This window comes from Streptomyces sp. NPDC054866 (genome assembly GCF_053610745.1).
Genome location: NZ_JBSGZA010000002.1, coordinates 275363 through 389933, shown reverse-complemented (window position 1 = coordinate 389933; position 114571 = coordinate 275363). Strand labels below are relative to the sequence as shown.

Below are 114571 nucleotides of genomic sequence, written 5' to 3'. Positions count from 1 at the left end.
TGAGGTGCGCGAAGCCGCCGCGGCCCCGGTCGGGGCGCCCCTGATCTCGGTCGACACCGACGCGATCGAGGACCGGCTGCGGAAGAGACTTCCGCGTATCGACTCGGTCGATGTCGTCCGTTCCTGGCCGCACGGAATCGGTCTGAAAGTGACCGAACGCAAGCCGGTTCTCCTTATCGAAAAGGGCGGAAAGTTCGTCGAAGTGGACGCCAAGGGCGTGCGATTCGCCACGGTCGGACATGCGCCGAAGGGTGTTCCGCTCCTGGAATTGAGGCCGGATCAGGAGAACGCGGCGGCGAGTCTGCGCCGTTTCGACTCCCACCGGCTGCGGCGCGAGGCGGTACAGGTCGCGAGTGCGCTGCCCGCGTCGGTGGCCCGCGATACACGAGTCGTCAAGGCCCGTTCGTACGACTCGATCTCGCTGGAGTTGAGCCGGGGACGCACCGTAGCGTGGGGCAGCAGCGAGAAGGGCCGGACGAAGGCAAGCACACTCAACGCCCTGATGAAAGCCGCCCCCAAGGCACGGCACTTCGATGTGAGTGTCCCCACCGCCCCTGCGTCATCGGCGAGTTGACGCATATCGTCGCAGGCCAGCACCCTGGTTCGGCAGCGCTACGGCTGATCACATAGGGTGAAAAGAAAAACGGGAGGTTCGGCGTGTTCGTTGAACGTGCGCCACTTGTCGACTTAGTGTCCTGTTCGGAAGAGTCCAAGGAACAGACACACTGGTAACCCTAAACTTCAGCGTTAGGGTTCGGGTCGGCGTTCGGACCGTCCCATTCGGCATCAGTCGTCGCGGCGCTTGACCGCGAGGCGGCGACACGTAACTCGAGGCGAGAGGCCTTCGACGTGGCAGCACCGCAGAACTACCTCGCAGTCATCAAAGTCATCGGTGTCGGCGGCGGTGGTGTCAATGCCATCAACCGGATGATCGAGGTCGGTCTCAAGGGCGTCGAGTTCATCGCCATCAACACCGACGCGCAAGCCCTGTTGATGAGCGACGCCGACGTCAAGCTCGACGTCGGCCGTGAACTCACCCGCGGCCTCGGCGCCGGAGCCAACCCGGCAGTCGGCCGCAAGGCGGCGGAGGACCACCGCGAGGAGATCGAGGAGGTCCTCAAGGGGGCCGACATGGTCTTCGTCACCGCCGGCGAAGGCGGTGGCACCGGCACCGGCGGCGCACCTGTCGTCGCCAACATCGCCCGCTCCCTGGGCGCCCTGACCATCGGCGTCGTGACCCGGCCGTTCACCTTCGAGGGCCGTCGTCGCGCCAATCAGGCCGAGGACGGGATCGCGGAGCTGCGCGAAGAGGTCGACACCCTCATCGTCATCCCCAACGACCGGCTCCTGTCCATCTCGGACCGCCAGGTCAGCGTTCTGGACGCCTTCAAGTCGGCGGACCAGGTCCTGCTCTCCGGTGTCCAGGGCATCACCGACCTCATCACGACCCCGGGTCTGATCAACCTCGACTTCGCCGACGTCAAGTCGGTCATGTCCGAGGCCGGTTCGGCGCTCATGGGCATCGGTTCGGCGCGCGGCGACGACCGCGCGGTGGCCGCCGCCGAGATGGCGATCTCCTCGCCGCTCCTCGAGGCGTCCATCGACGGAGCGCGGGGCGTCCTGCTCTCCATCTCCGGCGGCTCCGACCTCGGCCTCTTCGAGATCAACGAAGCGGCCCAACTGGTCAGCGAGGCGGCCCACCCCGAGGCCAACATCATCTTCGGCGCCGTCATCGACGACGCCCTGGGCGACGAGGTCCGGGTCACGGTCATCGCGGCGGGCTTCGACGGCGGGCAGCCGCCGTCCAAGCGCGACACGGTCCTCGGCTCGGCTTCGCCGACCAAGCAACGTGACGAGCAGCCGTCGGCCACGAGCCGCCCGGCCGAGTCCCGTTCGCCGTACGGCGGACTCGGCAGCGTCACGCCGCACGAGGAGAAGCCGGCTCCGGAGCCCGTCGAGGCCACTCCGGTGAACGAGACCCCGTCCGCGCCCGTGGCCCCGCCGCAGGTTCCGCCGGCCCGTCCGTACTCGGACAGCCAGGCCGAAGAGCTGGACGTGCCGGACTTCCTGAAGTGATAAGCCAGCACAGCACCGTGAGCGGCGCGCACTTCGCCTTCACCGACAGGTGGGGCGGGGTGAGCGCCGTTCCGTACGAAGAGCTCAATCTCGGCGGCGCGGTCGGCGACGACCCTGAGGCCGTGCGGACGAATCGTTCGCTCGCCGCCACGTCGCTCGGCATCGACCCGAAGCGGGTCGTCTGGATGAACCAGGTCCACGGCCCCGACGCCGTCGTGGTCGACGGACCCTGGGGTTCCGATGCCGACATCCCGGCGGTCGACGCCGTGGTGACCGCCCGCCGTGGCCTCGCCCTGGCGGTCCTCACCGCGGACTGCACGCCCGTCCTGCTCGCCGACCCGGTCGCCAAGGTCGCGGCGGCGGCTCACGCGGGGCGGCCCGGCATGCTGGCGGGGGTCGTCCCCGCCGCCGTCGAGGCGATGGTGAAGCTGGGCGCCGACCCGGCCCGTGTCGTCGCCCGCACCGGGCCCGCCGTCTGCGGCCGCTGCTACGAAGTGCCGGAGGCGATGCGCGCCGATGCCGCCGCGATCGAGCCGGCGGCGTACGCCGAGACGAGCTGGGACACTCCGGCGGTCGACGTGACCGCGGGGGTGCACGCGCAGCTGGAGCGCCTCGGGGTGTGCGACCGGGAGCAGTCGCCGGTGTGCACTCTGGAATCCGGTGACCACTTCTCGTACCGCCGCGACCGGACCACCGGTCGTCTCGCGGGCTATGTCTGGCTGGACTGATAGGGCATGACGGACCGTAAGTCTCAACTCGCCGCAAATCTGGCGAAGGTCGAAGAGCGCATCGCCGCGGCGTGCGCGGCGGCCGGGCGCAAGCGGGAGGAGGTGACCCTGATCGTGGTCACCAAGACCTACCCCGCGAGCGATGTGCGGATCCTCTCGGAGCTCGGCGTGCGTCATGTCGCCGAGAACCGTGACCAGGACGCGGCCCCCAAGGCCGCCGACTGCTCGGATCTTCCCCTTGCTTGGCACTTTGTCGGTCAATTGCAGACCAACAAGGTCCGTTCTGTGGTCAGTTATGCCGATGTGGTCCAGTCCGTGGATCGCCCCAAGCTCGTCACTGCCCTGTCGGCAGGCGCCGTGCGCGCGGAGCGGGAGCTCGGCTGTCTGATCCAGGTCGCCCTCGACGCCGAGGAGAACGGACGGGGCGAGCGCGGGGGCGTGGGCCCCGGCGGCATCGAAGAGTTGGCCGGACTCGTGGCGCAGGCTCCGGGGCTGCGGCTCGACGGTCTGATGACCGTGGCGCCGCTGACCGGTCCGTACGCGGGGCGGCAACAGGCGGCGTTCGAGCGGCTGATGGAATTCTCAACCCTCATGCGCGCGACTCATCCGGCTGCGAACATGGTGTCGGCAGGGATGAGTGCGGACCTCGAACAGGCCGTGGCGGCCGGAGCGACACATGTGCGCGTCGGTACGGCGGTACTCGGAGTCCGACCCGGGCTCGGGTAACGTCGCCAAGAAGTCGGACCACAGCAGAAAATATGGTCATTCTCGCTGTTGGGCGGGGAGACCTCGTGGATCGCGGGCAGTTGGTGACGACAGCCGATCCACCACAGAGCGGAGGACTCAGAGCATGGCCGGCGCGATGCGCAAGATGGCGGTCTACCTCGGCCTCGTGGAGGACGACGGGTACGACGGTCCGGGGTTCGACCCCGATGACGAATTCGAACCCGAGCCGGAGCCCGAGCGGGACCGCAGGCGGCACGATCCGCCACACCAGTCGCACCAGTCCCGTCAGGCACACGTGTCAGATCGGGACGAATCGGTACGAGCGGTACAGCCCCCCGCGCAGCGTGAGCCGGTCGCCCATTCCGCTTCGCTAGCCGCGGAATCCGGACGTCCGGCACGAATCGCCCCCGTGGCATCCATCACACCTGAACGCCAGAGCCTGGAGAAGAACGCACCGGTGATCATGCCCAAGGTCGTGTCCGAGCGGGAGCCCTACCGCATCACCACGCTGCACCCGCGGACGTACAACGAGGCCCGTACCATCGGGGAACACTTCCGCGAAGGCACCCCGGTGATCATGAATCTGACCGAGATGGATGACACGGATGCGAAGCGACTTGTCGACTTTGCCGCCGGTCTGGTGTTCGGTCTCCATGGCAGCATTGAGCGAGTGACGCAGAAGGTGTTCCTGTTGTCGCCTGCTAACGTCGATGTAACGGCGGAGGACAAGGCTCGCATCGCAGAGGGCGGGTTCTTCAACCAGAGCTGAGACGTAAGTGAAGCAGTAACGCAGAACCGGCAAACGCAGCACGGGTAACAGGGGAGAGGGAACCGCGAACATGAGCGTGGTCTGGCAGGTGCTTTACATCGCGCTGATGTGCTTCCTCATCGTGCTGATCTTCCGGTTGGTCATGGACTACGTCTTCCAGTTCGCCCGCTCATGGCAACCCGGCAAGGCGATGGTGGTCATTTTGGAGGCCACCTACACTGTCACTGATCCACCGCTCAAGCTTCTGCGGCGGTTCATCCCGCCGCTGCGTCTCGGGGGCGTGGCGCTCGACCTGTCCTTCTTCGTACTGATGATCATCGTCTACATCCTGATCACCGTCGTCAGGTCGGTGTCTGTGTGAACGATACGGTCTTGCCGAATGCCGACGACTACGTTGAGGTGAAGAGATGCCGTTGACCCCCGAGGACGTGCGGAACAAGCAGTTCACGACCGTCCGCCTCCGAGAAGGCTATGACGAGGACGAGGTCGATGCCTTCCTCGATGAGGTCGAAGCCGAACTGACTCGCTTGCTCCGCGAGAACGAGGACCTGCGCGCCAAACTGGCCGCAGCCACCCGCGCCGCTGCGCAGAACCAGCAGCAGGGCGGCATGCGCAAGCCACCGGAACCGCAGGACCAGCGCGGTCCGGGCGCCCCGGTGCCCGCCGCAATATCAGGTCCGCAGCCGGTGCCGCCGCAGCAGCAGCACCCGCAGCACCAGCAGATGGGCGGTCCGCCCCAGCTGCCCGGTGGTGCGCCGCAGCTGCCCGCGGGACCCAGTGGGCACGGCCCGCAGGGTGGTCCGCAGGGTCCTGGCCCGATGGGTCAGGGTGGCCCGATGGGCGGCCCCATGGGTGGTCCCATGGGCGGCCACGGTCCGCAGATGCCCCAGCCCGGTCAGGGCCCCGGTGGCGACAGCGCCGCGCGCGTGCTCTCCCTCGCCCAGCAGACCGCTGACCAGGCGATCGCGGAGGCCCGTTCCGAGGCCAACAAGATCGTCGGCGAGGCCCGTTCGCGCGCCGAGGGCCTCGAGCGTGACGCCCGTGCCAAGGCCGACGCCCTGGAGCGGGACGCGCAGGAGAAGCACCGCGTCGCGATGGGCTCCCTGGAGTCCGCACGCGCCACGCTGGAGCGCAAGGTCGAGGACCTGCGCGGCTTCGAGCGCGAGTACCGCACGCGTCTGAAGTCCTACCTGGAGTCGCAGCTCCGTCAGCTGGAGACCCAGGCCGACGACTCGCTGGCCCCGCCGCGGACCCCGGCGACTGCTTCCCTTCCGCCGTCCCCGGCGCCTTCCATGGCACCGGCCGGCGCGGGCGCCCCGTCGTACGGCGGTCAGCAGTCCATGGGCGGCAACCAGCAGAACGCCGGTCCGTCCTACGGCGGCCAGCAGCAGATGTCGCCGGCGATGACCCAGCCGATGGCGCCGGTGCGGCCGCAGGCCCCGCAGCCCATGCAGCAGGCTCCGTCGCCGATGCGTGGCTTCCTCATCGACGAGGACGACAACTGACGGCCGTTTCCACGCCTTAGGCGTCGGCAGCGTTCAGGGCGAGGCCCCCAGATCTTCTGGGGGCCTCGCCCTTTTGTGTGCCTCGCCGGCTGCCTGTCGGCGCGTGTTTGCAGAAACGTTCATCTGTGCGTGGGCACACAACGCCGAAGGCCCGGTCCCGCCAAGATCTTTGGCGGGACCGGGCCTTCGTGGCTATCCGGTTCGGCTACGCCTTGCGGAGGCGGAACGTCAGGGACAGGGACTCGTCCGTGAACGTCTCGCCGTACGCGTCGTCCGCCTCGCCCTGCTGGAAGTCCGTGGCGAGGACCTCGTCCGCGATGAGGTCGGCGTGGTCGGACAGGGCCGTGATCACGGCCGGGTCCGTGGAGGTCCAGCGCAGGGCGATCCGGTCCGCGACGTCCAGGCCGCTGTTCTTGCGGGCCTCCTGGATCAGGCGGATCGCGTCACGGGCCAGGCCTGCCCGGCGCAGCTCCTCCGTGATCTCCAGGTCGAGGGCGACCGTGGCACCGGAGTCGGACGCCACCGACCAGCCCTCGCGCGGGGTCTCCGTGATGATGACCTCGTCCGGGGCCAGCGTCACCGTCTCGCCGTCGACCTCGACCGATGCCGTGCCCTCGCGCAGGGCCAGGGACAGCGCGGCTGCGTCGGCGTCGGCGACGGCCTTGGCGACCGCCTGGACGCCCTTGCCGAACCGCTTGCCCAGCGCGCGGAAGTTGGCCTTCGCGGTCGTGTCGACCAGTGACCCCCCGACCTCGGAGAGCGACGCGAGCGAGGAGACATTGAGCTCCTCGGTGATCTGGGCGTGCAGCTCCGGGTTGAGCGACTCGAAGCCCGTGGCCGCGATCAGCGCGCGCGACAGGGGCTGACGTGTCTTGACGCCCGACTCCGCGCGCGTGGCGCGGCCCAGCTCCACCAGGCGGCGCACGAGGACCATCTGCTTCGACAGGTCCGGGTCGATCGCCGACAGGTCGGCCTCGGGCCAGGACGTCAGGTGGACCGACTCCGGGGCGTCCGGAGAGACCGGCACCACCAGGTCCTGCCAGACGCGCTCCGTGATGAACGGCGTCAGCGGGGCCATCAGGCGGGTGACCGTCTCCAGGACCTCGTGCAGGGTGCGCAGCGCCGCCTTGTCGCCCTGCCAGAAGCGGCGGCGGGAACGGCGTACGTACCAGTTCGAGAGGTTGTCGACGAACGTGGACAGGAGCTTGCCCGCGCGCTGGGTGTCGTAGCCCTCAAGGGCCTGGGTGACCTGGTCGGTGAGCGCGTGCAGCTCGCTGAGCAGCCAGCGGTCCAGGAGCGGGCGCTCCGCGGGCGCCGGGTCGGCGTCGCTGGGGGCCCACTTCGACGTACGGGCGTACAGGGCCTGGAAGGCGACCGTGTTCCAGTACGTGAGGAGCGTCTTGCGGACGACCTCCTGGATGGTGCCGTGGCCCACGCGGCGTGCCGCCCACGGGGAGCCGCCGGCCGCCATGAACCAGCGCACCGCGTCGGCGCCGTGCTGGTCCATGAGCGGGATCGGCTGGAGGATGTTGCCCAGGTGCTTGGACATCTTGCGGCCGTCCTCGGCGAGGATGTGGCCGAGGCAGACCACGTTCTCGTAGGACGACTTGTCGAAGACGAGCGTGCCCACCGCCATCAGCGTGTAGAACCAGCCGCGCGTCTGGTCGATGGCCTCCGAGATGAACTGCGCCGGGTACCGGCTCTCGAAGAGCTCCTTGTTCTTGTACGGGTATCCCCACTGCGCGAACGGCATCGAACCGGAGTCGTACCAGGCGTCGATGACCTCGGGGACGCGCGTCGCGGTCTCCTGGCAGGTCGGGCAGGGGAAGGTGACCGCGTCGATGTACGGGCGGTGCGGGTCGAGCTCCGACTGGTCGGTGCCCGTCAGGTCGGAGAGCTCGGCGCGCGAGCCCACGCACGTCAAGTGGCCTTCCTCGCAGCGCCAGATGGGCAGCGGGGTGCCCCAGTAGCGGTTGCGGGACAGCGCCCAGTCGACGTTGTTGTTCAGCCAGTCGCCGAAGCGGCCGTGCTTGACCGAGTCGGGGAACCAGTTGGTCTTCTCGTTCTCCTGGAGGAGACGGTCCTTGATGGCCGTGGTGCGGATGTACCAGGAGGGCTGCGCGTAGTAAAGGAGCGCCGTGTGGCAGCGCCAGCAGTGCGGGTAGCTGTGCTCGTACGGGATGTGCTTGAAGAGCAGACCGCGGTCCTGGAGGTCCTCGGTGAGCTTTTCGTCGGCCTTCTTGAAGAAGACACCGCCTACGAGCGGGACGTCCTCTTCGAAGGTGCCGTCGGGGCGCACCGGGTTCACGACAGGGAGGCCGTACGAGCGGCAGACCTTGAGGTCGTCCTCACCGAACGCGGGGGACTGGTGGACCAGACCGGTGCCGTCCTCGGTGGTCACGTAGTCGGCGTTGACCACGAAGTGCGCGGGGGCGGGGAACTCGACCAGCTCGAAGGGGCGTTGGTAGGTCCAGCGCTCCATCTCGGCGCCGGTGAAGGTCTGGCCGGTCGTCTCCCAGCCCTCGCCGAGCGCCTTCTCGACGAGCGGCTCGGCGACCACGAGCTTCTCGGAATTCTCTGAGCCGTTCGTCGCGACGACGTACGTGACGTCCGGGTGAGCGGCGACCGCGGTGTTGGAGACGAGGGTCCACGGAGTGGTCGTCCACACCAGGAGGGACGCCTCGCCCGCCAGCGGGCCGCCGGTGAGCGGGAAGCGGACGAAGACGGACGGGTCGACGACCGTCTCGTAGCCCTGCGCGAGCTCGTGGTCGGACAGGCCCGTGCCGCAGCGCGGGCACCAGGGGGCGACGCGGTGGTCCTGGACCAGGAGGTCCTTGTTGAAGATCTCCTTCAGGGACCACCAGACGGAGTCGACGTACTCCGGGTTCATGGTGCGGTACGCGTCGTCGAGATCGACCCAGTAGCCCATGCGGGTCGTGAGGTCGGCGAAGGCGTCGGTGTGCCGGGTCACGGACTCGCGGCACTTGGCGTTGAACTCGGCGATGCCGTACGCCTCGATGTCCTTCTTGCCGTTGAACCCGAGCTCCTTCTCGACCGCGAGCTCGACCGGCAGGCCGTGGCAGTCCCAGCCGGCCTTGCGGGCGACGTGATAGCCCCGCATGGTGCGGAAGCGCGGGAAGACGTCCTTGAAGACGCGGGCCTCGATGTGGTGGGCGCCCGGCATGCCGTTGGCGGTGGGCGGGCCCTCGTAGAAGACCCACTCGGGGCGGCCCTCGGACTGCTCCAGGCTCTTGGCGAAGATCTTCTGCTCGCGCCAGAAGTCGAGCACGGCGTGCTCAAGGGCGGGCAGGTCGACCTGGGCGGGCACCTGGCGGTACTGCGGCTGCGTGTTCAACGCGCTTCCTCCGGCGGACGATTCCGTTCCGTCGGAGGGACGAGAGCCGCTTGTCGCGCTCCCGCGGTACCACCCTCCTTGGCCCTCCTCACGCGTGTGGCGCTCGGGAAAGCCCCCTCATTGGGGTCGCGATGCCGGGTCTACTGGCCTCTGCCTGGGCTTCGGCTTTCTTCCGGCGGCTCCGGGGTGATCTTCGCGTCGTGCCTGCCCCCGGGCTCACACCGTCCCCGGGTCGCTCATGGCCGCGTACGCCGCTACTCGTCCCCATCCACGCTTCTCGCTCCGCCCAGTGTACGGGGCCGGGGCGGACCCGGCCGACCGGTTATCGCGGGCTTCCGGGCGGGCCGCGGGCGGGGCGGCGGGCCTGCGGCTTCAGGCGTGCTGGGGGATCTCGTCCCGGAGGGACTCGCGGACCATCTTCCGCAGCTCCGGGCTGTCGGTGTGCCCGTGGACGGACACGGCGTGCTCGCTGGCGGCGCGGACCACTTCTTCCTCTTCGCCGGAGATGGCGAGGGTGCAGTTGGTCTCGCTCGGGAATTCTCGGCAGTCGGCTGTCTTGCGCATGGCGCACCTTCTTCGGTCATGCACCAGTTTATGCCTGTTTCCCGCCTCGAAGCGGGCTCGGGAGCGATGCGGTCGAGGCCGCCGGGACTGACCCGAATGGCGACATGCGGAGCGTCCGCGTCCTGGCCCGTCGCACCGGGCGGATTACCCGGCTGGGAGCTGGGCACAACGCATGCATGCTCGCCGCGCGGCACCCGTGGGGCGGGCGCATCAGGCGGCGTGCCCCGTTGCCGCGGACCCTGAGTCGATTTATCGTCCCAGCACGATTGCGCGAGCAAGATCACAAAATGTGAAGGGGCCGCGGCCATGGTGGCGAAGAAGACCGCCGTACAGCATTCGGCGTCGGGCAGATCCACGGGCGCGGCCACGAAGAAGACCGCCGCCAAGAAGGCCGTGGTGAAGAAGGCAGCCACGAAGAAGGCCGCCGCCAAGAAGGCGGTCGCCAAGGTCGCCGACATCGGTAAGAAGACAGCGACCGGTGCAGGGGAGGGCGCGGCCAAGGAGTCCTCCCCGGCGAAGAAGAAGGCTCCCGCGGCGAAGAAAGCCCCTGCGGCGAAGAAGGCCCCCGCGGCCAAGAAGACAGCTGCCAAGAAGAGCACAGCCAGGAAGAGCACGGCCAAGAAGACGGCTGCGACAGTGGCCGAGGGTGCGGCTCAGGCCGCGGAGACGACGGGAGCCACGACAGTGGTCACGAAGAAGACTCCGGGCACGGCGACGGCAGCCAAGAAGCCGACGGCGGTGCCCAAGGCGCGCATCGCGGCGGCGGAACCCGGTGAGCTCGCGGTCCGCCCCGGCGAGGACCCCTGGACCCCGGAGGAGGTCGAGGAGGCCCGCGCGGACCTCCAGAGCGAGGCACTGCGGCTCGGCAGCGAGATCACCTCCTCCGAGGACGCCCTGGCGGGTCTGATGCGCGACTCCGGGGACGGCGCCGGCGACGACGACGCGGACACCGGCACGAAGAACATCACGCGGGAACATGAGATGTCCCTGGCCGCCAACGCGCGCGAAATGCTCCTCCAGACCGAGCGCGCCCTGGAGCGGCTGGACGCCGGGACGTACGGCATCTGCGAGAACTGCGGCAATCCCATCGGCAAGGCGCGGATGCAGGCCTTCCCCCGCGCGACGCTGTGCATGGACTGCAAGCAGAAGCAGGAACGGCGCTACTGAACACGGCCTGACCACCTGGTGCCGTACGTGTGTGCCGTACCCTCGTCCCCAGTCAGGTACCTAGGTTGAGGGACTCACGTGGCAGAGGCGGAGCGCATCATCGGTACGCCGGATATCCCTGAGGCTGCTGGGCGGGACGAGGCAGGGGACGAGACGGCCTCGCCGGACGAGAAGCCGGGCAAGGGCAAGCGCAAGATCCTCGTCCTGTTCGCGGTGGCCGTGCTGGCGTATGCCCTGGACCTCGTCAGCAAGATGATCGTTGTCGCGAAGCTCGAGCACCACGAGCCGATCGAGATCATCGGGGACTGGCTCCAGTTCAACGCCATCCGGAACGCGGGCGCCGCCTTCGGGATCGGTGAGGCCTTCACCGTGATCTTCACCTGCATCGCGGCGGCCGTGATCGTGGTGATCGCCCGCCTCGCCCGCAAGCTCTACAGCCTGCCGTGGGCGATCGCCCTCGGCATGCTGCTCGGCGGCGCCCTGGGGAACCTCACCGACCGGATCTTCCGTGCCCCCGGTGTGTTCGAGGGAGCGGTGGTCGACTTCATCGCGCCGAAGGGCTTCGCGGTGTTCAACCTCGCGGACTCGGCGATCGTGTGCGGTGGCTTCCTGATCGTGATCCTGTCCTTCCGCGGCCTGGACCCGGACGGGACCGTCCACAAGGACTGATCTCCTGGGGGTGCGTGAGGGGTCCGGCGGGGTCCTGAGGGGTCCGGCGGTGCGGGAGTGTCAGTGCGCTCCTGCATACTCAATGGGTGAGCACGATTCCCGAGATCCGTACCCTGCCCGTGCCGGACGGCCTGGAGGGCGAGCGCGTCGACGCCGCCATCTCTCGCATGTTCGGTTTTTCCCGCACGAAGGCCGCCGAGCTGGCGGCGGCAGGCAAGGTGATGGTCGACGGCAGCGTGGTCGGCAAGTCCGAGCGTGTGCACGGCGGCGCCTGGCTGGAGGTGGAGATGCCGCAGGCGCCCGCTCCGGTGCAGATCGTCGCCGAGCCCGTCGAGGGCATGGAGATCATCCATGACGACGACGACATCCTCGTGATCGTCAAGCCGGTGGGCGTGGCCGCGCATCCGAGCCCCGGCTGGACCGGCACCACGGTGATCGGCGGCCTCGCGGCCGCCGGGTATCGCATCTCGACCTCCGGCGCCGCCGAGCGCCAGGGCATCGTGCACCGCCTCGACGTGGGCACCTCCGGCCTGATGGTGGTCGCCAAGTCGGAGCGCGCGTACACCTCCTTGAAGCGCCAGTTCAAGGAGCGCACGGTCGACAAGCGCTACAACGCCCTTGTGCAGGGCCACCCCGACCCGATGAGCGGCACGATCGACGCCCCCATCGGCCGCCACCCGAACCACGACTACAAGTGGGCGGTCACGGCCGAGGGCAAGCCCTCCGTCACGCACTACGACCTCATCGAGGCGTTCCGGGCGGCCTCGCTGCTCGACATCAAGCTGGAGACCGGGCGCACGCACCAGATCCGCGTGCACATGGCGGCCCACCGCCACCCGTGCGTGGGCGACCTGACGTACGGCGCGGACCCCACGCTCGGCAAGCGGCTCGGCCTCACGCGCCAGTGGCTGCACGCGGTGCGGCTCGGCTTCGAGCACCCCGGCGACGGCCAGTGGGTGGAGTTCGAGAGCACGTATCCGGACGACCTCCAGCAGGCGCTCGACCGGGTCCGGGCAGAGAGCTCATGAGCACCGGGGTCATCTGCCGGGTCGCGGTCGAGCCCGACGACCTGGAGGCCTGCTTCGCGGTCCGCAAGGAAGTCTTCGTCGTGGAACAGCAGGTCCCCGAGGACCTCGAGTACGACGCGTACGACGCCGAAGCGGTGCACGTCATCGCTGTCCGCGAGGATGGGTTTGCGCTGGGCACGGGCCGTCTGCTCACCGGCGCGGCGGCCGCGGCCAAGAACGGCGGCGACGCCGAGGTGGGCGCGCTCGGCCGCCTCGCGGTGACGCGGGCCGCCCGCGGACTCGGTGTCGGAGCGGCTCTGGTGCGGGCGATCGAGGACGCGGCACGCGCGCGTGGCCTCACCGCGGTCGACCTGCACGCGCAGACGCACGCCCTGGGTTTCTACGAACGGCTGGGATACGAGGTCTACGGCCCCGAGTTCCCGGACGCGGGGATTCCGCACCGGGCGATGAGGAAGGCGCTGGCCTAGCGCCGCCACCGGCATTGGCCCGGTTCGGGGGGAACGCGTGGCAGGGTTGAGGTCTTGATCGTTCGAGGCTCGAATCGTCTCGGACCGCCTCGAACCGCCTCGAAACCGCCGGAGGGCGCACCGTGGACCAGCTGGCGCTGCTGCTCATTCTGTTGCTCGGTGCCGTGGTGACGGTGCCGCTGGGGGAGCGGCTCGGGCTGCCCGCGCCCGTCCTCATGACGCTGGCCGGGATCGTGCTCGCCTTCGTCAGCTGGGTACCGAACGTCGAGATCCCGCCCGACTACATCCTTCCGCTGGTCCTTCCGCCCTTGCTGTACGCGGCCGTCCAGCGCACCTCCTGGCGGCAGTTCACGGCCAACAGACGACCCATCTTCCTGCTCGCCGTAGCCCTCGTCTTCGTGACCACGGCAGCGGTCGCCGCGATCGCCAACTCGGTCGTCCCCGGGCTTCCGATCGCCGCGGCCGTGGCGCTCGGCGCGCTCGTGGCGCCGCCCGACCCGGTCGCGGCGACCGCCGTCGCGGGGTCGCTCGGGCTGCCGCGGCGGCTCGTGTCGATCCTGGAGGGGGAGGGGCTCTTCAACGACGTCACGGCGATCGTGCTCTACCACGTGGCGATCGCGGCGGCGATCAGCGGGACGTTCTCATGGCCGTCGGCGGTGGGGCAGCTGGTGCTCTCCGGGGTGGTCGCCGTCGCCGTGGGGTTCGCGCTCGGCTGGCTCACCAACAAGCTCATGGGGCTGCTCGGTGAGGCCACCCTGCAGACCGGCCTGACGCTGCTCGTGCCTTTCGTGAGCTACGTGCTCGCCGAGGAACTGCTTGGCTCCGGCGTGCTCGCCGTACTGACCACCGCGCTCTATCTGGCGGAGCACGGCGCCGACGCCGACGACGTGCTCGGCCGGATCACCGGGCAGACGTTCTGGCAGATCGTCGACACCCTGGTCACCGGTGTCGCCTTCGGGCTCATCGGTCTCGAACTGCACAACGTCTTCGGCACGGCGAACGGCCGCGAGCTGCAGATGATCGGTTGGGGCGCGGCGGTCGTCGCGGTCGTCGTCGGCGTACGACTGCTGTGGCTGCTGCCCGCGACCTGGCTCGCCAAGCGGCTGCACAAGCTGCGGGACTACGACGAGGACATCCCGACGACCTGGCGCGAGACCGTCGTCATGTGGTGGTCCGGGATGCGCGGTGTGGCATCGGTCGCCCTCGCCCTGGCCATTCCGCTCAAGACGGAGAACGGCGATCCCTTCCCGGCCCGCGACGAGATCATCTTCATCGCCTTCTGCGTGATCATGGCCACCCTCGTCGTCCAGGGGCTCACCCTGCCCTGGCTGGTGAAGAAGCTCGGGGTGAAGGCGGACACCGACGCCGAGCGGGCCGTCGAGCGTGACCTCGCCATCCGGGCGGCCAAGGCGGCCAAGCGCCGCCTCAAGGAGATCGAAGAGGTCGAGGAGCTGCCGGAGGATCTCTCGGAGCGGCTGCTGCGCGGGGCCTTCGACATCGGGGCCAGGATCAGCCCCGACATCGTCGACGACGAACGGCGCGAGCGGTACTCCAAGCGCGCCGACCGTCTCAAGGCGGTCCAGCGCATCCAGCGCGACATGATGTCGGCCGCCCGCCACGAGATCCTCGCCGCGCGCAGCGAACCCGGCGCCGATCCGGAGATCGTCGACCGGGTCCTGCACCAACTCGACGTACGCAGCCTGCGGTCCTGAGGCGGGCCGCCTCCCGGGGCAGGCTCAGCCCCGGCCCGTGCGCGGCACGATCGGCGGGGGCGGATGCGGATGGTCGCCGTCCGGCGGCGGTTCGGCCCAGGCCGTGCTGACCTTCGGCAGCGCGTACGCGTGATGCTCGGTCAGCCAGCGGACCAGGTGCTCGCGCACCGTGACCCGCACCGTCCAGATGTCGTCGGCGTCCTTGGCGGTGACCAGGGCACGCACCTGGATCGTGTTCGGCGTCGTGTCCGTGACCGCGAGGCCCCAGTCCCTGCCGTCCCAGGCGGCGCACTCGCGCAGGATGTCCTGGAGCTTCTCGCGCATCTCGGTGATGGGCGCCGAGTGGTCCAGCTGGAAGAAGACCGTGCCGGTCATCTGGGCGCCGCCGCGCGACCAGTTCTCGAAGGGCTTCGACACGAAGTACGACACCGGCATCGTGATCCGGCGCTCGTCCCAGGTCCGTACGGCAAGGAAGGTCAGAGTGATCTCGTCGATCGTGCCCCACTCGCCGTCCACGACGACCGTGTCGCCGATCCGCACCATGTCACCGAAGGCGATCTGCAGCCCGGCGAAGAGATTCGCCAGCGTGGACTGGGCGGCGACGCCCGCGACGATGCCGAGTACGCCCGCCGACGCGAGCAGGGACGTCCCGGCCGCCTGCATGGCGGGGAACGTCAGGAGCATCGCTCCGACGGCCACGACACCGACGATCGCGGTGACCACCCGCTGGATGAGGGTGACCTGCGTACGCACCCTTCGGACGCGGGCAGGATCGCGATGGGCGTTGGCGTATTGGGAGTAGGTGGCCTCGACGACGGCGGTCGCGATGCGGACGAGGAGCCAGGCCACCGACCCGATGAGCACCAGGGTCAGGATCTGCGCGATACCCGCCGCATGGTCCTTGCCGATCTCCGCTTGTTCGAAGGAGCCGCGCAACAGGGCGGCGCACAGGGAAAGTTGCAGGGGCAGCCGGCAGCGGCGCAGCAGACCCCACAGTGGGGTGTCGGGGTGACGGTCGTCGGCCCGGCGCAGCAGCACATCGGCCAGCCAAACCACGGCCAGCGTGAGCACGACCGAGCCGCCGACCACGATCAACGGACGCAGTACGTTCTCCATGCCCCCGAGGGTAGGTGGCACGATGGCCTCATGAACATCATGCTTTTCCACTCGACGTACGGGCTGCGGCCCGCGGTGCACGCGGCGGCCGACCGGCTGCGCGCGGAGGGACACGAGGTGTGGACGCCCGACCTCTTCGACGGGCGCACCTTCGACACCGTCGAGGAAGGCATGGCCTTCAAGGACGAGCTCGGCAAGGACGAGCTCCTGAAGCGGGCGATTCTGGCCTCCGCGCCGTACTCCGAGCGTGGTCTCGTCTACGCCGGGTTCTCGCTCGGCGCCGCCACCGCGCAGACCCTCGCCCTCGGCGACGACAAGGCGCGCGGGCTGCTGCTCCTGCACGGCACGTCCGACATCGCGGAGAACACGACGGTGGACGAGCTGCCGGTGCAGCTGCACGTCGCCGAGCCCGACCCGTTCGAGACGGACGACTGGCTGAGCGCGTGGTACCTCCAGATGGGGCGCGCGGGCGCCGACGTCGAGGTCTACCGCTACGCGGGGGCGGGCCACCTCTACACCGACCCCGACCTGGACGACTACGACGCCGAGGCGGCGGAGGCGACCTGGCGGACGGCGATCGGCTTCCTGGAGACGCTGTAGCGGCGAGCGCGGCCGTTCACGCGCGCGTGCAGCGGCCCACCGGGGCGTCGGCGGGCGGTTTGCACATCACGCCGAAGTCGGCGTCGCTGGAGCTGAGATACCGTCCGGCGCAGTCCTTGTCGGTGGTCCTGCCGCGCTCCTCGCAGAACCGCAGGGCGGCCCGGCCGTCCGCGAAGGGCCCGGGGGCGTAGATCACCCAGAAGCCCGGCCGCAGCGAGGCGTAGTCGTCGCTGCGCAGGTACTGCGCCTCCGGCACGTCCTCGCGCACGGCCGCGAGCCGGCGGTCGCGGGCGTCCGTGCCGGAGCCGACGGGCTCGGAGAAGAGCTGGGCGATCCAGCTGCCCGACGCGGGCGGGGCGCCGGGGGAGGACTCCGGGCGCCCGGGCGTCTCAGCGGGCTTCGGCGACGCCTTGGGCGAAGCCTGTGCGGAGGCGCCCGCCCCGTTCCTGCCCTGGGCCTTGTCCGCCTTCGACCCGTCCTGCAGCGCGAGCACCAGTGCGGCACCGGCCACCAGGGCGAGCGTCACCGCGACCGACGCGACGAGCACAGGCGTACGTCTTCGGGGCTCGGCGGGCGGCGGACCCACCGGGAGCGCAGACCGCTCCGAGACCAGCGTGGGCTGCCGGGTGACGCCGTTCGCCACCGCGGCGAGCATCGCGTCGAGGCGTTCCGCGTCCGGGCGCAGCGCCGGGTCCCGCACCAGCAGGGCGATCAGGGCCGGGGTGAGCGCCCCCGAGCGCACGGGCGGCGGCACCGGGTCGTCGAGCACGGCGGCGAGTGTGGCGAGGGTCGTGGCGCGCCGCAGCGGGCTGACGCCCTCCGCGGCTACGTAGAGGACGACGCCGAGTGACCAGAGGTCGGACGCCGGGCCCTGGTGCTTGCCGCGGATGCGCTCGGGCGCGATGTACTCGGGCGAGCCGATCAGATCGCCGGTCGCGGTGAGCTGCGTGGAGCCCTGGAGCGAGGCGATGCCGAAGTCGGTGAGGACCACGGAGACGCCGGTGCCGGGGGCCTCCTCCCGCAGCAGGATGTTCGCGGGCTTCACATCCCGGTGCAGGATGCCCGCCGCGTGGGCGACGCGCAGCGCCGAGAGCAGCTGGCGGCCGATGCGCGCGGCCTCCTCCGGCGGCAATGTCCCCTGCTCCAGGAGATCTTGGAGCGTGCGCCCCGGCAGCAGCTCCATCACCAGCCAGGGGTGCGGGCCCGTGTCCACGATGTGGTGGATCGTCACCACGTGGGGGTGGTTGAGGCGGGCCAGCGCCCTGGCCTCGCGCAGCACCCGCTCCCGCAGGACGCGCGACTGCTCGTCCGTGAGCTCGTGCCCCGCGGGGCGCACTTCTTTGACGGCCACCTCTCGGTGCAGCACGGTGTCGCGCGCCCGCCACACCGTGCCCATGCCTCCGCTGCCGAGCCGCTCGATGAGCTCGAAACGGCCGTCCACCACATCCCCCGGGTCACTCATGCCGTCAGAGTAGAGGGCGGCTTCGACAGCGCCGGATGTGCCCCGGTCAGCGCACCGGCGAGTACGCCCGCTCGACCCGCTGGGTGCCGCTGAGCGTGCGGTACGAACGGGCCCACTTGGACGTCGCCTTGGGGTCCTTGCGGTCGGACAGGACGTAGTAGTCCATCTGCGAGCCCTCGGCGGTGACGTCGAGGACGCCGTACCCGTGCGAGTCCATGTCCAGCCACTTCACATGGCGGTTGGCCGCCTTCACCGCGCCCACCGCGACCAGCGAGAGGGTGTGCGGGGCGACGTGCAGCATGTCGTCCACGTTGTCGGAGGTCACGGACGTGACCACGAACTCCGTGGCCGCGGAGGGCGATCCGGGGTACGTGGCGGCCCTGACCGGTACGTCGTTCGCCCACGCCATGTGGATGTCCCCGGTGAGGAAGACCGTGTTCCGGATGGCCTTGTCGACCAGGTGGGAGATGAGCTCCTTGCGGTCGTCGGTGTAGCCGTCCCACTGGTCGCCGTTGACGGCGAGGCCTTCCTTGGGCAGGCCGAGCAACTCCGCGATGGGTTCCAGGAGATGGGCCGGCACGGAACCGAAGGCGACCGGCGAGATCATCACCGAGGTGCCGACCAGCTTCCAGGAGGCGTCGGACGAGGCGAGGCCCGCCTTCAGCCAGTCGAGCTGGGCGCGGCCCGTGATCGTACGGTCCGGGTCGTCCACGTCACCGCTGCCGAATCCCGCCTGCTCGGAGCGGAAGGAGCGCAGGTCGAGCAGGTGCAGATCGGCCAGCTTGCCGAAGCGCAGGCGGCGGTAGACGGTCCCTTCAGTAGAAGGGCGTACGGGCATCCACTCGAAGTACGCCTGCTTGGCGGCTGCCATGCGCTGTGCCCAGTCGCCCTCGGTCTCGGGGGAGTGGTTCACGGCGCCGCCCGACCAGGTGTTGTCGGCGAACTCGTGGTCGTCCCAGATCGCGATGAGGGGGTGCGCCGCGTGCATCGCCTGGGCGTCCGGGTCGGTCTTGTGGGCGCCGTGCCGCGTGCGGTAGTCGGCGAGGCTGACGATCTCGTGCCGCGGCTCGTGCTGACGTACTCCGTACTCGGCGGCCGGATATTCGCCGCTCTGGTACTCGTAGATGTAGTCGCCGATGTGGAGTACCGCGTCGAGTTCGGTGCGGGCCGCGAGATGGCGGTACGCGGAGAAGTAGCCGGCCTCCCAGTTGGCGCAGGACACCACGCCGAACCGGACGCCGGGGGCCGCCGCTTCGTGTGCGGGGGTGGTGCGGGTGCGGCCCACGGGGGAGTGCGTGTCACCCGCGGAGAAGCGGAAGTAATAGGTGGTGGCAGGGCTCAAGCCCCTTACGTCGGCCTTGACCGTGTGGTCGGTCGTGGCCCGCGCGGTCAGGCTGCCTCGGCCGACGATCTGGGTGAAGCCCTTGTCCTTGGCCATCTCCCACTTCACCTCGGTGTCGGGCCCCTTGCCCGAGCCGGGCGAGGCCTCGGGTATCGGAGTCACGCGGGTCCACAGCAGGACGCCGTCGGGCAGGGGGTCGCCGGATGCGACTCCGTGGTGGAACGCGGGCCCTTCGGCGGCGTGGGCGAGGGGAGCCGCGGCGAGCGGCGCGAGGGCCGTGGTGGCGGCAGCGGCCTTGAGAGCCGTACGGCGGCTCGGGGCCGGGGAGTTGAGCGGTCTGTGTGCGCTGTTTCGACTGGTCACGAGCGATTACCTTACTGATCAGTAATCGCCAAGAGCGGGCGAATTATGAAACATTCGCCCGCTCTTTCGCCAAGTGCCGCTCAGCGCACGGCTCTAGTGCCGGTTCAGCCCTTCAGTGCCGCGTCGATGGCCTTCTTGTAGTCCTCGACCGTCGAGGGCGCGTTCTTCTTGTCGGGCCCGGTCAGCTTCTTGCCGTCCATGACGAAGGAGGGCGTGCCGTCGACGCCGTCCTTGTTGTCGTCGAACTTCTTCGACATCTCCAGGGCCCAGCGGTCGTACGTGCCGTCCTTGACGTCCTTCGCGAAGGTCTTGCTCTTCTTGAGCTCAGGGACCTCGTTCGCGATCTTGGTGAGGTACGCGTCGTCCTTGAACTTGTCCTCCGTCTCGGAGGGGTGGTTCTCCTTGGAGAACATGGCCTTCTTGTAGTCGAGGAAGGCCTGGTCGCTCACGTTCAGGGCCGCGCCCATCGCGCTCAGCGCGTTCTTGGAGCCCTCACCCGTGAGGTTGCGGTCAAGGAACGAGGCACCGATGAACTGGATCTTGTACTTGCCGTCCTTCAGGTCCTTCTCGACCGTCGGGCCCACGGTCTGCTCGAAGCTGGCGCAGACCGGGCAGCGCGGGTCCTCGTAGACCTTGAGGGTCTTCTTGGCGCTGTCCTTGCCGATGACGACGGTCGTGCCGTCCGTGCCCGCGGAGTTCGCCGGCTTGACCAGCTTCTCGTCCTTGGCGGCTTCCCAGTGGCCGGGCTTGTTGGCCTGCATGACGGCGTAGCCGACGCCGCCCGCGATCGCCAGGACCGCGACGACGGAGACGCCGACGACCATGGTCCGCTTCCGCTTCTGCCGCTTGCGCTCGGCTTCCTGCTGGGCGCGGATCCGCTCGCGGGCCGCCGACTTGGCCGCCTGGCTGTTGCGCTTGCTCATGATGATGTTCTCCGTAGGGGTGACATGCGTGGGGACGGTGGTGCTCGGGCGAAGACGGCCGAGCACGGCTCAGGCGAAGACGGCCGAGCTCGGCGGTCCACGCCGTCCCACGAAATGCACGAGAAGCCGCGTACGCGCGGTCCGCACCCGGTGCGCGGGGCGCGGGGCGCGCCGGGCGGGCCGGAGGCGGATGCTCACCGCGGCGACCGCGATGAGCAGCGGCCGGAAGGTGGAGGCGGCCACCGCGCGCAGGACCTGGGCCAGGGCGCGTTCGCCGCGCCGCAGCCAGGCCGCCGCGATCAGGCCGACCGCGATGTGTGCGCCGAGCAGCAGCCAGGCGGCGCCCGGATCGGCGTCGGCGAGCAGCACGGCGGCACGGTGTCCGTCACCGCCGGTCATCTGGGCCAGCGGGGTGCCGACGCTCGCGCCGCCGCACAGCACGTCGAAGCCGACGGAGCGCAGCGGGCCCGCGACGGGACCGCCCGCCTCGCCGTAACAGACGTGCTGCCCCGTGGTGAACACCGTGTCGGCGGCCAGCTCAAGGGGGATCAGCAGGGCGGCGATGCGGCCGAAGCCACGCTCGCGCCCCGCCAGGGCGTACGCGATGACGAAGACGGCGGCCGCGATCACGGCGACGGTGGTCAGCGGCAGCGGGGCGCGGGACAGCAGCACGTGCGACGCGGCGGAGAGTGTCACGACGAGCGTCGTGAAGAGCGCCGCGCGCACGGCTCTGAGCTGGGTCCCGGATATGTCCATCGCGCAGCCGAGTGTGCCATGTGCTCCCATAAGGCAGCCCTAAAGGGTGCCTATGAGTTACACGGCTGAGTTACACGGCGTCGTCCTCGTGTCTACAGACCCGGAATCCGGCCGTTACGGAACAGGTCGACGAAGATCTGGTGGTCCCTGCGGGCGCGCGCGCCGTACTCGTGCGCGAAGTCCACGAGCAGGTCCCCGAAGCCCTCTTCGTCCGCCGCGATGGCCGCGTCGATCGCCCGCTCCGTGGAGAACGGCACCAGGTCCGAGTGGCCGCTCTCATCGTCCGCCGCGGAGTGCATCGTGGCGGTGGCGCGGCCCAGGTCGGCGATGACCGCGGCGATCTCGTCCCAGTCGTCGATGTCCGACCAGTCCAGGTCCACCGCGTACGGAGAGACCTCGGCGACCAGCTGTCCGGCGCCGTCGAGCTCGGTCCAGCCGAGCCACGGGTCGGCGTGCGCCTGGAGCGCGCGCTGCGAGATGACCGTGCGGTGGCCCTCGTGCTGGAAGTAGCCACGGACCGCGCCGTCGGTGATGTGCCGCGAGACGGCCGGGGTCTGCGCCTGCTTGAGGTAGATCACGACGTCGTTCTCCAGGGCGTCGCTGTTGCCCTCCAGAAGGATGTTGTACGAGGGCAGGCCCGCGGAGCCGATGCCGATGCCGCGGCGTCCGACGACGTCCTTCACCCGATACGAGTCGGGGCGGGTGAGGGAGGACTCGGGCAGCGTCTCCAGATAGCCGTCGAAGGCGGCAAGGACCTTGTACCGGGTGGCGGCGTCGAGCTCGATGGAGCCGCCGCCCGGGGCGAAGCGGCGCTCGAAGTCGCGGATCTCCGTCATGGAGTCCAGGAGGCCGAAGCGGGTCAGCGAGCGCGCGTCGCGCAGCGCGTCCAGGAGCGGGCCCTGGGCGGTGTCCAGGGTGAAGGGCGGCACCTCGTCGCTCTTGGCGCCGGTCGCCAGGTCGTGGATCCGCTCGCGGTACGCGGCGGCGTAGATCCGCACCAGGTCGGTGATCTGCTCGTCGCTGAGCGCCTTCGTGTAACCGATCAGGGCCACGGAGGCGGCGAAGCGCTTCAGGTCCCAGGTGAAGGGGCCCACGTACGCCTCGTCGAAGTCGTTCACGTTGAAGATCAGGCGGCCCTGGGAGTCCATGTACGTGCCGAAGTTCTCCGCGTGCAGGTCGCCGTGGATCCACACCCGCCCCGTGCGCTCGTCCAGGTAGGGCCCGCCGTGCTGCTCGCGCTCCAGGTCCCCGTAGAAGAGGCAGGCCGTGCCGCGGTAGAACGCGAACGCGGAGCCTGCCATCTTCCGGAACTTGACCCGGAACGCGGCGGGGTCCGCGGCGAGCAGCTCGCCGAACGCGGTGTCGAAGACGGAGAGGATCTGCTCGCCGCGCTGCTCAGCGGTGGGCTGCGGTTCCGACATCGCGGGGTGCCTCCAGGTAACGGGTGGTGCCAGGTGGTGCATGACATTTTGGACAGGTGCTCCGACCAGTCCAACGCACGACGGTACCCCCGAGTGCCCGTCGCTTGTCAGTGCTCCGGATTAGACTTCCACGCTGTCCCCCCAGACTGCCCGCAGCCTGTCGCCAAGAGTTCCCCGGAGGCCTCCCGCCGTGACCAAGCCGCCCTTTACGCACCTCCACGTCCACACCCAGTACTCGCTGCTGGACGGTGCCGCGCGGCTCAAGGACATGTTCAACGCCTGTAATGAGATGGGCATGACGCACGTCGCCATGTCCGACCACGGCAACCTCCACGGGGCGTACGACTTCTTCCACTCGGCGCAGAAGGCGGGCGTCACGCCGATCATCGGCATCGAGGCCTATGTGGCCCCGGAGTCCCGCCGTAACAAGCGGAAGATCAAGTGGGGCCAGCCGCACCAGAAGCGCGACGACGTGTCCGGTTCGGGTGGTTACACCCACAAGACGATCTGGGCGGCGAACAGCACCGGCCTGCACAACCTCTTCCGGCTGTCCTCGGACGCGTACGCCGAGGGCTGGCTGCAGAAGTGGCCGCGCATGGACAAGGAGACGATCTCCCAGTGGTCGGAGGGCCTGATCGCCTCCACCGGCTGCCCCTCGGGAGAGCTCCAGACCCGGCTGCGCCTGGGCCAGTTCGACGAAGCGGTGAAGGCTGCCGCCGAGTACCAGGACATCTTCGGCAAGGACCGGTACTTCCTGGAGTTGATGGACCACGGCATCGACATCGAGCGCCGGGTCCGCGACGACCTGCTCCGGGTCGGCAAGAAGCTCGGCATCCCGCCGCTGGTGACGAACGACTCGCACTACACGTACGCGCACGAGTCCGTCGCCCACGACGCCCTGCTCTGCATCCAGACCGGCAAGAACCTCTCGGACCCGGACCGCTTCCGCTTCGACGGCACCGGCTACTACCTGAAGTCCACGGACGAGATGTACGCCATCGACTCCTCGGACGCCTGGCAGGAAGGCTGCCGCAACACGCTCCTGGTGGCCGAGCAGATCGACACCACCGGCATGTTCGAGAAGCGCGACCTCATGCCCAAGTTTGAGATCCCGGAGGGCTTCACCGAAGTCACCTGGTTCCAGGAAGAGGTCCGGGTCGGCATGGCCCGCCGCTACCCGGGCGGTGTCCCCGAGGACCGGCAGCAGCAGGCCGAGTACGAGATGGACATCATCATCCAGATGGGGTTCCCGGGGTACTTCCTCGTGGTCGCCGACTTCATCATGTGGGCCAAGAACAACGGCATCGCGGTGGGCCCGGGCCGTGGCTCCGCGGCCGGCTCGATCGTCGCGTACGCGATGGGCATCACCGACCTCGACCCCATCACGCACGGCCTGATCTTCGAGCGGTTCCTCAACCCCGAGCGCGTGTCCATGCCCGATGTCGACATCGACTTCGACGAGCGCAGGCGCGTCGAAGTGATCCGGTACGTGACCGAGAAGTACGGCGCCGACAAGGTCGCCATGATCGGCACGTACGGAAAGATCAAGGCGAAGAACGCCATCAAGGACTCCGCGCGCGTGCTCGGATATCCGTACGCGATGGGCGACCGCCTCACCAAGGCGATGCCCGCCGACGTCCTCGGCAAGGGCATCGACCTCTCCGGCATCACGGACCCCAAGCACCCTCGCTACAGCGAGGCGGGCGAGATCCGGGGGATGTACGAGAACGAACCGGACGTGAAGAAGGTCATCGACACCGCGAAGGGTGTGGAGGGCCTGGTCCGGCAGATGGGCGTGCACGCGGCCGGCGTCATCATGTCCAGCGAGCCGATCGTGGACCACGCGCCGATCTGGGTGCGGCACACGGACGGCGTGACGATCACGCAGTGGGACTACCCCCAGTGCGAGTCGCTCGGCCTGCTCAAGATGGACTTCCTGGGCCTTCGAAACCTCACCATCATGGACGACGCCGTCAAGATGGTGCGGAACGACAAGGGCATCGACCTGGAGATGCTCTCGCTCCCGCTGGACGACCCGAAGACCTTCGAACTGCTCTGCCGCGGTGACACGCTCGGTGTCTTCCAGTTCGACGGCGGCCCGATGCGTTCGCTGCTGCGCCAGATGCAGCCCGACAACTTCGAGGACATTTCCGCCGTCTCGGCCCTGTACCGGCCGGGCCCGATGGGCATGAACTCGCACATCAACTACGCGGAGCGCAAGAACGGCCGCCAGGAGATCACGCCGATCCACCCGGAGCTCGAAGAGCCCCTGAAGGAGACGCTCGGTCTGACCTACGGCCTCATCGTGTACCAGGAGCAGGTGCAGAAGGCCGCGCAGATCATCGCCGGGTACTCCCTCGGTGAAGCCGACATCCTGCGCCGCGTGATGGGCAAGAAGAAGCCCGAGGAGCTGGAGAAGAACTTCGTCCTCTTCCAGGCGGGCGCCCGGAAGAACGGCTACTCGGACGCCGCGATCCAGGCCCTGTGGGACGTCCTGGTCCCCTTCGCCGGATACGCCTTCAACAAGGCGCACTCCTCCGCGTACGGCCTCGTCACGTACTGGACCGCCTACCTCAAGGCGAACTACCCCGCCGAGTACATGGCCGCGCTGCTCACCTCGGTGAAGGACGACAAGGACAAGTCGGCGATCTACCTCAACGAGTGCCGGCGCATGGGCATCAAGGTCCTTCCGCCCAACGTGAACGAGTCCGTGCACAACTTCGCCGCGCAGGGCGACGACGTGATCCTCTTCGGCCTGGAGGCCGTGCGGAACGTCGGTACGAACGTGGTCGAGTCGATCGTCCGCTCGCGCAAGGCCAAGGGGAAGTTCGCCTCCTTCCCCGACTACCTCGACAAGGTCGAGGCCGCCGCGTGCAACAAGCGCACCACGGAGTCGCTGATCAAGGCGGGCGCCTTCGACACCATGGGGCACACCCGCAAGGGCCTGACCGCGCAGTACGAGCCCATGATCGACAACGTGGTGCAGGTCAAGCGCAAGGAAGCGGAAGGGCAGTTCGACCTCTTCGGGGGGATGGGCGACGAGTCCGGCGGGGACGAGCCGGGCTTCGGGCTCGACGTGGAGTTCTCCACCGACGAGTGGGAGAAGACGTATCTCCTCGCCCAGGAGCGGGAGATGCTCGGTCTGTACGTCTCCGACCACCCGCTGTTCGGCCTGGAGCACGTGCTGTCCGACAAGGCCGACGCGGGCATCGGACAGCTCACCGGCGGTGACTACTCGGACGGCTCGATCGTCACCATCGGCGGCATCATCTCCGGCCTCCAGCGCAAGATGACCAAGCAGGGCAACGCCTGGGCGATCGCGACCGTCGAGGACCTCGCGGGCTCCATCGAGTGCATGTTCTTCCCGGCGACGTATCAGCTCGTCTCGACCCAACTCGTCGAGGACGCCGTGGTGTTCGTCAAGGGCCGCCTCGACAAGCGCGAGGACGTGCCGCGCCTGGTCGCGATGGAGCTCCAGGTCCCCGACCTGTCGAACGCGGGGACAAACGCGCCCGTCCTGATCACCATCCCGACGGTGAAGGTGACCCCGCCGATGGTCAGCCGCCTCGGCGAGATCCTCAGCCACCACCGCGGCAACAGCGAGGTGCGGATCAAGCTCCAGGGCGCGCAGAAGACGACGGTGCTGCGGCTCGACCGCCACCGGGTGCAGCCGGATCCCGCCCTTTTCGGTGACCTGAAGGTGCTGCTCGGCCCGTCCTGCCTGGCCGGGTAGGCCCCGCCGGACACGTCGGCGCATGAGAAGGGGCGCACCCGGAAGTCCGGGTGCGCCCCTTCACGCATATACGCCTGCGTGGGCGTCAGTTGTGGCCGAAGCGACGCTGGTGCTTGCGGGCGACCTCGGCCGGGCTGCCCTGCGACTGCACGGCGTCCTTCATCCTCGACTCGGCCTGCTCCGCGGACGACTTGGCCTGCTCCTGCGCCTGCTCCGCGGCCGAAGCGCGGTTCTGTTCGCCGCCCTGCTTACGGTTCTTGTTCTTGGCCATGGTGATCTTCCTCCTGAGGGGGATCTGGGGGCCAGGACGCGACCAGATTCACATATGCCGACAAGGTGCGCATTTCAGAGAATTACCGTGCGTAATAAGCCCTGTCGGAGAGTGAAGTCGAGATACGCCACGCCGAAGATCGAGTTCCGGCCGTTAACCTCCGCCGGGTCGGGCAGACTCGAAGGAAACCCGAACCATTACTTCCAGGGAATCTCCAGGGAAAGAGGGTGGATCGCGTGGACCGCTGCATCGTCCTGGTGGACGCCGGGTATCTGCTGGGTGCCGCCGCGAGTCTCCTCGCGGGCGAGCCCTCCCGGTCCCGGATCACCGTCGATCACACCGCCCTGATCCAGGGCATCCGTGAGCGAGCCGAATCCGACACCGAGCGCCCCCTCCTGCGGATCTACTGGTTCGACGGAGCCCCCGACCGCGTACCGCAGCCCGAGCACCGCAGGCTGCGCGTCATGCCGCGCGTGACGGTCCGCCTCGGCGCGCTGACCCGCAGCGACGGCCGGTGGGCCCAGAAGGGCGTCGACGCCGCCATGCACGCCGAGCTGACGGAGCTGGCCCGCAACCGCGCCTGCTCGGACATCGTGCTCGTCACCGGCGACGGCGACCTGCTGCCCGGCATGATGGCCGCCAAGGAGCACGGCGTCGCCGTCCACCTGTGGGCCGTCCAGGCCGCCGACGGGGACTACAACCAGTCCGAGGACCTCGTGGCCGAGGCCGACGAGCGCCGCGTCCTGGACCGTGCCTGGATCACCAAGGCCGTACGCCCCAAGGAGCTCACCGGCGTCTGCGCGCCCCCTCCCGTCCCGCGCCCCGAGATCGCCGCGATCCTCTCCGCGCCGCTGCCGGAGTCCGCGCTCGCGGCAAGCGCCCAGCGGGCCGCCGACGAGGCCGCCGGGGTCCAGCACGCACAGCACGGCCAGCACGCCGAAGCGGGGACAGGGGCCGGAGCCGGCGCCAACGGTGACAGCGGCGGCGCCCACCACATCCCGCCGGGCAAGGGCGTGCCCACCCCCAAGGACCTGGCCGCCCTGCGCGGCCCCGGCACCACCCAGGCCGCGCAGCACCCCACCAACGCCACCCTGCGCTGGTCCTCCGACAAGGGTTGGGTCGAGCGCCCCGGCGGCGCCGCGGAGAGCCCGGAGGCCGCCGCCCTGCCGACGCTCGCCCAGCTGACCACCGCCGAGCAGCGCTGGGCCGACCGCGAGGAGGACATCACCACGGTCGGCGGTGACCCCTTCGAGGTCGGGCAGGTGTTCGCGCGCCGCTGGATGGCCCGCCTGCCGGAACAGCACAACCTCCAGAAGCTCTCGACGATGTACCCGCGCATCCCGCACCGCGTCGATGGCGAGCTCCTGCGGTACGCGGCCCGCTTCGGCCTGCTCGCCCACAAGGACGACCAGATCGACGAACACGACCGGTACGCGATCCGGGCGGGCTTCTGGCGCGAGATCGACGTCCACACCGCGGTGGAGCACGCACCGGTGGGTGACCGCTCCGGCGAGTGAACACATGACCGATACGGGGCGTACGGGGCGCCCCGGGCGTCGTACCGGGCACGGGACCCCGTACCCTCGTCCTTCGTGAGTACGCGCTCGGCACAGGCAGTCCGACAGGGGCTCCGACAGGGTCACGGCAGTGATGCCGTCTGCGCGGTGCGCGACCTCGTCAAGACGTATCCCGCCGCCCGTGGCAGGCGCGGCACGCCCGCGACGCCCGAGGTGCGCGCCACCGACGGCATCAGCCTGGAGGTCAGGCGCGGCGAGATCTTCGGCCTCCTCGGGCCCAACGGCGCGGGCAAGTCCACCCTCGTACGTCAGCTGACCGGCCTGATGCGGCCCGACAGCGGGAGCGTCGAGATCCTCGGGCACGACATCCTGCGCCACCCCGAGCGGGCCGCGCGGATCCTCGCGTACCTGGGGCAGGAGTCCACCGCGCTCGACGATCTGACCGTCTCGCTCGCCGTCGAGACGACCGCGCGGCTGCGCGGCCTCGACGTGCGCGCGGCGCGGGCCGAGCGGGACGGTGTACTCGAAGAACTCGCGCTCACCGGCCTGGCCTCGCGGCCCCTGAAGAAGCTTTCCGGCGGGCAGCGCAGGCTCGCCTGCTTCGCCACCGCCCTGGTGGGGGAGCGGCCGCTGCTCGTCCTGGACGAGCCGACGACCGGCATGGACCCCATCGCGCGGCGCGCCGTGTGGGGCGCGGTCGACCGGCGCAGGGCCGAGCGTGGCACGACGGTGCTGCTCGTCACCCACAACGTCATCGAGGCCGAGACGGTCCTCGACCGCGTCGCCGTGCTCGACCACGGCAAGGTCATCGCCTGCGACAGCCCCCTGGGTCTCAAGGAGCAGGTCGCGGGCGAGGTACGGGTGGAGCTCGTCTGGCGGGAGCGGGCGCCGCTGGATGTCCCCGAGGTCGCCGCGCTGCGCTCGTCCGCGGTGGAGTCCGGGCGGAAGTGGTCCCTGCGGCTCGCCCCGGACGAGGCGCGGGCCGCCGTCGCGGCGGTCACCGGCGGGGCCGCCTTTGCCGCCCTGGACGACTTCACCCTGGCCACACCGAGCTTGGAGGACGTGTATCTCGCCCTGGGCGGGAACGGGGAAGGGCTGGTGAAGGCGTGACCTTCGCCGGGCGGATGAACAGCAACAGGAGGGTTGTCCGGTGAGTGCCGTTCCCCTGGAAGCGGCCGTACGGGCCGACGACCGCGAGTGGCAGGACGATGCCGCCGAGCCCCTGGGGCCCCGCGCGCGGCTGTTTCCCGCGCTTGCCGCCGTCTACCGGGCGCAGCTGTCCCGGGCCCGGGTCGCCCGCATTCCGCTGCTCTTCGTGGCGACCTTCCAGTCCGTCGGGATCATGATCCTGATGCGGGGCGTCGTGGACGGGGGAGGCGAGGCGCGTGCCGTCGTCGCCGGGTCCTCCGTGCTCGTCGTCGCGTTCGTCGCGCTCAACCTGCTCGCGCAGTACTTCGGGCAGCTGCGGGCCGACGGCGGCCTCGACCACTACGCCACGCTGCCCGTGCCGCCCGCGTCGGTGGTCCTCGGCGCCGCGGCGGCCTACGCCTCGTTCACCGTGCCGGGCACGCTCGTCACCGCGGTCGTCGGATGCGGCCTCTTCGGGCTCCCGCTGGCCCACCTGTGGGTGCTCGCAGCGGTGATCCCGCTGGCCGGTGCCGCGCTCGCCGGGCTCGGTGCCGCCCTCGGGCTGCTCGCGCCCCGGCCCGAACTGGCCACGCTGCTCGGGCAGTTGGGCATGTCAGCGGCCCTGCTCCTCGGTGTGCTGCCGGCCGAGCGGATGCCCGGCTTCCTGCAGTACGCCCGTGACCTGCTGCCTTCCACGTACGGAGTCGAGGCGTTCGCCCGTACCTTCGGGCCGCATCCGGACTGGGCCGCCGTCGCCCTGGATCTCGCGGTCTGCGCGGGGGTCGGCGTCGCCTCGCTGGCGATCGCCACCTGGGCGTACCGCCGTGCGGCCGTGCGCTGAAGCGGACTTCGCCGTGGTCCCGCGCGGTCCTCGCTGTGCGGTGAAGCGGTACTCAGGCAGTACTGGCACCATGTGTGGGTGACTGCACCGCTGACGCCCTCCCAGCCGCCCCACGACCAGCCCCCGCACGACCCCTGGCAGCAAGCCGCTCAGCCGTCCGGAGCCGTTCCCCCGTCGGCGCACGAGGAGGACGGTCCCGACATGAAGACCGAAGTGCGGCAGGCCGCTGTGATCGCGCTCGCGGTGGCCGTCAGTGGACTCCTGCTCGGGCTGCTGTGGCTGTGGCTCGCGCCGCGCGTGCCGCTGATCGCGGACAACGAGGCGGTGTTCCTCAAGGACACCGAGGGCGAGCAGGCGATCGGCGTCGACGGCACGTTCACTCTCCTCGCGCTCGCGTTCGGCGCGGTGAGCGGCGCGGTGGTGTTCCTGCTGCGCAGGCGGGGCGGGATTCCACTGGTCATCGGGCTGACGGCAGGGGGCCTGCTGGGGGCCGTGATCGCCTGGCGTCTGGGGATCTTCCTCGGGCCCGAGACGGATGTCGTCGCCCACGCGAAGTCCGTGGGCAAGGGGATCGCGTTCGACGCCCCTCTGGAGCTCAAGGCCAAGGGTGCGCTGCTCGCCTGGCCCGTGGCCGCGCTGCTCGTGCATCTGGGCCTTACCGGCCTCTTCGGGCCGCGGGACCCTGAGCCGTACCCCATGGCGTACGGGGACGACCCAGGGCGGACCGACGGCAACCCCGCCTGAGAGATCTCAGGCCGGGCGCCTTCCGTGATTCGCCTTGCCCTTGCGGACCCGCCACTTCCTCTTGCGTGTCTTCTTCGACATGAGGGTGGTACTAGTCGAGCCCGCGGCCCCCGTCGAGGCCCTATTCACGCCCGATCGGGGCCAGCACCGCACCCGTGAGCCGCGCCAGGTCGCCGGGGGCCAGCTCCACTTCCAGGCCCCTGCGGCCCGCCGAGACGCAGATCGTGGCGTGCGCCGACGCCGAGTCGTCCAGGACCGTGCGGAGCTTCTTGCGCTGGCCCAGGGGCGAGATGCCGCCCCGTACGTACCCCGTGGTGCGTTCGGCGGCCGCGGGGTCCGCCATCACCGCGCGCTTGCCGGAGACGGCCGTGGCCAGGGCCTTGAGGTTCAGGGTGCCCGCCACGGGGACGACGGCCACCGTCAGCTCGCCGTCGACCTCCGCGACCAGGGTCTTGAAGACCCGGTCGGGGGAGACGCCCATGGCCTGCGCCGCCTCTTCGCCGTACGAGGGGTGCGCGGGGTCGTGTTCGTAGGCGTGGACGGTGTAGTCGGCGCCCGCCGCGGCGAGGGCGACGGTCGCCGGGGTGCCGCCGGCGCCCGACTGCTGTTTCTTCTGCTTCTTCGCCAAAGCGCTCGCGCCTTACGTCAGTTGAGGCTCGTGTCAGTTGAGGCTCGTGGTGCCGCGCGTCAGGTCCGTCGCGGGCAACGACGGCAGATTACGGATGATGGCGGTCTCGGCGCGAAGGACTTTCAGCTCTTCGCGCAGGCGCGACGCCGTGTCCGGCGCTTCGAGGAGCCGCTGCTTGGTGGGGGTGTCGAGGACGGCGGCGGCCGCGACGAGATACGACACCACGGACGGGTCGTCCGGCAGTTCGGCGCCCGTGGACAGGGACCGCTCGCGCGCCCCGGCGAGCCGCTTCTGGTAGGAGCGAAAGGCCCGCAGGACGCCCTCGGCGAGGGTGCCCGCCTCCTCGCCCGGTTCCTCGGGCAGCTCCTCGACCTCCGCGGTCAGGAAGGCGCCCGACGCGTCCACGGAGTGCAGGCGCACGCGTGAGGTGCCGGTGGCGAGCACCTCGAAGCCGCCGTCGGCGCGCTCCCTGATCGTCGCCGCGTCCGCGATGCAGCCCACCGCGTGGAAGGCCTTGAGCGGGTCGTCCCCGAAGCCGGCCGGCCCCTGCTCGGGCTGCGAGGTGGGGTCCGGGAGACCCGGGGCGCTCGGCGCCACCTCGAGGCCGTCGCGGATCGCGACGACCGCGAAGAGGCGCTGCTCCTCGTCGGGAGTCTTGAGCAGGTCGCGCATCATGGCGCGATAACGCTCCTCGAACACGTTCAGCGGGAGCACGAGTCCCGGGAACAGCACCGAGTTGAGCGGGAAGAGCGGAAGCCGGACGGTGGTCACGAGCTGCAAGCCTAATGGTCGCCGGACGTCGGACGTCCGCCACCGGTGCGCAACGGGGTCCCGGAGGCCACCTCGATGCGTATGCCGTCACGCAGTTCCAGGAACTGGCCGAGCGGATCGTCGGACATGCGGTCCCAGGGGAAGGACGTCGCATAGGGCCCGATGAGGCGCAGCTGTTCGAGGGCGTCGCGCCACCGCTCCAGGCGTACGAGGACGAACGTGAGGACGTTGCGGACCTCCGCGGGCCAGGGATCCCCGGCCTCGTACTCCTGCGACAGGGCGATCCCGAGGTCGGCCGCGGCGTCCAGGCGCTCGCGCGGCACGCTCCCCGAAGCGCTGGTGAGGTAGGCGAACGCGGCCCGCGCGGGCAGCGCCTGGATCAGCGATCCCGGCAGCGCGTCGCGTGCGGCGCGCTCGGCGAAGTCGAAGCACTGGCGGTGCGAGCCGTACCAGGCGGCGGACAGGTACTGGAGCGCCGACGCGTGGCAGCCGTAGTGGTGCGAGGAGCGGTGCACCGCCTCGGCCCGGAGCGCGTCGAAGACCGACTGCGGGGCATGGGTGCCGCGCGCGTGGTCCAGGGCGATCCGCCACGGCACGGGGTCGCGCGGGTCGGCCTCGGCGGCCGCGGTGATCAGGGGCGCCGTCTCGCGAAGCAGCTCGGCGCGGGCGGGCGACTCCCAGCCGCGGACGACCGCGAGCTCGGCCCTGACGAGCAGCGCGTCCGGGTCGTGCGGTGCGGCGGCCTGCCAGTCGTCGAACCACTCGGAGCGGGAGCGGGCGAAGGCGGCGAGACGCGTCGTGTAGCGGTCGCGGTTCTCCCATTCGTTGCCCTCGCGCGTCATGGCGAGGAGCTTGGCGGCGGGGCCGTGGTCGCCCCGGCCCGCGGCGACGAGCGCGGGGCCGAGGCGGTCGTCGGGCGCGTCGAGGAGCACCTCGTCGTCGGGGGTCAGACCGGCGGCGAGGAGCGGGGTGTTCCTGACCATTCGAGCGGTGCGGATCAGGGCGCGCAGGAGTGCCATCGTGTGGGTATTGAAAGCCGCAGGTCGGGGCAGTGCCAGGGGGTGGCCGGTGAAGCTTTCGCATCGGTCGTTCGGTTGCCTGACACATGGTCAAGGAAGGGCAAAATATCTGTCCCCGGTGGCCACGGAAGTCCCGCTCAGTTCCTCCGCAGCAGCCTCGTCGCCCCCGCGGCGACCGTCGTCGCGAGCACCCAGCCGAGCAGGATCAGGATCGCCGCGAACCACTGCCAGCCGCCGCGCAGCTGCCAGTAGCTGTCCTGGCCGAGGTTGATGACCGGGAGCAGCAGATCGAGGGCGAAGAGCGCGGGGTTCCAGTTCGGGTGCTCGCCCGGTTTGATCGCCGGGTGGTCGGCGCGCGAGAAGGCCACCGCGCTCACCGCCCAGAGCACCGCCATCCAGAGGGCGGCGCGTCCCGGCCGGTAGCCGTAGGCCACCGTCCAGTCCTGGGCGAAGCCCCAGAGCTTCGCCGCGAGCGGCAGGGTCTCGCGGCGTCTGCGCTGCTTGGCGAGCAGGACCTCACGGGCGTCGGCGTCCTCGCCGCCGTTGCGCAGGACGGTGGCCAGCTTCTCGTACGGCTCGGGGTTGTACTCGGCGGTCGCGGCCGCCACCCAGCTCAGCCGCCGGGAGAGCGGGAAGCTGCCCTGCGGGACGAGGTTCTCGTAACTGAAGCCGCCCATCTGGAGGCCGCCGGGGCCCGGCCAGCTGATCGACTTGTCGATGAGGGTGACGACCTTGGCGCCGGACAGAATGATCTTGCCGCGCTGCGGGGCCTCGCCCAGGAAGCGCAGCTCGGGGGTCTGGACGCGGCGCAGCGACACCTCCTGGTCGTTCTCCAGAACGAAGCGTGCCTGGGCCAGGTCGACGGCGTCCCCGAAGCGCCCGTCGTCGAGCCGGATGCCGCCCTGGCACTCGAAGCGCTGGACGCGGGTGCCGCGCGGGGGAGTCGTGCCGCTGGTCATGGGGGGATCGCCGAGCGCGGCGGGCGTCATGTACAGCGTGCGTTCCACGGTCATCTGCGGGGCGTTGAGCGCCCGCTGGCCGTACGGATTGGCGAGCTTGCTGCCGCGCAGGCTGAAGGAGACGCCGACCTTCGCGCCGCGCAGGCTCAGCTGGCCGTGCGACTCCATCATCTCGGCCTGGAGGTCCTGCCCGACCGAGAGCCCGTCGCCCATGATCGAGTTGCCGCGCCGGTCGCGGTAGATCACGGCCTGGTTGATCAGCAGGTCGGTGCCGATCTGGGCGTCCGTGAGCCGCATGCCGTTGTGGATCCGGCAGCGCGGCAGGTGCAGATCGCCCTCCGTGTGCACGCGGGCCGCCTCCACGCGCGGGATCGAGCAGTTGACGAGGCGCAACGTGGTGAACTTGGCCTCGGGGACGAGCACTTCCTTCTCGAAGCGGCAGTGCTTCAGCTCGGCGTACGGAAGGACCTCGCCGCCCGCCAGATCGAGTACGTCCGTGATCTGGAGGCCCGAGAGCTTCAGTGACGAGACCCGGCCGGCGAGGGCGGGCGGCCCGTCGAGGAGCAGCCAGCACACGATGCGCGCGCGCACGCTGCGCTCCGGACCCCAGGGGTGGCCGCCGTGCGGATCGTCCGCCATCGCGTCCCCGGAGCGGAGGTCATAGACGCTGCCGTTGCGGAAGGCCTGCCACATGCCGATCTCGGCGGCGGTCAGTCCGTCCGGCGGGTCCCCGGTGCCGGTGTCGTCGACCACTGCTGTTGTCCTCCCCGTACCGCGATACGCCTATGTCTCGTACACCTGTTTCATGCCCGCTCGGTGACGGGCTGAACGCTAGTGGTGAACGTGGTCTCCCGGGATCTATATCAGCCAGTGATACGGCGTTCGGCCGGGGAATCAGGGTCTGAGAGAATTGGCCATGTGATCTCCCGAATCGATCTGCGCGGCGACGCCCTCCCCGAGGGTCCCGCCCTGCGCGCCCTGCTGCCCCGTGCCGACTTCGACGTCGCGGCCGCCCTGGAGAAGGTGCGGCCCATCTGCGAGGACGTGCATCATCGTGGCGACGCGGCGCTGATCGAATACGCGGAGAAGTTCGACGGGGTACGCCTCGCGCAGGTCCGCGTCCCCGCGACCGCCATCGCCGATGCCCTGGCCGGTCTCGACCCGCTCGTGCGCGAGGCGCTCGAGGAGTCGATCCGCCGCGCCCGCATCGTCCACCGCGAGCAGCGCCGCGCCCCGCACACCACCCAGGTCGTCCCCGGCGGCACGGTCACCGAGAAGTGGGTGCCGGTCGAGCGCGTCGGGCTCTACGCCCCGGGCGGCCGCTCCGTCTACCCGTCCTCCGTGATCATGAACGCGGTCCCCGCGCAGGAGGCGGGCGTCGAGTCGATGGCGCTCGCGTCCCCGCCGCAGAAGGACTTCGGCGGACTCCCGCACCCGACGATCCTCGCCGCCTGCGCCCTCCTCGGCATCGACGAGGTGTACGCGGTCGGCGGCGCCCAGGCCGTCGCCATGTTCGCGTACGGCACCGAGACCTGCGCCCCGGCCAACATGGTCACCGGGCCCGGCAACATCTGGGTCGCGGCCGCCAAGCGCTACTTCACCGGACGCATCGGCATCGACACCGAAGCCGGCCCGACCGAGATCGCGGTCCTCGCCGACGACACCGCCGACCCGGCGCACGTCGCGTCCGACCTGATCAGCCAGGCCGAGCACGACCCGCTCGCCGCCGCCGTCCTCGTCACGGACTCCGTGGCCCTGGCCGACGCCGTCGCCAAGGAGCTGGAGCCGCAGGTCGCCGCGACCAAGCACGTCGAGGACCGGATCGTCCCCGCCCTGGCGGGCAGGCAGTCCGCGATCGTCCTGGTCGACGGCCTGAAGGAGGGCCTGCGCGTCGTCGACGCGTACGGCGCCGAGCACCTGGAGATCCAGACCGCGGACGCCGCCGCCGTCGCGGACCGCGTCAAGAACGCGGGTGCGATCTTCGTCGGCCCCTGGGCCCCCGTCTCCCTCGGTGACTACTGCGCAGGGTCCAACCACGTCCTTCCGACGGGCGGCTGCGCCTGCCACTCCTCGGGGCTCAGCGTCCAGTCGTTCCTGCGCGGCATCCACATCGTCGACTACACCCGCGACGCGCTTGCCGACGTGGCCCAGCACGTGGTGACGCTCGCCGAGGCCGAGGACCTGCCGGCGCACGGTGCCGCCATCAAGGCCCGCTTCGGGTGGAAGGTGCCGGGGGAAAAGTGACCAACATCGACGACCTTCCCGTACGCGACGAACTGCGCGGCAAGTCCCCGTATGGGGCGCCCCAGCTCGACGTACCCGTACGCCTGAACACGAACGAGAACCCGTACCCGCTCCCCGAGCCGCTCGTCGAGCGCATCGCCGAGCGCGTCCGCGAGGCGGCCCGCGACCTCAACCGCTACCCCGACCGCGACGCGGTCGAGCTGCGCACCGAGCTCGCCCGCTACCTCACGAACACCGGCGGCCACGAAGTCACCCTGGCCAACGTCTGGGCGGCCAACGGCTCGAACGAAGTCATCCAGCAGCTCCTGCAGACCTTCGGCGGGCCCGGACGCACCGCCATCGGTTTCGAGCCCTCGTACTCAATGCACGGCCTCATCGCGCGCGGCACCGGCACGGGCTGGATCTCGGGCCCCCGCGGCGACGACTTCACGATCGACGTCGAAGCGGCGACGAAGACCATCGCCGAGAACCAGCCCGACGTCGTCTTCATCACCACGCCCAACAACCCCACGGGCAACGCCGTCTCCGGCGACACGGTCCTCGCGCTCTACGAAGCCGCGCAGGCCGCCAAGCCCTCGATGGTGGTCGTGGACGAGGCGTACGTCGAGTTCAGCCACGGCGACTCGCTGCTGCCGCTGCTCGCGGGACGGCCGAACCTCGTCATCTCGCGCACCATGTCGAAGGCCTTCGGAGCGGCCGGGCTGCGCCTCGGCTACCTCGCCGCCGACCCGGCGGTCGTCGACGCCGTACAGCTCGTACGCCTGCCGTACCACCTGTCGGCCGTCACGCAGGCCACCGCGCTCGCCGCCCTGGAGCACACCGACACGCTCCTGAAGTACGTCGAGCAGCTGAAGCAGGAGCGCGACCGGCTTGTGAGCGAGCTGCGTGCGATCGGCTATGAAGTGACCGACTCCGACGCCAACTTCGTGCAGTTCGGGCGGTTCGACGACTCGCACACCGTGTGGCAGAAGATCCTCGACCGGGGCGTCCTGGTCCGGGACAACGGAGTGCCGGGATGGCTGCGGGTCTCCGCAGGAACCCCGGAAGAGAACGACGCGTTCCTCGATGCGGTACGCGAACTCAAGAAGGAGCAGCAGGCATGAGCCGCGTTGGACGGGTCGAACGGACCACGAAGGAGACGTCGGTCCTCGTCGAGATCGATCTCGACGGCACCGGCAAGGTCGAGGTCTCGACGGGTGTCGGTTTCTACGACCACATGCTCGACCAGCTCGGACGCCACGGCCTCTTCGACCTCACGGTCAAGACCGAGGGCGACCTGCACATCGACACCCACCACACCATCGAGGACACCGCTCTCGCCCTGGGCGCCGCCTTCAAGCAGGCCCTCGGCGACAAGGTCGGCATCTACCGCTTCGGCAACTGCACGGTCCCGCTGGACGAGTCGCTCGCCCAGGTGACCGTCGACCTGAGCGGCCGCCCGTACCTCGTGCACACCGAGCCCGAGACCATGGCGCCGATGATCGGCACGTACGACACGACGATGACCCGGCACATCCTGGAGTCCTTCGTCGCGCAGGCCCAGATCGCCCTGCACGTCCACGTGCCCTACGGCCGCAACGCCCACCACATCGTGGAGTGCCAGTTCAAGGCCCTCGCCCGCGCGCTGCGCTACGCGTCCGAGCGTGACCCGCGCGCCGCCGGGATCCTCCCCTCCACGAAGGGCGCGCTGTAAAGCCATGACCGGTCTGAACACCATCCTGATCGTCGTCGGCCTCTTCCTGATCGGCGGCATCATCTCCTTCGTCAAGCAGGGGATGCCGAAGAGCCTGATCACGCTGCTCTCCATCGGCGCGGCCATGTGCCTCGCCGCGGGGATCATGCGGCTCGACTACTGGAACTGAGGGGCGTACGCGAGATGAGCACTCCCCAGAAGAAGGTCGTCGTCTTCGACTACGGCTTCGGGAACGTCCGTTCCGCCGAGCGCGCCCTCGCGCGCGCGGGCGCGGAGGTCGAGATAACCCGTGACTACGACAAGGCCATGAACGCCGACGGCCTCCTCGTCCCCGGTGTCGGCGCCTTCGCCGCCTGCATGCAGGGGCTCAAGGAGGCGCGCGGCGACTGGATCGTAGGCCGCAGGCTCGCGGGCGGCCGGCCCGTGATGGGCATCTGCGTCGGCATGCAGATCCTCTTCGCGCGCGGCATCGAGCACGACGTGGAGGCCGATGGCCTCGACGAGTGGCCCGGCACCGTCGAGCCGCTGAAGGCCGACATCGTCCCGCACATGGGCTGGAACACCGTCCAGGCGCAGGACGACTCCCAGCTCTTCGCGGGCCTCGACGCCGAAGCCCGCTTCTACTTCGTGCACTCGTACGCGGTGCACCACTGGGACTTCGAGGTCGGCAACCCCGCCTTCCGGGCGCCCAAGGTCGCCTGGACCACGCACGGCGAGCCCTTCGTGGCCGCCGTCGAGAACGGCGCGCTGTGGGCCACGCAGTTCCACCCCGAGAAGTCCGGCGACGCCGGCGCCCAGCTCCTCACCAACTGGATCGGAACCCTCTAGGGATGTCAGGGATTTCTGTGAGTAAGCTCGAACTCCTCCCCGCCGTCGACGTCCGCGACGGCCAGGCCGTACGCCTCGTCCACGGCGAGTCCGGATCGGAGACCTCCTACGGCTCCCCCCTCGAGGCCGCCCTCTCCTGGCAGCGGTCGGGCGCCGAGTGGCTGCACCTGGTGGACCTGGACGCCGCGTTCGGCACCGGCGACAACCGCGCGCTCATCGCCGAGGTCGCGGGCGCCATGGACATCAAGGTCGAGCTGTCCGGCGGCATCCGCGACGACGCGTCCCTGGAGGCCGCGCTCGCCACCGGCTGCACGCGCGTGAACCTCGGCACCGCCGCCCTGGAGACCCCGGAGTGGGTCGCCAAGATCATCGCGTCGCACGGCGACAAGATCGCCGTCGGCCTCGACGTACGCGGCACGACCCTGCGCGGCCGCGGCTGGACCCGCGACGGCGGCGACCTCTACGAAACCCTGGAGCGCCTCGACTCCGAGGGCTGCGCCCGCTATGTCGTCACCGACATCGCCAAGGACGGCACGCTCCAGGGCCCGAACCTGGAGCTCCTGCGCAACGTCTGCGCGGCGACGGACCGTCCCGTGGTCGCCTCGGGCGGTGTCTCGTCCCTGGACGACCTGCGCGCGATCGCCGAGCTCGTCCCGCAGGGCGTCGAGGGCGCCATCGTCGGCAAGGCGCTGTACGCCAAGGCGTTCACGCTCGAAGAGGCACTCGCCGCGGTGGCGACGTCATGAGTGACATCGTCCGCAGAGTCAGCTCGGGCGGACCGTGGGAGGAGGCCATCGGCTACTCCCGCGCGGTCGAGCTCCCCAACGGCCTTGTCCTGGTGTCGGGTTGCACGTCGGTGGTGAACGGCGTCATAGACGCCGGAACCCCCTACGAGCAGGCGGCCAACGCCTTCCACGTCGCCGTCGAGGCCCTGAAGCAGCTGGGCCTCGGCCGGGAGCACGTCGTACGCACCCGCATGTACCTGACGCACGCGCGGGACGTGGAGGAGGTCGGCCGGGCCCACAAGGAGCTCTTCGACGACGTCCGCCCCGCCGCATCGATGATCATCGTCTCCGGCTTCGTCGACCCGAGTCTGGTCGTCGAGGTCGAGGTGGAGGCGTACCGGCCCGGGGCAGGTGCGGAATGACGCTCTCCGTACGAGTCATCCCCTGCCTGGACGTGGACAACGGCCGGGTCGTCAAGGGCGTCAACTTCCAGAACCTGCGCGACGCGGGCGACCCCGTCGAGATGGCCAAGGTGTACGACGCCGAAGGCGCCGACGAGCTCACCTTCCTGGACATCACGGCGTCCTCGGGCAACCGCGAGACGACGTACGACGTGGTCCGGCGCACCGCCGAGCAGGTCTTCATCCCGCTCACGGTGGGCGGCGGCGTCCGCACGGCGGAGGATGTCGACAAGCTCCTGCGGGCCGGTGCGGACAAGGTGGGCGTGAACACGGCCGCCATCGCACGCCCGGAGCTGATCCGCGAGATCGCGGAGCGGTTCGGCCGCCAGGTGCTCGTCCTGTCGGTGGACGCGAGGCGGACCGCCTCCGGGAGCTTCGAGGTGACGACCCACGGCGGTCGCAAGTCCGCCGGGATCGACGCGGTCGAGTGGGCGCACCAGGCCGCCGAGCTGGGCGCGGGGGAGATCCTCCTCAACTCGATGGACGCGGACGGCACCAAGGACGGCTACGACATCGAGATGATCGCGGCGGTACGACGTCACGTCACCGTCCCTGTCATCGCGTCCGGCGGCGCGGGCCGCCTGGACCACTTCCCGCCGGCGATCGCGGCGGGCGCGGACGCGGTGCTGGCCGCGTCGGTCTTCCACTTCGGGGATCTGCGGATCGGCGAGGTGAAGGAAACCCTTCGGGAGGCGGGTCACCCCGTCCGCTGAGGTGCGATTTGCGTAAGCCCTGGTCACCGGGTGGCCAGGGCTTTCTGCTTGCGAGATGCGAAAGGAAAGTTGCGCAATTTATATTGCGCAAGCTTTCTTTCGTATCTACGGTCGAGGCATGGACGACAAACAGGAGCCCCAGCCTCGGGAGATCCGCAGGATCACCGACATCGGCACGCTCAAGGCCTTCGGGCACCCACTGCGGCAGAAGATCTACGGCACGCTGCGGGTGGCGGGCCCGTCGACCGCCTCGCAGGTCGCCGCCCAGGTCGACGAGGCGGTCTCGCTGGTCAGCTACCACCTGCGCAAGCTCGCCGAGCACGGCCTCATCGTGGAGGCCGAGGTGCAGAGCGGGGACGCGCGGGAGCGGTGGTGGCGGGCCGCGCAGGACACCCTGAGCTTCCGCCACGAGGACTTCAAGGACACACCGGAGGGCGCCGCCGTGCACACGTCGGTCGTCCGGTCCCTGCTCGCCCATCGCCACGAGCAGTACGAGACCTACCTCGCCCAGCAGGAGGCATGGGGCACCGAATGGCGCCTGGCCGCCGACCAGTCGGACTTCCTCGCCCGCCTGAACCCCGCCGAACTCACCCGGCTCAACGCCGAGATCCACGCCCTGATCAAGACGTACGAGGAACAGGGCAAGGCCGCGGAGGCGGCGGGCGACACCGAGGGGCGCGAGAACGTCGCCGTGCATCTGGCCAGCTTCCCCTTCCGGATCTGAGAGGGCTGCCCCACGTGACGACCACCGGCATACGTACGTCTCCCGCCCCCGTCTCCGAGAGGCCCGCGCACAAGGACGGCAATGTGCTGCGCTGGCTCGGGGCCTACAGCGCCTCCGCGGTCGGCGACAACGTCTACTACCTCGCCCTGTCCTGGGCCGCCGTCCGGTCCGGGGGCCCCGCGCAGGCGGGCGTGGTGATGGCGGTGAGTGCCGTGCCGCGTGCGCTTCTGATGCTGGGCGGGGGAGTCGTCGCCGACCGGTTCGGGCCGCGCAGGGTCGTCATCGGCAGCGACGCGGTGCGGTGCGCGGCGGTGTTCGCGGTGGCGGGGCTGCTGGTCGTGGCGAGCCCCGGGGTGTGGCTGCTCGCCGTGCTCGGGCTGGTCTTCGGGACCGTCGACGCGCTGTTCATGCCCGCCGTCGGAGCGTTGCCCGCCCGCGTCACGGGACGGGACCAGCTGGCGCGGGTGCAGGGGATGCGGGGCCTGGTGGTCCGGCTCGCCCACGTCGTGGGCGCCCCGCTCGGGGGGCTCGGGGTCGCGCTCGGCGGCTCCGCGGCCGCCTTCGGCATCGCGGGGGCGCTGTTCGCGGTGTCGCTGCCGCTGCTGATCTCTTTGCGGGTGAGGGAGTTGCCGCCCGACGACAGGGCGGGCGGGCGGACCGCGTGGGGTGAACTCGGCGACGGGCTGCGCTACATCCGCGGGCACCGCGTGCTCGCCCCCCTGATGATGCTCATCGCGCTGGCCGACCTGGGGTTCGTCGGACCGCTGAACATCGGGCTCACCATGCTGGCCGATGAGCGGGGGTGGGGTGCCTCGGGAGTCGGTCTTGTCCTGGCCGGGTTCGGAGCGGGCGCAGGGGCGTCGGCGCTGTTCCTGACCGTACGGGGGAGGGTGCCGAGGGCCGGTCTCGTGCTGTCGATGACGTGCCTCGTCGGAGCGGTGGGGGTGGGAGCGGTCGCGTACGTGCCCGCCGTCTGGGCCGCCGTGGGGGTGGCGTTACTGGTGGGGCTGCTGATCGGGCTGACGGGGGCGGTGAGCGCCGCGCTGGCGCAGACGGAGTCGGACCCGGCCTACGTGGGCCGGGTGACCTCGGTGGGCAGCCTGGTCAGCCTGGGCGTGGCACCGCTGACGTATCCGCTGACGGGCGCGGCCGTGGAGGTATGGGGAACGGCGCCGGTGTTCACCGCGAGCGCGGCAGCGTGCGGCCTCGCCGGCCTCTTCGGGCTGTGCTCGCGAGGCCTGCGGCAAGCGGAACTGCCCCACTGATCAGCGTGGGCCCCCGCACGGCTGGCGGAGACCTGAGCCGCCGCTGCCCGCCCTGGTTGCGGGTAGTCGTTCGAGCAGGGGTGGGGCGCGGAGCTACCGGTACGGCCTGCGTTACCAGGTCCCGGTGTGCGCGGTGAGTGCGGCAGCGAGCGCGGCTGGCGGGCCCCTGCGCCCACGGACGGGCGCCCTCGCTCAGCTATCCCGCGGACGCGTCCTGCATCAGCTGCACCAGGTTCCCCACCGTGTCGTCCAGCACCGCGGTGATCACCGGGCCCTGCACCTCCGGACCCTGTGTGAAGCGGACCCCGAGGTCCGTCAGGCGTTCGTGTTCGGAGCGGACGTCGTCGACGCCGAAGACGATGGCCGGGATCCCCGCCTCGTGCAGCGCCTTGCGGTACGGCTCCGCGATCGGGCCCTCGCCCGGTTCGAGGAGCAGCTCCACGTCCGGCTGCGCGCCCGCCGCCCCCACGGTGACGTAGACCTGACCGGCCACCATGTCGACGTGATGCCGGGTCTCGAAGCCCAGTACGTCCGTGTAGAAGGCGTGGGCTCTGGCCACGTCGTCGACATAGACGCCGGTCATCGCGACCCGGATCATCAGAGGCCCAGCTGCTTCGTCTCGTGCAGTCGGGCGATCGCGTCCTTGTCGCCGTCCAGTTCGACGTTGGCCGCGTCCTGGCGTCCGTGCACGAACATCACGAGCTCGGACGGCTCCCCGGTCACCGTCACCACGGGAGTGCCGCGGTGCGCCACCGCCGTCTGGCCGTCCGGCCGCCGCAGGACCACGCCCACCGGCGCATTCCGGCCCATCAGACGGGCCATCTTCTCCAGGCGCGACCACAGCGCGTCCGAGAAGACCGGGTCGAGCTCGCGCGGCGTCCAGTCGGGCCTGGCGCGGCGCACGTCCTCGGTGTGGACGTAGAACTCGACGGCGTTCGACGCCTCGTCGATCTGCTTGAGGGAGAAGGGGGAGAAGCGTGGCGGGCCCGTCCTGATCAGCTGGATCAGTTCCTCGTACGGCTTCGCGGCGAACTCGGCCTGCACACGCTCCAGGCGCGCGGCAAGCTGCTTGATCAGCAGCCCGCCCGCGGCATCCGCCCGGCGCTCGCGGACCACCACGTGGGCCGCGAGATCTCGGGTGTTCCAGCCATCGCAGAGGGTGGGGGCGTCAGGGCCCTCCGCCTCCAACAGATCGGCGAGGAGAAGTCGTTCACGCTTGGCATGGGTCGACATGCCATCCAGCCTACGACTCGGTAAGAGGTCCGCCCAGTGGACGCGGCCCGGCGAGGCCCCGGAGCGCGGCACAATGGCCCCATGACCGCCACGCCCCCGCCCAGCAGCCTGGACCCCGAGATCGCCGCCCGCCTCAAGCGCGGCACGGACGGCCTCGTCCCCGCCATCGCCCAGCAGTACGACACCGGCGAGGTGCTGATGCTGGGCTGGATGGACGACGAGGCGCTGCACCGCACGCTCACCACGGGCCGCTGCACGTACTGGTCGCGCAGCCGTCAGGAGTACTGGGTCAAGGGCGACACGTCAGGCCACTTCCAGTACGTGAAGTCCGTGGCCCTGGACTGCGACGCGGACACCGTCCTGGTCCAGGTCGACCAGATCGGCGCCGCCTGTCACACCGGCACCCGCACGTGCTTCGACTCCGACACCCTCACGGTCACCTTCGGCACCGAAGCGTGATCGTCTCGCCGTCCCGCAGCACGATGCGGGACGGATCGCCCGCCCAGGAGCGCCCACCGACATCGGCGCGGCACTTCTCCCGTACGCCGCTCACGCCCCACTGGGTCATGAACTGACCCAGGGTGAAGTCCCGCCACTCCTCCGACTCCACGTGCAGGGTGCCGGTGGTGTCGTGCGTGTGCAGCGGGCTGTAGCGGGGCTTCGGGCCCGAGCGGTCGATGCCGATGTCCGCGGGGACCGTGACAGGGCTGGCCCCCGAGTACACCTTCAGGGTGGTGTGGATGTGCATGTCCATCGCTTCGGAGTCGAGCATCTCCAGGCCCGCGGCCCGGACCCTCTCGGGTACGTCCTTGGGGGCGGGCCACACCACGGGGTCGGGCGCGGAGGCAGCGAACGCGGTCGAGGCGAGGAGGAGGGCGAGGGCGGGCAGCGTACGGCGGTTGGTCATCGTCCCGTTCTAGCGGCCGGTGTTCCACCTGTCGGCCAGAAACACCGTCCGCCACCCGCACGGCCGTAAGCTCCTCCCATGGATCTCGAGACCTTCCGCAAGCTCGCGAGCGACCGCCGAGTGATCCCCGTCAGCCGCAGGCTCCTCGCGGACGGCGACACTCCCGTCGGCCTCTACCGCAAGCTCGCCGCAGAGCGGCCCGGCACGTTCCTCCTGGAGTCCGCGGAGAACGGCCGCTCCTGGTCTCGCTACTCCTTCGTAGGCGTCCGCAGCGCCGGCACCCTCACCACCCGCGACGGCGAGGCCCGCTGGCTGGGCACCCCGCCCGTCGGCGTCCCCACGTCGGGCGACCCGCTCGACGCCCTGCGTGCCACCGTCGAGGCGCTGCACACCCCCCGCGACCTGGCGTCCGGGATGCCGCCCTTCACCGGCGGGATGGTCGGGTACCTCGGCTACGACATCGTGCGGCGCCTGGAGAAGATCGGCCCCGGCGAGCGGGACGACCTGCAACTGCCCGAGCTGACGATGCTGCTCACCAGCGACCTCGCCGTCCTCGACCACTGGGACGGCTCCGTGCTCCTGATCGCCAACGCGATCAACCACAACGACCTGGAGACGGGCGTCGACGAGGCCTACGCCGACGCCGTGGCCCGCCTCGACGCCATGGAGGCCGACCTGTCGCGGGCCGTCTCCCAGCCCCCGGCTGCACTGCCGCCGTCCGAGCTCCCGCCGTACACCGCGCTGTGGGGCGGCGAGCAGTACCAAGAAGCCGTCGAGGACATCAAGGAGCGCATCCGCGCGGGCGAGGCCTTCCAGGTCGTCCCCTCGCAGCGCTTCGAAACCCCTTGTGAAGCAAGCGCGTTGGACGTCTACCGCGTGCTGCGGGCCACCAACCCGTCGCCGTACATGTACCTCTTCCGCTTCGACGGCTTCGACGTCGTCGGCTCGTCCCCCGAAGCCCTCGTCAAGGTCGAGGACGGCCGCGCCATGGTGCACCCCATCGCGGGCACCCGGCCGCGCGGCGCGACCCCGCGGGAGGACCAGGCCCTCGCCGACGAGCTGCTCGCCGACCCCAAGGAACGCGCCGAGCACCTGATGCTCGTCGACCTGGGCCGCAACGACCTGGGCCGCGTCTGCGAGCCAGGATCGGTCGAGGTCGTCGACTTCATGTCCATCGAGAAGTACTCCCACGTCATGCACATCGTGTCGACGGTCACCGGACAGGTCGCCGAAGGGCGCACCGCCTTCGACGTCCTCACCGCCTGCTTCCCCGCGGGCACCCTCTCCGGCGCCCCCAAGCCCCGCGCGATGCAGATCATCGACGAGCTCGAACCCTCCCGCCGAGGCCTGTACGGCGGCTGTGTCGGATATCTCGATTTCGCGGGCGACTCCGACACCGCCATCGCCATCCGCACCGCGCTCCTGCGCCAGGGAACGGCATACGTCCAGGCCGGAGCCGGGGTCGTCGCCGACTCCGACCCGGTCGCCGAGGACACCGAGTGCCGCAACAAGGCGGCGGCCGTCCTGCGGGCCATCCACACGGCGAACCGGCTGCGGCACCCCGATGGACGTGAGGGATAGTGGAGGGGTGACTTCTGCCGTACCACCGCCCCGCACCCAGGCCGCCGACGCCGCAGAGGCCGACGCCGGGCCCGAGACCCGGGCCCAGCGCAGCGGTCGGCGCAGCATCGCCCTCGCCCTGCTGTCCGGCGCGGTCGGCGCGGCCCTCGCGCTGCTCGCGTCCCGCCAGACCTGGGCGAAGGGCACCGCTTCGGTCGCGGGCGGCGACCTGCCGCTGAGCGCCACGGGCAGCGACGTCACGGGCGTGCCCGCGGCCCTGGCGATAGTGGGGCTCGCCGCGCTCGTCGCCGTCTTCGCCGTCCGCAAGGCCGGACGGATGCTCGTCTCGCTGCTGCTCGCGCTGAGCGGCGCGGGCACCGTGGCCGCCGCCCTCCTCGCCGCGAACGACAGCGGCGCGCTCGACGAGAAGGCAGCCGAGGCCTCCGGCGACACCGCAGCCACGATCGGTGACCTCAGCCACACGGCCTGGCCGTACGCCGCGGCCGCCGCCGGCGCGCTGATCCTGATCGCCGGTCTTCTCGCCCTGACGTACGGCAGGTCCTGGCCCGCGATGTCGGGACGCTACGAACGCGACGGCGCCCCGCGCCCGCGCAAGGCGCCGCCCAAGGTCGACCCGGACCGCCCCGAAGACCTGTGGAAGGCCCTCGACCGCGGCGAGGACCCGACGCGCGAGGCATGAGACCCCGCGCTCAAGGCACCCGCGCGCGTACGGGACAATGGAACGGTGAGCGTTCGGCTCACCCCACGCATCACCACCACGCATACAGCCACCACGCATACAGCAATGAGGAGCAAGTCATGGCGGGCACGAGCCACGGACACACCCCGGCCGCCTGGACCGGTGTCATCATCGCCTTCATCGGTTTCTGCGTTTCGGGTGCCTTCATGGTGATGGCCAACCCGATGGGCTTCTGGGCCGGCATGGTCATCGTCGCCGCCGGTGGCGTCGTGGGCATGGTCATGCGCGCCGCGGGCCTCGGCCAGGCCAAGCGCAGCGCGCAGCCGCAGACGGGACAGCTCGCGCACTCCGAGGGCTGAGCCTCACCGACGTACGCAGGAGGCGGTCCCGGCAGGTGCCGGGACCGCCTCCTTTCGCGTTGCCTTGCCGGGCGGAGGCGGCCGCCGAAGGGCACAATGCATCGGGTGAACGCTGAACCCGAGAGCGCGGCACCACCCGCCGGCACCGCACTGCGGCGCCTCGCCGTGCCCCTCGGAGTGCTCGGCCCGGTGATCGCCGCCTTCGCCTACGTCGGGACGGTCGACCCGAACGAGCCCGGCCACTACCCCGCCTGCCCGCTGCTCCAGCTCACCGGCGTGTTCTGCCCCGGCTGCGGCGGACTGCGCAGCGCCCACGCCGTCGTCCACGGCGACCTCACCACGGCACTCGGCGCCAACGCCCTCGCTGTCGTCGGATACGGCGTCTTCGCGGTCCTGTGGACCCTCTGGGCGGCCCGCGCGGCGCGCGGACGACGGCTGCGGATCGAGTTGGGGCCCGCACAGCTGTACGGGATCGGGGTGCTGATCGCGGTTTTCACCCTCGTACGCAATCTGCCGTTCGGGGCATGGCTGCATCCCTGAATGCCGAGAAAGCCCAGGCAGTGGGGCCATCGGGTGTCCAGGACGTGGGATTGGCGTCAACCGGATGCGGGGCCTTCGCCCTCCTGCGGATACCATCGCAGTGACCATCGGAATGCCGGATGAGGCAGCCGAACAGCTTGAGGTTCAAACAGCAGCTTCACCGTCAGGGAAGGGGGCCGCTCGCGTGAGTGTGCTCGACGAGATCATCGACGGAGTCCGTGCCGACCTCGCGGAACGGCAGGCGCGCGTCAGCCTCGACGAGCTCAAGGAGCGCGCGGCGAAGGCTCCTGCGGCCAAGGACGGGGTCGCCGCGCTGCGTGGCGACGGCGTCAAGGTCATCTGCGAGGTCAAGCGCTCGAGCCCGTCCAAGGGCGCGCTCGCCGCGATCGCCGACCCGGCCGGGCTCGCCGCCGACTACGAGGCGGGCGGCGCCGCCGTCATCTCCGTGCTCACCGAGCAGCGCCGCTTCGGCGGTTCGCTCGCCGACCTGGAGGCCGTCCGGGCCAGGGTCGACATCCCGGTGCTCCGCAAGGACTTCATCGTCACGTCGTACCAGCTCTGGGAGGCCAGGGCCTACGGCGCCGACCTCGCCCTGCTCATCGTGGCCGCCCTGGAGCAGCCCGCCCTGGAGTCGCTCATCGAGCGCGCCCATTCGATCGGCCTCACGCCGATCGTCGAGGTGCACGACGAGGACGAGGCCGAGCGTGCCGTGGACGCGGGCGCGCGGGTCATCGGCGTCAACAACCGCGACCTCAAGACCCTCAAGGTCGACCGCTCCACCTTCGAGCGCGTGGCTCCCGAGCTGCCGGACAGCGTCGTCAAGATCGCCGAGTCCGGTGTGCGCGGGCCGCACGACCTCATCGCCTTCGCCAACGCGGGCGCCGACGCGGTGCTCGTGGGCGAGTCCCTGGTGACCGGCCGCGACCCGAAGGGCGCGGTCTCCGACCTCGTCGCCGCGGGCGCGCACCCGGCTCTCCGCCACGGGCGGAGCTGACCCCTCCCCATGTCCATCGCCGTCCGCCTCGCACCCGGCTGCCGCCCTCGCGGCTGCCGGGCGCCTGCGCGGCGCGTGCGGGGCCGTCGGGTGCGGTACCACATCGGCGCGGAGCCGGGGCAGATCCCTGGGATGCGATGGCGGAGCGGCGCCTTGTGCGCCGCCTGAACTGAAGGGCCCCGCGCCGTTGTCGGCCAGGGTTTCGTCGCGCCTGCGGCCCGTCCTGGGCTTGTCGCGCAGTTCCCCGCGCCCCTGACGGGGCGCACCACCGCCCGTCGTCATCGCCAGTCCTGACAAGGATCCAGCCATGCCCAGCGAGTTCTTCATCCCGGACCCCGAAGGCCAAATCCCCACCGCCGAGGGCTACTTCGGCGCATTCGGCGGCAAATTCATCCCGGAGGCCCTCGTCGCCGCCGTGGACGAAGTCGCCGTCGAGTACGAGAAGGCCAAGAACGACCCGGCCTTCGCCGCCGAGCTCGACGACCTCCTGGTCAACTACACCGGCCGCCCCAGCAGCCTCACCGAAGTGCCCCGGTTCGCCGAGCACGCCGGCGGCGCGCGGATCTTCCTCAAGCGCGAGGACCTGAACCACACCGGATCGCACAAGATCAACAACGTGCTCGGTCAGGCCCTGCTCACCAAGCGCATGGGCAAGACCCGCGTCATCGCGGAGACCGGCGCCGGACAGCACGGCGTCGCCACCGCCACCGCCTGCGCGCTCTTCGGCCTCGAATGCACCATCTACATGGGCGAGATCGACACCGAGCGCCAGGCCCTGAACGTGGCCCGCATGCGCATGCTCGGCGCCGAGGTCATCGCCGTGAAGTCCGGCAGCCGCACCCTGAAGGACGCCATCAACGAGGCGTTCCGGGACTGGGTCGCCAACGTCGACCGCACGCACTACCTCTTCGGGACCGTGGCGGGCCCGCACCCCTTCCCCGCCATGGTGCGCGACTTCCACCGCGTCATCGGGGTGGAGGCGCGGCGCCAGATCCTGGAGCGCGCGGGACGGCTGCCCGACGCCGCCGTCGCGTGCGTGGGCGGCGGTTCGAACGCCATCGGCCTCTTCCACGCCTTCATCCCGGACGCCGGAGTCCGGCTCATCGGGTGCGAGCCCGCGGGCCACGGCGTCGAGACCGGTGAGCACGCGGCCACGCTGACCGCCGGAGAGCCGGGCATCCTGCACGGCTCGCGGTCGTACGTCCTCCAGGACGAGGAAGGGCAGATCACCGAGCCCTACTCGATCTCCGCCGGACTCGACTACCCGGGCATCGGCCCCGAGCACGCCTACCTCAAGGACAGCGGCCGCGGCGAGTACCGCGCCGTCACCGACGACGCGGCCATGCAGGCCCTGCGCCTCCTGTCGCGCACCGAGGGCATCATCCCGGCCATCGAGAGCGCCCACGCGCTCGCCGGGGCTCTTGAGGTCGGCAAGGAGCTCGGCAAGGACGGGCTGCTGATCATCAACCTGTCCGGGCGCGGCGACAAGGACATGGACACGGCCGCCCGCTACTTCGGCCTGTACGACACGGACGCCGCCGTCGAGGCGGACGCGGGCAACGGCGCCGCGGAGATCGAGGGGGACGCCAAGTGAGCGGCAACATCCAACTGCTGGACGACACCCTCGCGGCCGCCAAGGCCGAGGGACGCTCCGCCCTCATCGCCTACCTCCCGGCCGGGTTCCCGACCGTGGACGGCGGCATCGCGGCGATCAAGGCCGTCTTCGACGGCGGCGCCGACGTGGTCGAGGTCGGTCTCCCGCACAGTGACCCGGTCCTCGACGGCCCCGTCATCCAGACCGCCGACGACATCGCGCTCAAGGCGGGCCTGAAGATCGCCGACGTGATGCGCACGGTCCGCGAGGCCCACGCGGCGACCGGCAAGCCGGTGCTGGTCATGACGTACTGGAACCCGATCGACCGCTACGGCATCGAGCGCTTCACCGCCGAGCTCGCCGACGCGGGCGGCGCCGGGTGCATCCTGCCCGACCTGCCCGTCCAGGAGTCGGCGACCTGGAGGGAGCACGCCGAGAAGCACGGCCTCGCGACGGTCTTCGTCGTCGCGCCGAGCAGCAAGGACGAGCGCCTCGCCACCATCACGGCGGCCGGTTCCGGCTTCGTGTACGCGGCCTCGCTGATGGGCGTCACGGGCACCCGTGAGTCCGTCGGTGAGCAGGCGCAGGAACTGGTGCGGCGCACCAAGGCCACCACCGACCTGCCGGTCTGCGTCGGCCTCGGCGTCTCGAACGCCAAGCAGGCCGCCGAGGTCGCGGGCTTCGCCGACGGCGTGATCGTCGGCTCGGCCTTCGTGCAGCGGCTGCTGGACGCCGAGGACGAGGCTTCGGGCCTGGCCGCCGTCCGGGCGCTCGCGGGTGACCTCGCCCAGGGAGTTCGCGGCAACGCGTAACTCGTACGGGTGGACCTGGGACCGGGGAGGCATGCTCGTGCCTCCCCGGTTCGTTGGCGGGGTGTGAGCGAGAAGAACCGTGAGGGAAAGCGCGCGGCCCGCGACCGGCTGGCGGAAGAGCGAGAGCGGCAGAAGTCGCGGGACAAGCAGCGCAGGGTGTTGATCGTGAGTGCCGCCGTCGTGGGCGTGCTCGCGCTCGCCGCCGTGGCCGGTCTGGTCGCTGCCAACTCGGGTGACGACAAGGACACTTCGGGTCCCTTGTCCGTCCCCAAGGGGGCGACCGGCGAGGATCAGCTCGCCATCCCCGTCGGCAAGGCCGGCGCCAAGTCCACCCTCACCATCTGGGAGGACTTCCGCTGCCCCGCCTGCAAGCAGTTCGAGGACATGTATCGAAAGACGATCCACGAGCTCACCGGCAAGGGCCAGCTCAAGGTCGAGTACCACCTGGCGACGATCATCGACGGGAACATGGGCGGCAGCGGTTCCTTGCGCGCGGCCAACGCCGCGGCCTGCGCCCAGGACGCCGGGAAGTTCACCCCGTACCACGACGTGCTGTTCATGAACCAACCCCCGGAAGCGGACGACGCGTTCAGCAAGAACAGCAAGCTGATCGAGCTCGCGGGCAAGGTGGACGGGCTCGTGAACGACACCTTCAAGAAGTGCGTGGACGACGGCAAGCACGACAGCTGGGCCCAGAAGTCGAACAAGGCCTTCCAGGAAGCGGGCCTCCAGGGCACACCGAGCGTGCTGCTCGACGGAAAGAACATCTTCGCCGACCAGAAGAACCCGCTGACCCCGGCGAAGCTGAAGGCGAAGGTCGAGGAAGCCAACAGGGGCTAGCCGCCTCCCGGAACGGGGCTCCTTTTCGGGCCCCGCCCGGAGGCCCTGTTATGGAGACGTAGCCGGGCTGGTTGCCTCGGGCACCACCCGGCACGGTAGCGTCGGACCTGCCATGGACCTTGCCTTCATTCCCAGCCCGTCGCGCGGTGTGGTCGAACTCGGACCCATTCCGCTGCGCGGCTACGCGTTCTGCATCATCATCGGCGTCTTCGTCGCCGTCTGGCTCGGCAACAAGCGGTGGATCGCTCGCGGGGGCCGCCCAGGCACCGTGGCCGACATCTCCGTCTGGGCCGTGCCGTTCGGCCTCGTCGGCGGGCGTCTCTACCACGTGATCACGGACTATCAGCTGTACTTCAGCGATGGCCGTGACTGGGTGGACGCCTTCAAGATCTGGGAGGGCGGCCTCGGTATCTGGGGCGCGATCGCGTTCGGCGCGGTCGGTGCCTGGATCGGCTGTCGCCGGCGCGGCATTCCGCTGCCGGCCTGGGCCGACGCCCTCGCCCCCGGCATCGCCTTCGCCCAGGCGATCGGCCGCTGGGGCAACTGGTTCAACCAGGAGCTGTACGGCAAGGCCACGGATCTGCCGTGGGCGCTGAAGATCACGTCGGCGGAGGACGGCCGGGTGCCCGGCACGTACCACCCGACGTTCCTCTACGAGTCCCTCTGGTGCATCGGCGTCGGCTTCCTCGTCATCTGGGCCGACCGCCGCTTCAAGCTGGGACACGGCCGTGCGTTCGCGCTGTACGTCGCGTCGTACTGCGCCGGTCGCGGCTGGATCGAGTACATGCGGGTCGACGACGCGCACCACGTGCTCGGACTGCGCCTGAACGTGTGGACCGCCATCGCGGTGTTCGTGCTCGCCGTCGTCTACTTCGTGCTCTCCGCGAAGAAGCGCCCCGGGCGCGAGGAGATCGTCGAGCCTGTGCCTGACGGCGAGGAGTCCTCGGACGACGCGTCACCCAAGGATGAGGACAAGGCCGAGGACGACGGGGACAAGGGCAAGGACGGCGCCGGAGCCGAGTCCGCCAAGAAAGGCTGAGGGCTGACACGCTCCTCTGCTACGTACGTCGATGGGGCCGCCGGATCACCGATCCGGCGGCCCCATCGCTATGGGCACCGCCGTGCGAGTGCCAGGACCCGCCGCGCGCCGTCCACCACAGCCTTGTCCACGAACGTGCCGTCCGGGAGGGCCAAGGCGCCCGCCTCCGTCGTGGACGCCTTGACGATCTGCTCGGCGTGGTCGATCTCCTCCGGGGTGGGGAGGTAGGCGCGTTCGATGGCCGGGAGCTGGCGGGGGTGGATCGCGGCGCGGCCCAGGAAGCCCAGGGAACGGCCGTGCGCGCAGGATGCCGCCAGGCCCTGGAGGTCGCGGATGTCGGCGTACACCGACTGCGCGGGCGGTACGAGGCCCGCGGCCCGTGCGGCCACCACCACGCGCGCGCGGGACCAGTCGAGGCCCGCGTCGTCACGTACACCGAGGTCCGCGCGGAGGTCCGCCTCGCCGAGGGAGAGCCCGTGCAGGGCCGGGTGCGCGGTGGCGATGGCGAAGGCGTGCTCCAGGCCGACGGCTGATTCGATCAGGGCGTGCAGGGCGGGGGCGCCGCCGTCCGCCGGGGCCGACCGCTCCGCGACGCGCACGACGTCGGCGGGGCAGGTCACCTTGGGCAGGCGAAGACCGGAGACCCCGGGGAGGTGCGCGACCGCCCCGAGGTCGGCGGCGGCCAGAGGGCTGTCCAGGGCGTTCACTCGGACGTGGACCGGGACGGCGGGGGGTTCGGAGAGCAGCTCGGCCGTCGCCGCGCGCGCGTACTCCTTGCGGTCAGGGGCGACCGCGTCCTCCAAGTCGACGATGACGACATCGGCGCCCGCGAGCAGCGCCTTCGCCACCACGGACGGCCGGTCCCCGGGCGCGTACAGCCAGGTCAGAGGAGTGTCCTTCACAGTGCGCCCTCCTTGCGCAGCCCCGCGATCTCCCCTTCCGTCAGGCCGAGTTCGGTCAGGACCTCCGCCGTGTCCGCTCCATGCGGGCGGCCCGCCCAGCCGATCGAGCCCGGCGTCTCGGAGAGGCGGAAGAGGACGTTCTGCATGCGCAGCGGGCCGAGCTCCGGGTCATCGACCGTGGTGACGGTGTTCAGGGCCGCGTACTGGGGATCGGTCATGACGTCGCGTACGTCCTGGATGGGAGCGACCGCCGCCTCCGCCTTCTCGAAGGCCTCGATCACCTCGGCGCGGGTGTGCAGGGCGATCCAGCCGCCGACCGCGCCGTCGAGCTCGTCCGCGTGGGCCGCGCGGTCCGCGCCTGACGTGAACCAGGGCTCGGAGATCAGCTCCGGGCGGCCCACCAGGCGCATCACGCGCTCAGCGATCGACTGGGCAGAAGTAGAGACGGCGACCCAACTGCCGTCCGCCGTACGGTAGGTGTTGCGGGGCGCGTTGTTGGTGGAGCGGTTGCCGGTGCGGGGCTGCACATGGCCCAGCTGGTCGTACCAGGTCGGCTGCGGGCCGAGGACCGTGAGGATCGGCTCGATGATCGCCATGTCCACCACCTGGCCCTTGCCCGTCCGGTCACGGGCCGCGAGCGCCGTCATCACCGCGTACGCCGTCGCGAGCCCCGCGATCGAGTCGGCGAGGCCGAAGGGCGGCAGGGTCGGCGGCCCGTCCGGCTCGCCCGTGATCGCGGCGAAACCGCTCATCGCCTCCGCGAGGGTGCCGAAGCCGGGGCGGCGGGAGTACGGGCCGAACTGGCCGAAGCCCGTGACGCGGGTCAGGACGAGCCGGGGGTTCGCCGCGCTCAGCTCCTCCCAGCCCAGGTCCCACTTCTCCAACGTCCCCGGGCGGAAGTTCTCGACGACCACGTCTGCCGTGGCGGCCAGGCGCAGCAGGGTCTCGCGGCCGCCGGGCGTGGAGAGATCGAGCGTCATCGTGCGCTTGTTGCGGCCAAGGATCTTCCACCAGAGGCCGACGCCGTCCTTCGACGGGCCGTGCCCACGGGACGGATCTGGCTTTCGCGGATGCTCGACCTTGATGACCTCCGCGCCGAAGTCGCCGAGCATCGTGGCGGCGAGCGGGCCCGCGAAGAGCGTCGCCAGGTCGAGGACGCGGAGGCCGGTGAGGGGTGCCGGTGCCGGTGCCGTCATGACGTGGTGCCGTTCGTCCGGGAGCCGTTCGCCTGGGTGTCGATCTCGGAGCGGAACGGCATGGACGCCGACGCCCCCGGGCGCTGGACGGAGAGCGCGGCGGCCGACGACGCCCACGTGAGCGCGTCCTGCACGGAGCCGCCCTCGGCGAGGGCCACCGCGAGGGTGCCGACGAAGGTGTCGCCCGCGCCGGTGGTGTCCACGGCGGTGACGTGCGGGGCCTCCACCATGACCGGCTCGGCGCCTCTGGTCGCGTACAGGCTGCCGCGCGAGCCGAGCGTGATGACGACTTCGGGGACCTGGGAGAGGAGTGACCTGGCGGCGGCGTGCGGTTCGGTCAGGCCGGTGAGGGTGGCCGCCTCGTGCTCGTTCGGCACCAACAGGTCGATGGAGGCGAGGAGTTCGGAGGGCAGGGGCTGCGCGGGTGCGGGGGTGAGGACGGTGCGTACCCCGTGGCGGCGGGCGGCCTGTGCCGCGGCGAGCACCCCGTCGACCGGGATCTCCAGCTGGAGCAGGAGGGTGTCGGCCGAGGCGATCAGGCCCTCGTCGCCGGGGGCGAGCGCGGTGAGCGTGGCGTTGGCGCCGGGGATGACGACGATCGCGTTGCCGCCCTCGTCGTCGACCACGATGTGCGCGGTGCCGGTGGCCGCGGTGTCGACGGTGCGCAGCAGGTCGGTGTCGACACCGGAGTGTTCGAGCGCGGCGCGCAACTGGGTGCCGAAGGCGTCGGTGCCGACCGCGCCGATCATCGACACGGCGTCGGCGCCCGCGCGGGCCGCGGCGACGGCCTGGTTGGCGCCCTTGCCGCCGGGGAGCGTACGGAACTCGCGCCCGGTGACGGTCTCCCCGCGCTGCGGTGCCTTGGCGACGTACGCGACGAGGTCCATGTTCGTGCTGCCGAGCACGGCGATGTGGGTCATGGGTGGGGTCTCTCCTGGGCGAGTTCGGTGGTGAGGTCGGCGAGGGTGTCGAAGCCGGTACCGTCGAAGCCGGGGACGGAGCTGGCCAGGCGGTTCTTGAGCGGGGCGGTCCAGCGGTCAGGGAGCGAGTCGGGGTGCCCGGCGAGCAGGCCCGCGATCGAGCCCGCGGTCGCGCCGTTCGAGTCGGTGTCCCAGCCGCCGGATACCGCGCGCGTGATGGAGCCGGTGAAGTCGCCGTCGGCGTGGGTGAGGGCGGCGGACAGGAGGGCGGCGTTGGGGATGACGTGTACCCAGTGGTGGTGACCGTAGGCGGCGTGGAGGTCGTCCACGATGTGGTCGAAGTCCCTTGCTGTGCAGCCCAGTTGGATGCCGTAGTGGATCGCGCGGGACAGGCGTGAGTCCTGCGGTACGACGGTGAGGCCCGTGCGGAGGCAGTGGTGGACGTCTCCGGTGCCTGCCGCCGCCTCGGCGATGGTGGCCGCCGCGAACATCGCCCCGTACACGCCGTTGGCGGTGTGGCTGAGGGTCGCGTCGCGGCGGGCCTGGTCGGCGGCGGCCGTGGGTGCGCCCGGGTTCGTCCAGCCGTGGACGTCGGCGCGGATCAGGGCGCCGATCCATTCGCGGAAGGGGTTGTGGTGGGTGGCGGTGTGCGGGGGCTCGATGCCGTTGAGGAGGTTGCGGTAGGCGATGCGTTCCGCTGTGAAGGTGCGGGCCGCGGGGAGCTCGTCCAGCCAGAGCTTTGCCACGTCCGTGGTGGTGAAGGTTTTGCCGTGGCGTTGGAGGAGGCGGAGGTTGAGGAGGGGGTAGTTGAGGTCGTCGTCCTCCGGCATGCCGTCGATGTTCTCGGCGAGGGAGGTTTGCGCGGAGCGTTTGTTCCAGGGGTGGGCTTCCCTTAGCTCCGGGGGGAGGCCCCTTTCCGTGAACCAGGTGGTGAGGGGCCAGTTGCCGGTTGCTTTGGCCAGGCTTCTGATGGCGGCGAGGGGGAGCTTCTCTACTGGTTTGCCCAGTAGGCAGCCTGCTGCTCTGCCTAGCCAGGCGGCGTGTAGGCGGTGACATAGGGCTTCTTTTTCCCCAATCCCACCCCTTCCCGAAACCGCCTGCCGCGGGGGCTCGCTTTTCGGTGCGGGCGGGTGGGTGGCGTTGTGCCCACCCGTTCCGCCCTGCGGAACGCCTGCCCACAACGCGGGCGGCAGCTTGGACAGTTCGTCCATCAGCTGTTGCGCCAAGGCCCGTAGCTGGGGGGAGGGAGGTGTCGGGGAAGCGCCCGCTCTGGCTGGGGCCAAGTGGCCTCCCGCTGTCAGCCAGCGAGAACGTACGGAACGCACGTCCTTTCCCTCCTCCTCCGCCTGGCGGAGTTCGTGGCCCACCAAGTCCTCCGGCTGGACCCAGGTGAGGCGGATCATGGGGTGGCCGTCAGGGTCGCGTATGCCGTCTCGTGGGCGCGGCGGCGGCGTACGTCGCGGGTGAAGATCTCCTGGGTGACCTCCGTGAGCGTCGCCGCGGGGGCGTGCAGGTCCAGGCGGCTCGCCTCCTCGACCGTCTTCGACCACTCAGGCGGGGCGCCCGAGCCCAGCGCGCCCGCGATCGCGCCGCTCATCGTGGCGATGGAGTCGCAGTCGCGGCCGTAGTTGACCGAGCCGAGCACCGTGTGACGGTAGTCGCCGTCGCCCACCAGGAGCATGCCGAGCGCGATCGGCAGTTCCTCGATGGAGTGCAGGCGGGAGGGGCGGCGGGCCCCGAGTGACGGGGCGCGGTAGTCCTGGCCGACCGTGTCGAATGGGGTGACGGCGGTGCGCAGGGGGACGAGCGCGGACTCGAAGTCCCGGTGGTGGGAGGCGACTTCGGCCGCCGAGTCGATCGCGGCCCGTGTTCCGTCCTTCGCGAGGGAGAGTGCGGTGTCGATCACCGAGGTCGGTGTCGCGCCCGGCGCGCAGGCCGCCGCCACCGCCGCCGCGAAGACCGCGGCCGCCTCACGTCCGTACGAGGACTGGTGCGCGCCCGCGATGTCGAGGGCCTCGGCGTACGCGCCCTCCGGGTTCGCGGCGTTGACCAGGCCGACCGGTGCCATGTACATCGCGGCACCGCAGTTGACGATGTTCCCTGTGCCTGCCTCGCGCGGGTCGACGTGGCCGTAGTGGATGCGGGCGACGATCCACTTCTCGGCGAGGAAGAGCCGGTGCAGCGGGATGGCCTCCGTCTCCAGTTCCGGGATCCAGCGGGGGTTCGTCATGAGGTCGGGGACCAGATGGTCGGCGACCGCGTAGGCGTCCAAGTGGTCGCGGACGGCGGCGTACACGCGGATCAGCGCGTGCGTCATCAACGTGTCGTCGGTGACGTGTCCGTCACCCTTGTGGTACGGCGCGATGGGGCGGGCGGTGCGCCAGTGGTCGCCGTTCCAGGGGCCGACGATGCCGTGTACGCGACCGCCGTGCCGTTCGACGATCTGCTCGGGGGAGTAGCCCTCGACGGGGCCGCCCATGGCGTCGCCGACGGCTGCTCCGACCAGGCAGGCGGTGATGCGGTCAGGGAGATCCGGGCCCGTTGGTTCCATTGATGGCGTCATGCCGGAATTGTCCTCCCGGAGTGGTCAGTTCCGTGGCTGCCAGGTGCCCGGCGAGTTCCACCAGGTCGGTGCCCGCGAGACGGGGCAGCGCGCAGCCGGAGAGGGTGCGGCAGGCGTCGCGCCAGGCTTCGGGGATGACGGTGGCCGTGCCGAGCGCGCCGGTCAGCGCGCCGGTCAGGGCGGGGGCGGAGTCGGCGACGCGGGAGAGGCAGGCGGCGGATGGCACCGCGTCACGGATGCGGCCGCGGGCGGCGGTGGTCAGGGCGAGGGCGACCGGGACGGTCTCGGCGGCGGCGATGCCGTAGCTGTAGACGTGGTCGACGATCTGGTGCTCCAGGAGCGGGACGAGACCGAAGGCGCCGTCGTCCTCTGTCGTCTGGGTGCGGGCGAGCTTGACGGCGTGCCAGGCGTTGCGGCCGATCTCGGTGTGCTCGGGCAACTGGGCCAGGGCGGCGTCCACGGTCGCGTCGACGTCGGCGCCGCCGAGCGCCGCCGCGATCGCCGCGGCCATGGCGCGGGCACCGTGCACGCCGTCGCCGTCCTGGGTGTAGCGGGCGTCGAACTCGGCGAGGGCGGCGGCCTGTTCGGGGTCGCCCGGGTGGACGAGGGCGAGGACGCAGGCGCGTACGCAGGCGGCGTCGTCGAAGAAGTGGGGGTTGTCGTGGCCGGTGGCGGGCGGGCGCAGGCCGGTGGCGAGGTTGCCGAGGCCCGCGCGTACGGAGATGCGGGCGCGGAGGGGGAGTACGGCGGACTCGACTTCGGGGGCGCGGGCCGCTGCCGCGGCGATTTCTGCGGCGAGGGTGTTCCAGGCGAGGTCCAGGGCTGCGCGGACCCGGCGGTCCGGGGACAGCTTGGGGTCGAGCGTCCCGTCCGCTGCTCGGAGCAGTGATTCGGCGGTGAAGGCTGCCCATTCGGCGTCGTCGGAGGGGCCGAGGCGGAGGGGTTCCGGGGGTTGGTTGAGGGCGATGGGGACGGGGAGGGTGGTGGTGGCGTTCTGCTCGGCGAAGGTGTCCAGTTCGCGGGTGAGTCTTCGGGTCCACTCGGGCATGCGGGCTGCGCGATGTCTGGCCGCGGGCCAACCGGCGGCGTCGCCCGCCGCGAGCCCTAGGAGGAGGCCTTCGATGCGGGATCCGGTGCCCCAAGGCTGCGGGTGCCAGGGCCCTCCTGGCTGGCCGCCTTGCCGATCGGTACTCAGCATCGGGGCCTGCCCAGGCCCTACTTGCTGACCGCCTCGATCACCAGCACCCGGCATCGTGGGCTGTGCCCACCCTCCCCCACTCTCAACTCCGTTCGAGCGGGGGGACCCCCATCGCCCTGCGGAACGCCTGCCCACAGCCGGGACGGCTGTGTCCTCGCCGGGAGCCGCTGCGGGGTGAACGGGTGGGTGGGTGGGCGAGATCCGCCGCGAAGCGGCGGGCTTGTCGCCGGTCATGAGACCCCCCGGTCAGAAACAAGCAACTCCGCCACGTCCAGTACGTGGTGCCCCCGCATGGAAGGGAGACAGCTGCCCCGCACGGGGCCGATCGCCGCCGCCCACGGCAGGGGAATCGCCGAAACCCCGCAGGACGCGCCGGACAACGCTCCAGCCACAGCGGCAGTCGTATCCGCGTCCCGCCCCATGTTGACCGCGGTCAACACCGCGTCCGGGAAACGGCCGGAGGCCACCCCGTACGCCCCGAAGGCGAGCCCCACCGCCTCGGGGGCGAGGTCGGTCCACGGATAGCCGCCGATCACCACGGCGGAGCGCACCGCCCGCTCCCCCCGATGCGCCACCGCCACCGCCCGCCGCAGCGAACGGGACGTCCAGCAGTCCTCCGGGATGACGGACAGAGCGGCGTCCACCACGGCGTCCACCGGTTCACCGCCCATCGCGGCAGCGACCCCCGCGGCCACCGCCTGCCCACCGTAGATTCCCTCGCCGTCATGGCTGACGGAGCCGTCGATCGCGACGAGCCGGGCCGCTTCGGCGGGCCGCCCCGCGGCGAAGACCCCGAACGGGGCCGCCCGCATCGCGAGGCCGTCGCTCCACGCGTGCCGGTGCTGCGCCGAGATGGGCGCCGCGAGGCCGCGGCGCAGGTTCTCCAGCGTGCCGCGCTCGCTGAAGCCCGCGCCCCGGAAAGGGCCCTCGTCGAGGTCCGCGATCCACTCGTGCCAGGCCGCCTCGACGTGCGCGACGGTGAGCGCCGAGCCGTGCCGGGCCAGGAGGAGCCCGGAGAAGATCGCGTACTCGGTGTCGTCCGTGCCCGAGGGATGCTCGGCGACGTATCCGGTGATGCGTCCCCAACGGCGGCGGATCTCCGACGGCTTCATGTTCTCGGCGGGCGCGCCCAGCGCGTCGCCGACCGCGAGGCCGAGAAGCGCGCCGCGCGCCCGCTCTCCCAGCCCGATCACTCCGGTCGCCCGTGTCACACCGGTCGTCATGCTGTGCCTCCCTGGTGCCGAGACGTGTGGCTGTATCCCTGCCACGCGGTGGCCCCGACGCGAGCTCCGCGCCGCCGACATCACCCCTCCGACGCATGCGCTCACCGGTTCGAGGAACCCCCGTTCACATACGCACAAGCGCAGGTAAGTACGGCCTTCCTTGCTGGCGAGAGCGATTTTTCGCGCGTACTTTCGAGATCGTCCAAGCACTGAGGGGGCCCACCATGGCGATCATCGAGACCGAAGCGGCACTGCACGAGGCGCACCGCGACAACCACACCCACCGCGACGTCAACGGCGGCTGGCTGCGCCCCGCCGTCTTCGGCGCGATGGACGGCCTGGTGTCCAACCTGGCCCTGATGACCGGTGTCGCCGGTGGAGCCGTCTCGCAGCAGACCATCGTCGTCACGGGACTGGTCGGCCTCGCCGCGGGCGCCTTCTCCATGGCGGCCGGTGAGTACACCTCCGTCGCCTCGCAGCGTGAGCTCGTGCAGGCCGAACTCGACGTGGAGCGGCGGGAGTTGCGCAAGCACCCGGCGGACGAGGAGCGGGAGCTCGCCGCGCTGTACGTGTCGCGCGGCGTCGAGCCCGGCCTCGCCCGTGAGGTCGCCAGGCAGCTCTCCCAGGATCCCGAGCAGGCCCTGGAGATCCACGCGCGCGAGGAGCTCGGCATCGATCCCGGTGATCTGCCGTCCCCGGCCGTCGCCGCGGTCTCCTCCTTCGGCGCCTTCGCGCTCGGCGCCCTGCTTCCCGTACTGCCGTATCTGCTCGGCGCCGACACCTTCTGGCCCGCGCTGCTGCTCGCCCTGGTCGGGCTCTTCGCCTGCGGTGCCGTCGTGGCGAAGGTGACCGCGCGTTCCTGGTGGTTCAGCGGACTTCGGCAGCTCGCGCTCGGTGGCGCTGCGGCGGGTGTGACGTACGCCCTGGGCAGCCTGTTCGGTACCGCCGTAGGATGAACTCTTGCAGTCCTATGCGGGAGTCCGCATAAGTAGTCGTTACTCGGCGGTTTCGAGTCCTTAACCACCGGGCATGAGCCGTAAGCGCTGCGGGCAATGAGGCCTGTGCCGCTCTCGGGCCCTCGGTCAAGGATCTGTCCGCATCGGTCCCCTCCTTATCGCTCTCCACACTTATGAGCGGTGTCCACATGGTGGAATGAGCTATCCGCTTTTCGAGAAGCGTTCCATCATGTAACCTGCACGAAATTTCGCCTGGGCCAACGTCGTCCCTCGCTTTTTGCCTATGCCACGACGACGACGGGAGAGCCAATGCGTACGCACGCCTGGTCGCCCATGGACGGTCGCCCCGCCCCCCAGGGCATGTACGACCCCCGTAACGAACACGACGCCTGTGGTGTCGGGTTCGTGGCCACCCTCACCGGTGTAGCCAGCCATGAGCTGGTCGAACAGGCGCTGACCGTACTGCGCAATCTCGAACACCGTGGTGCCACCGGCTCCGAGCCGGACTCCGGCGACGGCGCCGGCATCCTGCTCCAGGTCCCGGACGCCTTCCTGCGCGAGGTCTCCGGCTTCGCGCTCCCCGAGGCCGGTGCGTACGCCGTCGGCATCGCCTTCCTGCCGGTCGACACGGCGGGCACGACCGACGCCGCCGTCTCACAGATCGAGACGATCGCTTCCGAGGAGGGCCTGACGGTCCTCGGCTGGCGCGACGTGCCCGTCGCCCCCGAGCTGCTCGGCTCCACCGCACGCTCGACGATGCCGGTCTTCCGGCAGATCTTCGTGGCCGACGGCGAGAGCTCCGGCGTCGCGCTCGACCGCAAGGCCTTCGTGCTGCGCAAGCGCGCCGAGCGTGAGGCAGGGACGTACTTCCCCTCGCTCTCCGCCCGGACCATCGTCTACAAGGGCATGCTGACCACCGGCCAGCTGGAGCCGTTCTTCCCCGACCTGTCCGACCGCCGTTTCGCCACGGCCGTCGCGCTCGTCCACTCGCGCTTCTCCACGAACACGTTCCCGAGCTGGCCGCTCGCGCACCCGTACCGCTTCGTCGCGCACAACGGCGAGATCAACACGGTCAAGGGCAACCGGAACTGGATGCGGGCGCGTGAGTCGCAGCTCGCCTCCGGCCTGTTCGCCTCCGCCAACGAGGCCAGCACCGACAAGCTCGACCGCGTCTTCCCCATCTGTACGCCGGACGCGTCCGACTCGGCGTCCTTCGACGAGGTGCTGGAACTCCTCCATCTCGGTGGACGTTCGCTTCCGCACTCGGTCCTGATGATGATCCCCGAGGCGTGGGAGAACCACGGCTCGATGGACCCGGCCCGCCGCGCCTTCTACCAGTACCACTCCACGATGATGGAGCCCTGGGACGGACCGGCCTGTGTCACCTTCACCGACGGCACCCAGGTCGGCGCCGTTCTCGACCGCAACGGTCTGCGTCCAGGCCGCTACTGGGTCACCGACGACGGTCTCGTCGTCCTCGGCTCCGAGGTCGGCGTCCTGGACATCGACCCCGCGAAGGTCGTCCGCAAGGGCCGCCTCCAGCCCGGCAAGATGTTCCTCGTCGACACCGCCGAGCACCGCATCGTCGAGGACGACGAGATCAAGGCCGCCCTCGCCGCCGAGAAGCCGTACGAGGAGTGGCTGGAAGCGGGCGAGATCGAGCTCTCCGATCTGCCCGAGCGCGAGCACATCGTGCACACGCACGCCTCCGTCACGCGCCGCCAGCAGACCTTCGGCTACACCGAGGAAGAGCTGCGCATCATCCTCGCGCCGATGGCCAAGACCGGCGGCGAGCCGCTCGGCTCCATGGGCACGGACACCCCGATCGCGGCACTCTCCGAGCGCCCGCGGCTGATCTTCGACTACTTCACGCAGCTGTTCGCGCAGGTCACCAACCCGCCGCTGGACGCCATCCGTGAAGAGCTCGTCACCTCGCTGCACTCCTCGCTCGGCCCGCAGGGCAACATCCTGGAGCCGACCGCCGCGACCTGTCGCAGCGTCACGCTGCCCTTCCCGGTGATCGACAACGACGAGCTCGCCAAGCTCATCCACATCAACGCCGACGGCGACATGCCCGGCATGACGGCCGCGACCCTCTCCGGCCTCTACCGCGTCAGCGGCGGCGGCGACGCCCTCGCCGCCCGCATCGAGGAGATCTGCTCCGAGGCCGACGCCGCCATAGAGGCCGGCGCCCGCCTGATCGTGCTCTCCGACCGGCACTCCGACGCCGAGCACGCGCCGATCCCCTCGCTGCTGCTCACCGCGGCCGTCCACCACCACCTCATCCGTACGAAGCAGCGCACCCAGGTGGGCCTGCTCGTCGAGGCGGGCGACGTCCGCGAGGTCCACCACGTGGCCCTCCTCATCGGCTACGGCGCCGCGGCCGTCAACCCGTACCTCGCCATGGAGTCGGTGGAGGACCTGGTCCGCGCAGGGACGTTCCTGCCCGGCATGGAAGCCGAACAGGCCATCCGGAACCTGATCTACGCGCTCGGCAAGGGCGTCCTGAAGGTCATGTCCAAGATGGGCATCTCGACCGTCGCCTCCTACCGGGGCGCGCAGGTCTTCGAGGCCGTCGGCCTCCAGGAGAACTTCGTCGCGAAGTACTTCGTCGGTACGACGTCCAAGATCGGCGGAGTCGGCATCGACGTCGTCGCGCAGGAGGTCGCCGCCCGGCACGCCAAGGCGTACCCCGCATCCGGCGTCCCCTCGGCGCACCGCGCGCTCGACATAGGCGGTGAGTACCAGTGGCGCCGCGAGGGCGAGCCGCACCTCTTCGACCCGGAGACGGTCTTCCGCCTGCAGCACTCCACGCGCAACCGCCGCTACGACATCTTCAAGAAGTACACGGACCGCGTGAACGAGCAGTCCGAGCGCCTCATGACGCTGCGCGGCCTGTTCAACCTGAAGTCGGACCGCCCCTCGATCTCCATCGACGAGGTCGAGTCGGCCGCCGACATCGTCAAGCGGTTCTCGACCGGCGCCATGTCGTACGGCTCGATCTCCCGCGAGGCGCACGAGACCCTCGCCATCGCCATGAACCAGCTGGGCGGCAAGTCCAACACCGGTGAGGGCGGCGAGGACGCGGACCGCCTGTACGACCCGGCCCGCCGCTCGTCCATCAAGCAGGTCGCCTCCGGCCGCTTCGGTGTGACCTCCGAGTACCTGGTCAACGCGGACGACATCCAGATCAAGATGGCCCAGGGCGCCAAGCCCGGCGAGGGCGGCCAGCTGCCAGGACACAAGGTCTACCCGTGGGTCGCCAAGACGCGTCACTCGACGCCGGGCGTGGGCCTCATCTCCCCGCCGCCGCACCACGACATCTACTCGATCGAGGACCTGGCCCAGCTGATCCACGACCTGAAGAACGCGAACCCGCAGGCGCGGATTCACGTGAAGCTGGTCTCCGAGGTCGGCGTCGGCACGGTCGCCGCGGGTGTCTCCAAGGCGCACGCCGATGTCGTGCTCATCTCGGGCCACGACGGCGGTACGGGCGCCTCGCCTCTGACTTCTTTGAAGCACGCGGGCGGTCCCTGGGAGCTCGGCCTCGCCGAGACCCAGCAGACGCTGCTGCTCAACGGCCTGCGCGACCGCATCGTCGTCCAGACCGACGGTCAGCTGAAGACCGGCCGTGACGTCGTCATCGCCGCGCTGCTCGGCGCCGAGGAGTTCGGTTTCGCGACCGCGCCGCTCGTCGTCTCCGGCTGCGTCATGATGCGCGTCTGCCACCTGGACACCTGCCCGGTCGGCATCGCCACGCAGAACCCGGCGCTGCGCGAGCGCTTCACCGGCAAGGCCGAGTACATCGTCAACTTCTTCGAGTTCATCGCCGAAGAGGTCCGCGAGATCCTCGCCGAGCTGGGCTTCCGCACCATCGAGGAGGCCGTCGGCCACGCCGAACTCCTCGACACCGAGCGCGCCGTGAAGCACTGGAAGGCGCAGGGCCTCGACCTGGAGCCCCTCTTCCACGTGCCGTCGCTGCCCGGCGGCGCCGTGCGCCACCAGATCGCCGCCCAGGACCACGGCCTGGAGAAGGCGCTCGACAACGAGCTGATCAAGCTCGCAGCCGACGCGCTCTCCGCCGCCGGCGCGACCGACGCCCAGCCGGTCCGCGCGCAGGTCGCGATCCGCAACATCAACCGCACGGTCGGCACCATGCTCGGCCACGAGGTGACGAAGAAGTTCGGCGGCGCGGGCCTGCCCGACGACACCATCGACATCACCTTCACGGGCTCGGCGGGCCAGTCGTTCGGCGCGTTCGTGCCGCGCGGCGTGACCCTCCGTCTTGAGGGCGACGCCAACGACTACGTCGGCAAGGGCCTCTCGGGCGGCCGGATCATCGTCCGCCCGGACCGCGGCGCCGACCACCTCGCCGAGTACTCGACGATCGCGGGCAACACCATCGCGTACGGCGCGACGGGTGGCGAGCTGTTCCTCCGTGGCCGCACGGGCGAGCGGTTCTGCGTCCGCAACTCCGGTGCGACGGTCGTGTCCGAGGGTGTGGGCGACCACGGCTGCGAGTACATGACCGGCGGCCACGCGGTGGTCCTCGGCGAGACGGGCCGCAACTTCGCGGCCGGTATGTCGGGCGGTATCGCGTACGTCATCGACCTCGACCGGGACAACGTCAACCCCGGCAACCTCGGCGCCGTAGAGGCCCTGGACGACTCCGACAAGAAGTGGCTGCACGACGTCGTGCGCCGCCACCAGGAGGAGACCGGGTCGACCGTCGCCGAGAAGCTGCTCGCCGAGTGGGACACCGCCGTGGAGCGCTTCAGCAGGATCATCCCCAGCACGTACAAGGCAGTGCTCGCCGCCAAGGACGCCGCCGAGCGAGCCGGTCTCTCCGAGACCGAGATCACCGAGAAGATGATGGAGGCGGCGACCAATGGCTGATCCCAAGGGCTTTTTGAACCACGGCCGCGAGGTCGCGAAGACCCGCCCGGTCGGCGAGCGCGTCCAGGACTGGAACGAGGTCTACGTTCCGGGCTCCCTCCTCCCGATCATCTCCAAGCAGGCGTCGCGCTGCATGGACTGCGGCATCCCGTTCTGCCACCAGGGCTGTCCGCTGGGCAACCTGATCCCGGAGTGGAACGACTTCGCGTACCGCGAGGACTGGTCGGCCGCCTCCGAGCGGCTGCACGCCACGAACAACTTCCCGGAGTTCACCGGACGCCTGTGCCCGGCGCCCTGTGAGTCGGCGTGCGTGCTCGGCATCAACCAGCCCGCCGTCACCATCAAGAACGTCGAAGTCTCGATCATCGACAAGGCGTGGGACGCGAACGACGTCAAGCCGCAGGCGCCCGAGCGGCTCTCCGGCAAGACCGTCGCGGTCATCGGCTCGGGCCCGGCGGGCCTGGCCGCCGCCCAGCAGCTGACGCGGGCGGGCCACACGGTCGCCGTGTACGAGCGCGCCGACCGCATCGGCGGCCTCCTGCGCTACGGCATCCCCGAGTTCAAGATGGAGAAGCGCCACATCAACCGCCGCATCGAGCAGATGCGCGCGGAGGGCACCAAGTTCCGTACGGGCGTGGAGATCGGCCGCGACATCGACGCGGCGAAGCTGCGCAAGCGCTACGACGCGGTGGTCATCGCCGCGGGCGCCACGATGGCACGCGATCTCCCGGTCCCCGGCCGTGAGCTCAAGGGTGTCTACCAGGCGATGGAGTACCTGCCCCTGGCCAACAAGGTCCAGGAGGGCGACTACGTCACCACTCCGGTCTCGGCCGAGGGCAAGCACGTGGTCGTGATCGGCGGCGGCGACACCGGCGCGGACTGCGTGGGCACGGCGCACCGCCAGGGCGCGGCTTCCGTGACGCAGCTGGAGATCATGCCGCGTCCGGGCGAGGAGCGGAACCCGAACCAGCCGTGGCCGACCTTCCCCATGCTCTACAAGGTGACCTCCGCGCACGAGGAGGGCGGCGAGCGGGTCTACTCCGTCTCGACCACGCACTTCGAGGGCGACGAGGACGGGAACGTGCAGTTCCTGCACCTCATCGAGGTCGAGTTCATCGACGGCAAGCTGACCCAGAAGCCGGGTACGGAGCGCAAGATCCCCGCCCAGCTGGTGACGCTCGCCATGGGCTTCACGGGTACGGACCGCGAGAACGGCCTGGTGGACCAGTTCTCCCTGGAGCTGGACGAGCGGGGGAACGTCGCGCGTGACGCGGAGTTCCACACGAACGTGCCCGGCGTCTTCGTGGCGGGTGACGCGGGCCGCGGCCAGTCGCTCATCGTCTGGGCGATCGCCGAGGGCCGTTCCGCTGCGAAGGGCGTGGACCGCTTCCTCACCGGGGCGAGCGACCTTCCCTCCCCGATCCGCCCGACGGACCGTTCCCTGATGGTCTAGTACGCCCCCTCAGTACGTCCCGTACAACGGCGTACGGAACTGATGCGGCGCCCGCCTTGTCCCCGACCGGACTTGGGTGGGCGTCGTGGCGTTTACAAGCCGCCGCTTCGCGGCGATCTTTCCCGCCCACCCACCCGATTACCCCGCAGGGCAATCGGGTGGGTGGGCGGGGAGTATCCGCCGCGCAGCGGCGGCCGGTCAGGGCCCCGGCCCCCGGGAATTCCGTTGCAGCGAGTGCAACGCGCATTGCTTGCAACGCAAATCACGTTTCGGCCCCGCTAGCCGAATGGGTCTAGACCGCGCGCTGAGCGTGCGACCACAATCGCTCCCACAACGGATCGGCGCAGTTACAGCACGTACCCATGAGGGGGCCGGTATGAAGCGACGGGTCATCGCGGCAGGTATCGCCATGACGCTCGGACTGACCGCGACGGCATGCGGCAGCGATGACGGGAGCGACGGCGGCGACAAGGCGACCGACGGCAAGGGCAAGACCCTCACCGTGTGGATCATGGAGGGGACCAACCCCGACGCCAGGCCCTTCTTCAAGGAGGCCGGGAAGGCGTTCGAGAAGAAGACCGGCGCCAAGATCCACGTCGAGTACCAGCAGTGGGCCACCGCTCAGAAGAAGTTCACCACCGCCATCGAGGGCGGCGAGGACCAGGTCCCGGACGTGGCCGAGGTCGGCACGACCTGGGTGCCGCAGTTCGCCGAGACCGGCGCCCTCGTCGACGTCACCGATGACGTGAAGAAGTCGGGGCTCAACGACGACCTCGTCGAGGGCCTCAAGGACGCGGGCACGCTCGACGGCAAGCAGTACGGTATGCCCTGGTACGCGGGCGTACGCAGCATCGTCTACCGCAAGGACATCTTCGAGAAGCACAAGCTGAAGGCCCCGACCAACTGGCAGGAGCTCAAGGCCGCCGCCAAGACGCTGAAGGCCAAGGAGCCCGGGATGATCCCCTTCCCGGTCGCCGGCGGCGCCGAGATGTTCGCGACCCCCTTCATCTGGGGCGCCGGAGGCGAACTCGCCACCGAGCAGGGCGGCAAGTGGAAGTCCGCCATCAACTCCCCCGAGGCGGTCAAGGGGATCGAGTACTACACCGGGCTCGCCACCAAGGACAAGGTCTCCCCGGCCAAGGTCAACACCTGGACGGAGAAGGAGGTCGGCGACGCCTGGAACAAGAGCCAGATCTCCATGGCCGTCGGCGGCAACTGGACCCCGAAGGCCATCGTCGACGCCAACCCCGACCTCAAGGGCAAGCTCGCCGCCGTGCCGATCCCGGGCCAGGACGGCGGCATGAGCAAGTCCTTCCTCGGCGGTTCCTACCTGTCCACGTTCAACACGGACAAGAAGGACCTCGCCTGGGAGTTCGTGAAGATGCTGACCACGGGTGACTTCGCGGCCAAGTGGGCCGCCGAGACCAACTACTTCCCGGGTCAGAACTCCGAGCTGAAGAAGATCGAGGCCAAGAAGGACCCGCTGGTCGAGCCGTTCGCCAAGCAGATGCTGGAGGCCGGCGCGACCGTCCCCAAGACCAAGGCGTACGGCGAGATCCAGGCATCGAAGGTCATTCCCGGCATGGTGCAGTCCATCCTGACCGGGAAGTCCTCCGTCCAGGAAGCGGCGGACAAGGCCGCCAAGGACATGGACGCGATCTTCGCCAAGGACAAGTAGGCGAGGGCGAGTCGGCACCGTGAAAGAAACGTTCGTCAGCGACGGGCCGAAGGAAGGCGCCGAGGCCCGTCGCCCCGCGGCCCCCCGACCGGAACACGAAGCGGCCCTCCGCAAGAAGAAGCTGGTCGGTCTCACCCGGCCGTGGCTCCTCCTCGCACCGTCCCTCCTGGTCCTCGCGGGCCTGCTGCTCTGGCCGCTGATCCAGGTCGGCAAGCTCTCGATGCAGGACTACGCCGTCAAGTTCGGCGGCGGAGTGGGCACGTACACCGGATTCGACCACTACACCGACCTGCTCGGCAGCGGACTCCTGTGGAAGACGGTCCTGCCCAACACGGCGTTCTTCGCGATCGCCTGCGTCGGCCTCACCGTCGCGCTCGGCACGCTCGTCGCGCTGCTGCTCAACCGCCTCGGCCCCACCTGGCGGCTCATCTGCTCCATCGCGATCCTCGCGGCGTGGGCGATGCCCGCCGTCACCGGGACGTACGTCTGGATCTGGCTCTTCCAGCCGCAGGACGGCATGGTCAGCCAGATCGCGGGCTCGATGGGGCTCATCGATCCCGAGACCACCAACTGGTTCACCGAGCGCGGGCCGTTCTACGCGATCGCGACCCTGAACGTCGTCCACCACGGCTTCCCGTTCGTCGCCATCACCGTCCTCGCGGGCCTGATGACGATCCCCAAGGAGCTCTACGAAGCGGGGGAGCTGGACGGCGCCAACGCCTGGCAGCGGTTCTGGAAGATCACGGTGCCGACGATCAAGCCCGTCTTCCTCGTGGTGACCATCCTCTCCACCATCTGGGACTTCAAGGTCTTCACCCAGATCTATCTGATGCCGGGCGGCGACGGCGCCAACGAAGAGGTCTACAACCTCGGCGTCTTCTCCTACATCCAGGCGTTCGCCAAGAACGACTACGGCACCGGCGCGGCGGCAGCGGTCCTGCTGACCCTGCTGCTCCTCGCCATCACCATCGTCTACATCCGCACGCTGTTCCGGCAGGGGGAGGAGGACCTGTGAGCGCACGCCGCACCACACCCGCCGCACGCATCGGGCTGCCCGTCGCGGTCGCCGCGCTGCTGCTCTTCACGCTCTTCCCCGTGTACTGGATGATCTCCACGGCACTCGACCCGAAAGCCGTCACGCGGGGTTCGGACGTGCTGCCGAGCGGCATCAGCTTCGAGCACTTCACCTACGTGTTCGAGAAGGGCAACTTCGGCACCTACCTGCTGAACTCGGCGCTCGTCGGCTTCGGCACGATCCTCGCCGCCGGAGTGCTCTCGCTCTTCGCGGCGATCGCGGTGGCCCGCTTCAAGTTCCGCTTCCGCACCTCCGTACTGATCATGGTCCTGATAGTGCAGATGGTGCCGCTCGAGGCGCTCGTCATCCCGCTCTTCATCCAGATGCGGGACTACGACATGCTCAACTCGCTGCTCGGCCTGACGATCGTCTACGTCGCGCTCTCGCTGCCCTTCGCGATCTGGACCCTGCGCGGCTTCGTCCAGACCGTGCCGAAGGAGGTCGAGGAGGCCGCGTACATCGACGGGGCGTCCTGGTTCCGGATGTTCCGTTCGGTGCTGCTTCCGCTGGTGGCGCCCGGACTCGTCGCGACCTCGATCTTCGCCTTCATCACGGCGTGGAACGAGTTCGTCTTCGCGTACACCTTCATGAAGGGCAGCGACAAGTACACGGCCGCCGTGGGCATTTACCAGTTCTTCGGTGAGAACTCCACGGCCTGGGGCCCGGTCATGGCCAGCTCCACGCTGGTCACCGTGCCGGTGATGATCTTCTTCGTGATCGTGCACCGGAAGCTGGGCTCGGGCCTGGCGGCGGGAGCGGTGAAGGGCTGAGTGGCCGGGGGACGTTCAGGGTTACGGAACCTTGAACGTCTCCCCGTACACCTTCCACGTCAGCGGCGTCTTCAGGTCCAGATTGCCGTCGTAGAGGAACTGGCGCTGGGCCGTCTCCACGCGGGACGTGTCGCGGTGGGCCTTCTTCTCCTTCATCACCTTGGTGCGGACGTCGAGGAAGATGTCGAGGTACGCCTTCTCCTTGCCGCCCTGCGCGGGCGTGTTCGCCTCGTTCAGGGCGGCCTCGCGCAGGCCGTAGAAGCCGCGCGGGCCCGTGCCGGGGCCGTGCAGGACCATCGCGTCGTAATAGATGAACTGGCCGAGCGTGCCGAGCCCGTCGAGCTTGGCCAGGCGCACCGCCGGATCGAAGTAGACGCCGTCGCGTGTCCTGTCCTGCGCCTTTTGGAACGCGGGCTTCGCGGCCTCCGCCTTCCAGGCCTTGGTGAAGCCGGGGTCCAAGCCCTCGTGCGAGTCGCTGCCGTCGACCTTGCGCAGGGCGGGCAGATAGCGGGCGAGGCCGTTGTCCGGGTGGTCCTTCGTGTAGCGCTCGACGAGGGTCAGCAGGTCGTGGGTGCCGGTGCAGAAGCCGATGATGCCCGCGGTGTAGCCGTTCCCGTCGCCGATGTCCTCGATGTAGCCGTACTGACCGCGCCAGTCCAGCGTGGAGTTCTCCGCGCTCGTCACGAGCTTCTGGGCCAGCTCCTTCTTGGCGGGCGCCGCGAGGCCCGGGGGAAGGTCCGCGATCAGCTCGTCGTCGGCCTTGATCTCGGCCGCCGACTTGTCCTCGTCGTACGGACGCTGGGTGCCGGGCACCTTCTGACCGGCTCCGGCGACATCGCTGTCGGAGTCCCCGCCCAGGAGGTACACGGCGACCGTGGCGACCGGGGCGACGGCGAGAAGGAGGAGGCCTGCGCGTTTCATTCGCACAAGATTACGTGCGGTTTCGCGGTAGCGCGCCTTCCGGATCCCGCTCTATTGACTAATAGTCAATTTCACACCAGTCTCGGGAGCCGTACGGAGCCGTACCCGGCCATGGGAGGCCCTATGAGCACCGAAGCGCGGGAGCAGCTGAGCAAGGAGCTGCGGGACGAACCACCGGAATCCTTCGGGCAGTTGACGCCCGAGCAGTCGGCTCTGCTGGCCGACGCGCTGAAGCGGGAACGCGAGAGCCGCGCTTCGGGCTTGAACGAAGCCGCTGAGGAGGCGCTGAAACTGGTGCCTGCGTTGGCCAGGGGCCCGGTACGCCGGATTCTCTTCCGATAGATCCGATAGATCCGATAGGGAGGGGCAGGCCATGGACAAGTTGCGGAGCAGGGCGGAGACCCTGAAGATCGCGCGATTGCTGGACGTGGAGCCGGATCAGCTCGCCTTCCTCGCGGCACTCCCCGTCGAGGACGTACGCCGCTTCCGCGAGCAATGCGTCGCGGCGCTCTTCGACCGTACGCCCGAGATGCTGGACCGGATCGCGTCCGCGACGAAGCTGGTGCCGGCCGGGGTCGCGGCAGCGATCTCGCAGAAGGCGCTGGGACCGCGGCTCGCCGCCGGGGTCGCCGGGCGCCTCGAACCGGCGCGGGCCGCGGACATCATCGAGAAGCTGCCGGTGTCGTTCACGGCGGAGTCCTGCGGGCATCTCGACCCGCGAAGGATCAAGGGCATCGTCGAACGGCTCGACGAGGGCCTGGTGGTGCGGATCGCGGTGGCACTGGCCGAGCGGGGCGACTACCTGACGATGGGCCGCTTCGTCGGCTACCTGCCGGACTCGGCGCTGCGGCGGATCCTGCCGCAGGTGGACGACGCGGCTGTCCTGCGGACGGGGTTCGCGATCGACCTGCCGGAGCGGCTGGGCCAGATCATCGACCTGATGGGCCCGGAGCGGCTCGCGTCGGTCATCGCATCCGCCTCGGGGTCGGCGTCGGGGGAGGGATTGTGGCCGGAGGCGCTGGCCGTGGCCGGGATGGTGACGGGGGAGCAGCGGGGGCGTATCGCGTCGCTCGCCGCGGCGCGGCCGCAGGAGCAGTTGGACTCCCTGGTCGTGACGGTGAGCGAGCAGGATCTGTGGGAGTCGCTGCTGCCGCTGGTCGCTCTGCTGGGGGAGGAGGAGCGGCGGGCGGTCGCGGTGCTTCCTTCCCTGCGGGATGCGGGGGTGCTGGGTGGGGTTGTGCGGGCGGTTGTCGCGACTGGGCTTTGGGCGGAGTTCCTGCCGCTCGTGGAGGTGCTGCCGGAGGAGTCCCGCAAGGTTGTCGCTGACGCTGCCGGGGCGTTGCCCGCGTCTGACTTGGACGCGCTTGCCCTGGAGGTGGACAAGCGGGACCTGTGGGAGCTGGTGATGCCGCTGGTCGAGTTGATGGACGATGAGGCTAAGACGCGGATCTTTGAGTTGCCGGCGTTTCGGGAGCAGGTGGGGTAGGGCGGTTCCTTTCCCCAACCCCGCCCCTTCCCGAAAACCCGCTCTGGCGCGGGGGCCTTGGTGGGCCTCATCACCGGCTCCGCCGAGTTCGTCCTCAAACGCCGGACGGGCTGAGTGGTTTCAGCCCCTCCGGCGTTTGAGGAGCGGGGTCTGGGGCGGAGCCCCAGTTTCGGGAAGGGGTGGGATTGGGGAGAGCCCCGCAGGGACCGCCCTACCCCGCCGTCGACCCCCCGTCCACCGCGAACTCCGCCCCCGTGACGTACGACGACGCCTCCGACGCAAGGAAGAGGACCAGCTCCCCGACCTCCTCGGGGCGGCCCATCCGCCCCAGCGGCAGATGGGACCAGTCCCGCCCCGCGGAGGCCGAGGAGATCATCGGGGTGTCGATCGCCCCGGGGTGAACGGAGTTGACCCGCACCCCGTACTCCGCGAGGTCCAGCGCCGAGGAACGAGTCAGCCCCCGCAATCCGAACTTCGTCGAGCCGTACGCCGCGTGCCCCCGTATCCCCACCAGACCCGCCGTCGACGAGACGTTGACGATCGAGCCCCCGCCCACCTCCCGCAACGCGGGCAGCACCGCCTGGATGCCCAGGAACGGACCCAGCAGATTGACCCGGATCAGCGCCTCGAAGTTCTCGTACGTCTCCTCCTCCACGGACGCCGTCCGCCACAGCGCGGCGTTGTTCACGAGCGCGTCCAGACGGCCGAAGGCCTCCACCCCGGCCGCCACGGCCGACGCCCAGCTCTCCGCGTCCGTGACGTCATGGCGTACGAAAAGGCCTTGTTCGCCAAGGGATTTGGCGACCCCCCGTCCCTCCTCCTCCCGGACATCCGTCACCACGACCCGCGCCCCCGCCTCCGCGAACAGCCGCGCCTCGGCGGCCCCCTGCCCACGGCCCGCGCCGGTGATCAGTACCGTCTTGCCCTCAAGCCCGTAAGAGATCACGTCACCGCCAAGAGTGGACAGGAGCCAGGAAAATGGGGCCGCAGATGGGACCGGCGATCAGCCTGAGCAAGGTGGAAGAGGCGGCGCCCGCCCTCGTCAGCCTCTACAAGAGCGCGGGCGTCAGCCTCCGCAAGCACGGCCTGGACGGCCAACGAGCCGCGGTCTACCTCGTCGTCGACTACTCCGGCTCCATGAAGCCGTACTACAAGGACGGCACCGTCCAGGCCCTCGCCGACCGAGTCCTCGGCCTGTCCGCGCACTTCGACGACGACGGCACCGTGCCCACGGTCTTCTTCTCCACGGACGTCGACGCCGTCACGGAGATCGCCATCGACCGTCACCACGGTCGGATCGACGAGATCGTCGCCGGGCTCGGCCACATGGGCAAGACCAGCTACCACCTGGCGATGGACGCCGTGATCGACCACTACGTGGACAGCGGTTCCACCGCGCCCGCTCTGGTCGTCTTCCAGACCGACGGCGGCCCCATCAACAAGCTCGCCGCAGAGCGGTATCTGTGCAAGGCGTCGAAGCTGCCGCTGTTCTGGCAGTTCATCGGCTTCGGCGACGCGAAGAGCAAGCAGTTCGACTACCTCCGCAAGCTCGACGAACTGGCCGTCCCGGCCAAGCGCGCCGTCGACAACGCGGGCTTCTTCCACGCGGGCCACGACCCCCGGGCCGTCCCGGACGACCGCCTGTACGACCAGCTGGTGGGCGAGTTCCCGACCTGGCTGGCGGCGGCGCGGGCGCAGGGGATCGTGGCCGGCTGAACTAATCGACCATCCGCTACTAGTCGACCATCCGCTCCCGCAGCGCGAGAATCGTCCGCGTATCAAGCCCGAGTCCCTTCGTCAGATAGCCGCTGAGGCTCCCGTACTCCTTCTTCACCTCGGTCAGGGCCGCCTCCAGATAGCCGGTGCGGACCTCCTGGAGCGGGATCAGGAGATCGGGGTTCTGCATCAGGCCGCCCTGCTTCAAGCCCTCGCGGACCTTCGCGTCGTACGCGGCCCGGTAGGTGTTGGACGCCAGGAAGTCCCGTACGGCGGTCTGCTCGGGGACTCCGACCGCGCGCAGCAGCAGATAACTGGTCCAGCCGGTGCGGTCCTTGCCTGCCGTGCAGTGGTAGAGCAGCGGTGATGCCTTGCTGCCCTGGGCGATGTCGCGCAGGGTCGCCGCGAACTGCGCGCGGTTGGCGCCGTCGGAGACGAAGGTGCGGTAGACGTCGCGCATGAAGGCGTCCGCCTTGCCGTTGCCCAGCATCTCCTCCTGCTTGACCGGGTCCCTGGAGCCGATCACGGTCATCAGCGTCGTGAAGAGGCCGTTGTCGCTGACCGGCCGGGACGTCGGGGCGAGCCCGGCGGGCAGCCGGTCGGGTCCGTCGTACTTGACCTCGGCGGGCACCCGGAAGTCGACGACCTTTTTCAGGCGGAGCCCGGCGAGGGTGGCGACATCGGCGTCGGTGAGCTTCGCGAGGGCATCGGCGCGGAAGACCTGGCCGTAGCGGACCCGTTCGCCGTCGTAGGTGCGGTAGCCGCCCAGGTCTCTTACGTTGACGGCGCCTTGGAGAGGTATCTGGCGTACGCCGTCGGACGCGAGGCGGGAGGGGTCGCGCGGCGCGTGCTGTGCCGTGCCGCGCTCAGGTGCGGTGGGTCCGGCGTGCGCCGCCCAGGCGGGCAGGGTGCCCAGGGCGAGCGCGGAGACCGCGACTCCGACTGCTGTACGTGTTCGGGTGATGCGCATTGGGCCGCCTTCCTCGGTAGCGGTCGCCATGGCCACTCGTCGCTCAACCAAGCGATTGTTTGGTTGAAGGTAGCGGGGTGCCCTGACAGGAGGAAGGTGCGTGCGGCGGGTATCTCACCCGGCGTCCAGGCCCGGCGGTGCGGCGACGTACCGGCTCGGCGTGCGGCGAGTGGAGTAGCGGGGTCCGCGGCGTCCCGTGCGGCTGGTGGGGACCCGGAAACGCGGGTTCCCTCGTCCGTGTTAGGCTTATGCGTCGCAGTTTTGGTACCCATGAACTTTATGTGCGCCTGACGGGAATGCTCCGAGGGCGCATTATTGTTTTTTTCCGGTCTCTCCGGGATGGGGGTCATTGCAGCGCTTGGAATCCACAATTCCGTGGTTTTCCTTACTCTGCCCCTGTTGAGGAGATTGACATGGCAACTGGCACCGTTAAGTGGTTCAACGCTGAAAAGGGCTTCGGCTTCATCGAGCAGGACGGCGGCGGCCCCGACGTCTTCGCCCACTACTCGAACATCGCGTCCTCGGGCTTCCGTGAGCTCCTCGAGGGCCAGAAGGTCTCCTTCGACGTCACGCAGGGCCAGAAGGGCCTGCAGGCCGAGAACATCGTTCCCGCCTGATCGTCGTAGCACGCGAACCTCATAGCCGGGGCCCGCACCAGAAAGGTGCGGGTCCCGGCTTGTGCTGTCACCAGGTCCAGGAAGGCATTTCCGTATGAATCGCTCCGAACGCCCTGCGCGTCCTGCCCGCAGGCGCTCCACGAACGCACGCGGAAAGGCCCCGGTGGCCGGCGGCGGCCAGGCGAAGGGCGCCGCGAAGAAGCCGGGCCGCGCCAAGCCGAGGCCCGTCGGCGGCGAATTCGCGCTGCCCGAGAGCATTGAGCCCGCGCTGCCCGCGGTCGAGGCGTTCGCCGACCTGGACATGCCCGAGGCCCTCCTGAAGACGCTGGCCGCGCAGGGCGTCACCGAGCCCTTCCCGATCCAGGCAGCCACGCTTCCCAACTCCCTCGCGGGCCGCGACATCCTGGGCCGTGGCCGCACCGGCTCCGGCAAGACCCTCGCCTTCGGCCTCGCGCTCCTCGCCCGCACCGCCGGGCGCCGCGCCGAGCCGCGCTCTCCCCTCGCCCTGGTCCTGGTCCCCACGCGTGAGCTCGCGCAGCAGGTCACGGACGCGCTGACGCCGTACGCGACGTCCGTGAACCTCCGTATGTCGACGGTCGTCGGCGGCCTCTCCATCACCAAGCAGGCGGGGACGCTGCGCCGCGGCGCCGAGATCATGGTGGCGACCCCCGGGCGTCTCAAGGACCTCATCGAGCGCGGCGACGCCGACCTCTCGCAGGTGCGGACGACGGTCCTCGACGAGGCCGACCAGATGGCCGACATGGGCTTCATGCCGCAGGTCACCGCGCTTCTGAAGCAGGTGGAGCAGGGCGGCCAGACGATGCTCTTCTCCGCGACGCTCGACAAGAACATCGACCGCCTGGTCCGGATGTTCCTCACCGACCCGGTGGTGCACTCGGTCGACCCGTCCGCGGGCGCGGTCACGACGATGGAACACCACGTTCTGTACGTCGCCGACGAGACCGACAAGAAGGCAGTGGCCCTGCGGATCGCCGCCCGTGAGGGCCGCGTGATCATGTTCCTGGACACCAAGCGCGCGGTGGACCGCTTCACCAAGCGGCTGCTCGCCAACGGTGTACGGGCCTCCGGTCTGCACGGCGGCCGTTCGCAGCCGCAGCGCAACCGGACCCTGGACCAGTTCAAGACCGGGCAGGTCACCGCGCTCGTCGCCACGAACGTGGCAGCGCGCGGCATCCACGTCGACGACCTCGACCTGGTCGTGAACGTCGACCCGCCCACGGACCACAAGGACTACCTCCACCGCGGCGGGCGTACGGCGCGTGCCGGTGAGTCCGGCAGTGTCGTCACGCTCGTCCTGCCGGACGAGAAGCGGGAGATGACGCGTCTGATGTCCGACGCGGAGATCAGCCCGAAGACGGCGCGAGTGAAGTCCACGGACGAGGAACTGACGCGGATCACCGGGGCGCGGGAGCCGTCCGGGGTGCCGGTGGTGATCGAGGTTCCGCAGCAGCAGCAGGCTTCTCCGCAGCGGGGGCGGCGGGGGCGTCCCGCCGGGCAGGGCGGGGGTGGCCAGGGCCAGGGCCAGCGGAGGTCTCGCCCCCAGGGGCAGTCGCAGTCCCCCCAGGCCGGCGGCCAGCCCCGGTCCCAGTCCCAGGGCGGCAGGCCCTCCGGCGGCGGCACCGGCACCGGTGGTGGCCGCGCGAGGCGTGGCGGCGGTCGCCCCAGCGGGGGCGCGGGGCGCCGGGCGGCGTAGCGTGCTTCTGGGCGGCGGGGCTTGTACCCCGCTGCCCGGGGCGGCGCCTCGTTCTCACCGTCCCCGGCGGCATCCGTTGCCGAACAGGCTTTCCCGCCCACCCACCCGATTGCCCCGCGGCGCGAGAGGCCCGAAGGAGGATCCGATGTCCGAGCAGCGTGAGCGTCAGTTGTTGCCCCTCGTCGAGGGCGATGAGCGGCAGGATCTGCGGGCCGACTGCGGGAGTTGTTTCGGGCTCTGCTGCGTGGCCCTCACCTTCTCCAAGTCCTCGGACTTCCCCGTCGACAAGGCCGCCGGCACCCCCTGCACCAACCTCCAGCAGGACTTCCGCTGCGGCATCCACCAGAAGCTGCGCCAGAAGGGCTTCTCGGGCTGCACGGTCTACGACTGCTTCGGCGCGGGGCAGAAGGTGTCGCAGGCCACCTACGGCGGCGCCGACTGGCGCAAGGACCCCGACACCGCCCGCCAGATGTTCGACGTCTTCCCCGTGATGCGCCAACTCCACGAGCTGCTCTGGTACTTGACCGAGGCGCTCACCCTGCCCCAGACCCGCCCGATCAGAGCAGAGCTCCAGCAGGCGGTGGACAAGACCGAGCACCTCACCCAGGGCACTCCCGCCGCGGTGGCCCAGACGGACGTCGCCGCGCACCGTGAGGATGTCAACGTCCTCCTCCTGCGCACCAGCGACCTCGTGCGCGCGGACATCCGCCGGAAGAAGAAGGACCGCCGAGGAGCCGACCTCTTCGGCGCCCGCCTCCGCGGCGCCGACCTCCGGGGCGTCACCCTCCGCGGTGCCTACCTCATCGCCGCCGACCTCCGCGGCGCCGACCTCCGCCAAGCGGACCTGATCGGCGCGGACTTCCGGGACGCGGATCTGCGGGGCGCCGACCTCACCGGCAGCATCTTCCTGACGCAGTCTCAGGTGAACGCGGCAAAGGGCGACGCCGAGACGAAACTGCCGCCGTCCCTGACGCGCCCGGCGCACTGGGGCTAGGCCGAACGCGGGCCCTAGCTCCGGGCTTCACGTACCGCAAGCTCCGGGCTTCACGTATCGCACTCCAGCACCGTCCGGCACAACGTGCACCGCGCCCGCATCCGCCCCCGGGCGGGCAACCGGATCCGCTGCCGGCACGTGGGGCAGGGGAACGAGACCCGCAGCGGCTCGGCGGCCCCGCCCGACCCGCGGGAGAACGAGTACGCCCCGCCCGGCGGCGACGCCCCCGCTCCACCGGAGCCACGCTCAAGCGCATGCCGCCGGTCCTTCGCGTACCGCCGCCGCCCCGCCCAGCCCGCGGCCGTCAGCGGAGGCTGCTGCTCGTCGCGGCGGGCCTGGGCGAGCCCCTTCGTATAGGCGGTGTACGCCTGCGCGCTGGTGAACCACGTCTCCGGCGCCTCACCGAAGGCGATGGCCCGCTTGGCCAGGACGTACCCGAACTCCTCCGGCGTGAGATACCCCAGCTTCTGTGACGAGGCGCCGTCCTCGCGGTAGGCGTCCAGGAGGAGCCAGCCCGCGCCCAGGTAGGTGGTGGCGGTGTCCGTGAGGATCTCGTTGTCGCGCGTGCCGGGGAACACCAGATCAAGCCGGTGCAGATAGACGTGCATGACCTCGTGGGCGAGCGCCGCGCCGATGTCCCTGCGATGCGTACGGAACCGGTCGTTGAGCTCGATGAAGTACTCGGGCCCCGCGGCGAGTTCGACGTTCGCCGCGTGCTCCATCTCGCGGAAGCTGACGATCACGCGGGCGTCCGGAAGGCGGAGGTGCCGCACCATCTCACGGGCCACGCGCTGGACGCCCAGGTGCAGGTCGTCCTGGTCGGAGAAGGCGACGTCGGCGGGGACGATGCTGGTGTCGAAGGTGTGGACGCCGTCGTACGAGAGGCGTTTGTAGAGCGCGGTGATCGCGGAGCGCACCGTCTCCAGGTGGGGGTAGCCGTGCACCACCGGCCCGCCGTCCGCCATGCCGGCACCCCCTGGAGATGTCCCTGACCCGACTCCACTGTAAGGCGGTGCCCGGCGGCAGAACCGGGCCACGCGGCGGGTGTTGGCCGAAAACCGCCCCTTGCTCTATGCGGACACCGATCTCCATAATCCGATCCAACGCTTTGGCGGGCTCATGCCATTCTCGCGTTCGTCGTGGGGAGGGTGGGGGTCCGCCGTCGCGTGCAACCCCCACAACCCCCCACGAACCCCCCACGAAGGGAAGCCCGTTGAACACCAAGCTGCGTGGAGTCAAGAGAGCCGCCACCCTCGGTGCCATCGCCCTCGCCGCCGTCAGTCTCCAGCCCGTCGCCGCGTCCGCGGCCCCGCACCCCGGCCCCACACCGGGTGAGCGCGTGGTCGGCGGCACCCCCGCCGAGCAGGGTGAATTCCCGTTCATGGTCCGTCTGTCGATGGGCTGCGGCGGTGCGCTGTACGCCAAGGACATCGTGCTGACCGCCGCTCACTGTGTGGACGGCTCGGGCGACAACACGAGCATCACCGCCACCGGTGGTGTCGTGGACCTGGAGAGCCCCGACGCGATCAAGGTCAAGTCCACGAAGGTCCTTCAGGCCCCCGGCTACAACGGCAAGGGCAAGGACTGGGCGCTCATCAAGCTCGAGAAGCCGATCGACCAGCCCACGCTGAAGATCGCCAAGGACACCAAGTACAACGAGGGCGAGTTCGACATCGCCGGCTGGGGTGCCGACAAGGAGGGTGGCGAGCAGCAGCGCCACCTCCTCAAGGCGAAGGTCCCCTTCGTGAGCGACGCGGACTGCGAGGCCGCGTACGGCGCCGACCTCACGCCCGGTGAGGAGCTCTGCGCCGGGAAGCTGGCGGAGGGCGGCGTGGACACCTGCCAGGGTGACTCCGGCGGCCCCATGTTCCGCAAGGACGAGGCCGGTGAGTACATCCAGGTGGGCATCGTCAGCTGGGGCAACGGGTGCGCGCAGCCCAAGTTCCCCGGGGTCTACACCGAGGTGTCGACGTTCGCCGGTGACATAGAGAAGGCGGCTGCGGAACTCTGAGTTTTCGCTGGACGCGGGGTCTGACCAGTGCGGTCGGGCCCCGCGTTCGCTTGTGCGGGTCGCGGGCTGCGGGCTACGGGCTGCGGGGCCGGTCCGTCTTGGGGTGCGGGGCCGCGCCGGTATGTCCGTCCTCGCTATCGTCCGGTGGCCGTGTGGGTGCTTCGGCGCCGGAGCCTTTGGGAGCCGTGCTCCGGGCAGACATACCGGCACGTCCCCTCCCGAGCGCTCCCGACTGCGGCTGTTCGCTGGTCACTGCGGGGCAATCGGGCGGGTGGGCGGGAAAGCTTGTTCGTTCAGGGGAAGGCCGCGGGGTGATCGGGCGGGTGGGTGGGAGGGGCTTGTTCGGGGCGGGGTGGGTGCGGGGTGCCGTTAGTCCAAGACCTGCCCCACCTTTGTCCATGGGCCCGCATGCCCCTTCCGGCGCAGGGTGACCGCACCGAGATCCGTCCCACGGAGGGGTGCCATGCAGCAGCCGTCAGACACGTCCGGCCCGAGCCGCAGAGCCGTAGTCGCCACGGGCGCGCTGGCCGGGGTCAGCGCCGCCATCGGCCTCGGGGGCGCCGCAACCGCCGCAACCGCCGCGGCAGGCGAAGCCGTCCTTCGCTCGGCCGAGCTCGAAGTGCGCGTCGCCACCGACTTCCCCCGCGTCATCTCGTACACGGACCGCGCCTCCAAGGCCGTCCTGCACGCCCAGTCGGAAGCCGTCACCACGCTCCTGGTGAACGAGGTGACGCACACCCCGACGGTGACCGTCAGCAAGGGCGGGGGCGATCGGATCGAGTACGTTCTCGCTCTCGGCGGTGGCGCCACCACCCTCATCGTCGAGATCGCCGTCGAAGGACGCCAAGTGCGCTGGCGGGTGAGCGAGATCGATGATTCCGATGCCCTGCGCGTCGGCACGCTCCGCATCCCCGGCCTCACCCTCCTCGCCGTACGCAGCGATCAGCCCGGCGCCACCCTCCTCGCCGCCAAGGTCCAGCTCGACAAGGCCAAGAGCGGCGACACCGAGGTCAAGCTGGCCCCGGACACCGCCGCGGAAGCCGCCACCGGATGCGCGTACGCCGTCGTCGCGCACGACACGCTGGGCGGTGCCGTCGAGACCAACACCGTCTACGACAAGCCCACCTCCGAGGCCGGGACGACCTGGGACAACGGCCGGCTCTGGCGCGAGACGGTCAGGAGGAGCGGCTATGTGGAGGCCCGGCTGACTCCCGGCCAGTGGACGCACCGCGCCGCCACCGCCGCCGTCGGCGACACCGAGCCCCTGCCGTACGCCACCGTCGTCATCACCGGTGACCGCAACGGCGACGGCAAGGTCGACTGGCAGGACGCCGCCATCGCGTTCCGCGACATCATGGTGAAGCCGCTCGGCGCGGACGAGCAGCATCTGCGCGTCGTCCCGCACATCCCGTTCAACTTCGCCTCGCAGGCGACGAATCCGTTCCTCGCGACCCTCGACAACGTCAAGCGGATCCACCTGGCCACGGACGGCCTTCGGCAGTACACGCTGCTCAAGGGCTATCAGTCCGAGGGGCACGACTCCGCACACCCCGACTACGCGGGCAACTACAACACGCGTGCGGGCGGCCTCGACGACCTCAACACCCTGGTCAGGGAAGGAAAGAAGTGGAACAGCGACTTCAGTGTGCATGTGAATGCCACGGAGTCCTATCCCGTCGCGAACGCGTTTTCCGAGAAGCTCGTCGACAAGGCCAATGAGCAGTGGGACTGGCTCGATCAGAGTTACCGCATTGATCAGCGGCGTGACCTGGTGTCGGGCGACATCGTCAAGCGGTTCGCCGATCTACGGAGCGAGGCCGACGGGGCGCTCAACGCTCTCTACATCGACGTGTTCCGCGAGTCCGGATGGACCTCCGACCGGCTCCAGCGCACCCTGCGCGAGCAGGGCTGGATCGTCACCAGCGAGTGGGGGCACGGCTTCGAGCGCTCGTCCGTCTGGTCGCACTGGGCGACGGAACCGGATTACGGTCCTGATTCGTCCCGGGGTATCAATTCGCGGCTGATCCGCTTTATCCGGAATCACCAGAAGGACGTTTTCGCCGACAAGTGGCCTACGCTGCTCGGTATCGCCCGCATGGGCAATTTCGAGGGGTGGGTCGGGAAGACCGACTGGTCGTACTTCTACGATCTGATCTGGACCGACTCACTGCCCGCCAAGTATCTCCAGGCCTATCCCATCAAGTCCTGGGGCGAGCATGAGATCAGTTTCTTCGGGGAGGGCGGGACGAAGGTCTCCGACGCGGACGGCACCCGTCGGATCGTGACCGATGGTCGCGTCGTCTACGACAAGGGGAGTTATCTGCTTCCCTGGGAGCCTCGCAAGGCCACCGACCCCGCCAAGCTCTACCACTACAACCCCGAGGGCGGTAAGGGGAGTTGGGCGCTGCCCCGTGGCTGGTCCGGGCTCTCCAAGGTCGCGCTGTACCGGCTCACCGACCAAGGGCGGGTCTTCGTCGCCGACGTCCCGGTGCGTGGCGGCAAGGTGACCCTCGACGCCAAGGCCAAGCAGCCCTACGTCCTCTACCGCCGGCGCGCCACCGCACTGCCCGACCCCGGCTGGGGGCAGGCCACGCCGCTGCACGACCCCGGATTCAACTCCGGGTCCCTGCGCGGGTGGAAGGTCTCCGGGCCCGCCTCCGTCGAGCTCAGCGAGCTCGGCGACTACGAACTCGTCATCGGCGCGGGTGGCAAGGCCGCCGTCGGCCAGCGGTTGCGCCGCCTGAAGGCAGGAGCGTACGTCGCCTCCGTGCAGGTCGAGGTCGGGGAGAAGGCCGGCGACGCCCGCAAGGCCACCTTGGAGGTGCGCACCGCCGACGGTGTCACCGCCGCCAACTGGACGCGGACCTCCACGGCGGGCAACTACGTCGCGGCCGACCGCAAGCACGGCACCCGTTTCCAGCGGATGTTCGTGCCCTTCACCGTCCCCGACGGCGGCGGTTCGGCCGAGCTGACACTGCGGGCCGACGCGGGCCACGCGCGCGTGCGCTTCGACAACGTACGCATCGTCTCCGCCACGCGGGGCAGCGCCCCCGCAGAGGGCAGGCTCGTCTCCGAGGACTTCGAGCATGTGCCCCAGGGATGGGGGCCGTTCGTGAAGGGCGACGCGGGGAAGGTCACCGACCCGCGCACGCACATCGCGCAACGCCACGCCCCCTACACGCAGCGCGGCTGGAACAGCAAGGCCATCGACGACGTCATCGACGGCTCGCAGTCCCTCAAGTCCCGCGGCGAGAACGCCGGGCTCGTCTACCGCACCGTCCCGCACACCGCCCGCTTCGAGGCGGGCAAGCGCTATCGCGTCACCTTCCGCTACGAGAACGAGAAGGCGGGGCAGTACGCGTGGATCACGGCCGTCGATGAGCCCGCGGCCCGGGAGATCGACCGCAAGGAGCTGCCCGTCGCGACCGAACCCACCGTCCTGATCTACGAGTTCACCGCCCCGGACAAGGGCGAGGCGTGGGTGGGGCTGCGCAAGAGCGGGGACGACGGGACCGCTGAGTTCGCCCTGGACGCCTTCGAGGTGCGCGAGGTCTGACGCACCGCCGGACGGGCTGATCTCTCAGCCCGTCCGGCATCCTCAGCCGGACGGGACCGGGGAATCCGGCATCCTCAGCCAGGCGGGACCGGGGAAAGGGAAACCGCTCCCACAACCGCTCCCGCCTCGGCCGCTCCTCCCAGCTCAAGCACCCACACCTCGTTCTCCCCCTCCCGGAGCACCGCCCCGGGAACGTACAAGGAGGACTGCGGTCCCACCTCCCAGTACCGCCCCAGATTGAACCCGTTCACCCACACGAACCCCCGTGCCCAGCCCGGCAGTTCGAGCACCGCGTCTCCTGCCCCACGGACAGCCACCGAGCCCCGGTACAGCCCCCGGCGCCCACCCTCGGCCCCAGTGGCAGGCACCCTCCTGACGGACTCCGCCGAGGAGAACGCGTCGAGCCGCAGCCCCCTGGCCTCCACCCCGTGCAGATACTGCCGCTCATGCAGCACCCCGCCGGTGATGCCCTTCCCCTCGCCGGTCCGCGGCCCGTAGTTGACCCTCCCCAGGGACTCCACCCACAGCTCCACGCGCGCGTGCCCCGCTACGGGCTCCGGGAGAGCTGGCTCCTCCTCAGTGAGCACACCGGCCCGCACCCCGTCCACGTACACCACGGCCAGGTCCCGCAACTCCCGCACACTCAGCGCGTACGGCTGCCGCGGACCCGGCACCGTTAGCGTGTACTGAACCAGGCCGCGGTCGACATCGAGCTCTTCGAAGGTGGGCGGTACGGCGTACTCCGCCACGGGACCGCCGAGCGACTCCATGACGGCGGACAACGGCGCCCACTCCGTGAGGCCGACCGCAGCACGCTCCCCGAGGACAGGCAGCGGCGCGGGCGGCTCCGGCAGCGGGCCCTCCGCGTACGGGGCGAGCACCTCGCGGAAGAGCCAGAACTTCTCCGTGGGGCGCCCGAACTCGTCGATCGGCGCGTCATAGTCGTACGAGGTGACGTCCGGCTCAAGGGCGCCGTCGTGCAGGGCGCCGCCGCCCCGGTTCGCCCCCGCCCACCCGGCGAAGTTCGTGCCGCCGTGCGCCATGTAGAGGTTGACCGAGGCCCCGCACTCCAGGATCTCCCGCAACGCGTCCGCCGCGTCGGCCGCGTCCCGCACGACGTGCTCCGCGCCCCAGTGGTCGAACCAGCCGCACCAGAACTCCATGCACATCAACGGCCCCTTGGGGCGGTACTTGCGCAGCGTCTCGAAGCCCGCGCCGGCCCGTGAGCCGAAGTTGGCCGTCGCCAGGACACCGGGGACCGACCCGCCGGTGAGCATGTGGTCCTCGGGCCCGTCGGACGTGAACAGCGGCACCGTGACACCCTCGGCGCACAGCAGGTCGGCGAGATGGCGCAGGTAGACCTGGTCCGAGCCGTAACTGCCGTACTCGTTCTCCACCTGCACCATGATCACGGGACCGCCCCGGTCGTGCTGGCGCGGGACGACCTCCGCCAGGAGACGGCCGAACCAGCGGTCCACGTGCCCCAGATACTCCCCGTCACGGGTCCGCGCGCGCGAACCCACCGCGCCCGTCAGCCAGTGCGGAAGGCCGCCGTTCTCCCACTCGGCGCAGATGTACGGCCCTGGCCGGACGATCGCCCACAGGCCCGCGTCCCGGGCGGCGTCCAGGAAACGGCCGAGCGCCTCCACATCGCTGAACTCCCCGGGGTGCGGCTCGTGCAGGTTCCACGGGACGTACGTCTCCACGCAGTTGAGCCCCATCGCGCGCAGCATCGCGAGGCGGTGGCCCCACTGAGCCTCGTGCACCCGGAAGTAGTGCAGCGCACCGGAGAGCAGCCGTACGGGCCGCCCGTCCAGTTCGAAATCGTCCTCGCCCACCCTGAAGCCGTCCATCGTGTCCTCTCGCTCACATCACGCTCCACCACGATCACCTCTGGCGGGCGGCAGGGTCCATGGACAAAGATCTAGGCGGGTTGGACGCAGCGAGCGGGCCGCGGCCCGGACGAGCCCGGACGATGCCGGACGAGAGGGGCACCAGCGGATGTACCACACGTGGATGCGGTATTTCACGCCGAGCCCGGCCCACCACCGCCTCGGCCTCGCCTGCCTAGGAGTCGGCCTGCAGCACGGCCTCCTGCCGACCGTGGGCCCGCGCACCCTCGACCACCACGTCGCCGTCGTCGTGAGCGCGGGCGGCGGCTGGTTCCAGGGACCCGACGGCAGGCGTACGACGGTGACGGCGCCCGCGCTGATCTGGCTCACCCCCGGCGTGCGCCACCACTACGGGCCCGACCCGGAGAGCGGCTGGGACGAGTGCTTCGTCGACTTCACCGGGCCCGCCACGACCACGTACACCGAACTCGGCTACATAGAACCCACCCGGCCCGTCGTGCCGCTCTCCGACGCCACCGGGGCGCGGGCCGCCGTCGGACGCATCGCGCGCGCCGCACGGCGCGGCAACCCGCTCCTGGAGGTCGAGACGGGCGCCGCCGTCCACGAACTCCTCGTCGCACTGCGCAGGGCCCGCGCCGACATCGCCCCCGACGGCGACCCGGTCCTCCAGGCACTGGCCCGCGACGCCTTCCAGCCACTCTCCGTCGCCGAACACGCGGCACGGCACGGCATGACACCCGCGGAACTGCGCACGGCGGTGCGCAGGGGCGCCGGATGCAGCCCCAAGGACTACCTCCTCGGCATCCGCCTCGGTCGCGCCAAGGAACTGCTCGCCGCCACGGAGCTGCCGGTCGCGGCCGTCGCGCGCCGCGTCGGCTACGACGACCCCGCGTACTTCTCGCGCCTCTTCACGCGCCGCGTGGGCATGGCGCCCGTCCGCTTCCGTGAGCAGCAGGGACGCGCGGTCCCGGGCGGCTGGTCGCAGCAGATCCCCGACCCGGACCACCCGCCGATTCTGCGCTCTTCCGCCGTCGGCGGCGAAGGACCGGCAACGTAGGCTCGTGCCCCATGACCACCAGCCACACAAGTGACGCGAACGGAGCCGGGGCCGCGGACGAGGCCGTGCGCGCCGAGCTGTCCCGCCTGCGCGACAGCATCGACAACATCGACGCCGCCGTCGTCCACATGCTCGCCGAACGCTTCAAATGCACCCAGCAGGTCGGCCATCTCAAGGCCAACCACCACCTCCCGCCCGCCGACCCGGCCCGCGAGGCCCGCCAGATCGCCCGGCTCCGCGAGCTCGCGGAGAGCGCGAAGCTGGATCCGGCGTTCGCCGAGAAGCTCCTGAACTTCATCATCGCGGAGGTCATCCGCCACCACGAGACGATCGCCAAGTCGTCCTGACGCGCACCACCGGGGCTGCCTGTCAGTGACATCAGGCAGCATGGACGCATGCCCGTACTGACGCGCGACGAAGCGCAGACCCGAGCCCGGCTCATCGACGTCCAGCGGTACATGGTCGAGCTCGACCTGACTCGGGGAGCCGAGACCTTCGACTCCCGTACCGTCATCCGGTTCACGGTGCTCGGGGAGCCCGCGGACCCCGCGGACGGCCTCGCGGCCACGGTCGACACCTTCGTCGAGCTCAAGCCCGCCGAGCTGCGCTCCGTCACCCTCGACGGACAGCCGCTCGACCCGGCGGGCCTCGCCGAGAACCGGCTCGCGCTCACCGGGCTCACCGCGGGCGAGCACGAACTGCGCGTCGACGCCGCCATGCGCTACTCGCACACCGGCGAGGGCATGCACCGCTTCACCGACCCCACGGACGGCGAGACGTACACGTACACGCAGCTGTTCATGGAAGACGTGCAGCGCGTCTTCGCGGCCTTCGACCAGCCCGACCTGAAGTCCGTCTTCGAGCTGACCGTCACCGCCCCCGAGGGCTGGACGGTCCTCGCGAACGGCGTCACCGAGCACATCGGAGGCGGGACGTGGCGGGCCGCGGCCACCCCGCTGATCTCCACCTACCTCGTCGCCGTCGCCGCGGGACCCTGGCACTCGGTCCGCACCGAACACCGCGGCCTGCCCTTCGGCATCCACTGCCGCCGCTCGCTCGCACCCTTCCTGGACGCCGACGCCGACGAGATCCTCGACGTCACGCGCGCGTGCTACGACCGGTACCACGAGAAGTTCGACGAGCCCTACCCCTTCGACTCCTACGACCAGGCGTTCGTCCCGGAGTTCAACGCCGGAGCGATGGAGAACCCCGGACTCGTCACCTTCCGCGACGAGTTCATCTACCGCTCAGCCGTCACCGAGACCGAGCGGCAGACCCGCGCCATGGTCATCGCCCACGAGATGGCCCACATGTGGTTCGGCGACCTCGTCACCCTGCGCTGGTGGGACGACATCTGGCTGAACGAGTCCTTCGCCGAGTACATGGGCTTCCAGACCACCGCCGAAGCCACCTCCTTCACCGACACCTGGACGGACTTCGGCGTCGCCCGCAAGGCCTGGGGGTACGACGCCGACCAGCGCCCCTCCACCCACCCCGTCGCCCCCGACCCGGACGCCGTGCCCGACACCGCGTCCGCGATGCTCAACTTCGACGGCATCTCGTACGCCAAGGGCGCCTCCGCCCTGCGCCAACTCGTCGCCTGGCTGGGCGAGAAGGACTTCCTCGCCGGGATCAACACCCACATCGCCCGGCACAAGTTCGCCAACGCCACCCTCGCCGACTTCATCGAATCCCTCGCGCACAACACCGACCGCGACGTGCACGGATGGGCCGACGCCTGGCTGCGCACCACCGGCGTCGACACGCTCACCTCGACGGTCACGCACGACGCCCGCGAGTGGACCCTCGACGTCGAACGCGACGGCAGCCGCCCCCACCGCGTCGCCGTCGGGGTGTACGACCGCGACCTCACCGACCCCCAGGGCCTGGTCCTGCGCGAGCGCCACGAGAGGGACGTCCCCCACTCCGGGGCCTCCGCCTCCGGAGCCTCCGCGCCGCGCGACGGCGGGCGGCCCGCCCTGATCGTCCCGAACGACCAGGACCTCACGTACGCCAAGATCCGCCTCGACGAGGTCTCCATGGAGACGGTCCTGCGCAGCCTCTCCCGCGTCCCGGACGCCCTCACCCGCGCCGTCCTGTGGAACTGCCTGCGCGACATGGTCCGCGACGGCGAACTCGACGGCATGACCTACCTGGAGACGGCCCGCGCGCACCTGCCCGACGAGACCGACCTCGCCCTCGTCCAGGGCGTCCTCGCCTTCGCCACCACCTACGTCGCGGACCGCTTCCTGCCCCCGGCGCTGCGGACCGTCGCGCTCACCACCCTCACCGAACTGTGCCGCGACCTGATCCGGCGCACGGAGGACGGCTCCCACGCGGGCCTGCGGCTCACCGCCGTGCGCGGCTTCATCGACGTGGCGACGCGCCCCGACCCGCTCCAGGAGTGGCTCACCGAAGGGACCGTGCCCGGCGGCCCCGAACTCGACCCCGAGCTGCGCTGGCGCGTCCTGACCCGCCTCGCCGTCCTCGGCGCCGCCGACGAGTCCGCGATCGCCGCCGAACTGGAGCGCGACCCCAGCGCCACCGGGCAGGAGGGCGCGGCCCGCTGCCGTGCCGCGCTGCCCGACCCGGAGGCCAAGCACCGTGCCTGGGAGGCGATGTTCGCCTCCGACGACCTCTCCAACTACCTCCTGACCGCCACCGCCCAGGGCTTCTGGCAGCCCGAACAGGCCGATCTCGTACGGGAGTACATCCCCCGCTACTACGAGGACGCCGTCGCCGTCGCCGCCCGGCGCGGCCCCGCCATCGCGGACGTCGCGGGACGGTGGGCCTTCCCGGTCTCCGCGGTGGACGCCGAGACGCTCCGCCTGGGCGAACAGTGCCTGCGCGACGCCGACCCCATCCCCGCGCTGCGCCGCAAGCTGGCCGACCAACTGGACGACCTGGCGCGGGCGTTGCGGGTACGGGAGGCGGCGCGAGCCTAGGCCGTGCCGGCGCGAGGACTAGGTCCGTGGACCGACCCGGACCTGGTCCCAGCCGACGATTCCGTGGCCCGCGCGGCCGCCTAGGGTCGAAGATCCAGTACAAGATCTTCAGGAGCCCGCCGTGATCGTAACCACCGGTGCCACCGGAAACGTGGGCCGCGCCCTCGTCACCCAGCTCACCGCCGCGCACGTCCCCGTCCGCGCGCTGACCCGCGATCCGGGGCGGGCGGGGCTGCCGTCGGGCGCCGAGGTGGCGCGCTTCGACCCCGCCGCCGAACCGGCCGACCTCGCCCCGCTGTTCGACGGCGCGTCAGCGCTCTTCCTACACGTGGCGGCCGTCGGCGACCACGCGGACGAGGTCCTCACAGCGGCCCGCAAGGGCGGCGTCCAGCACGTCGTCATGCTGTCGTCGGGCATCATCGAGGACGGCGCCGACGAGACCCACCCCATTTACGTCCTGCACGCGGACGCCGAGGAGCGGGTGCGCCGCAGCGGCCTCGACTGGACCTTCCTGCGGCCCAACGCCTTCGCCGCCAACTCCTTCCAGTGGGCGGACCAGATCCGCGCGGGCGACACCGTACGCGGCCCCTTCGCGGGAGCCCTGACCGCGCCGATCCACGAGGCCGACATCGCCGCCGTGGCCGCCCGCGCGTTCCTCGACGACGGCCACCGAGGCGCCGTCCACCGCCTCACGGGCCCCACCGCGGTGTCGACGGAGGAGCAGATCCACACGATCGGCCAGGCCCTGGGCCGCGACCTGCGGTTCGTGGAGGTGCCCCCGGAGGAAGTCACCGAGGACATGTTCCCCCACATCCCCGCGGCAATGCTGCCGACCGTCCTGGAGTCCTTCGCCGAACTCGTCGGCACAGCACCGGAGATCACCACCACTGTGAAGTCGGTAACGGGCACCCCGGCAAGAACATTCACGGAGTGGACAAGGGACCACACAAACGATTTCCGCCCCTGAGACGAAACCGGGCGCCCCGCAAGGGGCGCGGGGAACGGCGCGAGCAACCAAGACGCGCCCGCAGCCAAATTCCGTCCCCCCACGCGGAGCGACTAGCACCCCGGCCCCCGCCAACACCCCCTCTCCGCAGGGCAGTACCACTTTCGGGTTCGGATCGTTGAGCTCTCCGGGCGTGCCGTCCGCTCGGCGGACAGGCTGGTTGTCCCCGCCCGCGCGCACCCGAAGGACGTCGCCCATGAGCACTCCGCCGCCCCTCGCCGGAGGAGCCCAAGGCCCGGACGCGCTGCGGCCGTTGCTCACCGCCACCCTGGAAGCCCTGCGCACCGGGGCGACCGCCCGCGGGGGACCACTCCCCGCGGGCGGCCCCACCGCGGTGGCCGCCCGAGTGCGCGAGGCCACCGGCCAGATCCTGCCCGCCCAGGGAGAAGGCGCCGAAGCGGCCCTGCGCACACTGGTCCATGCGCTGGCGGAAGGCGCCGCCGACCCCGCGGACGCCCTCTGCGCCGCCCACCTGCACTGCCCGCCGCTCGCCCTGGCCGTCGCCGCCGACCTGGCCGCGTCCGCGCTCAACCCCTCGATGGACTCCTGGGACCAGGCCCCCGCCGCATCGGAGATCGAAACCCTGGTCACCCGCGCCCTCGCGGCGGAGACCTACGGCCCCGGAAGCGGAGACGCCCTCGTCACCACCGGCGGCACCGAGTCCAACCAGCTCGCCCTGCTCCTGGCCCGCGAGCGCACCGCCGCGCACGGCCCCGTCCAGCTCGTCGCCGGCGAGAACGCCCACCACTCGCTCGGCCGCGCCGCCTGGCTGCTCGGCATGCCGGAACCGGTCACCGTCCCGGCACCCGCAGGTGTCCTCGACCCGGCCGCTCTCGACGAGGCACTCTCCGAACTCACCGGCCCACCCGGCACGTTCCTCGTCGCCGCCACCGCCGGCACCACCGACGCCGGGCTCATCGACCCCCTCGACCAGATCGCCGACCTCTGCGCGGACCACGGCGCCCGACTGCACATCGACGCCGCGTACGGCGGTCCGCTCCTCTTCAGCGACGTACGAAGAGAGTTGCTGCGCGGGATGGAGCGCGCCGACAGCGTCACGTTCGACCTGCACAAGCTCGGCTGGCAGCCCGTCGCCGCCGGGCTGATCCTGGTCCGCGACGGCCGCGACCTCGCCGCGCTCGGCCACCACGCCGACTACCTCAACGCGGGCGACGACACCGAAGCGGGCCTCCCCGACCTCCTCGGCCGCTCCCTGCGCACCACACGCAGGCCCGACGTACTCAAGATCGCCGTCACCCTCAAGGCCCTCGGGCGGGCAGGTATCGGCGCCCTCGTCGACCAAGTCTGCGATCAAGCAAAGGAGTTCGCCGGGCTCGTCACCGCGCACCCCGGCTTCGAGCTCTACGACCAGCCCCTCATCAGCACGGTCCTGTTCCGTCCCGTCGGCGCCGACGACGACCACATCGCGTACGTCAGGCGAGAACTCCTCACCCAAGGGCGCGCCGTCCTCGGGCGGGCCAGGATCGACGGACGCCGCTGGCTCAAGGCCACCCTCCTCAACCCGCACACCCGGCCCGGCGACCTCGCCGAGCTCCTGAAGCTCGTGGAAGGAACCACCCCCCGATGACCGGCCAGAACGACAAGCCCGCCCCGCCGCTCACCACCCCCGAGGACCCCCGGGACCTGGTCGGCATCGGCATCGGCCCCTTCAACCTCTCCCTCGCCGCCCTCGCCCAGCCCCTGCCCGGAATCGACGCCGCCTTCTACGAACAACGGCCCGGCTTCCACTGGCACCCCGGGCTCCTCATCGACGGCGCCAGCCTCCAAGTACCCTTCCTCGCCGACCTGGTGACCCTCGCCGACCCCGCAAGCCCCTGGTCCTTCCTCAACTACCTCAAGACCCGCGAGCGGCTCTTCCCCTTCTACTTCGCCGAGCGCTTCCACATCCAGCGCGCAGAATACGACGCCTACTGCCGCTGGGTCAGCGAAAACCTGCCCGCACTCCACTTCGGCCACCAGGTCGACGCAGTGCGCTGGAACCCCGAACGGGACCTCTTCGAAGTCGACTTCACACAACTCGACGCCGAGGGAGAGGCAGAAGCGCTCGGCCGGACGTACACGAAGAACATCGCCGTCGGCGTCGGCACCGCACCCCACATCCCCGAACCCCTCAAACCCCTCGCGGACGCCCCCACCGTCCCCGTGATCCACTCCGCCGACTACCTCCTGCACCGCGACCGGCTCCTCGCCGCCGACCACATCACCGTCATCGGCTCGGGCCAGTCAGGCGCCGAAGTCTTCCTCGACCTCCTCAAACACCGCCCGGCCGGCGCCGAAAAAATCCACTGGCTCGCCCGCACCGAAGCCTTCGCGCCCATGGAGTACTCCAAGCTCGGCCTGGAACACTTCACCCCCGACTACACCCGCTACTTCCACTCCCTGCCCGAATCGGTGCGCGACGGCCTCGTCCCCCACCAGTGGCAACTCCACAAAGGCATCGACGCCGACACCATCGCCGCCATCCACGACGAGCTCTACCAACGCACCCTCCACGGCGGCTGGCCCGACGCCGTCCTCACCCCCGGCGTCTCCGTACGCACCGCCGGCCGCGTCGCCACCACCCGCGTGGAACTCCACCTCGAACACCTCCAGCAAGGCACCCGCTCCCGCCTCACCACCGACGCGGTCGTACTCGCCACCGGCTACCGCGAACGCCCCCTCGACCAACTCCTCGCCGGCCTCGACCCCTACATGCGCCGCGACTCCTCGGAACGCCCCCGCATCGACGAGCAATACCGCCTCGTCCTCGACCCCTCCGTCACCGGCACCGGCAGCAACATCTACGTACAGAACGCCGAACGCCACACCCACGGCGTCGGCGCCCCCGACCTCGGCCTCGCCGCCTGGCGCAGCGCCACCATCATCAACTCCCTTACGGGACAGTCGCCTTACCCGCTCCCGCAGCGCACCGCGTTCACCAGCTTCGGCCTCCAGACACCGGAGGGGCACACCACCGCGGCCGGCCGCATCGGAGAGCAGCGCGGCAACCTCGTACGCCTCAAGAACTGACAAGAACTGACAAGAATTGACACCCAAGGCCTCGCCTCAGGCGGTCAGCTCCCCGATGGGCGCGACGACCCGCCGCGTCCTCGGACACGACCACACCGCGGCCCCCTCCACCACCCCGGCCCGCAGCGGATGCGTGTCGGGGTGCGCGGGACACTCCGGCCACACGGCGGGCCTCAACTGGCCGCACAGCTCCTCGACCGCCCACCCCTGCACCTGGTCCGCGACGTCCGCGACCCGCTCCGCCGCGCTCTGATGGGCCGCGACCGAGACGCCCTGCCCCGAACCGTCCGACGCGTACACCATGACCACGTCCTCGCCCTGGCCGAGGAAATCCGCCTCCTCGACCACGGTGGCCCGCACCGCGCACGTGGCCGAAAGATCACGGAGTACGGGGCCGAGCGCTGTCCCAAGTGCCTCATCCATGGACGGAATTGTCCGCTCCCAAGCGCTGTCACGCCGCCGAATATTCCCGCGCGAAAAACGACGCGGGACGAAATACCGACGCCGTCCGCCCTGTTCAGCCGAGCATGACCACAGACTCCAAGGCCTCCTGGACCGCAGCGTTCCGCTCCGCCGTCGTCAGCCCCCACGAGACCATCGACCTCTTCGAACTCCGCGCCTTCTCCGGCCAGACCCTCCGCCAGATCATCCGCCTAGACGGCGGCGGCAGCGCCATCCGCGTCCGCCTCAGCAACCGCTACGGCAAGAAACCCCTCCACATCGGAGGCGCCCGCCTCGCCAGACGCACCGAAGGCAGCGGCATCGAATCCCGCAGCGACACACCCCTGCGCGTCGGCGGCGCCGAGGACTTCACCCTCCCGGTCGGCGCGGAAGTCGTCAGCGACGCCGTCGACGGCGCCTTCACCGCAGGCGACGAACTGACCCTCAGCCTCTGGCTGCCCGAAGACACCGGCCTCTCCACCTACTCCGCCGTACCCCTGCGCACCGGATACGCCGTCCCCGGCAACGCCCTCACCGCGCCCACCCTGGACGGCGCCGAAGGCCTTGAGGAACTCGCCACCCGCCACTTCATCAGCGGGGCCGACGTCCTCGCCCCCGCAGGCACGGCCGTCACCGTCGCCTTCGGGGACTCGTGGTTCGAGGGCACGGGCACCACACCCGACACCGACCGACGCTTCCCCGACCTGCTCAACGACCGGCTGCGGGAGGCCGGAATCGACGGCTGGGTGGTCAACCAAGGTCTTTCCGCCAACCGCCTGCTCACCGACGAGATCGGCGAACACGCCCTGGCCCGCCTCCAACGCGACGCCCTGGACGTGCCAGGAGCCACCCACGTCCTCGTCCACTTCGGCCTCAACGACCTCGGCATCCCCGGCCAGGAGGCGTTCCCGGAGACCGCGCCCATACCCACCGCCGATGACCTCATCGCGGGCTTCACCGCCCTCGCCGACCGGATCCACGCGGCAGGCCTCACCGCCGTCACCACCACCATCGGCCCCTACAAGGACACCGTCTTCGAGGGCTACTCCACCCCCGAGGGCGTGGCCGTGGCCCGCGAGGTCAACGACTGGATACGCGGCACCGAAAGCCCCTACGACGCCTACGCCGACCTCGCCGCCGCCGTCGCGGACCCGGCCGACCCCGACCGGATCCACGACGACTACGACAGCGGCGACGGCCTGCACGTCAACGACGCCGGCGCGCAGGCGCTCGCCGAAGCCGTCGACCTGACGACACTCAAGGCGTAGTTCATCCAGGCCTAGAAGACGGGCGTACCGTCCCGGGTCAGCTTCCAGTCCACCGACGCGAACTGGCCCGGGTCCACCGTCCCCTTCGCCCGCACCCACTGGATGATCGTGTTGCGGATCTCGTCCGAGTTCGCCCACAGCTGCTTGGCACCCGCCACATGCGGGAAGTTCCCGCCGCCGCTCGCACGGTAGTTGTTGACCGCGAGCACGAACTCGGCCTTCGGATCGATGTCCTTACCGTCGAAGCTCAGCTTCGCGATCCGGGAACCCGCGGGCTTGGCGATGTCGATCTCGTACGTCACGCCGTACAGCGCGTCGTAGTTGTAGTCCGGGATCTTGTCCGCGTTCGTCAGCTTCGCCGGGTCCACCGGGGCGCCCGCCGCCGTCTGCACGTAGTACCGCGCCGAGAACTCCAGGTACTCCTTGAGCTGCGCGCCCGTGATGAGCCGCGCCTCAAGGGTGTTCTCGAACGGGTAGAGCCCCGCCGCGTCCTTGATCGTCACCTCGCCCGCCGGGATACCCGCCGTACGTGAGAAGCACGAGGCCTGCGAGAGCACAGGCAGCGCCGCGTACTGACCGCCCTTCAGCGCCTCCTTGACCGTCTCCGCCTGGACATGGCTGATCAGATCGATGATCGCGACATCCTTGTACGGGCCTTCGGCCGTGCTCATCGCCTGCGTCGACGTGCCGATGACCTGGTTGACGTACGCGACGACCTTCTTGTGCTCATCGGCGAGGAGCCGGGTGACCTTCCTGTCCTCCGCCGCCGTATTGGAGTTGAGGGCCTTCGCGCCGACCTTCTCCACCGTCCAGCGGCCCTTGGCCCACACCAGGTCGAAGTCGAAGAGCGTCAGGCGCTGGCCCCACTTCAGCGGCTCGGAAAGGACGACCCTCTTTCCGGTCTCCTTGTTCTCCACGAAGTACTCGGCGATCTCCGTGTGCGCGTGCCCGACCAGGATCGCGTCGATGCCGGGCACCTGCTCGGCCACCAGACCCGCCGCGTTCTCGATGTACGGGAGCTGATCACCGTACGAGGACGTGCCGCTGGAGCCCGAGTGCGCCGAGACGATCACCACGTCCGCGCCCATGGAACGCAGCTTGGGCACCCACTTCGCCGCCTGCTCCTCAAGCCCCGGGAACGTCATCTTGCCCTGCACGTTCGCCTTGTCCCAGATCGCGATGCCGGGATTCGTCAGACCCAGGACCGCCACCTTCACGTCACGGCCGTGCGGGGTACGAAGGCGCTTCATGAAGTACGGCGGGAAAGCGGGCCTCTGCGTCTTCGCGTCGAGGGCGTTGGCTCCGAGGAGCGGGAAGTCGCACTGCTCCTCGAACTTCCGCAGCACGGGAATGCCGTAATTGAACTCGTGATTTCCGAGCGCCGCCGCGTCATAACCGATGCTGTTCATCGCCTGCGCCATCGGATGGACCGGGCCGTGCTCGGCCGTGATCGGGTCGATCTTGGCGTAGTAGTACGAGAGTTGGGTGCCCTGGATGGTGTCGCCCGCGTCGATGAGGAGCGTGTTGCTGCGGCCTCTCTCCTCGCGGATCTCGTTCACGAGCGTGGAGATCTTCGCCAGGCCCACGTCGTTGTGGTCCTTGTCGTCGAACTCCTTGTCCGTGAAGTAGTCCCAGTTGAAGACATTGCCGTGCAGGTCCGTCGTGCCCATGACGGTGAACGAGTACCGCTTCTTCCGCTTGGCGGGCTTCCCGGACGCCTGCGCCGACACGGAGGGCGCGGCGGCCACCCCGCCCGCGAGCGCCACACCCGTGGCGGCGGCGGACCTGCCCAGGAACTTCCGGCGGTTCAGCGGCATTTCGTACTCCCCTTGGACCTCTGGTCGACCTATGTAACGCGCGTAGATAACGCGCGTAGATTCTGACCCCGACCACCCCACCGGCAACAGACCCCGCAGGTTTCGATCCGATGACTGTCCGGTGCCGCCCCCCAGTGCGAAAGTGGCCGCATGGACGAGACCACCCCCACCCCGCCCCCCTACGGCACCCCCGACGCCCCGCGCCTGGCCGTCAAGGGCGAAGCACACCTCGAAGTCGACCCCGAGATCGCCCGCATCGGCATCACCGTCAGCGCACGCGGCACCGACCGGCGCGACGCCCTGAACGACCTCACACGCCGCAACGCCACCGTCATCGACCTCGTGAAAACCTACGGCGAATCCGTCGAAACACTGGAGACCGGCGCCTTTTCCATCAGCCCCGAACTCACCAAACACGGCCGCGGCGAACGCATCCGCGCCTACCACGGCCGCGTCCACATCACAGCCGAACTCACCGACTTCACCGCACTCGGCGAACTCACCACACGCCTCGCCGACCTCGAACTGACCCGCGTCGACGGCCCCTACTGGGCCCTGCGCCCCGACTCACCCACCCACCGCGAAGCCCGACAGCAGGCCGTCAGGGAAGCGGTCCAACGAGGCAGGGAATACGCACAGGCGCTGGGCACCACACTCGCCGCCCTCGTCGAGCTCGCCGACATCGGCGCCGAGAACGCCCAGCCCTACGGCTACGGCGGCCCGACAAACGCCATGCGCACCGTCGCCTACGGCGGCGCCGCCGACATGGCCCAGGAAGCCGCCCCCCTCGACCTCGAACCCCAACGGCAACACGTCTACGCACAGGTCAACGCGCGCTTCACGATGACACCGCCACAGCTGTAGCCGGCTGTAGTCACACAGGGGCTTTACGCCGCGGGGCGCCCAGTAAATCGCTCATCAGAGCAGCGCCCCGCACAATTCAACACTTGTCAATAACCCTTCACGCAAAGGTTGTTGAGTAGTCATGCCCAGCCAATTCTCTACCCGCCGGTAAGGCCTAGGCTCGAACCATGCGCCGAGCAAAAATCGTCTGCACCCTGGGCCCCGCCACCGACTCGTACGACCAGATCAAGGCACTGGTCGAAGCCGGAATGGACGTAGCCCGCTTCAACCTCAGCCACGGCACCTACGCCGAACACGAGGAGCGCTACCAGCGCGTACGGAAGGCATCCGACGAGACAGGCCGCAGCGTCGGCGTCCTCGCCGACCTTCAAGGCCCGAAGATCCGCCTCGGCCGCTTCAGCGAAGGACCCGTACTCCTTGAACGCGGTGACGAGTTCACCATCACCGTCGAAGAAGGCGTCGAAGGCGACCGCCAGACCTGCGGCACCACCTACGACGGCCTCGCCCAGGACGTCACCCCCGGCGAACGCATCCTCGTCGACGACGGCAAAGTGACCCTGGAGGTCACAGCGGTCGACGGGCCCCGCGTCACCACCACCGTCGTCGAAGGCGGCATGGTCTCCGACCACAAGGGACTCAACCTCCCCGGCGTCGCCGTCTCCGTCCCCGCACTCTCCGACAAGGACGAAGCGGACCTGCGCTGGGCCCTGCGTTCAGGATTCGACGTCATCGCGCTCTCCTTCGTCCGCAGCGGCCGCGACATCGAAGACGTCCACCGCATCATGGACGAAGAAGGCCGCCGCCTCCCCGTCATCGCCAAGGTCGAAAAGCCGCAGGCCGTCGAGAACATCGACGACATCGTCGCCGCCTTCGACGCGATCATGGTCGCCCGCGGCGACCTGGGCGTCGAGATGCCCCTGGAGCAGGTGCCGATCGTCCAGAAGCGCGCCATCAAACTCGCCAAGCGGAACGCCAAGCCGGTCATCGTCGCCACCCAGATGCTCGACTCGATGATCGACAACTCCCGCCCCACGCGCGCGGAAGCCTCCGACGTCGCCAACGCCGTCATCGACGGCACGGACGCAGTAATGCTCTCCGGCGAAACCAGCGTCGGCAAATACCCCATCGAGACCGTCCGCACGATGGCCCGCATCGTCGAAGCCGCCGAAGAGGACATCCTCGCGAAGGGCCTCCCGCCCCTCACCGAGCGCAACAAACCCCGCACCCAGGCCGGCGCCGTCGCCCGCGCCGCCGCCGAAATGGGCGACTTCCTGGGCGCGAAGTTCCTCGTGGCCTTCACGCAGTCCGGTGACACGGTCCGCCGCCTCTCGCGCTACCGCTCCCCGATCCCCCTCCTCGCCTTCACCCCCGACCGGGCAACGCGCTCGCAGCTGAACCTCACCTGGGGCGTGGAGACCTTCCTCGGCCCGCACGTCGAATCCACCGACGCCATGGTCCGCCAGGTCGACGAGCTCCTCCTCAAGTACGGACGCTGCGAGAAGGGCGACGTGGTCGTCATCACCGCGGGCTCCCCGCCCGGAGTCGCCGGCTCCACCAACCTCGTACGCATCCACCACATCGGCGAGGACGACAACCCCCAGTAGCGCCTAGGGGGTCACGATCGCGAAATTCGGATCCGGCTTGTCCACCACGCCGAGCAGGTCACTGAGAAGCGACGCGTCGCCGTCCACCTTGATGTCACCAAGCCCCTTGCCGCCCAACAATGCGAGCAACTGGGGCTTGGTCATCGTCAACGTGACCCCCGCGTCCGGATCCCTCTCCGCGTCACTGCGATACGTCAACACGCCGTGCCGCAAGGTCAGATGCCACACCTTGCCCAGCGCCGGAAGACTCCAGTCCATCCGCAGCTTCAGATCCCACGCCTTCGGACCGTTCACGCGGATCGCCACGGAATCGATCAACTGGTCCACGGAGAGGGCCATCAACATGTCAGCGCTGGCCACGGAGGTGGGGGAGTCCTGCACGCCCTCGCGCAGCTCCTGGGCGCCCATCAGATAGAAGTTCCGCCACACGGCGTTCTCAGAGGCCTGCCCCAACTTGACGTAAAGCTTGGCGAGTTCGAACTTAGCGGTCTTGTACCCGGGGTCCGCGAACACCACATGATTGAGCAACGTCACCGCGAACCGCAGATCGCCGCTCTTCGCGAACGCCTTGGCCTTGGCAACCGTCGCCGTGCGCCCACCCATGGCCTTGACGTACCGCTTGGCCTCCTCAACGGGAGGGTGCTCCCACAGATGCGCCGGGTTGCCGTCGAACCACCCCATGTACCGCTGATAGATGCCCTTCACGTTATGGCTGAGCGACCCGTAATACCCACGATTCGCCCACACGCCCGCGAGCGCGGGAGGCAACTCGATCTCCTCGGCGATCTCCCGCCCGGTCATCCCTCGATTGATCATCCGCAGCGTCTGATCATGCATGTACGCGTACAGATCCCGCTGCTGCTCAAGCAACTCCACGATGGTCTCGCCACCCCACGTAGGCCAGTGATGCGAGGCGAAGGCAACATCTACCCGCCCGCCGAACAACACCACGGACTCGTTGAGGAAGCGCGCCCACTGCCGGGCGTCCCGCACCTGCGCACCACGCAACGTGATGATGTTGTGCATCGTGTGCGTCGCGTTCTCCGCCATACAGACGGCACGCAGCTCGGGAAGCACGAAGTTCATCTCCGCGGGCGCCTCGGTCCCCGGCGTCATCTGAAACTCGAACTTCACCCCGTCGAGGGTCTCGACCTGACCGGTCTCGGTGATGTCTTTGGTAGGCGGAATCAACCCGATGGACCCCACGGAGACGGATTGCCCGAGGCCGCAACCGATCTGTCCCGTGGGGGACTTGGGAAGCAACGCCCCGTACATGTACCCGGAGCGCCGCTGCATCGCCGTACCGGCGTACACGTTCTCCGAGACGGCGTGCTCCATGAAGCCATCGGGCGCGAGGATCGGTACGTCGCCCGCACCGTCCGGCAGCACGCCACGGCAGCCGCCGAAGTGATCGACGTGCGGATGCGTGTAGATGAGCCCGGTGACCTTCTTGTCGCCCCGGTGCGTGCGGTAGAGCTTGAGCGCGGCGGCGGCGGTCTCCGCCGAGATCAGCGGATCGATGACGATGATGCCGGTGCCGCCCTCGATGATCGTCATGTTCGACAGGTCAAGCCCACGCACTTGGTAGACACGGTCGGTGACCTTGTAGAGCCCCTGCTTGGACACGAGTTGGGACTGGCGCCACAGGCTCTTGTGCGCGGACTTGGGGGCGTCGCCCTTGAGGAACCCGTACGCGTCGCTGTCCCAGACGACCTGCCCCTTGGCGTTCTTCACCACCCCCGGGGTGAGGGCCGCGATGAACCCCTTGTCGGCATCGGCGAAGTCGTCCCCGCCCTTGCTCGTGCCCTCGCGGTCGATGGCGGAGGCGGTCTGAGGATTCATGGCCACGGCCGCCGCGGCGGCACCCGCAGCGGCGGCAACGAAGCTGCGCCTGTTCAGGGGAGTCATGGGGCCGAAGATCGCAGCGGGGTACGGGGCGGGGCAAGGGTTCGCCGTGGATTTGGGGCAGCTCCCAGGGAGGGCGGGGGAGGGGAGTGACGCGTCATATTGCGCGGGCGGGGGTGGGGCGGTACTTGGCGGTACTTGGTCAGTACTTGGGGCCCACGTGGGCGTCCATGAGGGCTACTGAGGCTTTGCGGGCGATGGAGATGTTGCGGTGGTTGGCTGCCTTCCAGTGGACCCACCTTGTCGAGGGCGCCCGTGAAGAGTCGGATGATGTCGCCCGACAGGTTGGTGAAGAAGTACCGGGGGTATTCGTAGCGCTTGCGCTCGCCGTCGACGATGCGGGTGGTCCAGTTGGTGACGCGGCAGCCGTCGGAGTGGATGAGCCCGCGAATGAACTCCCAGGGATGGGCGTCGACGATCTCCTGTTGCCAGGGTTCGAGGGCGATCTTGCGCTCGTGCTTCTTGCCGGGGCCGTGTTGCGGGAAGAGGCAGGGCCAGTGCTTGCTCCAACTGGTGACGTACTGACAGCCCTGGCTTTGCACGCGGCAGACCTTGTTGTCCGGACGTACGGACTGGATGGCGTCAGCGCAGGCTTCGATGAGACCGCGCCACGTGTCGGCGCAGGCAATCCGCAGCGAGTAGACGCCTCGCCGCTGGAGGCTGACGCAGCCGTCGCCGAGGTAGAGGCCCAGCAAGTACGAGTAGGCGGCCGGATCCTCAGGCTCGCCTGGTGTGGCACGGCATCTTGGGCACGGACGGGCACGGTCGTAGCCGAGTGGCTCGACGCGGATTTGCCAGGCCCGGATAGCGGCCCTGGAAGCACCGGTCTCTTTGCTCACCGAGTTGAGGCTGAGACCCTGGCTGATGAGGTTCAACGCCCGCTGGCGTGTGCCCATGTCGTACATGTGCCCCACTTTGCGGGGCGGTGGGCCTCGGTATGCAGCAAAAAGCGGATGTTCACGGGAACGAGAACATCCGCTTGCGAGTGGTGACCTTGGGATCTAAGGAAAAGTGCCCCGGGTGGGACTCGAACCCACACTGTAAGGTGTTTGAGACCTTCGTCTGCTGCCAATTGGACTACCGGGGCCTAACGAATCGAAGGTTTTCCCCGACCCGCTGCCCAACCACCATACCGCAGCTAGGTAGGCTCTTGGGAGCTGCACCCCAGCCCTGATCGAGGAGCCCCCGTGACTTCCCCCGAGTCGCCCCAGCCCGTAGCCGATGACGACGACAAGTCGCACGTGCCTCCGCTGACGACCCGTGTCGTCATCGCCGAGGACGAGGCTCTTATCCGGCTCGACCTCAAGGAGATGCTCGAGGAAGAGGGTTACACCGTCGTCGGCGAGGCCGGTGACGGGGCGAAAGCCGTCGAGCTGGCCCGCGAGCACAAGCCGGACCTCGTGATCCTTGACGTGAAGATGCCCGTCATGGACGGCATCTCCGCGGCGGAGAAGATCGCCGAGGAGTCCATCGCCCCGGTGCTCATGCTGACCGCGTTCTCGCAGCGTGACCTGGTCGAGCGGGCCAGGGACGCCGGCGCCATGGCGTATCTCGTGAAGCCCTTCAGCAAGACCGACGTCGTCCCGGCGATCGAGATGGCCGTCTCGCGTTTCACGGAGCTGAAGACGCTGGAGAAGGAGGTCGCGGACCTCACGCTGCGTCTGGAGACGCGGAAGCTGGTGGACCGCGCGAAGTCGATCCTGCAGACGGAGTACGGCCTGACGGAGCCCGCCGCCTTCCGGTGGATCCAGAAGACGTCGATGGACCGCCGTCTGTCGATGCAGCAGGTCGCGGAGGCGGTCATCGAGGACGCCGACGAGAAGAAGGCCGCCAAGGGGCAGTAGCTCTCGCGTACACACGGAAAAGGCCCGCACCCCGAAGCCGGGGTGCGGGCCTTTCTCGTATGCCGGGACGGAGTCCTAGTCCTCGCCGAGGTACGCCTTCCGCACGGATTCGTCGTGCAGCAGGTCGTTCCCCGTTCCGGAGAGGACGATCTTCCCGACTTCCATGACGTGACCGTGGTCGGCGAGCGAGAGTGCCGCCTGGGCATTCTGCTCGACCAGAAGAATGGTCGTGCCCTGGGACTTGAGCTCGGAGATGGTCGCCATGATCTTCTGCATCATGATCGGCGAAAGGCCCATGGAGGGTTCGTCGAGCATGAGCAGTTTCGGCTGGGACATGAGGGCGCGGCCCATGGCGAGCATTTGCTGTTCGCCGCCGGAGAGCGTGCCCGCCGCCTGCTTTCTGCGCTCACCCAGAATCGGGAAGAGCTCGTAGGCGCGCGCGATGTCTTTTTCGATGCCGGTTTTGTCGCTGCGGAGATATGCGCCGAGTCGCAGGTTGTTCTCGATCGTCATGCGCGGGAAGATGTGCCGGCCCTCGGGGGAGTGGGCGAGGCCGAGGGAGACGATCTGGTCGGCGCGGTATTTCCGTAGTGCTTTTCCGTTGAATTTGATGGAGCCGCCGACCGGCTTGAGGAGTCCGGAGAGTGTGCGCAGTGTGGTGGTCTTGCCTGCGCCGTTGGTGCCGATGAGGGTGACGACTTCGCCGGCTTCGACCTTGAAGGAGATGCCTTTGACGGCTTCGATCTTGCCGTAGGCGACTTTGAGGTCTTCGACTTCGAGCAGTGCGGTCATCGGCTGTTCTCCTCGTCGCCCGTTGCGTCGGCCTCTGTGCTGCCGGGGGCACCTTCGAAGGGTTCGCCCAGGTAGGCGGCGATGACGCGGTCGTCCTGTTGGACGGTTTCGCTGCTGCCCTCGACGAGTTTTTCGCCTTGGACGAGTACGGCCACGCGGTCGCACAGGTTGAAGATGAAGCGCATGTCGTGCTCGATGACGAGTACGGCGATGCCCATGTCGCGGATGGCGAGGACGAGTTCCTCGGTGGCGCGGGTCTCCTGGGGGTTCATGCCTGCGGTCGGCTCGTCCAGGAGGAGCAGGCCGGGTTCGCTGGCGAGTGCGCGTGCGATCTCCAGCTTGCGCTGTTCGCCGTAGGGCAGGTTGCGGGAGAGGTGTTCGGCCTTGTCGGCGAGGCCGACGAACTCCAGGAGTTCGAGGGCGCGGGCCTTGGACTTGGCCTCGGCCTTGTGGAAGCCGGGGCCGCGCAGGAGGGCTGACCAGAGGCCTTCCTTCGTACGCGTGTGGCGGCCGACGAGGACGTTTTCCAGGACCGTCATGTTGGCGAAGAGGCGGATGTTCTGGAAGGTGCGGGCCACGCCGGCCGCGGTGACCTTGAAGGATTTGCTGGGCAGGACCGTGCCTTTGTACCGGACTTCGCCCTCGGTGGGGATGTAGAGGCCGGTGAGGCAGTTGAAGAAGGTGGTCTTGCCGGCGCCGTTGGGGCCGATGAGGCCGACGATCTCGCCGCTGTTGACGGTGAGGTCGACGGAGCGTACGGCGGTGAGGCCGCCGAAGCGCATCGTGACGCCCTTGGCGTCGAGGACGGTTTCTCCGGCCGGTGTCGCGGCGGGGCTGTCCTTGCTGGTGGTGGTGTCGGTGGTCATGGCTCAGGCCCCTGTCTTGCTGAGGACTGTGGGTGGCGGCGTGTCGCCGGGGGCCAGTTCGGCTTCGTGGAATTCGAGCTGGCGGCGGCGGTTGGGGATGAGGCCTTCGGGGCGGAAGCGCATGAGGAGGACGAGCGCGAGGCCGAAGGCGAAGAGCTGGTAGTCGCCCAGGAACGAGAGTTTGCTGGGGATGAGGTAGAGCAGTGCGGCGCCGACGAGGGGTCCGCTGATGGTGCCCATGCCGCCGAGGACGACGGCGGCGAGCAGGAACGCGGAGTTCGGCGGGACGGTGTTGGCGAACTGGTACTGCTCGGGTGTCACGGTGTAGGTGACGTGTGCCTGCACCGTGCCCGCGAGTCCGGCGAGTGTGGCGCCGAGTGCGAAGGCGATGAGCTTCACGCGGAAGCCGTTGATGCCCATGGCGAGTGCCGCGGTCTCGTCTTCGCGGATGGCGACCCAGGCGCGTCCGATGCGGGAGTCGCCGCTGCGCCGGAAGACCAGGACGACGACGAGGGTGATGAGCAGCATCAGGAAGAAGTAGTTCGCGAACCGGCCGATGGTGACGCCGAGGATGGAGTGCTCGATGCCCAGGTCGAAGCCCAGGATCTTGAGGTTCGGGATGGAGGAGATGCCGTTCGAGCCGTTGGTGATGTCCGGGCCCGAGGTGCCGTCGGAGTTCATGGCGACGAGCCGGAAGATCTCTCCGAAGCCGAGGGTGACGATGGCGAGGTAGTCGCCGCGCAGCCTCAGCGTCGGGGCGCCGATGAGCACGCCGAAGATGAGCGATGCGCCCGCGCCGACGAGGATGGCGCCCCAGAACGGCAGGTGGACGTCGAAGGGTGAGGAGGGCGATCCGGAGACCATGGATGCCGCGTAGGCGCCGACGCCGAGGAAGGCGACGTATCCGAGGTCGAGGAGTCCTGCGAGGCCGACGACGATGTTCAGGCCGAGGGCGACGGTGGCGAAGATGAGGATGTAGACGCCGATGGTGGCGTACTGGTCGTCGCTCTGTGTGAACGGGAAGGCCGCGGCGGCGGCGAAGGCGCCGCCGAGGGTGATGTTGCGGTGTCGTGCGGTGTAGGTGGAGATCTGGGCGACGAGTCCGGCTTTGGCCAGTGCGGCGAAGCTGAACGCCACGGTGACGAGGAAGCCGATGAAGAGTTCGTCGTACTCGGTGCCGATGCCGTAGGTGAAGACCAGGAGGCCCACCGAGAGCGCGGCGATGATGATCAGGATCTCGACGTAGCTGGGGAGCTTGCGCGGGGTGGGCGGGGCTTCGGCGGCGAAGGCGCCCTTGAAGATGATGACGCCGTTGCGCAGGCGGTGCTTGAGCTGCTCGCTGCTGGTGTCTTCGGGGTCGACCGCGTAGGTGTGCGGTCGTGTGAAGGGCAGGGCGAGGGCGCCGGTGAAGGAGGCGAGGGTGGCGATGGCGGCGACCCAGCCGCCGGGGTCGAGGTTGGCAAGGCCGCCGAGCTGGTAGCTGATCGAGATGATCGTGTACCAGGTGGTGGCGAAGGCGGCGAGCGCCGCGTACTTGAGTGCGGCGTCGGCTCCGCCGGGAGTCAGTGCCCGTACGCCCTTGATGCCGTAGGAGGCGAGGCCGAAGAGCGTCGTCAGGAGGCCGGCGATCAGGACGAGCACCTGGAGGCCGCCGGGGTAGCCGTAGACGGTGAGGTCGCCGGGGAACGCCGCGGTCCAGGTCCACGCCATGAACGTGGAGATGACGGTGAGGATGCCGCCGCCGGTGGCGAGTGCGCGGGCGGGGCCCTCGGGGATGGCGATGAGGCCGGTGGGGGTGTCGTCGTGCTTGGGGGCGGGCGCGTCGGCCGCGGTGGTCTGTGTGGTCATGGTTCTCACGCCCTGTCCGCGACGCGCTCGCCAAGGAGGCCTTGTGGCCTGACGAGGAGTACGACGATGAGGAGTACGAAGGCCCAGACGTCGGCCCAGGACTGCCCGCCGAGCTGGCTCATGCCGGGGATGTCGTTCATGTAGGCGGTGGCCATGGCTTCGGCGATGCCGAGGACGAGGCCGCCGATCATCGCGCCGTAGATGTTGCCGATGCCTCCGAGTACGGCGGCGGTGAAGGCTTTGAGGCCCCAGAGGAAGCCCATGCGGAACTGGACTTCTCCGTAGCGGAAGCCGTAGGCGACGGCGGCGATGCCGGCGAAGGCGGCGCCGATCGCGAAGGCGACGACGATGACGCGGTCGGTGTTGACGCCCATGAGTTTGGCGGTGTCGGGGTCCTGGGCGGTGGCTTGCATGCCGCGTCCGACGCGGGTCTTCATCACGAAGTAGCCGAGGGCGAACATGCAGATCGGTGCGGTGATCAGCAGGAAGATGTCGCCGGGCTGGATGGTGATGGAGCCCATGTGGATGGAGTCGCCGGGCATTTCGGGGAAGGTGCGGGACGACTTGGCGTTGGGGTACCAGGCCCAGACGGCTTGCTGGAGTGCGAGCGAGAGGCCGATGGCGGTGATGAGGGGTGCGAGGCGGGGTGCGCCGCGCAGTGGGCGGTAGGCGAAGCGTTCGGCTCCGACCGCTATGAGGGTGGAGACGATGACGGCGCCTATGAGCATGAGCGGCAGGGCGAGCCACATGCTGGTGCCGCCCGGGAGCCACAGCCAGACGGTGAGGGCGCCGAAGCCGCCGACCATGAAGATCTCGCCATGGGCGAAGTTGATGAGCTGGACGATGCCGTAGACCATTGTGTAGCCGATGGCGATCAGGCCGTACATGGATCCCAGTAGCAGGCCGTTGACCAGCTGTTGCGGCAGTTCGTGCACCGCAGGTCCTCCGAGTCTTTCGGTGTCGTTCGGCCTGCGGGCGGTGGCGGTGGGCCTCGCAGGGCGGACGGCTTAGGTGACGGATGCGACGCCGCGCGGGGCGCTGCTGAGGCAGCGCCCCGCGCGGTGGTGTCGTGCTGCGGGGTGGTTCAGCCGGTGAAGGTGCCGGACTTGACCGGCTCCCAGCCCTTGGTCGGGTCCTCGGTGGACTTCACCTGGTACACGGTGAGCTGCTTGTTCGTGGCGTCGCCGTACTCGTCGAAGGAGACCTTGCCGGTCACGCCGTCGAAGGAGACGTTCTGCATGGCTTCGACGATCTTGGCGCGGGCATCGTCGGGCAGCTTGCCGTCGTTGTCCTCGACGACCTTCTTGACTGCTTCGATGATCGCCCAGGCCGAGTCGTAGGAGTAGCCGCCGTAGGCCTCGTAGGCCTCCTTGTAGCCGGCCTTCTTGTAGTTCGCGATGAACTCCTTGGCGGAGGGCAGTTCCTCGACGGGCTGGCCGACGGAGGTGGCGTAGTCGCCCTTGCCTTCCTTGCCGGCGAGCTTGACGAAGTCGGCGCTGTAGATGCCGTCACCGCCGACGAGGGGGATCTTGGCTCCGGCCTTCTTCATCTGCTTGCTGAGCGGGCCTGCCGCGGGGTATTCGCCGCCGTAGTAGACGACGTCCGCGTCAGAGTTCTTGATCTTGGTGGCGACGGCGCCGAAGTCCTTGGTGTCCGGGTTCACGTGTTCGGTGCCGGCGACCTTGCCGCCGAGCTTGGTGAACTCGTCCTTGAAGGTGGCGGCCAGACCGGCGCCGTAGGTCTTCTTGTCGTCGACGACGAAGACCTTCTTCTTCTTCGCCTCGTTGTACAGGTACTGCGCGGCGAACGGGCCCTGGATGGCGTCCGTGGTGGCCGTACGGAAGTAGGCCTTGTACGGGCGGACCTTCTTGCCGCCGTTCCAGTCCTGGCCCTGGGTCATGGCCGGGTTGGTGTTGGCGGGGGAGACCTGGACGAGCTTCGCGTCGTCGAAGACCTTCTGCATCGACTCGCCGACGGAGGAGTTCAGGGGGCCGACGGCGCCGAGGATGTCCTTGTTGGCGACGAACTTGGTCGCGTTGGTCTGGCCCGACGCGGGCTGTCCCTGGTCGTCGGCGGGCTGCACCTTGAAGGTGATGCCGTCGACGTACTTCTTCTCGTTGGCCTGCTTGGCGGCGAGATCCACGGAGTTGCGGATGCCGAGGCCCAGCGCGGACAAGTCGCCGGTCAGCGGCGCGTCGACGCCGATGACCACGGTGGTTCCGCCGCCCGCGGAGTCTTCCTTGTCCTTGTCGTCGCGTGAGCCACAGGCGGTGAGGGTGAGTGCCCCCGCGGTGAGTGCAGCGGTGATGGCTATGAGCGAACGTTGACGCACGATCAGTCCTTTCCCCTGGCACGGCCGTCCCCTGTTGGGTGGCCGAGTCGAGCGCGGAACCGAACTGACAGGAATCCGGTGGGCGCGGTGACTGGCCGTGACTCTAAGGGCCGCTTTGTTCCTGGTGGAGTGGTCAGGCCAAAGGTGTGACGCTCTTGTTATGCCACGGAGTATTCCGCGGTGGAACTCAGGGGGTGGTTGGGACGGAATGCGCCACCTTCGGCGCATCCCGCATGCTGAGAACTTGCAGGACTGTCAGGGTGTTTTACTCATGACATCAGTGTTCGGGGGGCATGCGGCTGTCAGGGCCCCGGAAAGATCTTTTGCGTACCTCTCGCCGAGGATGAAGCTCTGTAACTGCATTGCGCGCACATTACGCAGTGTTACGACCAGGAAAGGGAGTCCGGCGTCCCGTTGCACATTTCCACATTCGCGAATGTGCATCGTGATTCGTGCCGTCCGAGGGGTTCCTGTTTTCACGGTGAATGGGGTATGGGGGGCGACCGTGACCGACAGGGCCTCCGTCGTCTGCGTGATCCGTCTGACGGACACCGGGGGTCCCGAGTTCTGGCTGAGGGCGACGGTGAAGCTGAACGTGCGGTCACCGGCCAGCGGGTGCGTCATGTCGCCCCGGTAGGTCACGGACACGGTCTGCGACGGATAGAGCGGTGGTGGCGGCGCAGGGGGCCGGGGGCGGGTCAGGTAGAGGCTGAGCCCGGCGGCCCCGACGATCACGGCCGTGGCGACGGCCAGGGCGGTGCGGCGGTGCCGGGTGAGCAGCGGGTGGGTCCGGACGGGGTGCACGGCGACCTGGTCCGTGGCGGCGGCGCGGGCGTCATAGGTGTGGTCACCGGGCTCTATGGGGCCGATGGCGTTCACACCCACGGCCCGCCGCTCGGCTCCCCGTGGCGGTAGCGCTCCTCGCACCGCTCACGTGCCTGACGGGTGATCAACTTCCGTCCCGCGGCGGCTCCGTGGCGCTCGCGCTCGGTGCGGGCCAGGTCGAGTGTGTCCCGCAGGATCATGTACTGCCCGTTGGAGAGGCCCATCGACTGGTAGTCGCCGTAGGTCTCCTTGCCCGAGTCGTAGATCTGCCGCCCCCACTTGGTGATCAGGGCCGTGCAGAGGTCCTCGGGGGACGTGGTGGCGGGGGAGGGTGCGGGCTCGGGGGCGTCGGCGGAAGGTGAACTCCCGCATCCGGCGGCGAGGAGAGCGGTGAGGAGGGTGGCGAGGGGGGCGGTGAAGGCGAGCGCACAGAGCGGTTTCCGGTGCCTCATGCACAGACGCTAGACCGGCGCCCCACGCTCCGACAATGCGTAGGGCACTCGCCTTCTTCCGCCTTCGATCGCCTTCAACCGCCTTACGCGGCGGCGTCGTTGGGCTGTACGTCGCGCAGCAGGCAGGTCAGCCGCGCGGTGCACACCCGCTTGTCCTGCTCGTCGGTGATGACGATCTCGTACGTCGCCGTGGAGCGGCCCCGGTGCACGGGCGTCGCCACGCCGGTGACCAGGCCCGAACGCGCGCCGCGGTGGTGCGTGCAGTTCAGGTCGACGCCGACGGCGAGCTTCCGGCTCCCGCCGTGCAGCATCGAGCCGACCGAGCCCAGGGTCTCGGCGAGCACGGCGGACGCGCCGCCGTGCAGCAGGCCGTACGGCTGGGTGTTGCCCTCGACCGGCATCGTGCCGACGACGCGGTCGGCGGAGGCCTCGACGATCTGGACGCCCATCCGGATGCCCAGATCGCCCGCGGAGAACAGGGCGGGCAGGTCGATGCCGAGCGCGGCGTACTCGTCGATGACCTCTTGCGGGAACTTCACGCTGTGCTGCTCGCCCATGGGGCCCGGCTCCGTTCGTCGTCCTCACTGTCGCTGAGCGAACGCTCAGTCGGTCCCTGATTGTTCCAGGCGCACGACGACGGACTTGCTGGCGGGGGTGTTGCTGGTGTCGGCGGTCGCGTCCAGCGGGATCAGGACGTTCGTCTCCGGGTAGTACGCCGCCGCACAGCCCCGGGCCGTCGGATAGTGCACGATCCGGAAGCCCGGCGCGCGACGCTCGACGCCGTCCTTCCACTCGCTCACCAGGTCCACGTACGACCCGTCGGCGAGGCTCAGCTCACGGGCGTCCTCGGGGTTGACCAGGACGACACGGCGGCCGTTCTTGATGCCCCTGTAGCGGTCGTCGAGGCCGTAGATCGTGGTGTTGTACTGGTCGTGCGAGCGCAGCGTCTGGAGCAGGAGCCGTCCCTTGGGCAGGGCGGGGAACTCGACCGGCGCCGCGGTGAAGTTGGCCTTGCCGGTGGCCGTGGGGAAGCGGCGCTCGTCGCGCGGGGCGTGCGGCAGGGCGAAGCCCGCGGGGTCGGCGACGCGTGCGTTGAAGTCCTCGAAGCCGGGGATCACGCGCGCGATGCGGTCGCGCACCGTGGCGTAGTCCTTCTCGAACTCCTCCCAGGGGGTGGCCGATTCGGGGCCGAGGACGCGGCGGGCGAGGCGGCACACGATGGCCGGCTCGGAGAGCAGGTGCGGGCTCGCGGGCTCCAGGCGGCCGCGCGATGCGTGCACCATGCCCATGGAGTCCTCGACGGTCACGAACTGTTCACCACTGCCCTGAAGGTCACGCTCGGTGCGGCCCAGCGTCGGCAGGATCAGGGCACGCGCGCCCGTGACGGCGTGCGAGCGGTTCAGCTTCGTCGACACG

General features: G+C 69.8%; 103 protein-coding genes, 1 tRNA gene and 1 pseudogene (2 of these 105 cut by a window edge). 63 read left to right on the top strand and 42 right to left on the bottom strand.

Features of this window, described 5'->3' with window-relative positions; all coding sequences use genetic code 11:
• From ACWGI2_RS10470 to ACWGI2_RS10440, 7 genes are all read left to right on the top strand, one after another.
• On the top strand, window positions 1-574 hold the 3' portion of the coding sequence (locus tag ACWGI2_RS10470; RefSeq protein ID WP_453694905.1) for a cell division protein FtsQ/DivIB. 215 nt of this gene lie to the left of the window's left edge; 574 of the gene's 789 nt are visible here — the last part of the coding sequence; the start codon falls outside the window, past its left edge; it ends in the stop codon at window positions 572-574.
• A 275-nt stretch (window positions 575-849) separates the two neighbouring features.
• The gene (gene ftsZ, locus ACWGI2_RS10465) at window positions 850-2076 is read left to right on the top strand and encodes a cell division protein FtsZ (RefSeq protein ID WP_453694904.1); all 1227 of its coding nucleotides are present in this window, start codon (window positions 850-852) and stop codon (window positions 2074-2076) included.
• A complete protein-coding gene (gene pgeF / locus ACWGI2_RS10460; protein WP_453694903.1) occupies window positions 2073-2804 on the top strand; it encodes a peptidoglycan editing factor PgeF in 732 nt (243 codons plus the stop codon). The genes ftsZ and pgeF overlap by 4 nt, the downstream gene beginning before the upstream one ends.
• Before the next feature lie 6 nt (window positions 2805-2810).
• The gene (locus ACWGI2_RS10455) at window positions 2811-3530 is read left to right on the top strand and encodes a YggS family pyridoxal phosphate-dependent enzyme (protein ID WP_453395050.1); all 720 of its coding nucleotides are present in this window, start codon (window positions 2811-2813) and stop codon (window positions 3528-3530) included.
• Between the two features lie 124 nt (window positions 3531-3654).
• Window positions 3655-4299, top strand: a complete 645-nt coding sequence (locus ACWGI2_RS10450; RefSeq protein ID WP_453395049.1) for a cell division protein SepF — start codon at window positions 3655-3657, stop codon at window positions 4297-4299.
• Window positions 4300-4369: 70 nt separating this feature from the next.
• Window positions 4370-4660 (top strand): YggT family protein, encoded by a 291-nt coding sequence (locus ACWGI2_RS10445; RefSeq protein ID WP_160504525.1) that lies wholly within the window; start codon window positions 4370-4372, stop codon window positions 4658-4660.
• A 46-nt stretch (window positions 4661-4706) separates the two neighbouring features.
• The gene (locus ACWGI2_RS10440; RefSeq protein WP_453395048.1) at window positions 4707-5804 is read left to right on the top strand and encodes a DivIVA domain-containing protein; all 1098 of its coding nucleotides are present in this window, start codon (window positions 4707-4709) and stop codon (window positions 5802-5804) included.
• Between the two features lie 205 nt (window positions 5805-6009).
• Here the strand turns inward: ACWGI2_RS10440 and ileS are convergent, their stop codons facing one another.
• Window positions 6010-9159 carry an isoleucine--tRNA ligase gene (gene ileS, locus ACWGI2_RS10435; RefSeq protein ID WP_453694902.1) on the bottom strand — a complete coding sequence of 1050 codons (3150 nt, stop codon included), beginning with the start codon at window positions 9157-9159 and terminating at the stop codon, window positions 6010-6012.
• A 372-nt stretch (window positions 9160-9531) separates the two neighbouring features.
• The gene (locus ACWGI2_RS10430; protein ID WP_453395046.1) at window positions 9532-9723 is read right to left on the bottom strand and encodes a DUF1059 domain-containing protein; all 192 of its coding nucleotides are present in this window, start codon (window positions 9721-9723) and stop codon (window positions 9532-9534) included.
• 306 nt (window positions 9724-10029) lie between these two features.
• On the opposite strand from ACWGI2_RS10430, the gene ACWGI2_RS10425 reads away from it, so the two are divergent.
• The 5 genes from ACWGI2_RS10425 (at window position 10030) to ACWGI2_RS10405 (ending at window position 14766) form a co-directional block, all read left to right on the top strand.
• Window positions 10030-10890: a TraR/DksA family transcriptional regulator gene (locus ACWGI2_RS10425; protein ID WP_453694901.1), complete on the top strand. Its 861-nt coding sequence runs from the start codon at window positions 10030-10032 to the stop codon at window positions 10888-10890.
• Window positions 10891-10968: 78 nt separating this feature from the next.
• The gene (lspA, locus tag ACWGI2_RS10420) at window positions 10969-11559 is read left to right on the top strand and encodes a signal peptidase II (protein WP_453694900.1); all 591 of its coding nucleotides are present in this window, start codon (window positions 10969-10971) and stop codon (window positions 11557-11559) included.
• An 86-nt stretch (window positions 11560-11645) separates the two neighbouring features.
• Entirely contained in the window at window positions 11646-12587 is a 942-nt protein-coding gene (locus tag ACWGI2_RS10415; protein ID WP_453395043.1) for an RluA family pseudouridine synthase, read from the top strand.
• Entirely contained in the window at window positions 12584-13054 is a 471-nt protein-coding gene (locus tag ACWGI2_RS10410) for a GNAT family N-acetyltransferase (protein WP_453395042.1), read from the top strand. Before ACWGI2_RS10415 ends, ACWGI2_RS10410 begins: the two co-directional genes overlap by 4 nt.
• A gap of 122 nt (window positions 13055-13176) precedes the next feature.
• Complete coding sequence (locus ACWGI2_RS10405; protein WP_453395041.1) at window positions 13177-14766, top strand: Na+/H+ antiporter; 1590 nt, start codon at window positions 13177-13179, stop codon at window positions 14764-14766.
• A gap of 24 nt (window positions 14767-14790) precedes the next feature.
• Here the strand turns inward: ACWGI2_RS10405 and ACWGI2_RS10400 are convergent, their stop codons facing one another.
• Complete coding sequence (locus tag ACWGI2_RS10400; protein ID WP_453694899.1) at window positions 14791-15882, bottom strand: mechanosensitive ion channel family protein; 1092 nt, start codon at window positions 15880-15882, stop codon at window positions 14791-14793.
• 30 nt (window positions 15883-15912) lie between these two features.
• Between ACWGI2_RS10400 and ACWGI2_RS10395 the strand changes: the two genes are divergently transcribed.
• Window positions 15913-16482, top strand: a complete 570-nt coding sequence (locus ACWGI2_RS10395; protein ID WP_453694898.1) for a dienelactone hydrolase family protein — start codon at window positions 15913-15915, stop codon at window positions 16480-16482.
• 16 nt (window positions 16483-16498) lie between these two features.
• Here the strand turns inward: ACWGI2_RS10395 and ACWGI2_RS10390 are convergent, their stop codons facing one another.
• From ACWGI2_RS10390 to ACWGI2_RS10370, 5 genes are all read right to left on the bottom strand, one after another.
• Window positions 16499-17944, bottom strand: a complete 1446-nt coding sequence (locus ACWGI2_RS10390) for a protein kinase domain-containing protein (protein ID WP_453694897.1) — start codon at window positions 17942-17944, stop codon at window positions 16499-16501.
• Window positions 17945-17990: 46 nt separating this feature from the next.
• Window positions 17991-19649, bottom strand: a complete 1659-nt coding sequence (locus ACWGI2_RS10385) for an alkaline phosphatase D family protein (RefSeq protein WP_453694896.1) — start codon at window positions 19647-19649, stop codon at window positions 17991-17993.
• A gap of 104 nt (window positions 19650-19753) precedes the next feature.
• Window positions 19754-20572 carry a thioredoxin domain-containing protein gene (locus tag ACWGI2_RS10380; protein ID WP_453694895.1) on the bottom strand — a complete coding sequence of 273 codons (819 nt, stop codon included), beginning with the start codon at window positions 20570-20572 and terminating at the stop codon, window positions 19754-19756.
• Window positions 20573-20641: 69 nt separating this feature from the next.
• Window positions 20642-21328, bottom strand: a complete 687-nt coding sequence (locus ACWGI2_RS10375; protein WP_453694894.1) for a hypothetical protein — start codon at window positions 21326-21328, stop codon at window positions 20642-20644.
• 92 nt (window positions 21329-21420) lie between these two features.
• A complete protein-coding gene (locus ACWGI2_RS10370) occupies window positions 21421-22749 on the bottom strand; it encodes a DUF2252 domain-containing protein (RefSeq protein ID WP_453395034.1) in 1329 nt (442 codons plus the stop codon).
• Window positions 22750-22939: 190 nt separating this feature from the next.
• On the opposite strand from ACWGI2_RS10370, the gene dnaE reads away from it, so the two are divergent.
• Window positions 22940-26482: a DNA polymerase III subunit alpha gene (dnaE, locus tag ACWGI2_RS10365; protein ID WP_453395033.1), complete on the top strand. Its 3543-nt coding sequence runs from the start codon at window positions 22940-22942 to the stop codon at window positions 26480-26482.
• Window positions 26483-26567: 85 nt separating this feature from the next.
• Here dnaE and ACWGI2_RS10360 read toward each other — a convergent pair whose 3' ends face one another.
• Window positions 26568-26753 (bottom strand): hypothetical protein, encoded by a 186-nt coding sequence (locus ACWGI2_RS10360; RefSeq protein WP_249590455.1) that lies wholly within the window; start codon window positions 26751-26753, stop codon window positions 26568-26570.
• A gap of 236 nt (window positions 26754-26989) precedes the next feature.
• Between ACWGI2_RS10360 and ACWGI2_RS10355 the strand changes: the two genes are divergently transcribed.
• The 4 genes from ACWGI2_RS10355 to ACWGI2_RS10340 all read left to right on the top strand — a co-directional run bounded on the left by ACWGI2_RS10355 (window position 26990) and on the right by ACWGI2_RS10340 (window position 30983).
• Window positions 26990-28270, top strand: coding sequence for an NYN domain-containing protein (locus ACWGI2_RS10355; protein ID WP_453395032.1), 1281 nt, complete (start codon window positions 26990-26992; stop codon window positions 28268-28270).
• Window positions 28271-28345: 75 nt separating this feature from the next.
• On the top strand, window positions 28346-29380 hold the full coding sequence (locus ACWGI2_RS10350) for an ABC transporter ATP-binding protein (protein WP_453395031.1): 1035 nt from the start codon (window positions 28346-28348) through the stop codon (window positions 29378-29380).
• A 40-nt stretch (window positions 29381-29420) separates the two neighbouring features.
• Entirely contained in the window at window positions 29421-30239 is an 819-nt protein-coding gene (locus tag ACWGI2_RS10345; RefSeq protein ID WP_453395030.1) for an ABC transporter permease, read from the top strand.
• Window positions 30240-30317: 78 nt separating this feature from the next.
• Window positions 30318-30983, top strand: a complete 666-nt coding sequence (locus ACWGI2_RS10340; RefSeq protein ID WP_453694893.1) for a DUF2567 domain-containing protein — start codon at window positions 30318-30320, stop codon at window positions 30981-30983.
• A gap of 121 nt (window positions 30984-31104) precedes the next feature.
• Here ACWGI2_RS10340 and ybaK read toward each other — a convergent pair whose 3' ends face one another.
• The 4 genes from ybaK to ACWGI2_RS10320 form a co-directional block, all read right to left on the bottom strand.
• On the bottom strand, window positions 31105-31611 hold the full coding sequence (gene ybaK, locus ACWGI2_RS10335) for a Cys-tRNA(Pro) deacylase (protein WP_453694892.1): 507 nt from the start codon (window positions 31609-31611) through the stop codon (window positions 31105-31107).
• A 33-nt stretch (window positions 31612-31644) separates the two neighbouring features.
• The gene (locus ACWGI2_RS10330; RefSeq protein WP_453694891.1) at window positions 31645-32382 is read right to left on the bottom strand and encodes an LON peptidase substrate-binding domain-containing protein; all 738 of its coding nucleotides are present in this window, start codon (window positions 32380-32382) and stop codon (window positions 31645-31647) included.
• Between the two features lie 11 nt (window positions 32383-32393).
• Window positions 32394-33401: a hypothetical protein gene (locus ACWGI2_RS10325; protein ID WP_453395026.1), complete on the bottom strand. Its 1008-nt coding sequence runs from the start codon at window positions 33399-33401 to the stop codon at window positions 32394-32396.
• A 137-nt stretch (window positions 33402-33538) separates the two neighbouring features.
• Window positions 33539-35053 carry an oxidoreductase gene (locus tag ACWGI2_RS10320; protein WP_453395872.1) on the bottom strand — a complete coding sequence of 505 codons (1515 nt, stop codon included), beginning with the start codon at window positions 35051-35053 and terminating at the stop codon, window positions 33539-33541.
• Window positions 35054-35278: 225 nt separating this feature from the next.
• Between ACWGI2_RS10320 and hisD the strand changes: the two genes are divergently transcribed.
• The 10 genes from hisD (at window position 35279) to ACWGI2_RS10270 (ending at window position 43013) form a co-directional block, all read left to right on the top strand.
• Entirely contained in the window at window positions 35279-36604 is a 1326-nt protein-coding gene (gene hisD, locus ACWGI2_RS10315) for a histidinol dehydrogenase (RefSeq protein WP_453395025.1), read from the top strand.
• Window positions 36601-37707, top strand: coding sequence for a histidinol-phosphate transaminase (locus ACWGI2_RS10310; protein WP_453395024.1), 1107 nt, complete (start codon window positions 36601-36603; stop codon window positions 37705-37707). The genes hisD and ACWGI2_RS10310 overlap by 4 nt, the downstream gene beginning before the upstream one ends.
• On the top strand, window positions 37704-38297 hold the full coding sequence (gene hisB / locus ACWGI2_RS10305; RefSeq protein ID WP_135330188.1) for an imidazoleglycerol-phosphate dehydratase HisB: 594 nt from the start codon (window positions 37704-37706) through the stop codon (window positions 38295-38297). Before ACWGI2_RS10310 ends, hisB begins: the two co-directional genes overlap by 4 nt.
• 4 nt (window positions 38298-38301) lie before the next feature.
• Complete coding sequence (locus tag ACWGI2_RS10300) at window positions 38302-38466, top strand: hypothetical protein (RefSeq protein ID WP_384255852.1); 165 nt, start codon at window positions 38302-38304, stop codon at window positions 38464-38466.
• Window positions 38467-38480: 14 nt separating this feature from the next.
• Window positions 38481-39125: an imidazole glycerol phosphate synthase subunit HisH gene (hisH, locus tag ACWGI2_RS10295; protein ID WP_453395023.1), complete on the top strand. Its 645-nt coding sequence runs from the start codon at window positions 38481-38483 to the stop codon at window positions 39123-39125.
• Between the two features lie 17 nt (window positions 39126-39142).
• Window positions 39143-39871 (top strand): bifunctional 1-(5-phosphoribosyl)-5-((5-phosphoribosylamino)methylideneamino)imidazole-4-carboxamide isomerase/phosphoribosylanthranilate isomerase PriA, encoded by a 729-nt coding sequence (gene priA / locus ACWGI2_RS10290; RefSeq protein WP_453395871.1) that lies wholly within the window; start codon window positions 39143-39145, stop codon window positions 39869-39871.
• On the top strand, window positions 39868-40272 hold the full coding sequence (locus tag ACWGI2_RS10285) for a RidA family protein (protein WP_453395022.1): 405 nt from the start codon (window positions 39868-39870) through the stop codon (window positions 40270-40272). Before priA ends, ACWGI2_RS10285 begins: the two co-directional genes overlap by 4 nt.
• The gene (gene hisF, locus ACWGI2_RS10280; protein ID WP_160504496.1) at window positions 40269-41024 is read left to right on the top strand and encodes an imidazole glycerol phosphate synthase subunit HisF; all 756 of its coding nucleotides are present in this window, start codon (window positions 40269-40271) and stop codon (window positions 41022-41024) included. Before ACWGI2_RS10285 ends, hisF begins: the two co-directional genes overlap by 4 nt.
• Window positions 41025-41142: 118 nt before the next feature.
• Window positions 41143-41748: a helix-turn-helix domain-containing protein gene (locus tag ACWGI2_RS10275; RefSeq protein ID WP_453395021.1), complete on the top strand. Its 606-nt coding sequence runs from the start codon at window positions 41143-41145 to the stop codon at window positions 41746-41748.
• 14 nt (window positions 41749-41762) lie between these two features.
• Window positions 41763-43013: an MFS transporter gene (locus ACWGI2_RS10270; RefSeq protein WP_453694890.1), complete on the top strand. Its 1251-nt coding sequence runs from the start codon at window positions 41763-41765 to the stop codon at window positions 43011-43013.
• A gap of 196 nt (window positions 43014-43209) precedes the next feature.
• Here ACWGI2_RS10270 and ACWGI2_RS10265 read toward each other — a convergent pair whose 3' ends face one another.
• Window positions 43210-43611, bottom strand: coding sequence for a VOC family protein (locus ACWGI2_RS10265; protein WP_453395019.1), 402 nt, complete (start codon window positions 43609-43611; stop codon window positions 43210-43212).
• Window positions 43611-44246 (bottom strand): TIGR03085 family metal-binding protein, encoded by a 636-nt coding sequence (locus tag ACWGI2_RS10260; protein WP_453395018.1) that lies wholly within the window; start codon window positions 44244-44246, stop codon window positions 43611-43613. Before ACWGI2_RS10260 ends, ACWGI2_RS10265 begins: the two co-directional genes overlap by 1 nt.
• Before the next feature lie 81 nt (window positions 44247-44327).
• Here ACWGI2_RS10260 and hisI point away from each other — a divergent pair, with 81 nt between their 5' ends.
• Window positions 44328-44705, top strand: a complete 378-nt coding sequence (gene hisI, locus ACWGI2_RS10255) for a phosphoribosyl-AMP cyclohydrolase (RefSeq protein ID WP_453694889.1) — start codon at window positions 44328-44330, stop codon at window positions 44703-44705.
• Here hisI and ACWGI2_RS10250 read toward each other — a convergent pair.
• Complete coding sequence (locus ACWGI2_RS10250; protein WP_453694888.1) at window positions 44683-45153, bottom strand: hypothetical protein; 471 nt, start codon at window positions 45151-45153, stop codon at window positions 44683-44685. The two genes, hisI and ACWGI2_RS10250, sit on opposite strands and share 23 nt — an antisense overlap.
• A gap of 78 nt (window positions 45154-45231) precedes the next feature.
• On the opposite strand from ACWGI2_RS10250, the gene ACWGI2_RS10245 reads away from it, so the two are divergent.
• From ACWGI2_RS10245 to lgt, 10 genes are all read left to right on the top strand, one after another.
• Window positions 45232-46734: an anthranilate synthase component I gene (locus ACWGI2_RS10245; protein WP_453694887.1), complete on the top strand. Its 1503-nt coding sequence runs from the start codon at window positions 45232-45234 to the stop codon at window positions 46732-46734.
• 7 nt (window positions 46735-46741) lie between these two features.
• On the top strand, window positions 46742-47413 hold the full coding sequence (locus ACWGI2_RS10240) for a TIGR02234 family membrane protein (protein ID WP_453694886.1): 672 nt from the start codon (window positions 46742-46744) through the stop codon (window positions 47411-47413).
• A 119-nt stretch (window positions 47414-47532) separates the two neighbouring features.
• Window positions 47533-47772, top strand: coding sequence for an HGxxPAAW family protein (locus ACWGI2_RS10235; RefSeq protein ID WP_453694885.1), 240 nt, complete (start codon window positions 47533-47535; stop codon window positions 47770-47772).
• Between the two features lie 96 nt (window positions 47773-47868).
• Window positions 47869-48312 carry a DUF2752 domain-containing protein gene (locus tag ACWGI2_RS10230; protein WP_453395012.1) on the top strand — a complete coding sequence of 148 codons (444 nt, stop codon included), beginning with the start codon at window positions 47869-47871 and terminating at the stop codon, window positions 48310-48312.
• 184 nt (window positions 48313-48496) lie between these two features.
• The gene (trpC, locus tag ACWGI2_RS10225; RefSeq protein ID WP_453395011.1) at window positions 48497-49306 is read left to right on the top strand and encodes an indole-3-glycerol phosphate synthase TrpC; all 810 of its coding nucleotides are present in this window, start codon (window positions 48497-48499) and stop codon (window positions 49304-49306) included.
• 9 nt (window positions 49307-49315) lie between these two features.
• Entirely contained in the window at window positions 49316-49474 is a 159-nt protein-coding gene (gene trpM / locus ACWGI2_RS10220; RefSeq protein ID WP_453694884.1) for a tryptophan biosynthesis modulator TrpM, read from the top strand.
• A gap of 139 nt (window positions 49475-49613) precedes the next feature.
• Window positions 49614-50900 carry a tryptophan synthase subunit beta gene (trpB, locus tag ACWGI2_RS10215; protein WP_453694883.1) on the top strand — a complete coding sequence of 429 codons (1287 nt, stop codon included), beginning with the start codon at window positions 49614-49616 and terminating at the stop codon, window positions 50898-50900.
• Entirely contained in the window at window positions 50897-51712 is an 816-nt protein-coding gene (gene trpA, locus ACWGI2_RS10210) for a tryptophan synthase subunit alpha (protein ID WP_453395009.1), read from the top strand. The genes trpB and trpA overlap by 4 nt, the downstream gene beginning before the upstream one ends.
• A gap of 63 nt (window positions 51713-51775) precedes the next feature.
• Complete coding sequence (locus tag ACWGI2_RS10205; RefSeq protein ID WP_453694882.1) at window positions 51776-52552, top strand: DsbA family protein; 777 nt, start codon at window positions 51776-51778, stop codon at window positions 52550-52552.
• A gap of 112 nt (window positions 52553-52664) precedes the next feature.
• On the top strand, window positions 52665-53591 hold the full coding sequence (gene lgt / locus ACWGI2_RS10200) for a prolipoprotein diacylglyceryl transferase (protein WP_453694881.1): 927 nt from the start codon (window positions 52665-52667) through the stop codon (window positions 53589-53591).
• Between the two features lie 68 nt (window positions 53592-53659).
• Here lgt and ACWGI2_RS10195 read toward each other — a convergent pair whose 3' ends face one another.
• The 7 genes from ACWGI2_RS10195 to ACWGI2_RS10165 form a co-directional block, all read right to left on the bottom strand.
• On the bottom strand, window positions 53660-54493 hold the full coding sequence (locus ACWGI2_RS10195) for an HpcH/HpaI aldolase/citrate lyase family protein (RefSeq protein WP_453694880.1): 834 nt from the start codon (window positions 54491-54493) through the stop codon (window positions 53660-53662).
• Window positions 54490-55689 (bottom strand): CaiB/BaiF CoA transferase family protein, encoded by a 1200-nt coding sequence (locus ACWGI2_RS10190; protein ID WP_453694879.1) that lies wholly within the window; start codon window positions 55687-55689, stop codon window positions 54490-54492. The genes ACWGI2_RS10195 and ACWGI2_RS10190 overlap by 4 nt, the downstream gene beginning before the upstream one ends.
• Window positions 55686-56609, bottom strand: a complete 924-nt coding sequence (gene rbsK / locus ACWGI2_RS10185) for a ribokinase (RefSeq protein ID WP_453694878.1) — start codon at window positions 56607-56609, stop codon at window positions 55686-55688. The genes ACWGI2_RS10190 and rbsK overlap by 4 nt, the downstream gene beginning before the upstream one ends.
• Window positions 56606-58012: an ADP-ribosylglycohydrolase family protein gene (locus ACWGI2_RS10180; RefSeq protein ID WP_453694877.1), complete on the bottom strand. Its 1407-nt coding sequence runs from the start codon at window positions 58010-58012 to the stop codon at window positions 56606-56608. Before ACWGI2_RS10180 ends, rbsK begins: the two co-directional genes overlap by 4 nt.
• Window positions 58009-59172, bottom strand: a complete 1164-nt coding sequence (locus ACWGI2_RS10175; RefSeq protein WP_453395002.1) for an ADP-ribosylglycohydrolase family protein — start codon at window positions 59170-59172, stop codon at window positions 58009-58011. Before ACWGI2_RS10175 ends, ACWGI2_RS10180 begins: the two co-directional genes overlap by 4 nt.
• A complete protein-coding gene (locus tag ACWGI2_RS10170) occupies window positions 59132-60424 on the bottom strand; it encodes an ADP-ribosylglycohydrolase family protein (RefSeq protein ID WP_453694876.1) in 1293 nt (430 codons plus the stop codon). Before ACWGI2_RS10170 ends, ACWGI2_RS10175 begins: the two co-directional genes overlap by 41 nt.
• 176 nt (window positions 60425-60600) lie before the next feature.
• Window positions 60601-61593 (bottom strand): ADP-ribosylglycohydrolase family protein, encoded by a 993-nt coding sequence (locus ACWGI2_RS10165; protein WP_453395000.1) that lies wholly within the window; start codon window positions 61591-61593, stop codon window positions 60601-60603.
• Window positions 61594-61817: 224 nt separating this feature from the next.
• Between ACWGI2_RS10165 and ACWGI2_RS10160 the strand changes: the two genes are divergently transcribed.
• The 6 genes from ACWGI2_RS10160 to ACWGI2_RS10135 all read left to right on the top strand — a co-directional run bounded on the left by ACWGI2_RS10160 (window position 61818) and on the right by ACWGI2_RS10135 (window position 72421).
• Window positions 61818-62549, top strand: coding sequence for a VIT1/CCC1 transporter family protein (locus ACWGI2_RS10160; RefSeq protein ID WP_453394999.1), 732 nt, complete (start codon window positions 61818-61820; stop codon window positions 62547-62549).
• A 309-nt stretch (window positions 62550-62858) separates the two neighbouring features.
• A complete protein-coding gene (gene gltB / locus ACWGI2_RS10155; RefSeq protein ID WP_453694875.1) occupies window positions 62859-67445 on the top strand; it encodes a glutamate synthase large subunit in 4587 nt (1528 codons plus the stop codon).
• Window positions 67438-68898 carry a glutamate synthase subunit beta gene (locus ACWGI2_RS10150; protein WP_453394997.1) on the top strand — a complete coding sequence of 487 codons (1461 nt, stop codon included), beginning with the start codon at window positions 67438-67440 and terminating at the stop codon, window positions 68896-68898. Before gltB ends, ACWGI2_RS10150 begins: the two co-directional genes overlap by 8 nt.
• 376 nt (window positions 68899-69274) lie before the next feature.
• Window positions 69275-70576 (top strand): sugar ABC transporter substrate-binding protein, encoded by a 1302-nt coding sequence (locus ACWGI2_RS10145; protein WP_453694874.1) that lies wholly within the window; start codon window positions 69275-69277, stop codon window positions 70574-70576.
• Between the two features lie 19 nt (window positions 70577-70595).
• Window positions 70596-71591 carry a carbohydrate ABC transporter permease gene (locus tag ACWGI2_RS10140; RefSeq protein ID WP_453694873.1) on the top strand — a complete coding sequence of 332 codons (996 nt, stop codon included), beginning with the start codon at window positions 70596-70598 and terminating at the stop codon, window positions 71589-71591.
• Window positions 71588-72421 carry a carbohydrate ABC transporter permease gene (locus ACWGI2_RS10135; RefSeq protein WP_453394994.1) on the top strand — a complete coding sequence of 278 codons (834 nt, stop codon included), beginning with the start codon at window positions 71588-71590 and terminating at the stop codon, window positions 72419-72421. The genes ACWGI2_RS10140 and ACWGI2_RS10135 overlap by 4 nt, the downstream gene beginning before the upstream one ends.
• A 21-nt stretch (window positions 72422-72442) precedes the next feature.
• On the opposite strand, the gene ACWGI2_RS10130 is transcribed toward ACWGI2_RS10135, so the two are convergent.
• Complete coding sequence (locus tag ACWGI2_RS10130) at window positions 72443-73342, bottom strand: chitosanase (protein WP_453694872.1); 900 nt, start codon at window positions 73340-73342, stop codon at window positions 72443-72445.
• A 123-nt stretch (window positions 73343-73465) separates the two neighbouring features.
• Between ACWGI2_RS10130 and ACWGI2_RS10125 the strand changes: the two genes are divergently transcribed.
• Window positions 73466-73684 (top strand): hypothetical protein, encoded by a 219-nt coding sequence (locus ACWGI2_RS10125; protein ID WP_160504467.1) that lies wholly within the window; start codon window positions 73466-73468, stop codon window positions 73682-73684.
• Between the two features lie 31 nt (window positions 73685-73715).
• Complete coding sequence (locus tag ACWGI2_RS10120; RefSeq protein ID WP_453694871.1) at window positions 73716-74828, top strand: hypothetical protein; 1113 nt, start codon at window positions 73716-73718, stop codon at window positions 74826-74828.
• 211 nt (window positions 74829-75039) lie between these two features.
• Here the strand turns inward: ACWGI2_RS10120 and ACWGI2_RS10115 are convergent, their stop codons facing one another.
• Complete coding sequence (locus ACWGI2_RS10115; protein ID WP_453695708.1) at window positions 75040-75771, bottom strand: SDR family NAD(P)-dependent oxidoreductase; 732 nt, start codon at window positions 75769-75771, stop codon at window positions 75040-75042.
• A 35-nt stretch (window positions 75772-75806) separates the two neighbouring features.
• On the opposite strand from ACWGI2_RS10115, the gene ACWGI2_RS10110 reads away from it, so the two are divergent.
• Entirely contained in the window at window positions 75807-76544 is a 738-nt protein-coding gene (locus tag ACWGI2_RS10110; protein WP_453694870.1) for a vWA domain-containing protein, read from the top strand.
• Window positions 76545-76563: 19 nt separating this feature from the next.
• Here the strand turns inward: ACWGI2_RS10110 and ACWGI2_RS10105 are convergent, their stop codons facing one another.
• Window positions 76564-77514 carry a tyrosine-protein phosphatase gene (locus ACWGI2_RS10105; protein WP_453694869.1) on the bottom strand — a complete coding sequence of 317 codons (951 nt, stop codon included), beginning with the start codon at window positions 77512-77514 and terminating at the stop codon, window positions 76564-76566.
• Between the two features lie 413 nt (window positions 77515-77927).
• Between ACWGI2_RS10105 and ACWGI2_RS10100 the strand changes: the two genes are divergently transcribed.
• The 3 genes from ACWGI2_RS10100 (at window position 77928) to ACWGI2_RS10090 (ending at window position 80839) form a co-directional block, all read left to right on the top strand.
• Complete coding sequence (locus tag ACWGI2_RS10100; RefSeq protein WP_160504463.1) at window positions 77928-78131, top strand: cold-shock protein; 204 nt, start codon at window positions 77928-77930, stop codon at window positions 78129-78131.
• Between the two features lie 94 nt (window positions 78132-78225).
• Complete coding sequence (locus ACWGI2_RS10095; RefSeq protein ID WP_453694868.1) at window positions 78226-79845, top strand: DEAD/DEAH box helicase; 1620 nt, start codon at window positions 78226-78228, stop codon at window positions 79843-79845.
• A 145-nt stretch (window positions 79846-79990) separates the two neighbouring features.
• Window positions 79991-80839: a pentapeptide repeat-containing protein gene (locus ACWGI2_RS10090; RefSeq protein ID WP_453694867.1), complete on the top strand. Its 849-nt coding sequence runs from the start codon at window positions 79991-79993 to the stop codon at window positions 80837-80839.
• Between the two features lie 50 nt (window positions 80840-80889).
• On the opposite strand, the gene ACWGI2_RS10085 is transcribed toward ACWGI2_RS10090, so the two are convergent.
• Window positions 80890-81804 carry a hypothetical protein gene (locus ACWGI2_RS10085; RefSeq protein WP_453394987.1) on the bottom strand — a complete coding sequence of 305 codons (915 nt, stop codon included), beginning with the start codon at window positions 81802-81804 and terminating at the stop codon, window positions 80890-80892.
• A gap of 248 nt (window positions 81805-82052) precedes the next feature.
• Between ACWGI2_RS10085 and ACWGI2_RS10080 the strand changes: the two genes are divergently transcribed.
• Entirely contained in the window at window positions 82053-82850 is a 798-nt protein-coding gene (locus ACWGI2_RS10080) for a S1 family peptidase (RefSeq protein ID WP_453394986.1), read from the top strand.
• Window positions 82851-83313: 463 nt separating this feature from the next.
• The gene (locus tag ACWGI2_RS10075) at window positions 83314-86406 is read left to right on the top strand and encodes an endo-alpha-N-acetylgalactosaminidase family protein (protein WP_453694866.1); all 3093 of its coding nucleotides are present in this window, start codon (window positions 83314-83316) and stop codon (window positions 86404-86406) included.
• A 74-nt stretch (window positions 86407-86480) separates the two neighbouring features.
• Here the strand turns inward: ACWGI2_RS10075 and ACWGI2_RS10070 are convergent, their stop codons facing one another.
• Window positions 86481-88259, bottom strand: a complete 1779-nt coding sequence (locus ACWGI2_RS10070) for a glycoside hydrolase family 35 protein (RefSeq protein WP_453694865.1) — start codon at window positions 88257-88259, stop codon at window positions 86481-86483.
• 148 nt (window positions 88260-88407) lie between these two features.
• On the opposite strand from ACWGI2_RS10070, the gene ACWGI2_RS10065 reads away from it, so the two are divergent.
• From ACWGI2_RS10065 to ACWGI2_RS10040, 6 genes are all read left to right on the top strand, one after another.
• The gene (locus ACWGI2_RS10065) at window positions 88408-89316 is read left to right on the top strand and encodes a helix-turn-helix domain-containing protein (RefSeq protein ID WP_453694864.1); all 909 of its coding nucleotides are present in this window, start codon (window positions 88408-88410) and stop codon (window positions 89314-89316) included.
• 11 nt (window positions 89317-89327) lie between these two features.
• The gene (locus ACWGI2_RS10060) at window positions 89328-89663 is read left to right on the top strand and encodes a chorismate mutase (RefSeq protein ID WP_160504455.1); all 336 of its coding nucleotides are present in this window, start codon (window positions 89328-89330) and stop codon (window positions 89661-89663) included.
• A gap of 48 nt (window positions 89664-89711) precedes the next feature.
• Window positions 89712-92261 (top strand): aminopeptidase N, encoded by a 2550-nt coding sequence (pepN, locus tag ACWGI2_RS10055; RefSeq protein WP_453394982.1) that lies wholly within the window; start codon window positions 89712-89714, stop codon window positions 92259-92261.
• Window positions 92262-92382: 121 nt separating this feature from the next.
• Window positions 92383-93228: an NAD(P)H-binding protein gene (locus tag ACWGI2_RS10050; protein ID WP_453694863.1), complete on the top strand. Its 846-nt coding sequence runs from the start codon at window positions 92383-92385 to the stop codon at window positions 93226-93228.
• 235 nt (window positions 93229-93463) lie between these two features.
• On the top strand, window positions 93464-94855 hold the full coding sequence (locus ACWGI2_RS10045; protein ID WP_453694862.1) for a pyridoxal phosphate-dependent decarboxylase family protein: 1392 nt from the start codon (window positions 93464-93466) through the stop codon (window positions 94853-94855).
• Window positions 94852-96297, top strand: a complete 1446-nt coding sequence (locus tag ACWGI2_RS10040) for a lysine N(6)-hydroxylase/L-ornithine N(5)-oxygenase family protein (protein WP_453694861.1) — start codon at window positions 94852-94854, stop codon at window positions 96295-96297. The genes ACWGI2_RS10045 and ACWGI2_RS10040 overlap by 4 nt, the downstream gene beginning before the upstream one ends.
• Window positions 96298-96333: 36 nt before the next feature.
• Here ACWGI2_RS10040 and ACWGI2_RS10035 read toward each other — a convergent pair whose 3' ends face one another.
• Window positions 96334-96720, bottom strand: coding sequence for a hypothetical protein (locus tag ACWGI2_RS10035; protein ID WP_453694860.1), 387 nt, complete (start codon window positions 96718-96720; stop codon window positions 96334-96336).
• Between the two features lie 104 nt (window positions 96721-96824).
• Here ACWGI2_RS10035 and ACWGI2_RS10030 point away from each other — a divergent pair, with 104 nt between their 5' ends.
• A complete protein-coding gene (locus ACWGI2_RS10030; RefSeq protein WP_453694859.1) occupies window positions 96825-98006 on the top strand; it encodes a GDSL-type esterase/lipase family protein in 1182 nt (393 codons plus the stop codon).
• An 11-nt stretch (window positions 98007-98017) separates the two neighbouring features.
• Here the strand turns inward: ACWGI2_RS10030 and ACWGI2_RS10025 are convergent, their stop codons facing one another.
• Window positions 98018-99823: a bifunctional metallophosphatase/5'-nucleotidase gene (locus tag ACWGI2_RS10025; RefSeq protein ID WP_453694858.1), complete on the bottom strand. Its 1806-nt coding sequence runs from the start codon at window positions 99821-99823 to the stop codon at window positions 98018-98020.
• Between the two features lie 150 nt (window positions 99824-99973).
• Here ACWGI2_RS10025 and ACWGI2_RS10020 point away from each other — a divergent pair, with 150 nt between their 5' ends.
• The gene (locus ACWGI2_RS10020; protein ID WP_453694857.1) at window positions 99974-100687 is read left to right on the top strand and encodes an SIMPL domain-containing protein; all 714 of its coding nucleotides are present in this window, start codon (window positions 99974-99976) and stop codon (window positions 100685-100687) included.
• Between the two features lie 167 nt (window positions 100688-100854).
• A complete protein-coding gene (gene pyk, locus ACWGI2_RS10015) occupies window positions 100855-102291 on the top strand; it encodes a pyruvate kinase (RefSeq protein WP_453394974.1) in 1437 nt (478 codons plus the stop codon).
• Window positions 102292-102294: 3 nt separating this feature from the next.
• Here the strand turns inward: pyk and ACWGI2_RS10010 are convergent, their stop codons facing one another.
• The 3 genes and pseudogenes from ACWGI2_RS10010 to ACWGI2_RS10000 form a co-directional block, all read right to left on the bottom strand.
• Window positions 102295-104199 carry an alkyl/aryl-sulfatase gene (locus ACWGI2_RS10010; RefSeq protein ID WP_453694856.1) on the bottom strand — a complete coding sequence of 635 codons (1905 nt, stop codon included), beginning with the start codon at window positions 104197-104199 and terminating at the stop codon, window positions 102295-102297.
• A 139-nt stretch (window positions 104200-104338) separates the two neighbouring features.
• Window positions 104339-105101, bottom strand: a pseudogene (locus tag ACWGI2_RS10005) (transcriptional regulator).
• Between the two features lie 107 nt (window positions 105102-105208).
• Window positions 105209-105283, bottom strand: a tRNA-Leu gene (locus ACWGI2_RS10000).
• 100 nt (window positions 105284-105383) lie between these two features.
• On the opposite strand from ACWGI2_RS10000, the gene ACWGI2_RS09995 reads away from it, so the two are divergent.
• Window positions 105384-106040, top strand: coding sequence for an ANTAR domain-containing response regulator (locus tag ACWGI2_RS09995; RefSeq protein WP_351162226.1), 657 nt, complete (start codon window positions 105384-105386; stop codon window positions 106038-106040).
• A 75-nt stretch (window positions 106041-106115) separates the two neighbouring features.
• Here ACWGI2_RS09995 and ACWGI2_RS09990 read toward each other — a convergent pair whose 3' ends face one another.
• From ACWGI2_RS09990 to ACWGI2_RS09950, 9 genes are all read right to left on the bottom strand, one after another.
• The gene (locus ACWGI2_RS09990; RefSeq protein ID WP_453394971.1) at window positions 106116-106832 is read right to left on the bottom strand and encodes an ABC transporter ATP-binding protein; all 717 of its coding nucleotides are present in this window, start codon (window positions 106830-106832) and stop codon (window positions 106116-106118) included.
• Window positions 106829-107698, bottom strand: coding sequence for an ABC transporter ATP-binding protein (locus ACWGI2_RS09985; protein ID WP_453394970.1), 870 nt, complete (start codon window positions 107696-107698; stop codon window positions 106829-106831). Before ACWGI2_RS09985 ends, ACWGI2_RS09990 begins: the two co-directional genes overlap by 4 nt.
• Before the next feature lie 3 nt (window positions 107699-107701).
• Window positions 107702-109546 carry a branched-chain amino acid ABC transporter permease gene (locus ACWGI2_RS09980; protein ID WP_453694855.1) on the bottom strand — a complete coding sequence of 615 codons (1845 nt, stop codon included), beginning with the start codon at window positions 109544-109546 and terminating at the stop codon, window positions 107702-107704.
• Window positions 109547-109551: 5 nt separating this feature from the next.
• Window positions 109552-110481 carry an ABC transporter permease subunit gene (locus ACWGI2_RS09975; protein WP_160504439.1) on the bottom strand — a complete coding sequence of 310 codons (930 nt, stop codon included), beginning with the start codon at window positions 110479-110481 and terminating at the stop codon, window positions 109552-109554.
• A gap of 149 nt (window positions 110482-110630) precedes the next feature.
• Window positions 110631-111878, bottom strand: coding sequence for a branched-chain amino acid ABC transporter substrate-binding protein (locus ACWGI2_RS09970; protein WP_453694854.1), 1248 nt, complete (start codon window positions 111876-111878; stop codon window positions 110631-110633).
• A 255-nt stretch (window positions 111879-112133) separates the two neighbouring features.
• The gene (locus ACWGI2_RS09965) at window positions 112134-112763 is read right to left on the bottom strand and encodes a Tat pathway signal sequence domain protein (protein ID WP_453694853.1); all 630 of its coding nucleotides are present in this window, start codon (window positions 112761-112763) and stop codon (window positions 112134-112136) included.
• On the bottom strand, window positions 112754-113155 hold the full coding sequence (locus ACWGI2_RS09960) for a hypothetical protein (RefSeq protein WP_453694852.1): 402 nt from the start codon (window positions 113153-113155) through the stop codon (window positions 112754-112756). The genes ACWGI2_RS09965 and ACWGI2_RS09960 overlap by 10 nt, the downstream gene beginning before the upstream one ends.
• A gap of 83 nt (window positions 113156-113238) precedes the next feature.
• A complete protein-coding gene (locus ACWGI2_RS09955; RefSeq protein ID WP_453394965.1) occupies window positions 113239-113712 on the bottom strand; it encodes a PaaI family thioesterase in 474 nt (157 codons plus the stop codon).
• Window positions 113713-113757: 45 nt separating this feature from the next.
• Window positions 113758-114571, bottom strand: the 3' end of a protein-coding gene (locus ACWGI2_RS09950) for an FdhF/YdeP family oxidoreductase (protein ID WP_453694851.1). 1466 nt of this gene lie beyond the right edge of the window; only the last 814 of its 2280 coding nucleotides appear in the window; the start codon falls outside the window, past its right edge — the gene reads right to left on this strand; its stop codon occupies window positions 113758-113760.

Coding starts and splice junctions, on each gene's coding strand:
- ACWGI2_RS10455 (WP_453395050.1), top strand. CDS start 2,811: ATGACGGACCGTAAGTCTCAACTCGCCGCAAATCTGGCGAAGGTCGAA.
- ACWGI2_RS10450 (WP_453395049.1), top strand. CDS start 3,655: ATGGCCGGCGCGATGCGCAAGATGGCGGTCTACCTCGGCCTCGTGGAG.
- ACWGI2_RS10445 (WP_160504525.1), top strand. CDS start 4,370: ATGAGCGTGGTCTGGCAGGTGCTTTACATCGCGCTGATGTGCTTCCTC.
- ACWGI2_RS10440 (WP_453395048.1), top strand. CDS start 4,707: ATGCCGTTGACCCCCGAGGACGTGCGGAACAAGCAGTTCACGACCGTC.
- ACWGI2_RS10430 (WP_453395046.1), bottom strand. CDS start 9,723: ATGCGCAAGACAGCCGACTGCCGAGAATTCCCGAGCGAGACCAACTGC.
- ACWGI2_RS10425 (WP_453694901.1), top strand. CDS start 10,030: ATGGTGGCGAAGAAGACCGCCGTACAGCATTCGGCGTCGGGCAGATCC.
- ACWGI2_RS10410 (WP_453395042.1), top strand. CDS start 12,584: ATGAGCACCGGGGTCATCTGCCGGGTCGCGGTCGAGCCCGACGACCTG.
- ACWGI2_RS10400 (WP_453694899.1), bottom strand. CDS start 15,882: ATGGAGAACGTACTGCGTCCGTTGATCGTGGTCGGCGGCTCGGTCGTG.
- ACWGI2_RS10395 (WP_453694898.1), top strand. CDS start 15,913: ATGAACATCATGCTTTTCCACTCGACGTACGGGCTGCGGCCCGCGGTG.
- ACWGI2_RS10390 (WP_453694897.1), bottom strand. CDS start 17,944: ATGAGTGACCCGGGGGATGTGGTGGACGGCCGTTTCGAGCTCATCGAG.
- ACWGI2_RS10380 (WP_453694895.1), bottom strand. CDS start 20,572: ATGAGCAAGCGCAACAGCCAGGCGGCCAAGTCGGCGGCCCGCGAGCGG.
- ACWGI2_RS10375 (WP_453694894.1), bottom strand. CDS start 21,328: ATGGACATATCCGGGACCCAGCTCAGAGCCGTGCGCGCGGCGCTCTTC.
- ACWGI2_RS10370 (WP_453395034.1), bottom strand. CDS start 22,749: ATGTCGGAACCGCAGCCCACCGCTGAGCAGCGCGGCGAGCAGATCCTC.
- ACWGI2_RS10360 (WP_249590455.1), bottom strand. CDS start 26,753: ATGGCCAAGAACAAGAACCGTAAGCAGGGCGGCGAACAGAACCGCGCT.
- ACWGI2_RS10325 (WP_453395026.1), bottom strand. CDS start 33,401: ATGGCACTCCTGCGCGCCCTGATCCGCACCGCTCGAATGGTCAGGAAC.
- ACWGI2_RS10320 (WP_453395872.1), bottom strand. CDS start 35,053: ATGTGGCAGGCCTTCCGCAACGGCAGCGTCTATGACCTCCGCTCCGGG.
- hisB (WP_135330188.1), top strand. CDS start 37,704: ATGAGCCGCGTTGGACGGGTCGAACGGACCACGAAGGAGACGTCGGTC.
- ACWGI2_RS10300 (WP_384255852.1), top strand. CDS start 38,302: ATGACCGGTCTGAACACCATCCTGATCGTCGTCGGCCTCTTCCTGATC.
- hisH (WP_453395023.1), top strand. CDS start 38,481: ATGAGCACTCCCCAGAAGAAGGTCGTCGTCTTCGACTACGGCTTCGGG.
- ACWGI2_RS10285 (WP_453395022.1), top strand. CDS start 39,868: ATGAGTGACATCGTCCGCAGAGTCAGCTCGGGCGGACCGTGGGAGGAG.
- hisF (WP_160504496.1), top strand. CDS start 40,269: ATGACGCTCTCCGTACGAGTCATCCCCTGCCTGGACGTGGACAACGGC.
- ACWGI2_RS10275 (WP_453395021.1), top strand. CDS start 41,143: ATGGACGACAAACAGGAGCCCCAGCCTCGGGAGATCCGCAGGATCACC.
- ACWGI2_RS10265 (WP_453395019.1), bottom strand. CDS start 43,611: ATGATCCGGGTCGCGATGACCGGCGTCTATGTCGACGACGTGGCCAGA.
- ACWGI2_RS10260 (WP_453395018.1), bottom strand. CDS start 44,246: ATGTCGACCCATGCCAAGCGTGAACGACTTCTCCTCGCCGATCTGTTG.
- hisI (WP_453694889.1), top strand. CDS start 44,328: ATGACCGCCACGCCCCCGCCCAGCAGCCTGGACCCCGAGATCGCCGCC.
- ACWGI2_RS10250 (WP_453694888.1), bottom strand. CDS start 45,153: ATGACCAACCGCCGTACGCTGCCCGCCCTCGCCCTCCTCCTCGCCTCG.
- ACWGI2_RS10245 (WP_453694887.1), top strand. CDS start 45,232: ATGGATCTCGAGACCTTCCGCAAGCTCGCGAGCGACCGCCGAGTGATC.
- ACWGI2_RS10235 (WP_453694885.1), top strand. CDS start 47,533: ATGGCGGGCACGAGCCACGGACACACCCCGGCCGCCTGGACCGGTGTC.
- ACWGI2_RS10230 (WP_453395012.1), top strand. CDS start 47,869: ATGCATCGGGTGAACGCTGAACCCGAGAGCGCGGCACCACCCGCCGGC.
- trpM (WP_453694884.1), top strand. CDS start 49,316: ATGTCCATCGCCGTCCGCCTCGCACCCGGCTGCCGCCCTCGCGGCTGC.
- trpB (WP_453694883.1), top strand. CDS start 49,614: ATGCCCAGCGAGTTCTTCATCCCGGACCCCGAAGGCCAAATCCCCACC.
- lgt (WP_453694881.1), top strand. CDS start 52,665: ATGGACCTTGCCTTCATTCCCAGCCCGTCGCGCGGTGTGGTCGAACTC.
- ACWGI2_RS10190 (WP_453694879.1), bottom strand. CDS start 55,689: ATGACGGCACCGGCACCGGCACCCCTCACCGGCCTCCGCGTCCTCGAC.
- rbsK (WP_453694878.1), bottom strand. CDS start 56,609: ATGACCCACATCGCCGTGCTCGGCAGCACGAACATGGACCTCGTCGCG.
- ACWGI2_RS10180 (WP_453694877.1), bottom strand. CDS start 58,012: ATGATCCGCCTCACCTGGGTCCAGCCGGAGGACTTGGTGGGCCACGAA.
- ACWGI2_RS10175 (WP_453395002.1), bottom strand. CDS start 59,172: ATGACGCCATCAATGGAACCAACGGGCCCGGATCTCCCTGACCGCATC.
- ACWGI2_RS10170 (WP_453694876.1), bottom strand. CDS start 60,424: ATGCCGGGTGCTGGTGATCGAGGCGGTCAGCAAGTAGGGCCTGGGCAG.
- ACWGI2_RS10165 (WP_453395000.1), bottom strand. CDS start 61,593: ATGACGACCGGTGTGACACGGGCGACCGGAGTGATCGGGCTGGGAGAG.
- ACWGI2_RS10160 (WP_453394999.1), top strand. CDS start 61,818: ATGGCGATCATCGAGACCGAAGCGGCACTGCACGAGGCGCACCGCGAC.
- gltB (WP_453694875.1), top strand. CDS start 62,859: ATGCGTACGCACGCCTGGTCGCCCATGGACGGTCGCCCCGCCCCCCAG.
- ACWGI2_RS10150 (WP_453394997.1), top strand. CDS start 67,438: ATGGCTGATCCCAAGGGCTTTTTGAACCACGGCCGCGAGGTCGCGAAG.
- ACWGI2_RS10145 (WP_453694874.1), top strand. CDS start 69,275: ATGAAGCGACGGGTCATCGCGGCAGGTATCGCCATGACGCTCGGACTG.
- ACWGI2_RS10130 (WP_453694872.1), bottom strand. CDS start 73,342: ATGAAACGCGCAGGCCTCCTCCTTCTCGCCGTCGCCCCGGTCGCCACG.
- ACWGI2_RS10125 (WP_160504467.1), top strand. CDS start 73,466: ATGAGCACCGAAGCGCGGGAGCAGCTGAGCAAGGAGCTGCGGGACGAA.
- ACWGI2_RS10120 (WP_453694871.1), top strand. CDS start 73,716: ATGGACAAGTTGCGGAGCAGGGCGGAGACCCTGAAGATCGCGCGATTG.
- ACWGI2_RS10110 (WP_453694870.1), top strand. CDS start 75,807: ATGGGGCCGCAGATGGGACCGGCGATCAGCCTGAGCAAGGTGGAAGAG.
- ACWGI2_RS10105 (WP_453694869.1), bottom strand. CDS start 77,514: ATGCGCATCACCCGAACACGTACAGCAGTCGGAGTCGCGGTCTCCGCG.
- ACWGI2_RS10100 (WP_160504463.1), top strand. CDS start 77,928: ATGGCAACTGGCACCGTTAAGTGGTTCAACGCTGAAAAGGGCTTCGGC.
- ACWGI2_RS10095 (WP_453694868.1), top strand. CDS start 78,226: ATGAATCGCTCCGAACGCCCTGCGCGTCCTGCCCGCAGGCGCTCCACG.
- ACWGI2_RS10090 (WP_453694867.1), top strand. CDS start 79,991: ATGTCCGAGCAGCGTGAGCGTCAGTTGTTGCCCCTCGTCGAGGGCGAT.
- ACWGI2_RS10085 (WP_453394987.1), bottom strand. CDS start 81,804: ATGGCGGACGGCGGGCCGGTGGTGCACGGCTACCCCCACCTGGAGACG.
- ACWGI2_RS10075 (WP_453694866.1), top strand. CDS start 83,314: ATGCAGCAGCCGTCAGACACGTCCGGCCCGAGCCGCAGAGCCGTAGTC.
- ACWGI2_RS10070 (WP_453694865.1), bottom strand. CDS start 88,259: ATGGACGGCTTCAGGGTGGGCGAGGACGATTTCGAACTGGACGGGCGG.
- ACWGI2_RS10065 (WP_453694864.1), top strand. CDS start 88,408: ATGTACCACACGTGGATGCGGTATTTCACGCCGAGCCCGGCCCACCAC.
- ACWGI2_RS10060 (WP_160504455.1), top strand. CDS start 89,328: ATGACCACCAGCCACACAAGTGACGCGAACGGAGCCGGGGCCGCGGAC.
- pepN (WP_453394982.1), top strand. CDS start 89,712: ATGCCCGTACTGACGCGCGACGAAGCGCAGACCCGAGCCCGGCTCATC.
- ACWGI2_RS10045 (WP_453694862.1), top strand. CDS start 93,464: ATGAGCACTCCGCCGCCCCTCGCCGGAGGAGCCCAAGGCCCGGACGCG.
- ACWGI2_RS10040 (WP_453694861.1), top strand. CDS start 94,852: ATGACCGGCCAGAACGACAAGCCCGCCCCGCCGCTCACCACCCCCGAG.
- ACWGI2_RS10035 (WP_453694860.1), bottom strand. CDS start 96,720: ATGGATGAGGCACTTGGGACAGCGCTCGGCCCCGTACTCCGTGATCTT.
- ACWGI2_RS10030 (WP_453694859.1), top strand. CDS start 96,825: ATGACCACAGACTCCAAGGCCTCCTGGACCGCAGCGTTCCGCTCCGCC.
- ACWGI2_RS10025 (WP_453694858.1), bottom strand. CDS start 99,823: ATGCCGCTGAACCGCCGGAAGTTCCTGGGCAGGTCCGCCGCCGCCACG.
- ACWGI2_RS10020 (WP_453694857.1), top strand. CDS start 99,974: ATGGACGAGACCACCCCCACCCCGCCCCCCTACGGCACCCCCGACGCC.
- pyk (WP_453394974.1), top strand. CDS start 100,855: ATGCGCCGAGCAAAAATCGTCTGCACCCTGGGCCCCGCCACCGACTCG.
- ACWGI2_RS10010 (WP_453694856.1), bottom strand. CDS start 104,199: ATGACTCCCCTGAACAGGCGCAGCTTCGTTGCCGCCGCTGCGGGTGCC.
- ACWGI2_RS09990 (WP_453394971.1), bottom strand. CDS start 106,832: ATGACCGCACTGCTCGAAGTCGAAGACCTCAAAGTCGCCTACGGCAAG.
- ACWGI2_RS09985 (WP_453394970.1), bottom strand. CDS start 107,698: ATGACCACCGACACCACCACCAGCAAGGACAGCCCCGCCGCGACACCG.
- ACWGI2_RS09980 (WP_453694855.1), bottom strand. CDS start 109,546: ATGACCACACAGACCACCGCGGCCGACGCGCCCGCCCCCAAGCACGAC.
- ACWGI2_RS09960 (WP_453694852.1), bottom strand. CDS start 113,155: ATGAGGCACCGGAAACCGCTCTGTGCGCTCGCCTTCACCGCCCCCCTC.
- ACWGI2_RS09955 (WP_453394965.1), bottom strand. CDS start 113,712: ATGGGCGAGCAGCACAGCGTGAAGTTCCCGCAAGAGGTCATCGACGAG.